77 protein-coding genes, 2 tRNA genes and 1 other RNA gene (2 of these 80 only partly in view) are annotated in these 115,343 nt (G+C 32.2%); 37 read left to right on the top strand and 43 right to left on the bottom strand.

What is annotated here, in order from left to right; translation table 11 throughout:
- A protein-coding gene (locus WOO_RS01935; protein WP_014869005.1) for a pyruvate dehydrogenase complex E1 component subunit beta crosses the window boundary here: on the top strand, window positions 1-689 show its 3' portion. Its footprint begins 310 nt before the window's first position; 689 of the gene's 999 nt are visible here — the last part of the coding sequence; its start codon lies beyond the left edge, outside the window; it ends in the stop codon at window positions 687-689.
- Here WOO_RS01935 and mgtE read toward each other — a convergent pair.
- Window positions 686-2,056, bottom strand: a complete 1,371-nt coding sequence (gene mgtE, locus WOO_RS01930) for a magnesium transporter (RefSeq protein ID WP_014869004.1) — start codon at window positions 2,054-2,056, stop codon at window positions 686-688. The two genes, WOO_RS01935 and mgtE, sit on opposite strands and share 4 nt — an antisense overlap.
- Before the next feature lie 154 nt (window positions 2,057-2,210).
- Between mgtE and prfB the strand changes: the two genes are divergently transcribed.
- The 4 genes from prfB to tatC all read left to right on the top strand — a co-directional run bounded on the left by prfB (window position 2,211) and on the right by tatC (window position 7,534).
- Window positions 2,211-3,315 (top strand): peptide chain release factor 2 gene (prfB, locus tag WOO_RS01925; RefSeq protein WP_232500356.1). Its coding sequence is split into 2 segments (ribosomal slippage): window positions 2,211-2,285 and window positions 2,287-3,315, totalling 1,104 coding nucleotides; the frame shifts between segments, so codons are not numbered across the junction.
- Window positions 3,316-3,604: 289 nt separating this feature from the next.
- Entirely contained in the window at window positions 3,605-5,425 is a 1,821-nt protein-coding gene (gene typA / locus WOO_RS01920; protein WP_014869002.1) for a translational GTPase TypA, read from the top strand.
- A 358-nt stretch (window positions 5,426-5,783) separates the two neighbouring features.
- On the top strand, window positions 5,784-6,770 hold the full coding sequence (gene gap, locus WOO_RS01915) for a type I glyceraldehyde-3-phosphate dehydrogenase (RefSeq protein WP_014869001.1): 987 nt from the start codon (window positions 5,784-5,786) through the stop codon (window positions 6,768-6,770).
- Window positions 6,767-7,534, top strand: a complete 768-nt coding sequence (tatC, locus tag WOO_RS01910) for a twin-arginine translocase subunit TatC (RefSeq protein WP_014869000.1) — start codon at window positions 6,767-6,769, stop codon at window positions 7,532-7,534. The genes gap and tatC overlap by 4 nt, the downstream gene beginning before the upstream one ends.
- A gap of 127 nt (window positions 7,535-7,661) precedes the next feature.
- On the opposite strand, the gene WOO_RS01905 is transcribed toward tatC, so the two are convergent.
- The 8 genes from WOO_RS01905 to WOO_RS01870 all read right to left on the bottom strand — a co-directional run bounded on the left by WOO_RS01905 (window position 7,662) and on the right by WOO_RS01870 (window position 19,039).
- Window positions 7,662-10,712 (bottom strand): YhdP family protein, encoded by a 3,051-nt coding sequence (locus WOO_RS01905; protein ID WP_014868999.1) that lies wholly within the window; start codon window positions 10,710-10,712, stop codon window positions 7,662-7,664.
- Window positions 10,705-11,142, bottom strand: coding sequence for a ribonuclease HI (gene rnhA / locus WOO_RS01900; RefSeq protein ID WP_014868998.1), 438 nt, complete (start codon window positions 11,140-11,142; stop codon window positions 10,705-10,707). The genes WOO_RS01905 and rnhA overlap by 8 nt, the downstream gene beginning before the upstream one ends.
- 190 nt (window positions 11,143-11,332) lie before the next feature.
- Complete coding sequence (locus WOO_RS01895; protein WP_014868997.1) at window positions 11,333-12,220, bottom strand: heme o synthase; 888 nt, start codon at window positions 12,218-12,220, stop codon at window positions 11,333-11,335.
- 1 nt (window position 12,221) lies between these two features.
- On the bottom strand, window positions 12,222-13,772 hold the full coding sequence (ctaD, locus tag WOO_RS01890) for a cytochrome c oxidase subunit I (protein WP_014868996.1): 1,551 nt from the start codon (window positions 13,770-13,772) through the stop codon (window positions 12,222-12,224).
- Window positions 13,773-13,787: 15 nt separating this feature from the next.
- Window positions 13,788-14,552, bottom strand: coding sequence for a cytochrome c oxidase subunit II (coxB, locus tag WOO_RS01885; protein WP_014868995.1), 765 nt, complete (start codon window positions 14,550-14,552; stop codon window positions 13,788-13,790).
- 579 nt (window positions 14,553-15,131) lie between these two features.
- Window positions 15,132-16,244 carry a tRNA 2-thiouridine(34) synthase MnmA gene (mnmA, locus tag WOO_RS01880; protein ID WP_014868994.1) on the bottom strand — a complete coding sequence of 371 codons (1,113 nt, stop codon included), beginning with the start codon at window positions 16,242-16,244 and terminating at the stop codon, window positions 15,132-15,134.
- A 269-nt stretch (window positions 16,245-16,513) separates the two neighbouring features.
- The gene (locus WOO_RS01875; RefSeq protein ID WP_014868993.1) at window positions 16,514-17,590 is read right to left on the bottom strand and encodes a rod shape-determining protein; all 1,077 of its coding nucleotides are present in this window, start codon (window positions 17,588-17,590) and stop codon (window positions 16,514-16,516) included.
- Between the two features lie 21 nt (window positions 17,591-17,611).
- Entirely contained in the window at window positions 17,612-19,039 is a 1,428-nt protein-coding gene (locus WOO_RS01870) for a gluzincin family metallopeptidase (protein ID WP_014868992.1), read from the bottom strand.
- 276 nt (window positions 19,040-19,315) lie between these two features.
- Between WOO_RS01870 and WOO_RS01865 the strand changes: the two genes are divergently transcribed.
- From WOO_RS01865 to ftsH, 3 genes are all read left to right on the top strand, one after another.
- A complete protein-coding gene (locus WOO_RS01865; RefSeq protein ID WP_014868991.1) occupies window positions 19,316-19,795 on the top strand; it encodes an OmpA family protein in 480 nt (159 codons plus the stop codon).
- A gap of 196 nt (window positions 19,796-19,991) precedes the next feature.
- The gene (tilS, locus tag WOO_RS01860) at window positions 19,992-21,287 is read left to right on the top strand and encodes a tRNA lysidine(34) synthetase TilS (protein WP_044135490.1); all 1,296 of its coding nucleotides are present in this window, start codon (window positions 19,992-19,994) and stop codon (window positions 21,285-21,287) included.
- Between the two features lie 12 nt (window positions 21,288-21,299).
- The gene (gene ftsH, locus WOO_RS01855) at window positions 21,300-23,132 is read left to right on the top strand and encodes an ATP-dependent zinc metalloprotease FtsH (protein WP_014868989.1); all 1,833 of its coding nucleotides are present in this window, start codon (window positions 21,300-21,302) and stop codon (window positions 23,130-23,132) included.
- Window positions 23,133-23,673: 541 nt separating this feature from the next.
- Here ftsH and WOO_RS01850 read toward each other — a convergent pair.
- The 3 genes from WOO_RS01850 to WOO_RS01840 all read right to left on the bottom strand — a co-directional run bounded on the left by WOO_RS01850 (window position 23,674) and on the right by WOO_RS01840 (window position 25,617).
- On the bottom strand, window positions 23,674-24,297 hold the full coding sequence (locus tag WOO_RS01850) for an SURF1 family protein (RefSeq protein WP_014868988.1): 624 nt from the start codon (window positions 24,295-24,297) through the stop codon (window positions 23,674-23,676).
- A gap of 187 nt (window positions 24,298-24,484) precedes the next feature.
- On the bottom strand, window positions 24,485-24,982 hold the full coding sequence (locus tag WOO_RS01845; RefSeq protein WP_014868987.1) for an RDD family protein: 498 nt from the start codon (window positions 24,980-24,982) through the stop codon (window positions 24,485-24,487).
- Window positions 24,979-25,617: an HAD family hydrolase gene (locus tag WOO_RS01840; RefSeq protein WP_044135406.1), complete on the bottom strand. Its 639-nt coding sequence runs from the start codon at window positions 25,615-25,617 to the stop codon at window positions 24,979-24,981. The genes WOO_RS01845 and WOO_RS01840 overlap by 4 nt, the downstream gene beginning before the upstream one ends.
- A gap of 1,386 nt (window positions 25,618-27,003) precedes the next feature.
- Here WOO_RS01840 and htpG point away from each other — a divergent pair.
- The 3 genes from htpG (at window position 27,004) to hemA (ending at window position 32,260) form a co-directional block, all read left to right on the top strand.
- Entirely contained in the window at window positions 27,004-28,902 is a 1,899-nt protein-coding gene (htpG, locus tag WOO_RS01835) for a molecular chaperone HtpG (protein ID WP_044135488.1), read from the top strand.
- Between the two features lie 1,297 nt (window positions 28,903-30,199).
- A complete protein-coding gene (locus tag WOO_RS01830; RefSeq protein ID WP_014868984.1) occupies window positions 30,200-30,988 on the top strand; it encodes a TomO hydrophobic C-terminal domain-containing protein in 789 nt (262 codons plus the stop codon).
- A gap of 69 nt (window positions 30,989-31,057) precedes the next feature.
- Window positions 31,058-32,260, top strand: a complete 1,203-nt coding sequence (gene hemA, locus WOO_RS01825) for a 5-aminolevulinate synthase (protein WP_014868983.1) — start codon at window positions 31,058-31,060, stop codon at window positions 32,258-32,260.
- Here hemA and WOO_RS01820 read toward each other — a convergent pair.
- The 3 genes from WOO_RS01820 to rimM form a co-directional block, all read right to left on the bottom strand.
- Window positions 32,252-32,950, bottom strand: a complete 699-nt coding sequence (locus WOO_RS01820; protein ID WP_044135486.1) for an inositol monophosphatase family protein — start codon at window positions 32,948-32,950, stop codon at window positions 32,252-32,254. The two genes, hemA and WOO_RS01820, sit on opposite strands and share 9 nt — an antisense overlap.
- 7 nt (window positions 32,951-32,957) lie before the next feature.
- Complete coding sequence (gene efp / locus WOO_RS01815) at window positions 32,958-33,524, bottom strand: elongation factor P (RefSeq protein ID WP_014868981.1); 567 nt, start codon at window positions 33,522-33,524, stop codon at window positions 32,958-32,960.
- A gap of 62 nt (window positions 33,525-33,586) precedes the next feature.
- Window positions 33,587-34,093 carry a ribosome maturation factor RimM gene (rimM, locus tag WOO_RS01810; protein ID WP_014868980.1) on the bottom strand — a complete coding sequence of 169 codons (507 nt, stop codon included), beginning with the start codon at window positions 34,091-34,093 and terminating at the stop codon, window positions 33,587-33,589.
- Window positions 34,094-35,537: 1,444 nt separating this feature from the next.
- Here rimM and WOO_RS04180 point away from each other — a divergent pair.
- From WOO_RS04180 to rnpB, 3 genes are all read left to right on the top strand, one after another.
- Window positions 35,538-35,735: a hypothetical protein gene (locus WOO_RS04180; RefSeq protein ID WP_232500355.1), complete on the top strand. Its 198-nt coding sequence runs from the start codon at window positions 35,538-35,540 to the stop codon at window positions 35,733-35,735.
- Window positions 35,736-36,278: 543 nt separating this feature from the next.
- Window positions 36,279-36,746, top strand: coding sequence for a thioredoxin-dependent thiol peroxidase (gene bcp / locus WOO_RS01800; protein ID WP_014868979.1), 468 nt, complete (start codon window positions 36,279-36,281; stop codon window positions 36,744-36,746).
- A gap of 1,135 nt (window positions 36,747-37,881) precedes the next feature.
- Window positions 37,882-38,227, top strand: an RNA gene (gene rnpB / locus WOO_RS03695) — RNase P RNA component class A.
- A gap of 59 nt (window positions 38,228-38,286) precedes the next feature.
- On the opposite strand, the gene WOO_RS01795 is transcribed toward rnpB, so the two are convergent.
- Window positions 38,287-39,039 carry a response regulator transcription factor gene (locus WOO_RS01795; RefSeq protein ID WP_014868978.1) on the bottom strand — a complete coding sequence of 251 codons (753 nt, stop codon included), beginning with the start codon at window positions 39,037-39,039 and terminating at the stop codon, window positions 38,287-38,289.
- Window positions 39,040-39,360: 321 nt separating this feature from the next.
- Between WOO_RS01795 and WOO_RS01790 the strand changes: the two genes are divergently transcribed.
- Genes WOO_RS01790 through WOO_RS01775 form a run of 4 tightly spaced genes read left to right on the top strand, consistent with a single transcriptional unit; the run spans window position 39,361 to window position 42,809 of the window.
- On the top strand, window positions 39,361-40,344 hold the full coding sequence (locus tag WOO_RS01790) for an NAD(P)H-dependent glycerol-3-phosphate dehydrogenase (protein WP_014868977.1): 984 nt from the start codon (window positions 39,361-39,363) through the stop codon (window positions 40,342-40,344).
- A gap of 19 nt (window positions 40,345-40,363) precedes the next feature.
- Window positions 40,364-40,846 (top strand): phosphatidylglycerophosphatase A family protein, encoded by a 483-nt coding sequence (locus WOO_RS01785; protein ID WP_014868976.1) that lies wholly within the window; start codon window positions 40,364-40,366, stop codon window positions 40,844-40,846.
- Window positions 40,836-41,615: a GNAT family N-acetyltransferase gene (locus tag WOO_RS01780; protein WP_014868975.1), complete on the top strand. Its 780-nt coding sequence runs from the start codon at window positions 40,836-40,838 to the stop codon at window positions 41,613-41,615. The genes WOO_RS01785 and WOO_RS01780 overlap by 11 nt, the downstream gene beginning before the upstream one ends.
- A 57-nt stretch (window positions 41,616-41,672) precedes the next feature.
- Complete coding sequence (locus WOO_RS01775) at window positions 41,673-42,809, top strand: transcriptional regulator (RefSeq protein ID WP_014868974.1); 1,137 nt, start codon at window positions 41,673-41,675, stop codon at window positions 42,807-42,809.
- A gap of 3 nt (window positions 42,810-42,812) precedes the next feature.
- On the opposite strand, the gene WOO_RS01770 is transcribed toward WOO_RS01775, so the two are convergent.
- The 8 genes from WOO_RS01770 to yihA form a co-directional block, all read right to left on the bottom strand.
- Window positions 42,813-43,601, bottom strand: coding sequence for a succinate dehydrogenase iron-sulfur subunit (locus WOO_RS01770; RefSeq protein ID WP_014868973.1), 789 nt, complete (start codon window positions 43,599-43,601; stop codon window positions 42,813-42,815).
- Between the two features lie 84 nt (window positions 43,602-43,685).
- Window positions 43,686-44,153: an rRNA maturation RNase YbeY gene (ybeY, locus tag WOO_RS01765; RefSeq protein WP_014868972.1), complete on the bottom strand. Its 468-nt coding sequence runs from the start codon at window positions 44,151-44,153 to the stop codon at window positions 43,686-43,688.
- Window positions 44,154-44,493: 340 nt separating this feature from the next.
- Window positions 44,494-45,687: a cell division protein FtsZ gene (ftsZ, locus tag WOO_RS01760; RefSeq protein WP_014868971.1), complete on the bottom strand. Its 1,194-nt coding sequence runs from the start codon at window positions 45,685-45,687 to the stop codon at window positions 44,494-44,496.
- Window positions 45,688-46,637: 950 nt separating this feature from the next.
- Complete coding sequence (locus WOO_RS04265) at window positions 46,638-46,760, bottom strand: hypothetical protein (RefSeq protein WP_255325510.1); 123 nt, start codon at window positions 46,758-46,760, stop codon at window positions 46,638-46,640.
- Window positions 46,761-48,388: 1,628 nt separating this feature from the next.
- Window positions 48,389-49,021, bottom strand: coding sequence for a hypothetical protein (locus tag WOO_RS01755; protein ID WP_014868970.1), 633 nt, complete (start codon window positions 49,019-49,021; stop codon window positions 48,389-48,391).
- Window positions 49,022-49,129: 108 nt separating this feature from the next.
- Window positions 49,130-49,594, bottom strand: a complete 465-nt coding sequence (gene dut / locus WOO_RS01750) for a dUTP diphosphatase (protein ID WP_014868969.1) — start codon at window positions 49,592-49,594, stop codon at window positions 49,130-49,132.
- 69 nt (window positions 49,595-49,663) lie between these two features.
- The gene (gene argB / locus WOO_RS01745) at window positions 49,664-50,572 is read right to left on the bottom strand and encodes an acetylglutamate kinase (protein WP_044135484.1); all 909 of its coding nucleotides are present in this window, start codon (window positions 50,570-50,572) and stop codon (window positions 49,664-49,666) included.
- A gap of 4 nt (window positions 50,573-50,576) precedes the next feature.
- On the bottom strand, window positions 50,577-51,158 hold the full coding sequence (gene yihA / locus WOO_RS01740; RefSeq protein WP_014868967.1) for a ribosome biogenesis GTP-binding protein YihA/YsxC: 582 nt from the start codon (window positions 51,156-51,158) through the stop codon (window positions 50,577-50,579).
- Between the two features lie 129 nt (window positions 51,159-51,287).
- Between yihA and prfA the strand changes: the two genes are divergently transcribed.
- Window positions 51,288-52,367, top strand: coding sequence for a peptide chain release factor 1 (gene prfA, locus WOO_RS01735; RefSeq protein WP_044135483.1), 1,080 nt, complete (start codon window positions 51,288-51,290; stop codon window positions 52,365-52,367).
- 2,655 nt (window positions 52,368-55,022) lie between these two features.
- Here the strand turns inward: prfA and WOO_RS01730 are convergent.
- A complete protein-coding gene (locus tag WOO_RS01730) occupies window positions 55,023-55,223 on the bottom strand; it encodes a hypothetical protein (protein WP_014868965.1) in 201 nt (66 codons plus the stop codon).
- 600 nt (window positions 55,224-55,823) lie between these two features.
- Here WOO_RS01730 and alaS point away from each other — a divergent pair.
- Window positions 55,824-58,547, top strand: coding sequence for an alanine--tRNA ligase (gene alaS, locus WOO_RS01725; protein WP_014868964.1), 2,724 nt, complete (start codon window positions 55,824-55,826; stop codon window positions 58,545-58,547).
- On the opposite strand, the gene WOO_RS01720 is transcribed toward alaS, so the two are convergent.
- The 3 genes from WOO_RS01720 to miaB all read right to left on the bottom strand — a co-directional run bounded on the left by WOO_RS01720 (window position 58,536) and on the right by miaB (window position 66,411).
- Window positions 58,536-61,271 carry a hypothetical protein gene (locus WOO_RS01720; protein ID WP_014868963.1) on the bottom strand — a complete coding sequence of 912 codons (2,736 nt, stop codon included), beginning with the start codon at window positions 61,269-61,271 and terminating at the stop codon, window positions 58,536-58,538. The two genes, alaS and WOO_RS01720, sit on opposite strands and share 12 nt — an antisense overlap.
- 59 nt (window positions 61,272-61,330) lie before the next feature.
- Complete coding sequence (locus tag WOO_RS01715) at window positions 61,331-64,606, bottom strand: class I tRNA ligase family protein (protein ID WP_014868962.1); 3,276 nt, start codon at window positions 64,604-64,606, stop codon at window positions 61,331-61,333.
- A 476-nt stretch (window positions 64,607-65,082) separates the two neighbouring features.
- Window positions 65,083-66,411 carry a tRNA (N6-isopentenyl adenosine(37)-C2)-methylthiotransferase MiaB gene (gene miaB / locus WOO_RS01710; protein ID WP_044135481.1) on the bottom strand — a complete coding sequence of 443 codons (1,329 nt, stop codon included), beginning with the start codon at window positions 66,409-66,411 and terminating at the stop codon, window positions 65,083-65,085.
- 785 nt (window positions 66,412-67,196) lie between these two features.
- Here miaB and gltX point away from each other — a divergent pair.
- A complete protein-coding gene (gene gltX / locus WOO_RS01705; protein ID WP_014868960.1) occupies window positions 67,197-68,528 on the top strand; it encodes a glutamate--tRNA ligase in 1,332 nt (443 codons plus the stop codon).
- 184 nt (window positions 68,529-68,712) lie between these two features.
- Here gltX and WOO_RS01700 read toward each other — a convergent pair whose 3' ends face one another.
- Window positions 68,713-70,044, bottom strand: coding sequence for a dihydroorotase (locus tag WOO_RS01700; RefSeq protein WP_014868959.1), 1,332 nt, complete (start codon window positions 70,042-70,044; stop codon window positions 68,713-68,715).
- Window positions 70,045-70,502: 458 nt separating this feature from the next.
- Here WOO_RS01700 and WOO_RS01695 point away from each other — a divergent pair, with 458 nt between their 5' ends.
- On the top strand, window positions 70,503-72,806 hold the full coding sequence (locus tag WOO_RS01695) for an ankyrin repeat domain-containing protein (protein WP_014868958.1): 2,304 nt from the start codon (window positions 70,503-70,505) through the stop codon (window positions 72,804-72,806).
- Here the strand turns inward: WOO_RS01695 and sdhA are convergent.
- Window positions 72,778-74,583, bottom strand: a complete 1,806-nt coding sequence (gene sdhA / locus WOO_RS01690) for a succinate dehydrogenase flavoprotein subunit (protein ID WP_014868957.1) — start codon at window positions 74,581-74,583, stop codon at window positions 72,778-72,780. The two genes, WOO_RS01695 and sdhA, sit on opposite strands and share 29 nt — an antisense overlap.
- Window positions 74,584-75,569: 986 nt before the next feature.
- Window positions 75,570-77,819: a replication restart helicase PriA gene (gene priA / locus WOO_RS01685; protein WP_014868956.1), complete on the bottom strand. Its 2,250-nt coding sequence runs from the start codon at window positions 77,817-77,819 to the stop codon at window positions 75,570-75,572.
- A 531-nt stretch (window positions 77,820-78,350) separates the two neighbouring features.
- Here priA and WOO_RS01680 point away from each other — a divergent pair.
- The 7 genes from WOO_RS01680 (at window position 78,351) to rnc (ending at window position 85,319) form a co-directional block, all read left to right on the top strand.
- Window positions 78,351-78,578, top strand: a complete 228-nt coding sequence (locus WOO_RS01680; RefSeq protein ID WP_014868955.1) for a hypothetical protein — start codon at window positions 78,351-78,353, stop codon at window positions 78,576-78,578.
- Window positions 78,579-80,037: 1,459 nt separating this feature from the next.
- Window positions 80,038-80,241: a hypothetical protein gene (locus WOO_RS04175; protein ID WP_232500394.1), complete on the top strand. Its 204-nt coding sequence runs from the start codon at window positions 80,038-80,040 to the stop codon at window positions 80,239-80,241.
- A gap of 1,036 nt (window positions 80,242-81,277) precedes the next feature.
- Window positions 81,278-81,517 (top strand): hypothetical protein, encoded by a 240-nt coding sequence (locus WOO_RS04170; RefSeq protein WP_369336060.1) that lies wholly within the window; start codon window positions 81,278-81,280, stop codon window positions 81,515-81,517.
- 125 nt (window positions 81,518-81,642) lie between these two features.
- The gene (locus WOO_RS01670) at window positions 81,643-82,539 is read left to right on the top strand and encodes a class I fructose-bisphosphate aldolase (protein ID WP_014868954.1); all 897 of its coding nucleotides are present in this window, start codon (window positions 81,643-81,645) and stop codon (window positions 82,537-82,539) included.
- 5 nt (window positions 82,540-82,544) lie between these two features.
- Window positions 82,545-82,616 (top strand) — tRNA-Cys (locus tag WOO_RS01665).
- An 834-nt stretch (window positions 82,617-83,450) separates the two neighbouring features.
- On the top strand, window positions 83,451-84,530 hold the full coding sequence (locus WOO_RS01660) for a quinone-dependent dihydroorotate dehydrogenase (RefSeq protein ID WP_044135404.1): 1,080 nt from the start codon (window positions 83,451-83,453) through the stop codon (window positions 84,528-84,530).
- A gap of 81 nt (window positions 84,531-84,611) precedes the next feature.
- On the top strand, window positions 84,612-85,319 hold the full coding sequence (gene rnc, locus WOO_RS01655) for a ribonuclease III (protein ID WP_014868952.1): 708 nt from the start codon (window positions 84,612-84,614) through the stop codon (window positions 85,317-85,319).
- 115 nt (window positions 85,320-85,434) lie between these two features.
- On the opposite strand, the gene WOO_RS01650 is transcribed toward rnc, so the two are convergent.
- Window positions 85,435-85,506, bottom strand: a tRNA-Glu gene (locus tag WOO_RS01650).
- Window positions 85,507-86,020: 514 nt separating this feature from the next.
- Here WOO_RS01650 and gatA point away from each other — a divergent pair.
- On the top strand, window positions 86,021-87,496 hold the full coding sequence (gatA, locus tag WOO_RS01645; RefSeq protein ID WP_014868951.1) for an Asp-tRNA(Asn)/Glu-tRNA(Gln) amidotransferase subunit GatA: 1,476 nt from the start codon (window positions 86,021-86,023) through the stop codon (window positions 87,494-87,496).
- Window positions 87,497-87,558: 62 nt separating this feature from the next.
- On the opposite strand, the gene WOO_RS01640 is transcribed toward gatA, so the two are convergent.
- From WOO_RS01640 to WOO_RS01630, 3 genes are all read right to left on the bottom strand, one after another.
- The gene (locus WOO_RS01640) at window positions 87,559-88,488 is read right to left on the bottom strand and encodes an AEC family transporter (protein ID WP_014868950.1); all 930 of its coding nucleotides are present in this window, start codon (window positions 88,486-88,488) and stop codon (window positions 87,559-87,561) included.
- Between the two features lie 307 nt (window positions 88,489-88,795).
- Window positions 88,796-90,061, bottom strand: coding sequence for a beta-ketoacyl-ACP synthase II (gene fabF, locus WOO_RS01635; RefSeq protein WP_014868949.1), 1,266 nt, complete (start codon window positions 90,059-90,061; stop codon window positions 88,796-88,798).
- The gene (locus WOO_RS01630; protein WP_014868948.1) at window positions 90,058-90,330 is read right to left on the bottom strand and encodes an acyl carrier protein; all 273 of its coding nucleotides are present in this window, start codon (window positions 90,328-90,330) and stop codon (window positions 90,058-90,060) included. Before WOO_RS01630 ends, fabF begins: the two co-directional genes overlap by 4 nt.
- Window positions 90,331-90,481: 151 nt before the next feature.
- Between WOO_RS01630 and WOO_RS01625 the strand changes: the two genes are divergently transcribed.
- A complete protein-coding gene (locus WOO_RS01625) occupies window positions 90,482-91,213 on the top strand; it encodes a polyprenyl synthetase family protein (protein WP_014868947.1) in 732 nt (243 codons plus the stop codon).
- Window positions 91,206-92,111: an FKBP-type peptidyl-prolyl cis-trans isomerase gene (locus tag WOO_RS01620; protein WP_014868946.1), complete on the top strand. Its 906-nt coding sequence runs from the start codon at window positions 91,206-91,208 to the stop codon at window positions 92,109-92,111. Before WOO_RS01625 ends, WOO_RS01620 begins: the two co-directional genes overlap by 8 nt.
- A 32-nt stretch (window positions 92,112-92,143) precedes the next feature.
- Here the strand turns inward: WOO_RS01620 and WOO_RS01615 are convergent, their stop codons facing one another.
- The 7 genes from WOO_RS01615 to WOO_RS04255 form a co-directional block, all read right to left on the bottom strand.
- Window positions 92,144-93,640, bottom strand: coding sequence for a proton-conducting transporter transmembrane domain-containing protein (locus WOO_RS01615; RefSeq protein WP_025263947.1), 1,497 nt, complete (start codon window positions 93,638-93,640; stop codon window positions 92,144-92,146).
- A 1,760-nt stretch (window positions 93,641-95,400) separates the two neighbouring features.
- A complete protein-coding gene (tgt, locus tag WOO_RS01610; RefSeq protein WP_014868944.1) occupies window positions 95,401-96,600 on the bottom strand; it encodes a tRNA guanosine(34) transglycosylase Tgt in 1,200 nt (399 codons plus the stop codon).
- Entirely contained in the window at window positions 96,601-97,101 is a 501-nt protein-coding gene (nuoE, locus tag WOO_RS01605) for an NADH-quinone oxidoreductase subunit NuoE (RefSeq protein WP_014868943.1), read from the bottom strand.
- Between the two features lie 572 nt (window positions 97,102-97,673).
- On the bottom strand, window positions 97,674-98,987 hold the full coding sequence (locus WOO_RS01600) for a cbb3-type cytochrome c oxidase subunit I (RefSeq protein ID WP_014868942.1): 1,314 nt from the start codon (window positions 98,985-98,987) through the stop codon (window positions 97,674-97,676).
- Window positions 98,988-101,995: 3,008 nt separating this feature from the next.
- The gene (locus WOO_RS04260) at window positions 101,996-102,124 is read right to left on the bottom strand and encodes a hypothetical protein (RefSeq protein WP_255325509.1); all 129 of its coding nucleotides are present in this window, start codon (window positions 102,122-102,124) and stop codon (window positions 101,996-101,998) included.
- Between the two features lie 332 nt (window positions 102,125-102,456).
- Window positions 102,457-103,176, bottom strand: coding sequence for a triosephosphate isomerase (locus tag WOO_RS01590; protein WP_014868941.1), 720 nt, complete (start codon window positions 103,174-103,176; stop codon window positions 102,457-102,459).
- A 2,192-nt stretch (window positions 103,177-105,368) separates the two neighbouring features.
- Window positions 105,369-105,503, bottom strand: a complete 135-nt coding sequence (locus WOO_RS04255; protein ID WP_255325508.1) for a hypothetical protein — start codon at window positions 105,501-105,503, stop codon at window positions 105,369-105,371.
- A 322-nt stretch (window positions 105,504-105,825) separates the two neighbouring features.
- On the opposite strand from WOO_RS04255, the gene WOO_RS01585 reads away from it, so the two are divergent.
- The 5 genes from WOO_RS01585 (at window position 105,826) to WOO_RS04015 (ending at window position 111,236) form a co-directional block, all read left to right on the top strand.
- Window positions 105,826-106,518, top strand: coding sequence for a phosphatidylserine decarboxylase (locus WOO_RS01585; RefSeq protein WP_014868940.1), 693 nt, complete (start codon window positions 105,826-105,828; stop codon window positions 106,516-106,518).
- On the top strand, window positions 106,515-107,285 hold the full coding sequence (locus WOO_RS01580) for a CDP-alcohol phosphatidyltransferase family protein (RefSeq protein ID WP_014868939.1): 771 nt from the start codon (window positions 106,515-106,517) through the stop codon (window positions 107,283-107,285). Before WOO_RS01585 ends, WOO_RS01580 begins: the two co-directional genes overlap by 4 nt.
- A 1,357-nt stretch (window positions 107,286-108,642) precedes the next feature.
- Window positions 108,643-110,109 carry an alanine/glycine:cation symporter family protein gene (locus WOO_RS01575; protein WP_014868938.1) on the top strand — a complete coding sequence of 489 codons (1,467 nt, stop codon included), beginning with the start codon at window positions 108,643-108,645 and terminating at the stop codon, window positions 110,107-110,109.
- 138 nt (window positions 110,110-110,247) lie between these two features.
- A complete protein-coding gene (gene plsY / locus WOO_RS01570) occupies window positions 110,248-110,826 on the top strand; it encodes a glycerol-3-phosphate 1-O-acyltransferase PlsY (protein WP_014868937.1) in 579 nt (192 codons plus the stop codon).
- 242 nt (window positions 110,827-111,068) lie between these two features.
- The gene (locus WOO_RS04015; protein ID WP_155981141.1) at window positions 111,069-111,236 is read left to right on the top strand and encodes a hypothetical protein; all 168 of its coding nucleotides are present in this window, start codon (window positions 111,069-111,071) and stop codon (window positions 111,234-111,236) included.
- 1,720 nt (window positions 111,237-112,956) lie between these two features.
- Here the strand turns inward: WOO_RS04015 and uvrA are convergent.
- Window positions 112,957-115,343 carry the 3' portion of an excinuclease ABC subunit UvrA gene (gene uvrA / locus WOO_RS01565; RefSeq protein ID WP_014868936.1) on the bottom strand. 439 nt of this gene lie beyond the right edge of the window, so only the last 2,387 of its 2,826 coding nucleotides appear in the window; its start codon lies beyond the right edge, outside the window; its stop codon occupies window positions 112,957-112,959.

Here is a 115,343-nt window from a genome sequence, read left to right as displayed (position 1 = left end):
TGTCAGGTGGGCAACTTGGATGCTCTATAGTATTTCGTGGACCAAATGGCGCTGCAGCGAGAGTTGCTGCACAACATTCTCAATGCTTTGCATCTTGGTACTCGCACGTACCAGGATTAAAAGTGATAGCACCCTACTTTGCCTCCGATTGTAGAGGTTTGCTCAAAGCAGCAATTCGTGATCCAGATCCAGTAATATTTTTAGAAAACGAGATCGCTTATGGACATAAGCACAAAGTTTCTGATTCCGAGCTATCAAATAAAGATTATCTACTTGAAATAGGTAAAGCTGCTGTTATCCGAAAAGGAAAAGACGTAACTATCACTGCTTTTTCGTTAAAGTTAGTGGATGCTTTAAATGCAGCAGATTTGCTTCTAAATGAAGGCATAGAAGCTGAAGTTATTGATCTTAGAACTTTAAGACCATTTGACACTGAAACTGTTATTAATTCTATTAAAAAGACTAATAAATTAGTGAGTATAGAAGAGGGTTGGCCGTTTGCAGGAGTAGGAGCAGAGTTATCAGCCATTATTATGGAACATGGGTTTGATTATCTTGATGCCCCAGTTGTAAGAGTAACTGGCAAAGATGTTCCTTTACCCTATGCTGCAAACCTAGAAAAAAAAGCGTTACCGCGAATAGAAGATATAGTTGAAGCTGTACATCAGGTTTGCTTTAGAAAAACTTAGTTATTCAGCAGAAAAAACGCAGCTAAACTGAGAAATATAAAAGCTGAAAGAATATCAGTTGTGGCTGATGTTAGGATTGAAGAAGAAACGGCAGGGTCGGATTTTAAACGATGGAGCATTATAGGAATGAAAGTTCCAATAAACGTTGCAATAGTCGACATCATAACCATGGAAGCCACAAAAATAATCTCCACTTTAAAAGTGTGAAATCTTATTGTTAATACCACAAGCGAAATAATAGATAGAATTATTCCATTTATCAAACCTATCAAAAACTCTTTTATCAGTATTCTGTTCGCATTTTGCTCAGTTAAATGTTTTGTTGCGATTGCCCTGATGGTTAACGTTACTGTTTGAGATCCTGCGTTTCCGCTCATCGATGTAATTATTGGCATAATTATTGGGAGTACTACAAAGCTTTCTATTACACTATCGAAAAAACCAACTACTATAGAACATAGTGTTGCTGCTAAGAGATTAAATAATAACCAAGGTAACCTTTGAATTATAGTTTTATGTATAGGAGCATTTATATCGGCTTTAGAAGATACACCGCTTATTTTAAGTACGTCCTCCTCTGTTTCTTGTTGAACAACTTTTATGACGTCTTCGATTAAAATCACACCTATAATCTTACCTCGCTTATTTACTACTGGAGCTGATAGTAAAGAGTAATCTTTAAATATTCTTGCTACTTCCTCTTGATCCACTCCAGTTTTAATGATCTTTATATCTTGGCTCATTATCTCTTTTATTGTTGTTTGCCCTGAATTGAATATTACCTTACTTAAGTTAACACTACCTATAGGTTCAAGTTTTGAATTAATTATAAAGATTTGATGAAATTTTTCTGGTATTTTTTTATAGTTACGCAAAAATTCTATTAGTTCATTTATCGTCCAATAATATGGAGCTATAACCATATTTTTATGTATCAACCTTCCTGCACTTTCTTCTGGATACGATAATAACTCCTCTACTGGCTTTCGAGTTGTACTAGGCAAGTAGTTAAGTATGTTTCTTATAGACTTTCTATCTAAATCTTTGACTATGGTTACTATATCTTCTACGTTAAGAAGCATTAATAACTCTGCGGTATCTTTCACTCCTAGTGTTTCTATGATTTCTACTTGTAAATCTGGTACTACATGCACTAAAGCATCACTTAACAAGTGTTGGTCTAAAATACTAACTAGTTTTTCTCTGTGATCACTGATTGAAGTGGATAAAAAATATGCTAACTGAATGCTATCTATTGTTTTTACAATCTTACGAGCATTTTCTAACTTTTCGTTATCAAGTGATTCAATTAGGTCATCAATAGCTTTTTTATCTAAGCCATAATGAGAATTTATTTCAACATTCATATTTTTACCTTACTTCTCAATAAATACACATACTTGATTCATTTAAACATTAGAGTATAATAAGATTGTTTTAAATTAACTATTATATGGTTAAATTTCTATTTTGTGTACTGTTATTGCTATTGATAGTGAATATACTAAAACCTAAAGCGTAATGAAAACTCATTTAGAAATCTTTAAACATTTCCAGAGCTTAGCTAAAAGCATTTCAGTTATCAGGAGGTGTCTTTGACATAGAGAAATTAAAGTCACGCCTTGTAGATTTAGAATCTCAAGCTGCAGGTGATAATCTATGGCAAGATAACCAAAAGGCTCAAAAAATTTTAAAAGAGCGCTCTAAAATCAAGAATGATGTAGAGTCATTTTTAAAGCTAGAAAGTGACTACAAGGATGTTGTTACCTTAATGAAATCTGCTATTAATGAGAATGATAAAGAATTTTTCTCTGAAGTTGAAAATGAACTAATAGAACTAGAGAAACTAATCAAGCGTAAAGAAGCAGAATCTTTATTTACTGGTAAAGCAGATATTAATGACTGCTTTTTAGAAATCCACTCAGGAGCTGGAGGAACAGAGAGCAACGATTGGGCTGAAATGCTTATGAATATGTATATAAGGTGGGCTGAAATTTATCATGACTTTAAAGTCGAAATTGTGGAAAAATTAGAAGGGGAATCAGTCGGAATAAAATCTACAACGATAAAGATCATTGGAGAAAAAGCTTATGGATGGGCAAAAAGTGAAAGTGGTATTCACAGATTGGTCAGAATATCGCCATTTGATGCAAACAGTAAACGCCATACCAGTTTTGCAAGTGTAGGAGTTACCCCGGTAATAGAAGATTCAATTGATATTGCTGTAGATGAAAAGGATTTAAGGATTGATACTTACCGCGCTTCAGGAGCAGGAGGTCAGCATGTAAACAAAACTGAAAGTGCAGTGCGTATAACGCATATTCCAACAGGTGTTATAATTCAGTGCCAAAACAGCCGGTCTCAACATCAAAATAAAAATGAGGCATTAAAACTACTTAAAGGACGTTTATATAAAATTGAACTGAAAAAAAAAGAACAAAAAACAGCTCAAGATTATGATAAAAAATGCAACATAGGTTGGGGCAATCAAATCAGGTCATACATTATGCATCCGTATCAAATGGTGAAAGATTTAAGGACTGGATATGAAGTTGGTAATATAAACTCCGTTTTTGATGGTAATATAGATTGTTTTATAGTTAACATGCTCACTAATAAAAATTAAGTGGAGTTTGATTTTTTATCGTAGTACGTTTATAAAAATCTCTCACTATTTTTTTAAATAAATTAGCTTTTACTTATATTTTTACTGTTTTCCATAATCACTATAGATACGTGATTTACTCATAAATTTTTTAATTATTAACTTAAATTAATCCTTATAAATTATTGAATTTCCTTGTGTGTTATCTGTCAGATACTTGAATGGCATCTCCTTCTACATAGCTTTGGTTATTTACTCCAGATATATTACATATATACTTATTACTAAATTAAACTTAAAATGATAAGAAATGAATGCATTCAAATCGATTCGTAATATCGCAATAATTGCGCATGTCGACCACGGCAAGACTACTTTACTTGATAACATGTTAAAACAAAGTGGCATGTTTCGTGAGAACCAAGAAGTACAAGAGCGAATTATGGATAGTGGCGATCAAGAGCGTGAACGCGGAATTACAATACTTGCAAAATGCACATCAATAATGTGGGGCAATGAGAAGATCAACATTATTGATACACCAGGGCATGCAGACTTTGGTGGAGAAGTAGAAAGAGTACTATGCATGGCAGATGGAGTGCTACTACTGGTTGATGCTGTAGAAGGTCCAATGCCGCAAACTAAGTTTGTGTTGTCAAAAGCGCTAAAAGCGAATTTAAAGCCAATTGTGATAATTAATAAGGTTGATCGACCAAGTAGCAAAATCAATAAAGTATTAAACGAAATATATGAACTGTTTTTTAATCTTGACGCAACCAATGAGCAACTAGATTTTCCAGTATTGTATGCTTCTGGTAGGAATGGCTGGTGTATTAAGAAACTTTCTGACGAGAGAAAAGATTTAAGCCCATTATTTTCAACAGCTATAGATCATATAAAACCTCTTGTTTATAACCAAAATGCACCTTTCGCTATGCTAGTCACTTTACTTGAATCTGATAAATTTCTTGGCAGAATATTGACAGGGAAAATTTACCAAGGGATCGTGAAAGTCAACTCTGACCTTAAGGTATTTAATCTCGATGGTAAAGTAGTTGAACGAGGAAGATTAATTAAGTTACTATCATTTTCTGGCTTAAAACGCATTCCAGTAGAGCAAGCTGTAGCAGGTGACATAATTGCAATTGCAGGGCTTGAAAAAGCTTCAGTCTCAGACACCATAGCAGCACCGGAAGCTACAACTGCAATAAGCTCAACTCCGGTTGACCCACCAACAATGGCAATTACTATAAGCGTTAATGACTCCCCTTTCGCCGGACAAGAGGGAACAAAACTTACTTCAACTGTTATAAAAAACCGTTTATATGCAGAAGCAGAAACAAATGTTGCAATTACTGTAACTACAACATCAAGTGGTGAGGCATTTGAAGTCGGTGGACGTGGTGAGCTACAACTTGGAGTGTTAATTGAAAATATGAGGAGAGAAGGCTTCGAACTTTCTATTTCACGTCCTCGGGTCTTCTTTAAAGAAGAAGATGGTAAAAAACTTGAACCTATAGAGGAGGTGGTAATTGATGTAAATGATGAGTATAGTGGAATTATCATGGAAAAACTCAGTTTCCGCAAAGGTGAAGTAACTGATATTAGACCTTCTGGTAATAGTAGAACAAGATTAACATTTCTAGTACCATCAAGAGGATTAATTGGCTATCAAGGAGAACTTTTGACTGATTCTCGAGGTACTGGTATAATAAATCGTTCATTCCATGGTTATGCTCCATATAAAGGTTCAATTTCTGGAAGGCGTAATGGGGTATTAATTTCCATTGATAAAGGTGAAGCTGTGGCGTATGCAATTTTTAATTTACAAGATAGGGGAGTTATATTCATTAAGCCACAAGACAAAATATATTGTGGTATGATTATTGGTCAGCATAATCGTGATAACGACTTAGAGATAAATGTACTCAAAGGCAAACAGTTAACAAATATAAGAGCTACAGGCAGTGATGAAGCTATAAAACTTACTCCGCCAAAAATAATGACTTTAGAGGAAATGATAGCATATATAAATGACGATGAATTAGTGGAAGTAACTCCAAAGTCTATACGTTTACGTAAGAAATTCCTTGATCCTAATGAACGTAAACGTGCAAAAAGGGAAAAATAAAGAACAGATAGATAGAGGTTCCCTGTTTTAAATAGATATTTAACTATATCACTTCTATTATTAGATCCATCATGTAACCTACTTTTTCCCGGCAGGTAACTTTTTATCAAAACTTGCTATACTCGCTCAAACATTGCAAGTATTCTGCGATGCTCATCTATGTTCCTCTTTAAAATTTCTTACCATATGTTAGCTATGCAAGAGATATATTTTAGCCTGGAAGTCGTATCTTTCTCTTTTCTCGAGTTTCAGCATCATATACTTTTTAGTGTGCAAGCGCTACAATTTGCAGGCTAACTTGTATAGCAGAATGAAATATCAAACAATATTCTCTATAATTAAATTATTTAGATAAAAAATGACAATTTATATAGGAATTAATGGCCTTGGTAGAATAGGAAAAAGTGTATTACGTGCTATTTTTGAAATAGAAAAGTACAGTGAACAAATAGAAGTTGTAGCTGTAAATGGGTCACTCAGTGCTAAGCAACATGCACATTCGATTAAATATGACTCTATTCATGGTAAATTCAACGGTAACGTTGGTTTTAGTGACTCTGAAAACTGGATTTCTATAAACGGCAGAAAGTTTTCTTTATATAGAGAACGAAGTCCTGAAAATATTCCTTGGAATGTTGACGTAGTACTTGAATGCACGGGTGCATTTAATAAGCGCGTAGAAGCAATAAGGCATAACGCAGAAAGAATAGTTGTCTCTGCTCCAGTTTCAGATGCTGATGTAACTATAGTTCATGGTGTGAACAACAATATGCTAAAAAAAGAGCATAAGGTAATATCAGCAGGTTCTTGCACTACAAATTGTTTAGCTCCGATTGTGCAGGTTTTACACTCTAACCTAGGTATAAGAAGTGGCTTTATGACTACTGTACATGCCTATACAAACGATCAGAACATTCTTGATGGCAATCATAAAGATCCACGGAGAGCAAGAGCTTGTGGATTATCTATAGTGCCAACTACAACTGGAGCAGCAAAAACAATTAGTTATATCATTCCTGAATTAAAGGGAAAACTAGACGGTACTGCCATCAGAGTTCCGGTCAGCAATGTTTCTATGGTTGATTTTAAATTTACAACTGACAAGAAAGTAACAGCTAAGGAAATAAATAGAATGTTTAGGAATTCAGAAAATTATGTACTTTCCATATGCGAGGAACCTCTAGTTTCAATAGACTTTGTACACAACCCTTACAGTGCAATTGTAGACTTAGCCGGTACATATGTCACAGGTGACATATGCAGAGTTGCAGCGTGGTACGATAACGAATGGGCCTTCTCACTTAGGATGTTAGACATAGTGTTATTGTGCTACAATGGAGTATGAATAATAAAAACCAAAATAAATATACTTCATTTTATGAGCATTTTGCAGAGCTTAGAAGAAAGGTCATTTTTTGTTTTCTGTTTTTTCTTATTGTTTTTGGTTTTTGTTACTATTTTAAAGAAAATATATACTATTTTTTGCTCACGCCTCTAATAGAAGCTACAAAAGGAAGCAATGGCTTTTCTCTAATCTATACAGACTTGACAGAGGCATTTTTTGTATACCTTAAAGTTGCTATAATGAGTGCCCTTTTACTTTCCTTCCCTATATTTGCATGGAAATTTTATATGTTTTTAGCACCTGGCTTATACAAAAGCGAAAGGGCAGTGTTGTTACCATATTTAATTGCAACACCGGTCTTATTTATAATGGGAGCCGCTGTAGTTTATTACTATATATTTCCTTTAGCTTGGAGGTTTTTTATTACTTTTGAACATAGTGGCAAACCTTTCGGTATACCAATAGAGTTTATGCCATCAGTTAGTGAATATTTAGACCTTGTTCTCCAATTTATGTTCGCATTTGGCACTGCATTTCAAATCCCAGTCATACTCACATTAATGGTTAGGGTTGGATTACTTACCACGCAAAGTTTATCAAATAAGCGCAGAATTGCAATAGTGGTAATTTTTATTATTGCTGCAGTTCTAACTCCACCTGATGTATTAAGCCAAGTAGGGCTCGCAGTACCAATGTTGATTCTGTACGAGCTATCTATTATAGTGTGTAGGTATATTGAAAAGAAGACAAAGAGTAATACTTAATGGAAAATAAAAAATAGAGCTTAAATACTTCTTTTTATAGCGTATGTGAGCACTCAAGTAGAGCATAAGCATATTATCTATTATCTATATTTCAATAACAGAATAACATTTTTTTAGTCTCATAACCCTAGAAGGTGAATTTCCTTTTTAGACTGCCTTTTATGCCTCTGGTGATAGCCTCGTTAGTTTTTGTCATAGCACGATCAAACACTTCCAACAATCTCTTAAATAGGCTTGGAGTTAACGAAAAGATAGGGTTAACAGATACATTACTATTTTTATCATCACCACTTGCTTTATAGTCTATTGAAATAATTCCTCTACTTTTTCCACCAGTAAGAAGTTTTCCAATTATAGGAATTTTTAATAGAGATTTATTAATTGAGTACGCTGGTATTACTTGTCCTTCAACCTGAAACTTATGATCTTTAATATCGAACTTACCACTGGTGCTAATGCCTAATTCTGCTCCTTCAAGCCAGGACTCTTCAATCTCAATAGTACCATCTTTGTATGAAAAAGGTACGTTACACTTATCAAAATATACACCTTCATTCTTTATGACGTTCACAATACCAGGTAATGAAGACATCGACAACAAAGTAGTAAGTAGTGGAGCATCTTTGACGTAGAAATTACTAATGGATAACATACCATAATGGTCTCCACTCTTTCTCTGAGGAGATAGATAAAAAGATAATTTGCCATTTTTAATTGATTTACTAATGCCTAAAGAACGCAAAAGTATGCCTGAATTATCCGTATATATTTCAAGACCTATTCCACTATACTCTGCTAGTATATCACCATTATCTTTCAAAAACTGTCCTGTAAATCGACTTCCACTGCAATCACCTTTAGTACAAGTTAAATTCAGCTTAACATTTTTAATAATGATATCTTCTTTCATAACTACGTTATCAATATCCATACCAACTTCTATGTCACTGCTTAATCCATTACTATCTTTGCCAAGCAAATCCAAGATATCACCCAAGTTCATTTTCTCACCATAGATAGTTATGATATTTTTCCCTTTACCTAATTCAATCTCTACACTCAAGTTATTATCTGGTAGTTTGAAGTTGCTAGAGTTTAGATATAAATTCCCATTTTCTAATTTTCCGCTAAATTTTATATCCAAGCCACTTCCTATGACATCTAATTTATCTATTAGTAACTCACCTGCTCCTTTTAACCTTGTAGAAAATAAAATCTTATTGTGATCCTCAAAATGATTTTTTCGCCCTAAGTAGCTTGAATGCGATTCAAGCTCTGATAAATCCACGTTACCATTAATATACCCAGTCTTATCTTGATTTATCACTGACTCTATGTTTGTATTGACATAGCCACCACCAAAATTAAGTATTTTAGCAGGTAAATCTCCGGTCAAATTCCAAGTAAAACTTCTATTTTTGTTGCTACTTTTTAGATCAAATACTAGCTGTGTATTATTTACCATACCATTTCCACGTAAATTAATGAAATCTTTACCAAAATCAAGCTTAACATCATACTTACCAAGACTTACATCACAGATAACTAAATTGTCAATTTTAGAATAGAAGTTAGCTGAAAAGTCTGCTTTTTTGTCATCAGCGTTCAGATTAAAAACACGGAAATTGAATACAGATTTTACCTTTCCATCTATCTTATCCTTTGTAACTTCAATAATATCATCTAGCTTGAATTTAACATGCTCATACAACCCATAGGCATCACTCACAGCTTTGCCATTAATAACAAGAACTGAATCTTCTTTATTGAGAGAATCCATTTCAACGTAACCATCATCAATAGTAAAATTCTGAAATTTAGCACTATTTACAGTAATTTTAAGATTGTTATTTCTGAGAGCTAAGTCACCGTTTAATTCCTTTACTTGTTTAGAGCCTTCATCAAATTTTATACTACCGTTCTCTATATCAGCAACAACCACAACATCTGATAGATTATTATTAATTAAGTTATTGACTTTGCCGTTAAAACTTATAACTGTATTCACAATATACCCATCAATATTACGACAATACCATTTTTTAAATTTACTATTTACTATACCATCTGGTACATAGGTACATAAATCCCTTGCAGCAAATTTACTAATATTAACCCTAAGCAGAGCATTACTTGTACTAAAGTTCATCTTACCCATTAAAGATATATATATATCATATAAATTAAAATGGAAATTCTTCACATTAATGATTCCATTAGCATATATTAAATTTATATTTACGTTAGCTATGGATAAGTCTTCATTTAAATGATTTCCTATATCCAATATATATACATTTCCGTCTACAACTTCATCCTTTCCGTTGATCTTCATTGAAAAGCTTCCTTTGAAGCCTATGTTTTTACCCAAACTGTAATTTTTAACTAACGTAAGAAACTTATTTAATAATTCCAATTTCAAGTTATAGAATGTCCCACTCACATTTAATAAACCATTGCGATTTTTTATCACAATAGATAAATCATCCAAAACCCCTCTTTTATCTTTTGTGTGGACATAAATATCCAAAACATCAAAATCCTCTCCCTTCCCTACATATATTTTATTAATAAAAAATTCATTTTTTATATCTTTACTGATAGCAATATTAGTAATTTCAATCTTTGAATCTGCACTTAAGTTAAAAAATAACTCCCTCATCACTTTCAAAGAATTTTGAAAATTAAAATCAACCTCTTTGAAGCCAGCTTTTTTCTTATTATTAGTAGTCCAGTCTGTTGTCATCCAAGCGACTGGTACTGAGATCCATTCTTTTTTTTCTTGGATTCTAGAGTTACGCGCTGGAATGACAGCGATAGGCCAAATATCTACATATACTTTATCAGCCAAAACCTGAGAAAATTGTATATTAGTCTTAAGTAAGGAGCTTAACTTAAAATATATAGAAAAGTTGGAAATTTTTATAGCAAAATTAGGATTTGCTACTTTAAAATCTGTAATAACTAGGCATGGATCTTTGCCGCCTTTCTGCCATACAACTGAAATATTCCCCATATTGATATTTGCATTAGCAAACGTTCTTAATATCTTCTTTTTTATATAGAAATTAATATAATTAGCATTGATTTCTAAAGGATCTCTACCTTTAAACAAAATAAAAAAGCAAAATATAAATAACAAAACTATAGAAAATAATATAGTGATTTTCTTAAGCATCGATTATTGCTTTTCTTGCTAAATTATCGGCCTCCTCGTTGTGCTTGTTACAACTATGCGCTTTAACCCATTTCCAATTAATCTCGTGTTGTGAGGCAGCATTATCTAACTCTTTCCATAATTCTACGTTCTTTACTGACTTTTTATTACTTGTCTTCCAACCGTTTGTTTTCCACTTATTTATCCATTCTGTTATACCACGTTTAACATAAAGGCTATCTGTATACAAATTAATATTACAAGGAAATTTCAATGCCCTCAGTCCATTGATCACCGCTGTTAATTCCATTTTATTATTTGTAGTATTTTTCTCTCTACCATAAATATTCTTTCTATGTCCTTTAAATAATACTATTACTGCCCATCCTCCTGTTCCTGGATTACCAGAACATGCTCCATCTGTATATATTGTTACTTCTTTCTTATTCATTTTTAACTATATAAACTAATAAAGTATATAGCTGCTTCTATGAAAGCACAATTTTAATGAAACTTACAGGACAAGGTAATTTAAGCTGTACCTTTAAATTTTATTATAGAAACAAAAAAAAGCACAACAATGAGCACTACCAGGAGAGAAAGTAAAAAGTAGTTTTTGTGTTTCTGCTGTTCCTTCATAGCTAAAACCAATCAACGGAACAAAAAATAATACTAGCAAACAGAGAAAATAGGTAAGAAATCGAATAAGAAAACATTTTTCTCTGTGAGCTATGACTTTTAAATCTAATAATAGATATAGCATACCAAATAAAAACACAACCCTCAAGAATTGCTATAGTTAGGTAAAGCAAAACCTTTTTCAAAAATAATGATGGAAGTAAGCTGGTTAATACTAACAATATACTATAGATCAATATACGTTTTCTTGTTTTCTCTGAGCCGTAAACAATATTAAACATTGGGATTGACACTTTCACATATTCCTCAGATTTATTCAGAGATAGAGCCCAAAAATGTGGTGGAGTCCACATGAAAATTATCAAAAATAATATAAAACTTTCCCAACTTACAGAGTTAGTTACGGCTGCCCAACCAATCATTGGGGGGAAAGCACCTGATACACCACCGACAACGATATTTTGTGGAGTGCGTCTTTTAAGCCAAATCGTATATATAAAAACGTAAAACAATATGCCAATTGCAAGTAAAGCAGCAGAAATATAATTCACTGCTATTGCCATAATAAATACTGACAATACTCCAAGAATTATACCAAATTCAAGAGCACTTTCCGCAGAGACTCTACCTGAAGGTATAGGACGATCTTGTGTCCTTTTCATAAGCAGATCTATGTCCCTATCATACCACATATTTATGGCACCTGCAGATCCTGAGCCAAGGGCAATACATATAATAGATATTAGCGCAAGAAAAGGATGTATATTACCTGGTGCAGCAACCATTCCAGCAACTGCAGTAAATACTACAAGGTATATTATCCTTGGCTTCAGCAAGCGCCAAAAATCCAGTATTGTTGATTCAACATTTAACAAAGTACTTGTATGCATCCTATTTTATTACTGGTGGTTTTTCAAAAGTGTGAAAAGGTGGCGGTGAAGATACTGTCCACTCTAAGGTGTCACCTCCCCAAGGGTTATCTCCAACTTTTTTACCCCATTTGAATAGATGTATAACTATAAACACAAAAAGTATAACTGAAATAAAGGACATATATGAACCAACTGAGGATACATAATTCCAAAAAATAAATGCATCAGGATAATCAGGTATACGCCTTGGCATACCAGCTAACCCTAAGAAATGCTGAGGCAAAAATGTGATATTAGTACTAATAAAAGTAAACCAAAAGTGTATTTTTCCTAGGCATTCATTATACTGCTTACCAGACATTTTACCTATCCAATAATAAAAGCCAGCAAAGGCTCCAAACAATACAGCTATCGACATAACATAATGGAAGTGAGCAACAATATAATATGTGTCGTGTAATAATCTATCCACTCCACCTTGAGATGAAATTATCCCAGTTACACCACCGATAATAAACATGAAAATAAAACCTAGTGCAAACAGCATAGGAGTTTTAAACTCAACTGCTCCACCCCACATAGTTGCAATCCAACTAAAGACTTTGACACCAGTGATAACACCAATGAAAATTGTGCCAGTACTAAAAAATATAATAGCATCTTCACTAAGTCCAACAGTGAACATATGGTGAGCCCAGACTATAAAGCCAAACGTTGCTATACCTATCATAGCATAAACCATCCCCATATAACCAAACACTGGTCTACGAGAAAAAGTTGACACAACTTGGCTTATGATGCCAAATGCAGGAAAAATAATGATATAAACTTCTGGATGACCAAAAAACCAAAATAGATGTTGAAATAATACAGGATCACCACCACCAGCAGGATCAAAAAAGGAAGTGCCAATATTACGATCAGCAAGTAGCATAGTTATAGCACCAGCAAGTACAGGTAAAGCAATAATTAACATAAACGACGTCAATAAAATAGACCAAACAAATAGTGGCATCTTGGTTAATGACATGCCTTTTGCACGCATATTGAATATAGTAACTATAAAGTTGATTGCTCCAACAATTGAGGAGATACCAGCGACATGAAGTGCAAATATAGCAAGGTCAACCCCTGCACCTGGGTGGAACATGATTTGCGACAAAGGTGGGTATAAAGTCCATCCTGTTCCAGGGCCTTCACCAGCAAACACCGAAAGAATAAGTAGAATAAAAGACGACACTAATAACCAAAAGCTTAAATTATTCATACGAGGAAATGCCATATCTGGTGAACCAATCATAAGAGGTACAAACCAATTACCAAATCCTCCCATCAGAGCTGGCATTATCATAAAAAATACCATTATTACTGCATGTCCTGTAACTATTACGTTATATAATTGGTAGTTACTATTTAATATATTAATATGCATTAGCTGAGTACGAATAGCTATTGACAACAATCCACCAATGATTCCAGCTAATATAGAAAAAACAATGTATAATGTACCTATATCTTTGTGATTAGTAGAAAGTAACCAACGTCTTACACCCTTTGATATATCACTCATACCTATACTCCAAACCTAACTTACTAATTTTTTACTTTCAATCCACTCATTAAAATCTTCCTTACTCACTGCCTTAACAACAATTGGCATAAAACCATGACCTTGACCGCACAACTCATAACATTGACCATAGTAAACACCAGGTTTTTTGATATTGAACCACGCCTCATTTAGTCTACCTGGTATTGCATCAATTTTTACACCGAAAGCTGGTACTCCCCAGCTATGTATTACATCTCCTGCAGTAACCTGTAAACGAATATTAGTACTAATAGGTAAAACAACATTATTATCAACAGAAAATAACCTCAAATCTTCTTCGGTAAAATCATCTGTTCCCTTAATGTAGCTATCAAATGATATACCTTGATGTTCTGGATACTGATAGTTCCAATACCACTGGTGGCCAATAACTTTTAGTGTCATATCAGACTTTGGTACCTTTTCTTGCAGTTTAACTAATTGGGCATTTTTAAAAGCCAATACACCAACAATAATCGTTGGTATAACAAACCAGATAATTTCTAAAATGATGTTATGATTCGTTCGACTTATATTTGTTATTTTGCTTTTGCGAAAGCGAAATATTACATAAACAAGCAGCGCCCATACAAAAAGCATTATTCCCACCATTATACTCATTACAAACGAATGCGACTTAACTACAATCTCCATTATCTCAGTCGCAGGTGCAGGAAACCCAAATTGCCAAGAAGTAGGAACAGAAGCAATTGATATATTCGAGTAAAATATTACCAATAATGCAAATAACTTTGCCATACTTGTTTACCATAAAACTAGCTATAATAATAGTGCATACAAACCTACTATGCAAACATAGATTTATTTTAAGTAAAATATCATAATGATATTTAAAGTTGAGTATTTACTTTTTAAAGTAATAGATTAATAATTTTAGGAATGAAAAAAGCAGAAATCCTTGAAAAATTAAATTATGAATTTTCAAACATAATTTAAAAGAAAACAGGAAAAAATGAATATTCAACCCTCGTATAAGTAAAAGTTAATCTGTTAAAACAGCAGAAAAGCTAAAGGCTACGATGAGAGTAGAAAAGTAAAAAGCAAGAAAAAAGCATAGTAGACTTTAGATACACAGAGATACACTACCTAAGTTGCTATCAATAATAAAGTAAAGATTTAAAAAACAGCTAAGAAGGCAAATTGCAGAAAAGCCTTCTGCTTGGATCAACAGAAACAGGAAGCTCCTATCAATAGAAATAAGATTTTGTCACAACATCCACTGAAAATTTTACATATCTTGCTGTAACTAAGGTTATGGTAAAAGAAATTTTACTTAATTTTACTAGTCTGTGAACACCTCTAGTACCATAAAATCTTTTAGATAAGGGAGCATATCCATCCACCACCGATAACTTGTTCATTTTTATATACTACACAAGCTTGACCTGGACTAATACCAAAGTAATCATTGTTTAAAATGACACAAGCTTTATTCTGTTCTTCAATTGGATATATCGCTGCTAAACTTCCCGCATGTGACGATCTAAGTTTCACAGTTACTTTCATACCCTTCCTTGGCTGTTCTAACCAATTTAACTCCTTAATCAATACTTTTCTTTGTATTAGTGCGTCAACCGGGCCCACTACAACTTCATTACCTTCCGTATTAATTTTTATCACATAAAGAGGTTCATTGTATGAAACACCCAAGCCTTTTCTTTGACCAACTGTGAAATTCACTATACCATTATGTTCCCCTAGTACTTTCCCATTTACATCCATAATCCTGCCTTTTTGCATAGACTGTGGAGCTAACTTAGCTATAGTTTTGCTATAGCTTTTGGAAACGAAGCATATATCTTGACTATCTGGCTTTTCAGAAATTCGTAAACCAAAATACTTCGCTAATTTTCTTACATCACATTTATAGAATCCACCAAGAGGAAATCTCAAAAGCTTCAGTTGCTCTTCTGTCGTAGCAAATAGAAAATAACTTTGGTCTTTACTTTTATCAATGCTTTTATATAACATTATTTTGCCATCTTTTTCTATTCTTCTCACATAATGTCCTGTAACTAACACATCCGCACCAAGATTTTTTGCAACCCGTAATAGATCACGAAATTTCACTGTTTGATTACACTTTACACATGGTATAGGAGTTTCTCCATGCATATAGGTATTTACAAAATCTTCTATTACTTCTTCCCTAAATGTTTCTTCGTAGTTTAAAATATAATGAGGAAAGCCAGTGCTTTCAGCTACACTTTTTGCATCATAAATATCTTGTCCAGCACAGCACGCACCTTTTCTTACATTACCATCACCACCATATAGACGAAGAGTTATGCCTATCACTTGGTATCCAAGATGATGTAGCAACACTGCAACAACAGAGCTATCAACTCCACCAGACATTGCAATCACAGCTTTAATTTGCTGTGGAACTTTACCTCTTAACAAAGGCTCAATCTTAAATTCCTTTAGCACAGCTACCTAAATTCACTAAATATAGCTAACATAGATCAAATTTTCCTATATCACCTAGTTCCCAGCATGGACTTTACTAACAAGCAATAAGCAAAACTACAAGTTTTATGCTTATTGAATTGTAAGTAAATCTAGACATTTTAGCTATAGATATAATATAGAACAACATGAAAATTGAAAAAATTAGTGCAATTTATATATGGCTTTACAACGAGAAATATTTCTTGAGAACCTTAAAATTAAAAAATGCCGACAACCAATATCAAATATCAATCTTGTTTAAACAAAACATGACTGAAATAATCCATGTTTTCGAGTACTTTACCGCTACCTAGGGCAACACAGCAAAGCGGATCATCTGCAACACGTACTGGCAGTTTCGTTATTTGACTAATAACTTTACCTAAATTGCGTAATAACCCGCCACCACCAGATAAAACTATCCCCTTATCAACTATATCAGAAGAAAGCTCAGGAGGAGTACTCTCTAATGCTGTTCTAATGGCAGAGATTATTTGATGTACAGATTCTGTTAAACTTTCTGCAACCTGATATTCTGATAAAAGCACCTCTTTTGGCATACCGCTCACTAAATCTCTGCCTTTTACCATCATTCCCTCTTTATTATTTTCACTCGGTAAACTAGCTGAACCTACGCTTTTCTTAATTTTTTCAGCTGTTGTTTCACCAATCAACAACTTATGATTTTCACGAATGTATGACTTTATTGCTTCATCCATAATATCACCACCCACTCTGGCAGAACGCGAATAAACAATCCCACCTAAAGAAATAATTGCAACTTCAGTTGTACCACCCCCTATGTCAACAACCATAGAACCTTCAGGCTCAGTAACTGGAAGACCAGCTCCAATTGCTGCAGCCATTGGCTCTTCAATTAAAAACACTTCATTTGCACCTGCACTCTCTGCTGTATCCTGTATAGCACGCCTTTCAACTGGAGTTGATCCAGATGGAACACATATTATAATGTCAGGCTTATTAACAGTAAGTTTTGTATTTGCACTACGTATGAAATACTTTAGCATTTCTTCTGCACTTCTAAAGTCAGCAATGACGCCATCTTTTAATGGCCTGATTGCCTCTATTTCCCCCGGAGTTTTTCCTAACATCATCTTAGCCTTCTTACCAAAGGCATAAGGAACATAACTTCCCTTTTCCTTTATTCTTGCCACAACTGAAGGCTCATCAATTACTATCCCTTGATTTTTTTGATAAACTACAGTATTTGCAGTACCAAGATCTATAGCAATATCGCTAGCAAATAACCCTTTGAAAGTGAAAAGATTACAAAACTCTCTGGTCAATTTCTGAAAAAGTTTCATATAAAATTCAAAAAACCATTATTATTGAGGTAAATTATACTTTTCAGACAAGTAGCTAGTACAACATTCAACATCTAACCACTTACCTGTTATTTTTTTTAGTAGATCTGAAGAACTATACTTTCTACTGTACATATTTTTAGATAACCACTTAATGAGTAAACTAAAATCCCCCTTTATTATAGCACCTAGAATTTCATAATGATTTTTTTTAATAAAAGAAAAAATCTGTGCAGCAGCAATTAAAGCCATAACTTTAATAGGGAAATATCCCATAATTCCACTTGCCCAACATTCATCTTGAAAATAAGTATCTAGTTCATTTTCAGCTTCTACCGGAATTTTATAGTGCTTCATGCCTTCTAACCATGCATCATGCAGATCTTCTACCTCTAACGTACCATTTATCATATTCTGTTCTAATTTAGTTCTTAGCATAATGTGAGCTAACAGACTAAATTCATCTGCATTTTTTAAAGAGGAAGAAAGATTTATTTTATTGAAAATCAAATATAAATTCTCAATGCTACTGGCTTTTGCATTAATTTTACCTCTTATAGCAAATTTTTCTTTTATGTATGGTTGAATAAACTCAATAAATTCTCTAGATGTTCCAATCATTCTCTCCATAAATAACCCTTGAGTTTCATATATAACATGCTTGGCAATAAAGTTATTTACAGAATTTTGTGCTAAACACTTTTGATAAATTTCATAACCGCTATATCGTAAAAGTAAAAACAAACCGCAACAAAAATCAGATTCGTTATAATCTATAGGACCATAATAAGAGGTATGGCATAATGTACCACCCATTTGCTGTAAACATAATGAACCAAGTTCAATTTGCTTCCGAGCAGCAACTTTATGTATATTAATAATTTTATCTCTCTTCTGCTTTTCAATTATTTTGTCTACATTTTTGCTAAAAAACTTGCCTACTTTAGGAAATATTTCCCTTATATTCCTCTCTGTAATATCAAAATCATAGTCAGCAAGTAATGAATCATATTTCAAACACTTTAACTGCTGCGACTTTATAGAAGCTACTTCACGAATGAGTCTAATTAAATCAGCAAAGCATTTTTTTAATTTTCCTAAGTTACCAGTTTCATATCTAGATAGCCTCCATAAACTCTGGCACTCAACTTTAGCCTTGGATAAGGACCTCACTAAATCAATGGAGATAGCACCGCTATTTTTATGCATTCTTTCTACTAACTTCAGTTGCCAATTGTTAGCACTCTTTTCACTATCAAAAGCACCTGCTTTTATTAATAACTCTTTTATTATGCCGTGAGAAATAATTTCATGTCTAATTTCTTCTAGGAGACCCATTTGTTCAATTTTATCTTCTACATTCAATTGACTTTGACTTAGCACTTTTAGTGTATTCTCGATATTCCCTACCCTATACAATACTTCCTCTAAGAACTTACAATATTTCATATTTGTTCATCTTTTAGAAAAAATCTGTTTAACATCGTAATAGATTAACAATAAAGTTAAAAGCATATTTACTCAAAGTACAACAAAAAATCGCGTATACCATGCCTTTACTAGATTCTTCTATCAAATCCAGCATCTTCTTATTAGAGAATTACTGCAAGATTATAGAAAAATATTTAGTGTTTTATTTTTCTTGACTATATTACAATATAGAGAGATCATCAATTAGTAAAATTTAAAGCCACGCATTATTTAAAAATTTATGGAGGTTTAGCAATGTGGAATAGATTGGTTATAATATGTTCTTTTTGTTTGCTACTTACTGGCGCAAGCTCTTGCGATAGGAAAGAAGTAACTGCAATAAACAGAATGAATTTTGTTACTAAACAGATGAGTGAAAAAAGAGTTTTCTTTGATTACGATAAATCTAATATTATCGAAGCAGGCGCAGATGCCCTGCTTGATATAATAGAAGTATTACAAAATAATCCTGATATGAAGGTTACTGCAATTGGTCATACTGATAATCGTGGTTCCTATGAATACAACATTGCATTAGGTGAAAGAAGAGCAAACGCAGCTAAAAAGTTCATGGTTAGCTGTGCACCTCACTTAGAAGGTAGAATAAAAACCGTCTCTAGAGGTGAAGCTGAGCCTTTAGTGTATGTACAAGATAACTCTAAGAATTCTAAGTATGAAAAACAGCACGCTAAGAATCGTAGGGTAGAATTTTTATTTTCTGAAGCAAAGAAATAGTTTTCTTGCCTTAAAAGCTAGATCCCAGTATTGAGGACTGGGATTACAATAGAGCAAGAGAAACTCAGTAGTCCTAAAAAAAAAGGAAGAATTACACAAAGGAACATATTAGCATGGTTGTTAGAATCCAGTAAGTCTTATTTACTGCACAATTGACTTAACAAAATAAATCATGCAAGAAATACAAATGAAATTAGTGGAATTAGAGTCATTATTTCAAAATGTAATTAAAAGTTTTATTATCGATGATAACAAAATTGCAGTTGCAGTATCAGGTGGTGTTGACAGTGTAAGTTTGTTACATTTAATGGTTAGTTGGACAAAAAAAAGACAGTATTCACTCCCTGTAGCATTAACAGTAAACCATGGGTTACGTTCAGGGTCTAAGGAAGAAGCAGAGTTTGTTCTAAATTACACAAAAAAACTTGGAGTAAAGGAGTCATTTATATTGAAATGGGAAAATCAAAGCATCAAAGGTAACATCCAGTTACAAGCACGAAAAGCACGATACAAGCTGTTAACAGAATGGTGTAAAAATCACGGTATTAAATACCTTCTTATTGCTCACCACAAAGATGATCAAGCAGAAACATTCTTACTCAGACTTGAACGCGGTAGCGGTATAGATGGGTTATCATCCATGGATTGGAAATCTTCTTTTAATGGCATTCACATATTGAGACCACTTTTAAATTTTAGCCGTAGCGAAGTAGAGAGATACGCAAACCTCCATCAGTTAAGATGGATTGAAGATAAAAGCAATCAGAGTTTGACATACAGGCGTACATTATATCGTAACTTGCTTAAAGCAAGTGATAACCAGAAGATTTTAACAGAGCGAATATGTCTCACTACTTTTCATATAAAAAGAGCTGTAAAAGCGCTGATTTATTACACTCGCCTTGCGTTTAATGACTGTGTTAATATTCACAATCTCGGGTATATTGAAATCAGACTAAGTGAATTTTATAAATTGCCAGAGGAAATAGCTCTAAGACTTCTTCTTTACTCCATAATGGCACTCAGTAACAAATATTATAAACCAAGATACAACAGTCTTATAGCAATATTTAATAAAATATTGCAAAAAGACACTGATGTTCATTGTATGCTTTCCGAATGTAAAATAAAGAAATATAGAGAAAACATATTGATAATCAGAGAATCATCAAGGATACAAGAAGTATCTGTAAATCTGCCATTAAATGGCTCCATTAAATGGGATAATAGATTTAGCTGCACGATACTTAAAAATCAAGAGTGTTCAGTAACTATTACCCCACTAAAGAAAACACAAAAGATTCCTAAATTTTTAAAGAATTATAATTGCTGCTTTGAAGTTTTTTATTCCTTACCCGTGATACAAAAAGATGGAAAGGTAATTGCTTATCCCTATATAAATTATGATGAAGAAAATGTTAATAACGGTAAGATTCAATTCATTGTTAATAGTATAATAAAACAAAATCTGGTAAGCTTAATTGATGTCTAGTTAAAAATAATAATGAAAAAGTTTCTAGAAGGCTTATTGATCTGGTTAGTAATAGTTGTACTTGTCTCGGTTGCCTATATCCAATTCAGTGGAAATATAAGTAAAAATAAAATAACTATACCTTTTTCAGAATTTTTAATCAGACTAGAAGACAATGACATAGAAAATGTTATCATAAAAAACCAGAGCATTGAAGGTAAGTTCAAAGATGGATTAAGCTTTAATTCAAGTAGTATTATATACAGTGATCTAATAAAAAGCTTGCATGATAGAAAAGTGAAATTCTCCTTTTCAACTGGAGATTCTGCAATGAGTATCATTGGTGGATTACTCATTCAATGGATTCCAACATTTATCTTTATCGGGTTACTACTCTTCCTCTTAAAACAAACACAAGCAGGAGGTAACAGAACCATAAGCTTTGGCAAATCAAAAGCTAGGCTTATGACTAGCGGAAAAAAAGTGACATTTGACGATGTTGCTGGAATTGATGAAGCAAAAGAAGAGCTAGTAGAAATTGTTGATTTCCTTAAACAAAGGCAAAAATTTCAGGTATTAGGTGGGAAAATACCAAAAGGTTGCCTTTTAATTGGTTCCCCTGGAACCGGTAAAACTTTACTCGCTCGTGCAATTGCAGGTGAAGCTAATGTACCATTCTTTAGTATTTCCGGATCTGACTTTGTTGAAATGTTCGTTGGCGTCGGCGCAAGCCGTGTCCGTGACATGTTTGATCAAGGAAAAAAAAATGCTCCTTGTATAATCTTTATAGATGAAATAGATGCAGTAGGCAGACATCGTGGTATTGGCCTTGGCGGTGGCAATGATGAAAGAGAACAAACATTAAATCAGCTGTTAGTTGAAATGGATGGTTTTGAATCCAACGAAGGTGTGATAATAGTTGCTGCAACTAATCGTCCTGACGTTTTAGACCCAGCATTACTTAGACCTGGTCGTTTTGACCGGCAGATTACTATTTCTTTACCTGATATAAATGGGCGTGAAAAAATATTAAATACTCATATAAAAAAGATATCAACAGCACCAGATGTAAATGTAAAAACAGTTGCAAGGGGAACACCTGGCTTTTCAGGAGCTGATTTGGCAAATTTAGTAAACGAATCTGCGCTTATTGCTGCAAGAAGAAATAAGAAAATTGTTACCATGGATGATTTTGAATATGCACGTGATAAAGTAATGATGGGCGTGGAGAGGCGATCCTTAGTTATGACAGAAGAGGAGAGAAAGCTTACTGCGTACCACGAAGCTGGTCATGTAATAATTGCCGTTAACATGGCTGCATCTGATCCGATACACAAAGCAACTATTATTCCAAGAGGTAGAGCCTTAGGTTTGGTTATGAGACTACCAGAAACAGATAGAGTATCTCATACAAGAGAAAAGATGATAGCAGATATTACCGTTGCTATGGGTGGAAGAGTGGCAGAAGAGCTGGTCTTTGGCTATGACAAAGTCACAAGCGGTGCATCTTCAGATATAAAACAAGCATCTGATTTGTCACGTGCTATGGTAACAAAATGGGGAATGAGTGATAAAATAGGACCCATATATCACAACCGTGAACAAAATAATGTATATGGTTCCGATATAATTTCCGAAGATACCCTGAAGCTTATAGATGAAGAAGTAAAAAGAATTGTATCTTTATGTTATGAAAAGGCAAAAGATATCTTAACCAAATACCATAAAGACCTGGAACTTATTGCTGAAAACATGCTAGAGTTTGAGACTTTAACTGGAGATGAAATCAAAGATATACTAAATGGAAAAAAGATCGTTAAAAACGAAAACGGAAGCAAGGAAAAAGTAAGAAAATCTTCTCTATAAGAAAAGCAATAGTACTAATAAACTTAGTTCTACCTAGTACAGATAAAATATTGAAATTCTCAAATTTTAGTTGAATAATAGTAAAGTTTTTTTAATAAATTTAGATATTTATTGATCATTCCTGCCATTTTTCACAATTACATGAACATTTCAATTTAAAAACAGGCAAATAAACTAAAAACTACTTTACTTGATAAACTTTGCCAACTCCCCTCCCATAATAGAGTTGTTTAGCTATTTTTAATTCTCGTGTAGACCAAACGACAAAAGTAATATTATATAGTTAGGCATCTTATGTTCAATTTTTGCACTATGCGTACCTCATGTGTCTTCAAAAAATTTTTAAGTTTTTACACCTACACAAATTAAAAATGAGCTTATAAGTCATTCAAAGACAGTAGAAAACACTCCGTTCTGCAGGATCAGAAAGTAAATAACTATCTATATACTATGTTAGGCTTTTTTGCCTTTTCCAATACAAGTTAGATAATAGCCACTTATCCATAAATAACCTGTAAATCGCAATACATGTACACATGTATCAATTATTCAGATAACATTTACTCTGTCCATAATAAATTATACATATAATCAACCAAACCAAGAAAAGTACAAACCAAGTTACTGCATATTCTAAATGTTTTATTGGCTGTATTGTTAATTTATCGCCAAAACCTTTTTGCCATAGCATACACTTCTCTAGTTTAATGCCAAGTTCATTGGAGATTTCTTCCGTATTTAAGGTAAACCAAATGTTCAAAGCAGTATCATTTTTGATTAACCAACTTTTGCTTTTACTGCTATCACAATATAAAACCCCACTTACAGTTACTTTTTCGATTTTTGTTTTTTCCTTTTTTCTTTCATTGATCATCCCTTTATTCACTAACATATAATGTCCAGTAGTAAGCAACATAGGAGATAGCACGTGATAGCTGCGTTGCCCTGCAAAAACATATAGATCTATATCACTTAAAACTCCATCAATCTCAATATGTCTATAGTTAAATTTTGTAAGATTTTCACTGAACAATAGATGAACAACTGGAAGATTCATATTTTTGATAATGTTACTTTTCCAGTACAACCTAAATAATTGCCATAACCCTAATGAAAAAAGAAGTAAACATGGTATAGTTAAAGTAAATACTATTTTTTTAAACATTTTAAACTTATATCTTTAGGTAGTTCTCAACTATAAGCTCAATAAGGTTAGTCTGCTCTTCAATTCAATGCAAGTATTCTTCCCCATTTTTTCAATAGTTCTTCTAGTAAGATTAAGCCAATAAAATCCTTCTTTAATTTACTTTACTGATATTATTTCTATAATAATAGAAAGAGGTCATACCAATTCATTTAATAGTTCCTTTCACAACAATTGTACCAAATAGCATATCATGACATGTCTGCTTCTTCTTAGAGAAGCAAGCTATAAAATACCAGCAAAAAGTAAGCAGTATTATAATTACTTCCAGTAAGTTTAAGGCTTTTACTAACGCTTCCTGAGCTTGAAAAAGATCGATGAGAATAATTATTATGTTGTTCAATAGAGGAAGAAAAAACTGAGAGACACTTTTATCAAATGCTAAACTCAAATCTATTTTAGAACCATCTAAACTAATGGTATGTATGTTCATTAACTGCTGACCAGGAGTTGCTTGAGTTGCTGAAGATATAAAATATGTGAAATAACTGCAGTTCATACATATATACAGTAAATATAGAATTAACGGAAAATCCTTTAGTAAAAGGACAATCAACAAGGTTGGAATTAGTAAAATTACTACATCTAATAAATACGCGCAAAAGCGCCTTTGTATACTGGCAATCTCTATAACAGAGTTCATCATCTATCTTTTAAATACTTTATTATGAAGTCTGTAAGTTTATCAAAATGTTGAAAACACAACAAATCTTCGTAGCCACTTATTGATTGGCCATATATAATTGGTGAACAATTAGCGTTTTGTGCACACAAAATATCTGTGATGCTATCACCAACAAAAAATACATTTTCTCTACTTATGGGCAAAATACTCTCTTTCAATGCAAATAGCAATGGGATTGCAGATGGTTTATCCTCTGCAGTATCACATGAACCCACTACTCTTTCAAAGTAAGAGTCTAATTTTAAATAGGCAACTTCTTTACGTAAATTAATATTCTTCTTATTACTAACTATTGCTAGATAAATATTGTGGCTTTTCAACTTCTGAAGCATTTCCCCTACTCCCTGGTTCAGGGTAATATTTTGCAATAGTACATTGTTTAAGTATCTTTGACGTATCTGATTTACTTTTTCCCACTGGTTATCAAACAAATTGATCATATAGTTCCTTATCAATTCATGAAAATTTCTATCAGCGGCTTTATTACTACACTCCATTGAGTCTAAGTTATGCTTAACGTCACTAGAAATATTGTCTTGGGTATCAACTAAGGTATTATCCCAGTCGAATACTACTGCTAATGAGCTGTTTTTCATTTCTACATTGTTACGCACTTTAGGTTAACAAGTAAATAACATTTTGATAAAAAAATATAAATGGGACGCTTTTGATGAGCCTAAGAAATACTATTTATTGCAAGCCATGTTAATCATTTCTACACGATGAACTAATACACTGGGTTTTATACTCTTTATTAAGAAAATAAAGCATGGCTAAAGTTAAAGAATACATCTCAAAAAGATATTAAAACAAAATTCAAGACACACTTTTTAGTATTTTCAGAAGATGCTTTATTAGAAAATAAGGTTAATTACCTTACAAAAGAAACAAGAACTCTATACTGCTATAAATAAGAAAAGTAGATTTAGTAGCAATGATAAGTTATCGTAAGAAATCAGGTAAACAACACAAACCACTAAACTTCTACACAAACAGACACGCAACAACTCGAATATCGAAGGATTGCGAATATGATCCAGAGTTTCAAGAAGTAGCCAGTAATCTTAAAAACTGCTGTAGAAGATGAACAATTTGGGTAAAATGAACAAAAAAAAAGATTTCTGAAACTTCTATGCAAACTGATAAAAAACCTATTAAAGCATGATGTTAGTTTTTCATTAGACAGGTAAGAATCTCAAAAAAGAGAAATTTAATAATAAGTAAGAGATCTTGAGAACAACAAAATGAAAAGAATAAAATTGCATTACAAGAAAATCAAAAAGAAGAAGGGCTTTTTGATGAGATGAAAAAGATGCGGAGAATACTAACAACATGAAAGAAGCAGCTAAAAAAGTACATTAAACAATAAAATGCAACAAACAAACATAGATCAGAGTTTTTTCACAAAAACAAATAGAAAAAGTTTAATTTAGAATTAGAAAAAGCTTTTAATTACCAGGATAAAGCTCTTAATCTTAGTAAGATATGCAATAATCATAAGAACAAAGCAAAATTTGTAGTACAAGATACAACTTCTCCAAATGTTACTCATGCAATTAACTTAAATATTAATGGCGAAAAATACGATGTCCAACTTAATAAGCTTTTTTAATTATACAATAATAAAGTCTCAGCTTGAAAATTAGCGTAGAGAATGAGCATCGATAGAATAAGACAATTCAACTTTAATAAAGTTTTTAGCCAAAACTAAAGCATAAGGAAAGTTTAAAGCAGGTAACAAATTTTAAGAACCAATATAACACTTTATCGACACTCCTTAAAAGGAAGAAAGTAAATAACACAGGTTGTGAAAAATAATTAGCTTTTAACAGTCTTAAAAAATATTTGATTACACAACTATGATATCTAATTTATCTAGTATTATATATATAGTAGCTACATTAATTTTAGTGCGTGTGACCTTGAAAGATCATGGTATAATACTTAGATCATTAAGTAATAGACTAATAATGGAGTTCAAAGTGCATAATGTACAAGAAACTGAAAATTTAAAATTCGATGCTGAAATAGAAAAAATACTAAATATAGTAATTCATTCCCTCTATACTAATAAAGAAATTTTCCTACGTGAACTGATATCAAATGCATCAGACGCATGTGACAAACTACGCTATGAATCTCAACTAGATCCTAACTTACTAGATTCAAGTGATGAGTTAAAAATTATTATTAGTACTAATAAAGATAAGAATGAGTTATATATAGCCGATAACGGTATTGGAATGAACCGGCAGGATTTAATAGATAACCTTGGCACAATTGCTAGTTCTGGTACACAAAAATTTCTGGAGGCTATCAAAAATAGCAAAGATTCAAGTCAAACTGTAGAGTTAATTGGAAAATTTGGTGTAGGTTTTTATTCAAGTTTCATGGTTGCCTCAGAGGTGATAGTTGAATCTAGAAAAGCAGGAGAAGAGGAATCTTGGATCTGGAAATCTCAGGGATATGGAAAATATTCAATCAGCAAATTGAATGATCAAATCACCCGCGGAACTAAAATTACTCTAATTATACGTCCTGAAGAGAACGAATTTTTGGACAAGTTTCGCATTAAAAACGTTGTTACTACTTACTCAGACCACATAAATTCCCCTGTTGAGTTCATAGATGAAGAAGGAAAAAGTGAAAGATTAAATAGCAAGGCCGCAATTTGGACTAAGCCGAAAAATGATGTTACTCAAGAGGAGCACAACGATCTCTTTCGTAGTGTTGCGCATGTTGGCGGTGAGCCTTGGATGATATTACATAACAAAAATGAAGGAGTAATAGAATACACAAATTTACTTTATGTTCCCTCTATCAAACCTTTTGATTTATTCCACCCAGACAGACGTTGCTCTGTAAAGCTATATGTAAATAAAGTATTTATTACTGAAGATAATGTACAGATTATACCACAGTATTTACGGTTCCTGAAAGGAATCATTGACTCTCCAGATTTACCTCTTAACATTAGCAGAGAAACACTACAGAATAACCGTGTTGTTGAGCAAATTAAAAAATCTCTCACTAAACGAGTGATATCTGAACTCGGTAAGAAGGCAAAAGAAAATTTAGAGGAATATACAAAATTTTGGACTAACTTTGGTGCGGTATTAAAAGAGGGTCTTTGTGAAGCTATGCCAACTGATGAAAGAGAAGCGCTGCTTTCAATTTGCAGATTCCATAGCACTAGTGACGATAAGCTAGTCAGCATTGACAACTATATAAGCAGAATGAAGCCTGAGCAAGAGTATCTTTACTACCTCACAGGAAACAGTTTGGATTCTGTGAAATACAGTCCACAACTCGAAGGGTTTGTCAGTAAAGGATTAGAGGTTCTTCTGTTTGTTGATCCAGTAGATGATTTCTGGACTAGTGTAGTTCATGAATATAAAGATCAAAAATTTAAGTCTGTAACTCGTGCTGACGTCGACCTAGACAAGTTTTCCCCGAGAAAAAAAGATGAAGAAAACAAATCAGATGAAAAAAAGAGCGAAGAGAATACAGATTCTATATTACAATATTTCACCAAAGTTCTTGGTAATTCAGTAAAAAGCGTAAAAATTTCTAAAAAACTAACTGATAGTCCTGTGTGTTTAGCGATTGATGAGGGTGCTATGGATCTTAGAATGGAGCGTTTTTTGCGCGAACAAAAACAATTAAATTATCGCACGCCAAAGGTGCTTGAAATCAACACTAAACATCCCGTAATAAAAAATATAATGAAATCTTATGCTGAAAACGGTGAAAACCAAACATTAGAAGACATGGTTCACTTATTATTCTACCAAGCTTGTATTGTAGAAGGCGAAGAAATGGACAATGCAAACCTATTTGCTAAGAGACTGAACAACTTACTCGACAAGATTCCTATTTAGGCATTATATACTAGCGTCATTTTAATAGAAAAAAATATGACGTAGGATTATTTACCTAGTTAGATCATGTCACAAAAAATCCCAAAAGGGAAAACAGCAACAAAAATAAAAGCAATTTCCAAGACTTAAGTATTGAAAAAATTTAAGATTTTACGAAGAGTAAAAATCAAGAAACAATTGAGGCCGTCATTTCTGGGTTCTAATATTAAAGGAAAATAAAGAGCCTGAAATTTTAGATGATTAAAGCTAAGGAATATCAGTTACTCCCAAACTTTAGAGATTTTTTAATGTAGCAACTTTAAGAGTGATACTTAAAAGATGTTATGATTAGTGACCTAAACTAAGTATGAATTATAGGATTTAGTGTAAACAAGAATTATTACAGCTTCCATCATGTTACTAAAAACCTTTATGACATGATAACTGATGTAAATACTGCTATATCTATTTCTGAATTTTTACCTAAAGGTGAAAAAATGCATGTTAATTTTGTAATGCATTTTATGATTCGTTGCCTATCCTTGATAAAATACTAAACAAGTACACCAAAAAGAAAAAGTTTTAGAAACTAAAGATTTTAGAATTAATTGTACAGGCTATACACAGCATGGAAAATCGCTCTTGCTATACAACTTCTTATGTCTTTTTTTATTTTTGATAGAGAGCTGAATAATATGTTTATGTTGCAATTTCTGTTCCCCAATAGTTTTTAACTACCGTGATGGTAAAATTTACAAAAAGCTTCTTAGAGAAAAAACTATATCCATCAGAGCAACTACTTGTCAGACAAACAATAACGTTCTCATTATGGACTTTAAGTACGTAGGTAGGCTATTAAAAATAAGTAACTTCAACAACAAATTAACTTTAGAATAAACTTCTGTATAGTAAAAGAACATTATCCTAAAATAGGTACTATCCATTATAGTTGCAGTACCTCATTACACAACCACTAGAACTCTAACTACATCTTTTACTATCTTTTCCTAAATGGCACTTCAAACACAGAACAACATTATTTTACAATAAAAAATGAAAGTCATTGATAACCACCGAAAGGTCAATAAATCTCAAAGGTAATAAATAAAAGCTTATGATCGACGCATTTGGCAAAAGGAGTACTATCAGTAACCTATATATTTTCAAGACAAACAGTCAACAAACAATAAAAAAGATAAAATCCAAAAGGACCATCAGCCACCAGCTAAAAAAATACTATGGACAACAGAAAAAATATTATAAATAATGAATAGGCTTCAATACAGAAGCCTATTAGCAATAATTACAAGGGGGCGAAATGTGTAAAAGCAAAAAGAAAAAAAATCATAGTAGCAAACCACCTAATGCTCAAGAGCAACAAGAAATTCTTGAGACTCAAGTTACAGGAGAAATGGATGTTCCTCAAAGCGAAGGAGCTTCTTCAAGTACACAAAAGTCTCAAAGTGAATGTATTGACATCTCATCAGTTGTTAATGATAATAAAAAAAAGCAAGTCCCTAGTCAATTTACTGAACATACACCATCACAAATGAAAAATGAGCTAGAGCTCGAAAGCAAAGGCAGTCAACTAGATTCATCATCACATTCACTAGAGAGTTCTACGAATAGTGATCGGAGTCATAGCAGCAGTTCTTTTAGTGCAGTCGATGTATTAAGTGATAACGGCGGTTCCCCTTTTGAGAGTATAGACAAAGGCGAAAATGTCTCTGTTTCTAAAAGAAGTAGTCCGCAAGATCCACAACCTAAAAAACAGAGCCAACACCAATACCGCCTACACCAAGGTCAGCATCATCAATACTCTCCAGCAACTAACAAAAAATCTGAACAAGTGGATAACACTGTTCTACAAGATACAAAAAACAACAACCTGCATATTATAGTTGCCTCCGTACTAACAACAGCTGGAGTTGCTCTAGGAGTAGCTACTGCAGTTCACTTGGAAATGTCAGTAGTGGGAATAGCAGCTGGAGCTTGCTGTCTAGCCGCCATTGGAATTATTATATACTATTGCATGCCTAAAAGCTTAATCGAGAACAGTAAAATTGAAGTGGTTGACATAAAGAAAAAAACTACCGTTGTACCGTAAATAAATAAATATAGTAGTCTACCATTGAATAATTTATTATAATTTTATTAGCCATTAATAGATAAAAACTTGGTAGACTACGAAGGGATATTTTTAAATAAAATCAAAGATATAAAAGAGGAAGGGCGCTACCGTGAATTCATGCGTTTTGCATCATTGCCTGGAAGGTTTCCTTATGTTATGGATTATGAAAGAAATAGAGAAGTAATTGTCTGGTGTAGTAATAATTATTTAGGAATGTCACAAAATGAAAGTGTAATTGCTGCTACCCAAAATTCATCAGTTGGAGCAGGAGGAACAAGAAACATATCCGGTACAACAAAAGAGGTTGTCGAACTCGAGAAATCTTTAGCTTGCTTGCACAACAAAAAGGCTGCTTTAACTTTCGCTTGCGGCTACCTTGCTAATCAGACAACACTTAGCACTTTATCATCCGTTATTCCTGATGTAGTATTTTTTTCAGATGAGAAAAATCACTCTTCAATGATAGAAGGCATAAAGTCAGGGAAAAGACCGAAATATATATTTAAACATAATAACATTAATCATTTAGAACAGTTGTTAAAATCTGTAGATAGAAAAATACCAAAAATAATAGCATTTGAATCCATATACTCAATGGATGGTGATATAGCACCACTGAGAGAAATATGTGATTTGGCAGAAGAATATAATGCAATTACCTACTCGGATGAGGTACACGCAGTTGGTATGTATGGTTCGCACGGTGGCGGAATCGCAGAAAGAGAAGGTCTGATGGATAGAGTAACCATTATTCAAGGCACATTATCGAAAGCTTTTGGAGTGATGGGCGGATATATAGCATCTTCAAAGAGCTTAGTAGATGTAATAAGAAGTTCTGCTCCAGGATTTATTTTCACCACTGCTATTTCGCCTGTTTTAGCAGCAGCAGCAAAAGCAAGCGTTGATTATCTAAAATCAAGCAATATTGAAAGAGAAAAACAAAAACAAGTTGTTGAAAAAGTAAAGAATTTACTGAAAAATGCAAGAATTAATCTTATCCCAACAAAAACTCATATAATTCCAATAATAATTGGCGATCCAGAGTTATCTAAAAGAGCATCAAGATTGCTATTTGATGAGTATGGAATATATGTTCAACACATAAATTATCCGACAGTTCCAAGAGGAACTGAGCGTTTCCGTATTACTCCTACGCCCTATCATACCGATGAAATGATGGAACATTTAACAGAGTCTCTTGTAAAAGTTTTTGAGAAGTTGTCCATTCCTGTAGCCTACTTATGCTAGTTCAATATTACCTGCAATGATTAACCCATTATCTTCTACTAGCCTTCCGCCACTTTCTTGAAGAAAAAGTCTACCAAGCAAGGTTTTATATTTGTTAACTCCAGAATAAACTATTCCTCTATGTCTTCCTGCAGCAAGGTACGCAAAGCCTAAAACTGTTGAGCCAATGGAACGCACATTGCTGTTATCAAGCAGTAACTTATTTAATAAATTACCACTTACATCTATCAAACCTTCGTTACGACTTTTCACTCGCATCCTTATATGACGAAATCTAGAGTCTTCAAGAAAAGCACCCTTTCTCTCTTCCGCCCAAAAAGTTTCTCTAAGAGCAGGAACATCAACTACAGCTGCCACAACTTTGTTCTTATGAATTAGACAAACTGATACTGTAAAATAAACCATACAACTAGAAAAATTTTCCTTGCTTTCTATGGGCATGATGAACCAAGTATAAGTGTCATCTTTTATCTCTTGATCAAGATCATCTTCAAAAAGAAAACCATAACCTTGTCTATAATTGTGTAAGCAACCGCATATAGTTTGCTTGGATTTCGAGTAAGTTTTGTTGATAAAGTCGTCTGACTTAACATTAGAAATTTGCAACTCATTAAAATCGCGCATAAGTTGTTTAGAAGCACCTCGCACAGAATCAAGCATCATATTAATTCGTGGTGATGAAATAGGCATCCTTCTTTTATTCTTTCGCCCTTTCATAATAGCTATCATCAGGAGTATATACTACAATCTTATCCTCTTCCCTTACAAATCGAGGCACGTTAATACGCATTCCGTTTTCTAAAACTGCAGGCTTATAGGAAGAAGTAACAGTCTGTTTTTTAATAACAGAATCCGTTTCTTTTACAGCCAACGTAACATAGTCAGGCACATGTGCGAAAATTATTTTATCTTGGTAAGTTACAACTTTAATTTTCATGTTATTCTGCAAATAAATCTTTTTTTCTCCCAATAAATCTAAGTTCAGAGTAACTTGCTCGTAACTACTTGGATGCATAAGATGCACAACATCTCCTTCAGTGAAGAGATAAACATATTCCTCCTCATCTAAAATGGCTCTTCTAACTGGAGCATCAGAGCGAAACCTTTCATAGTGTTTTGCACCAGTTTTGATATTTTTCATTTCAGCTTGTATGTACGCACCACCTTTACCAGGTTGAGTGTGCATGATATTTACAACCAAAAATAACCCATCATTATGTTCCAACACCTGACCTGGCCTAATATCATTAGCTCTTTCTACCATAATTCCATTTTTGGATGATTTTATAATTATAAGTAGCTTTCATGTAAATATCAAAGCCTTTATTAATCAACAAATTCTGGCATACTGAGGATTATATACTTTTTCTTTATGTTTATATAAGGGAATATTTCTTTAGTAAAAGGTAGCATAACACTCTTTTTTGTACTAACAACCGAAATTTTCAATATATCTCCTGAACCGAAACTATATACAGACTTTACATACCCATACAGTTCATTATTCTCCAGTTTTACCTTCATATCTACAAGGTCACTCTGATAGAATTCATTCTCATCATTTAATTTTGGTAGCTTGTTCCTTTTTATATATAATTTCTTATTCCTTAAGAACTCTGCTTCATTACGAGAATTTACTCCGCTTATTGTAGCTATTACTAAATTATCATCTACAACAGACACTGAGTCTACTTTATAATTCTCATTACCACTTATTAGCCTACCGTATAAAGAAACATTCTCAGGCTTTTCAGTAAAAGTTCTTATTTTAATAGCTCCCTTAACTCCATGAGGAGAAGTAACTATTCCCAAGCATATTAAATCATCGTTCATATTAAAGATAAACCAGAAAATTCCTCAGATAAATATCGTTTTAAGAAACTCAACACCCACCCACATCAATCTTCTTTTCAGTAATACCCACAAGTAGAAGCAAAATTTTTATAACGCTATCTGAGATGTCACCTCAAACAGTAAACGACCTACAAGGAAAGCTTTCAGCGGGAAATTTCACTCCTATTTCCTTTACAAATGCACAATATGAATCCACTCTTATATACTCACATGCGAATAATTTCCCTGTCCTACCTAGACCACATGCACTCAATTAAAAAATAGCACTAATATATAATATCTAACATAGAACTCTCTACTTTTCCATAAAATTTTTATTCATTTTTCACGTTTTCAACATTATGCCTTTAAAAAGCATCACGGAACGTTAAAATTCTATGACAGTTTTTATCATCTTTTCTGTTTTGATAGATCTATAAGCAATCTTAAGTCTGCACTTTACTGTTCCTGGCCTAGTATTTGCCAAAAAATACAGCATCAACAGAGTTATTGTTTATTAACTTTTCACAAGTTATTAATAGCAAGTATATTGTAGATATTCGTTATATACACAACCTTTCTTCTTGTAACTTAAGAGTAGTGGTTAATCGTGAGTTAATGCAACCTAAACTATGAACAGCTATTCTAAAGTGAAAATCTACGTAGCACTTATTGTCAATGTCGTACAAGCAAATACCCTTGCTATGAAAAAATTGATATTAAAGAAAAATAAATCACAAAGTAAGAGAAATTATCATAAAAATATGATATTCTATAAGTTTTGATCAATAACATAAAAACTATCACCTTACAACAAGAAGGATATATAAACTTTACTACACTAAAAAATAAACACCTATAAAAGGTATCTCATTATTCTCATTAATTTTTATGATTTTATTTAGTATAATATATTACAATTATTCACTAGAGAATATATTTTTCTTACCGTGCTTAAGTGTAAGCTTTAAAAGCTTATTGGAAAACAACATAATAAAAAAGCATCATATCAAATACAAGAACTGTGATTACATAAACCAATTAATAAGGCTAAGTGCTGAACTATTACTCAATCAGTTAGCAAAGTAAGAAACTCTTAAGTTTAATATTGTATGATCAAAATAGCAGAACAATATTCAGCAACCTTAACAGTCAAGATCACAAATGTAGGTAGTTACTTACAAGTGACAAAATTGATAAATTACTAAACAATCAAGAGATATTTTTTACTAAAAGCCATAAAATTCATATGTTAGCATATAGCCTATTTTTTAACGTTTTCAGGCTTATTATCAGTAATTTAAAATTAATAATGCTTTACTTACACTTTTCCAATACCTAGTTGCTAATTAAGCAACATAAAACTAATGTTGAATTATAACAGATAAAAAGGCATTAGAGCAAGAAAACGCAAATAAGCTGAAGTTTTTTGCAAGCGTTACACATGAGCTACGTACACTCCATCACCCTTAATGTTATTTTATTCATTGGACATGCGAAGTTAATCAAAAATGAAACTTTAGGTTCGATTGACCACTCTCGATATAAGAAGTATGCAAACGATATATACAATGCAAGGATAAATTTATTTGCTTTAATTAACAATATGTTTGCTTTTGCAAAAGCTGAGTCAGCAGTTTAACAGCAGAAAAAGTGAAATTTAACCTAAACAAAATAATAGATTCGTGTTTTAATATGCTATCGCCTAAATTAAAAAAAAACAGAAACTAGTTTAAAAAGTAGATGTTTGATAAACAATTATTGGTAACTGCAGATCCTAAAAGAATGGCACAAATTATAATAAATTTATTACTAAACTTAATATTAAAGATGGTTTAATAAGAATGGCAATTAAAAAAATATAGAAAAAATTCATCAACTATTAAGTTTCATGACTACGAGAAATAGAATAATATGATATATACAAAGTTATATCTGTTTTCGGCTAAGCAGATGATCCATAATATAGAAACGAAGGTACAGGCATTGGATCACCGATTAGCAAAAAATTAATAGAGTTAATAGTGGAACTTTTGATATTAAAAGTGAAGTAAAACTTAGTACTACCAACATTAAATTTCTTTTATGGAAAGCAAATATACAAAAATTCAATTGACTTCTACTTAAAGTTCTTGAAAACTCTAACTATAATACACTACCATAAGTATCATTAAAAGAGTGAGATATGGGGTTAACAGTAGGAAATAATGCACCGGATTTTAGCTTACCAACAGATTCTGGCAAAAATTTATCACTAAGTGTTTTTTTTAATAAAAGAAATGTAGTTCTTTATTTCTACCCTAAAGACGATACTCCAGGTTGTACCATAGAGGCAAAAGATTTTAGAGATAAAATAAATGATTTTTCCTCCCTTCACACAGTGATAATCGGTGTATCAAAAGATAGTGTTAAATGCCATGCAAATTTCAAAGTAAAATATTCACTGCCATTTTATTTAGTTTCTGATGAAAATGTCGAAATATTAGAAAAATATGGTGTTTGGGCAGAAAAGAGCATATTCGGCAAGAAGTATATGGGGATAGAACGCACTACTTTTTTAATAAATAAAAAAGGTAAAATAGTAAAGATCTGGAAAAACGTAAAAGTTAGCGGACATGTCAATGAAGTTCTAGAGGAAGTTAAAAAAATATAAATTAAAAAACTATTTAGGTTAATGGTTACCAATTTTTATATAGAAAAAGAGAAGTTGGAATTATACAATCTTCATAACCACTTAAGTTTCAAACTGGATTTAGTAATAACCAAGTTGGGGCCTTTAGTAAAAAAATGGTATTGGCAAAGCCAATATACTTAAAATAATCTTGTTACTTACAAAAACAATGAAATAAAAAAGTAAAAGCCAGTGAGATGCAAAACAGACCCACCAATAAAGACTGAGCAATACACTATGTTTTTTTAACAGAGTTGATTTTAACTCAATTAGTATCGCAAAGAATTTTAATAAGAAATTAATATAAATTAATGGAAAAATATAATCAAGCTATTCATTTCTTTATAGAAGACCCAATATAATATGGCTGATTTCACAAATGTATTATATTTTTCTCAATTCTCCAAGTGATAGACTAAAACTCTTGGATCGCATAGTTTCATTATTTAAGGAAAATTACATTTAATAAGTTTTGTTAAAAATAGATCAAAATTAAACTCTTTAAAAAGGTACTAACCACTGATACAACAAAAATTAATAAAATTATTAACAAGCATAGTACGCATGATAGTAAAAACTAGTAAGCAAATGCTACTTCAAATCTACCACAGCTACTGCAGACGCTGATAAAACAACTCCTACTTAATAGATAATTAAGTGGTTACTATAAAGTTAACTAATTCACCAACAGCAAACCTAGAAAAGACCACACAAACAAATATTTACTACGCCCAAGTACTAAAATAAAAAGTTAACAACTCCTGCATTTGTTTACCACGGCTTTATTCCCTCAAACTACCTCTTCTCCGTAACTTAATTAACTTACCATACCCTAATGCACCTAGTGAAGCAGAAATAATAGTGTAACCTTTTCTAAAACAGAATTAGATATAGCATATTAGTAAAAAACGGTAGCAGATCAAGTAGCCTATACTATCACCTTAAATAGAGATTAAGAAGTTCAAAGTTTAAGAGATAGTGGATTATCTTAGAATAGCAATGCACAATGTATATCAGAGTATTATCTCTAGTTGTAGTTTAATGTTTGATATGCAGATCATTGACCAATAATGGAAATTATTTTAATTCTATGATTTTTATGTTAAAATCTAATTTCTGGGTGAAATAAGTAGCTGCTGTTGTATGATAAATACAGCAGAGGAAAGTCCGGGCTCCAAGGAAAAATAGTGACGGGTAATACCCGCCGGAGGTGACTTCAGTTCAGGGCTACAGAAAATTACCGCCTAAGATTTTTAGGTAAGGATGAAAAGGTGTGGTAAGAGCATACCATACCAATGGCAACATTGGTAGTTGAGTAACCAACACTAGGAGCAAGATTAAATAAGAGTAGGTTTTATGCTTTTCCTCATGTCTACTCGGGTAAATCGCATGCAGTAAATGGTAACATTTACTCCAGATAAATAGCTACATAAACAGAACTCGGCTTATATTTCACCTAGGCACTTACATAAGTATCAGTAAGATAGCCTAAATAATAAGCATTTTATATGTTGTCCTTTATTTATTCTGCTTGATAGCCATTACTATTTTCCCTACTACTAATATTAGTATATTCTTCATCATCAAGATATTCTTTTAGGACATATCCTCTGCCCCAAACAGTTTCTATATGGCTTTTTCCATCATTCGCACTTTCAAGTTTCTTACGTAACTTGCACATAAAAACATCAACTATCTTATTATCTGAAGGCTCATCTAAACCATTATAAAGATGATTTAAAAACATTTCTTTTGTTAGTACAGTGCCTTTACGCAACGCTAGTAACTCTATCATAGAATATTCTTTGTTAGTCAGGTGAACCGTCTTACCTTTCACCTCAACAACTCTATGATCAAAATTAATATTTATGTTACCAATCTTTATCACCGATTCAGGATGTCCTTTAGTACGACGGACTATTGCCTTTATTCGAGCTAGCAGCTCACTTTTGTGGAATGGCTTAGTTAAGTAATCATCAGCACCATATCCTAGTCCTTTAGCTTTTTGATTAACAGCAGATATACATGAAAGTATCAAGACAGGAACTTTAATTTTTGCACTTCTTAACCTTAACAATATATCATATCCATCAATATCACCGGGCAAGTGTATATCTAAAATAACTAGGTCATAATGATCCCCATTCGAGGAAACTATATTATTGTTGTAGTCTTGCGCAGAAGTTACAACATCACAAAAGTGTCCATCAGAAGTTAAAGCATTAACTACAGTCTTTGCACTTACTTGATCATCTTCAATTAATAATATACGCATATTTTATACCCCGTAAGTAATCTATAATTTTAGCAATATATATAACTAAGGAAAGTAACAAATCAAACTTTTATTAATAAATGGTCAAAACTACTATAATGGACATACCATTCCAAAATTATATAAACAGATCTAAAATATAATAGATATATTATATATCATAAGAACAATATTATTTTCAGTAAATATTGAATTAAAACCATTATCATTGAAAGAGTACTTAAGTTAATAAATATTTAACTATTCTATATATCTATGTCATATTTTTAATTTACCTACTATGCCATCTTAGAGTAGAATAATAATTTTCAGGGGCATTGTGTGACAATATCGATTTTAGGTGCTGGTGCATGGGGTACAGCAATTGCAATTTCACTGAGTGATAGGCAGAATGTAGTTCTGTGGGTCCGTAATAGAACTACATTCGAATTAATCAATAGAACAAGAGAAAGTGACAAGTTACCTGGTTATCAAATTTCTGGCAATGTGTTAGTAAAGTCAGCCATTGAAGAAACAATTAATGCTTCAACAATAATCCTTGCTGTTCCCGTCCAGTCTTTAAGACAGGTATGTCAGCAATTACGTAATTGTGGATTAAAGAAAGACGTAGCAATAATTTTAGCCTGTAAAGGAATAGAAAGATCTACATTAAAACTACCGAGTGAAATAGTAAATGAAGTTCTACCTAATAATCCTGTTGCTATTTTTTCAGGCCCTAGCTTTGCTATAGAAGTCGCAAAAAAATTACCCTATTCAATGGTTCTTGCGTGTCAAAATGATACACTAGGGTCAAGGCTGATGTTAGAGCTACAACAAGAAAATATTAAATTATATTTTAGTAGTGATGTTATAGGAGTACAGATTTGTGCAGCATTAAAGAATGTTTTTGCTATAGCATGTGGGATCATTTTGGGTAAGAAACTTGGATACAATGCTCATGCAGCATTAATAGCAAAAAGTATGAATGAAATTCAAACTGTTTATCTAGCAAAAATCAATAATAGTAATATAGACACAGATACATTACTTGGACCAGCATGTTTAGGTGATCTAATTATGACATGCACATCCTTAAATTCAAGAAATCTATTCTTTGGATTCAAAATAGGTAGTAGCAATAATAGTTTTAATATCCAGCAAATTTTATTAGAAGGTAAATCAGTGATTGAAGGTCTTAGTACTGCTCAATCTGTATTTTATTTAGCAAAAAAGCTAAAGATAAAAATGTCTATATGTGAAGCTGTTTATAGACTATTATATGAAAATGCTCCTATAGAGAATACTGTTTCTGTTTTTCTAAGTTAATCTTTTGCTTTGGTGTATTATGAAAATTTTTCATAAATTGATATCAACATGGTGGTTATCTGGCACAGTAAAAAAAATGCCAGGTACTGTAGGCAGCTTAGCTTCTTATCCAATTGTTCCTATAGTACTAAGTAACAGAATTTTAGGTACAGTAACTATTATTTCTCTGTTCTTAATTGGATTATGGTCCATAAGTAACTACACAAAACACTACCAAACTCTACACGACCCAAAAGAGATAGTGATTGATGAAGTAGTTGGCCAACTATTGACAATATTTTTAATTTCGGTGCCGCTAAACCAAGAAATTAATAGCCTTTTATTGATGTTATGCTTTTTTTCTTTCAGGTTTTTTGATATAATAAAAACATGGCCTATAAATCTGATTGATAAAAATATCAAGTGTCCCTTAGGCATTATGCTGGATGATATTATAGCTGCAATTTTAGCCTGTGTTTTTGTAGAAGCTTTTTATTGTTCATTATCTGTATATGCAGGATAAGGAAATCTATTATTCAAGTCTGGTTACTCAAAACCTAAAGGATTATATACTGCACGCAGCAAATTTATCTCGGTGGGAAGTACACAATGAATTTGATAACATCGGGTTTATAATAAATGGAACCAAGCAATCATTATTTAATTTTGTATTCTGTGAGGATCAATGTACTGAACTTTCTATACAAAAAACTTTAGATTATCTTAGAGCAAGGAATATAGAAGCAACATGGGTAATGAATCCACACACAAAGACAAATAATGTTCTAGAAAAAAGTGAGATAAAACACGTTAGTACACCAAAAAAAGTTTTAATTAATATGAAAAATTATCTCCTGTCTGCTGACATTGTTCCAAATTTAAGGTTGAATGTTGTAAATAGTAGCAATCTCTTAGAACAATTAGATTTATGTACCTCTAGAATCTTTCATCATAATGTTGGAATCGTCAGTACATTTTTCCGCGGCTTATCAAGCTACAATGATAAAAACTCAAGATTAAGGTTTTTTCTCGTAACACTAAATAATGAAGTCGTCGGAACATGTGGCTTTTATATTCAAGATAGCGTAGCCGGTTTTTATAGTGATGGAGTTTTACCAATTCATAGAAATCGTGGAATAGGTACCCAAATGGTTTTAGAAAGAATCAAAATAATCCAGCAGCTTAAATGTAAATACATAGTAGCACACTGTATGAAACCTTCTGTCAATCTTTATAAAAGATTGGGCTTTCAGATATTAGGCAATCTTTACTTGTATACTTCTTCAGCATAACTTATACATACCTTTATTGAGCAGTTACAAATTTTTACGTCCGTTTTTAAAGGTAATATGTTTTTTCTGTATGAAGTAGTTTTATTATTAATTTTAATACTATTCTTTCTCTCTTATTCTAAGTTGAAAGTAGATAATAGAATTAAGAGCTTACAACATCAAAATATTATAATAAACAATCTAATTGATACTGTAGACGATGGGTTTTATATCTGGGATGCAAAAAAACGTATAGAAAAGTTTTCCCCTAACTTACTGATCTTGCTCAACACCGTTTTTTACTCATTCAATGAATTTGTAAACTTTTTTGAGCAATCAGAAAGTTTAATTAAAAATTTTACTGAGGCAAAAAAAATAAATAAATCCTTTACTCTGGATTTAAAATCAAAAGATGGCGAGATTTACTGTATCTGCTATGGCAGAAGCATAATAGATAATTCTAATACTGTAATCGGCGTGTTGCTGTGGATAAGAAACATCTCAGACTATAAGATACAAGCTACTGAACTTGAATTAGAAAATAACAAACTTAAACAAAAAATAGAAAGCTACAGAAATATTTTCAACTCTCTACCATTTCCGATACTCAAATATAATGAAAATAAAAAGATAAAGTTTTATAACTCTTTTTACGATAAATACATAAATAACTCTCAAAGATTGACTGTTACTAACAGTGCTCAAAGCCTGAAATCAGGAAAACATGTAATAACTTACAAAAATGAACGCAAGGTTTTTGATTTTATTAAGATTCCAATACGAAACTCCGGTAGCATAGTAATATATGGAAAAGATGTTAGTGATACAGAAGAGTTATACGTTAGATTAGATAGCTACTTAGCAGCACAGAAAAATTTACTTGAGGAATTACCAATTGCTATCACGATATACGGTAGGAATCAAAAACTAAAGTTTTTTAATAATGCTTTTATAAAAAGTTTTCAATTTGACATAAAGCTCTTGGCATCTTATCCCACTTATCATGAAGTCATGTTTTACTTATTCGAATCTAAAAAACTTCTAAAACAAGAGGATTTTCAAGCTATTAGTAACCAAAGGCATGAGTTATTCAAAAAATTACTTGCACCATATAATAGTACAATCAACCTCACAAATGGAAAAGCATTTAGAACATTAATAATACCTTATGCTTCGGAAGGTCTACTCTTCTCATACGAGGAGTGCAAGAGGTAACATTCAAACTCCTCCCCTCTTTAACATAAGCTGCTTCATTTCTACTATTGCTCTTGCTGGATTAAGCCCCTTAGGACAGGTTTTTGTACAATTCATTATTGTATGACAGCAATATAACCTAAATGGGTCATTTAAGGCATCAAGCCTCTCATCTTTCTTATTATCACGACTATCAGCAATCCACCTATAAGCCTGCAACAGTATTGCAGGTCCTAAAAATTTATTACTGTTCCACCAGTAGTTCGGACAACTAGTTGAACAACAGGCACATAATATACAATCAGAAAGTCCATCAAGTTTTCTTCTATCTTCAGGAGACTGCGAATATTCCTTATTTAATAAACCAGGCTTATCTGCTTGTAACCAAGGATTAATTGACTTATATTGCTCATAAAATTGGCTCAAGTCTGAAACTAAGTCTTTTATCACATACATATGAGGTAATGGATATACCTTCACGTCACCTTTTATATCAAATATAGACTTAATACATGCAAGAGTATTGGTTCCACCAATATTCATCGCACAAGATCCACATATTCCTTCTCTACAAGAACGCCTGAAAGTTAAGGTCGAATCTATTTCATCCTTTATCTTTATCAAAGCATCAAGCACCATAGAGCCACAATTATCCATATCAACAAAAAATGTATCTATTCTAGGATTTTTCCCATCATCAGCTGACCAACGGTAAATTTGAAATCTTCTAACGTTTTTTGCCTTAGCAGGAGCAGGATAAACTTTACCCTTTCCATTAATTTTAGAATTCTTTGGCAAAAAAAACTGGACCATATGTTTACTTTTTATTATCTATGGCTATTTCTAAAATAGCTTCTATTTTGTAAATAACATATTTTATTATTATCTACTATACTTTTATTCAATTACCTCTAAATTAGATAAGTAATTGCAGCTAAAAGAGATCAAAATACTGCTTTCCCAGCTTTTCATTATAACTTCTTCATCTTCTTTTTGGTGATCGTAACCAAGTAAATGTAATAACCCATGTACTAACATATGTGCAACATGAGCTATAGTAGATATATTGTATTCATTCGACTCTTTTTGTATTGTGTCTATTGAAATCGCTACATCACCTAGATCACACTTATTAGATAGTTGCTCATACCGAAACGATAACACATTAGTTGGTTTATCTATTTTTCTAAATTTTAAATTAAGTTGATGTAGTAAATTATCATCAGCAAGAACTACTGATATACTTGGCTTATAGTGGTCTATCTCCAATTTTTGCAGAGAAACACTCATAACGCTTAATACAAATCGCTTTGGATCATCTGTAACGCTATACCATCTCTCATCAAGAATATTTACTTCTAACATTTACTCATCCTTCCATCCATCTTCTATGAGACTGGAAAAACTGATAAACATGATTGTTCTAACATGACCATATTTTTCAAAAGTAATTTTTTTATATCACTCAACATCACTTGATTACCTAAAAACTTGAAAAGATCGGTAACATGATAACATTCCTTGAAGACTTCAACTATTCCAAATACCACCTTTCTTTACTTGCATGATAAAAGATGCAAAATCCCCTCGCTACATATTTCTTATACAACTTTTGAGCTTAATAGCTACCTACCCTATTTGCTATTCTTTTCTTTTCATTTTACCATAAATTCACTCAGCTCTCAGTTAAGTATCAAAAACTACATTATTTTTTTCTTCTTAAATAAGCTGGTATATCATAAATATTATTACTCCATTTTACTCTTTCACTTACTTGCTCAGCTGGCTTTGTCTTCAGTACTGAAGCTTGACTATAAGACCACTTGAATTTTTCTTCCTTTGAAATCTTAGTTTGACTGACAGACGAAGTTTCTACTCTGCCATCACGGATATTACTACTATTATCAATACCAGTTGCAAGAACAGAAACTCTAACTTTACCTTCCATTGCCTGATCAAAAGTAGCACCAAATATTATATTTGCGTCTTCATCTACCTCTTCACGCACTCTATTCGCCGCAGCATCAACTTCAAATAGAGTCATGTCCTCACCACCAGTAATATTAATTAATATTCCCTGTGCACCTTTCATTGACATATTATCGAGCAATGGATTAGATATTGCAGCCTCTGCAGCGGTAACTGCTCTATCTTCCCCTTCTGCTTCTCCGGTACCAATCATTGCTTTACCCATTTCGTTCATCACTGTTCCTATATCAGCAAAGTCAAGATTAATGAGTCCTGGCATAACCATTAAGTCAGTTACTCCTCTGATGCCAATATGCAGAACATTATCAGCAAGTCTAAACGCATCGGCAAATGTAGTTTTTTCATTGGCAATTCTAAATAAGTTTTGGTTTGGAATAACAATTAGTGTATCTACATATTTTTGCAATTCTTCAAGTCCGAGTTCTGCAATGCGCATACGACGTACACCTTCAAAGTCAAATGGCTTGGTTACAACCCCAACAGTCAATATCTTTTTCTCTTTTAACATTTTATCTTTAACCGCAGCTCTTGCTTCCCTTGCCGCTTTCGCAATCACTGGTGCTGCACCTGTACCAGTACCACCACCCATTCCTGCTGTAATAAAGAGCATATGACTATCTTTTATATGTTCCATAATTTCTTCAATTGATTCTTCTGCCGCACCTTTACCAATATCAGGCAAAGCACCAGCACCAAGTCCCTTAGTTAGGTTAATACCTAACTGAATTTTTTTATCGCACAATGACTTTTCCAGCGCCTGAGCATCAGTATTTGCTACAACAAAATTTACTCCCTGCAAATTAGATTGAATCATATTATTCACGGCATTTCCACCAGCACCACCAACACCTATAACAGTAATTCTTGGATATAGAACAGGCAACTCCGGTAAACTGAAGTTAATAGACATTTACATTTCCAAATTTAGCAAATTTACTCAATAATAAGTTACTGTTTTTTTAACAACATGCAAACACTTTTCACTTCTATAAACAGTAAACAAGATTTACTTATTCTTACATTATAAGTATCATCAATTATCAGCGGTAACTATCAAATGTATTACCTAATTGATATAAAAACTAGAAAATATTAAAAAAGGGAAAGAGACTTATCCCTTTTTCTCATTAAACTACGCTTTTTAACTATCCCAATTTCTCCACCTATTAACTTAGGATTGCTTTGATCATCTTTTTCATAATCATTAAGTACAGTCTCTTTTACCTCTCCAATTTGGCTTACTTTACTATAGTTTATATATAAAGTTTACAGTAGGTACAACTATGTAGCAACTAGCAGAGAACCAGTAGTAAATATCAGATAGTCACTGCGAGTGCATATAATCCTTTACCTTCAGCTATTATCATACCAACATAAGTTAATGCTGCTTCATAGTAACAGAAGTTACATAAACTAGACTTAAAAAATAAGCAACTATATAAAACTGCTACAATTCATATCAACAACTTGTAGCTGTTTTCATTTACCCTTTCTTCTAGTACAGTCATTAAGCCCACCCAACAGCATCTAAAATTTCCCAGTAACTTCAGCTTGTTTATATCCTTCTAAAATAGCACAAAAACACTATCTCTTGCATCTATATTTAGAATTTTTTAAAATGCCATAACTTTACTCTCTAAATAGAATATTTCAATCTATCTAAAAGTAACATACATAATTTTCAAGGCCTCATCAAATAGGTCCATTTACTAATATGCTCTATCCTATAGTTAGCACCTCAGCGGATATGTGCTCTTCTCATCTCTCCACTTTTCTTAAAACTTGAATGGTTCTTATCACCTTCATACGCATATGCAACCCCGATTAGAAACATAGTCCTCTTTGCACGTATTTTAAATCTTAACTTTCTACTTGATCTAGCTTAGCAAATTTATCCAATGTTCCACCGCTTATTACTCTTTTTCTTACATTATCATTACCCTCTCCTTTTGAGTAAGGTTCAAAATACTGACAGGCTAACATTTTGACACATATATCTCTTTCTTATCAAGAAACATTCTTGACATTTTTTTGCCATTACAATTTCTGTCATGCCGTAAAGTTTATTGCATGATCTACTCAAATCACCTAAATAACCACATATACATGAATTCATTGCAGCAATTGATTAAAAATGTCCTAGGCAAGTAATATGAATATTAGCCTTTAAGGTAGTAACTCTCCTAGCTTCAATTTCCTGCTTAGCTAAGCTAATCAATAAACCTATAAACTGCTTGGCAAGAATCAACTTTCTAGTAGAGGTTGTTTATTGTTTAAACAACAAAAGTATATTGTATCCATCTGCTTGCTGCAATTCCAACCGTTTTCTTTACAATAACTTGACTTTTAATATCTCTATATCAAAATAGATCTTTTTTTCTGCTTATTTTAAATTATTGACTCATAATTACCTACTCACCTTTATAAGGTCTTAATACGATATCAATCAACTTCTCTATAGCCAAAACTAAAATATTCTTTACCAATTCAACCTCTACTACATTTTTCTATGGATAAATCACTTTTTTGTTTTTCTGTTTTATATTAACTACCATTAGGAAACCCCTAAAACTGAAATAATTCACCATTAAGGACAAGTTCATTTATTAAAATAAATATTATAATATAACTAAACTTTTCAATCGGAATAATATATATTAATAATAAGTAGTCTAATAACAACATTAAGCCATAATGTTTGCTCTCTTTAAGCAGCAAATCTAGAAAAAAAGATTAATTGTGATCCTTTTAGAAAATAAGTAGCAGACAATTGAACTTAATGTTAATGCTACCTTAACACATCCCTAGATTCTGCAACAGCCTCATCTGGACAATTCAATGTATTAAAGGCAAAAACACCATTTACTATATGAATTTAGATATTAATATTCATTATGTTAATACCCTAAAGTAAACAGTACTCATATTTGCAATCATAATGTACCTTATTAAGATTAGAATCTAACATGCTAAAAGAATTACAAAAAAAATAGAGGTCACGTGTTTTAACTCTCCATACTTAAGCTATTAATAGACTTCTTACATAATAATTTACAGTGTACTAGGTATGATGTTACAAAAACAAAGAAATTACTCAACAAATCTAATTAATTTCTTACTACAGCACTAAGATTATCCTTGATCGGAAACTTACCTTCGATTTATAGATTTAACAACAAAATTCAGTAAAAACTTAAGGCATTTCCCCAGGTTACATAAAATTACAACAGCTTCATACTTCTAAACTTTCTCTATATTTAGTCAAATCGACCTTAAATAAATATTAGCAAGGAGTTATTACTATTAACTCAGAGAAGTACAGAATCAAAATCAGCACTAGAAATTTTTTTACCTTTCTTCTATTTGGTAAAACTTTTAGCATTTTTAGTTGCAATTTAAGAACCTGAGAGAGATTTATTTTAGTGCACAACCCTAAAACTTATATTTCTTTTTTTTCTGGATGATAGAAACTAGTTATCTGTACAGCACTACCTTGATAAATAAAAACTACAATATCCGTACGATTCACACATAGTGTTAAAACCCAAGAACTCTCCAAAAAGACAAAAGAGGTAGATCAAGACTACCTCTTTCTTGCTTAGCTATACTGCTTACTTTGCTTGTTCTTGATCTACAGTCTGTCCAATGATAACTGAGTTCAAATAAGTATTAAACTCTTTAGCACCCGCTCTATCTAACCCTAATGTCTTCGACATGTCAGTTTGAGCTACATATTTACCTTCATTACTTTTCATATTTAATGAACTTATATTTAAGAGCAAAGTATTACCCATTTCTTGGCTCTTCTCGCTTGTAACAATAACATAGCATTCCTTACCCTCTGAGTTAGCAAAATCTATACGATACTCACCTTCTACAATCCTTCCATCTTTATCCCTATTTTTATTATTTCTTTTTATATACTCAAACTCCTTCTTTGTCACTTGCAGCTTTACATTACCGCTATCAACAACAAACTTCATAGCTTCCAACTCAGATATTTTATTATTTTTACTGATAGCATACATCGCTAAACCAACTAGTGCAACAGCAACAGTTGCTAATATACCTATTCCAAGTGGTGTAGCTGCGAAAGCTGCAAGCGGAGTTAAAGCTGAAGTCGAAGATACCCAATGTGGTGCTGAAAATGCTGCTGTTGCACCTACAACATATAGAGAAGTAAGTGCTACAAGAGCTACATTCATTTTGCGAAGTTGACCACGATGATTCCTAAAAATTGACATTATTAACCTCTTTGATAAATCATTAATATACTAAAACTATATGTAAAAACTACCTCAGTCAAGAAATTTTTCACGTCAAACCCGATTGAGAGACAACGTTTACATAAACTATCTACCACTTGAACCAAAACCGCTTGCATTTCGGTCAGTTTCTTCCATGTAAAACTCTTCTGTATTATTCCAAACTATCCAAGATATAGGAGTAACAAGAATTTGTGCAATCCTATCTCCCCTTCTTATTTCATACGGTTGGTTGCTTAGATTAATTAAGCAAACTTTAACTTCACCTCGATAATCAGAATCTACAGTACCAGGAGAATTTAAGACAGTAATTCCATGTTTCGCAGCAAGGCCAGAACGTGGGCGAATTTGTCCCTCAAAACCATTCGGTATTGCAATTACAATTCCAGTTGGAATCAGCAACCTTTCAAGCGGATTTAAAATCACAAAATTACCCAGTGCTGCATAAAGATCCATACCAGCACTCTGCGCAGTTGTGTAGCATGGAAGAGGCAAACCCTCTCCATGTAATAATTTCCTTATCTCTACTTCAATTTTTTGCACTCTATCCACCAAAAGCTAAATCGTAATATATAAACTGTATATCCATAAAAGTAATATGTCACAGTAATTAATGCTCAGCTACAAATCACTCATAACCGATATACTCGAATTATTCTCAGTAAATAAATCAATCATAACATTAGGTATTCTACCATCAACTATATGCGCAGTTCCAGCACATTCTTCTACCATTTTAGTGCACGCTATAAGTTTTTCAATAAGCCTTTCTCCCCTAATTTTACCACAGTTAATTGATGTATTTAAATTTTTAATAGATATCCTCCTGCTACCAATTTTATCTATTTCTTCTGTATCACTAAAGGTTATCATTTTAGATGCAGAAACTGCAATTGCTATCGCACTTGCAGCACTATCAGCATCGATGTGATATGTTTCTCCACTTCTTCCATGACCAACAGGTGCAATAACCGGTATAAAATCTGATTCCTCAATAAAAAACAATATATCAGGATTAATCTCAATCGGTATACCAATAAATCCCATATCTAATATTCTTTCAATATTGTCTGACCCATTTTCTTTAAGGGTAGTGCTTACTTTTTCAGCCTTTATCAGGTTACCATCTTTTCCACACAATCCAATAGCTGAACCACCAGCAGAATTTATGTGCTGAACAATTTTTTTATTAACTGAACCACATAACGCCATTTCAATAATTTTCATAGTGTCTTTGTCCGTAAGTCTGATATTATTCACAAACTTACTACCTATGCCTAAGATTTTCAGCACAGAATCAATTTCACGCTCCCCGTCATGAACTATAACTGGGTTTATACCAAGCTGTTTCAGCAAGACAATATTATGTATAAAAGTACTAAACAGTGTTTCATCTGAAATTACCACACCACCACATCTGATGACAAAAGTTTCCCCTACAAAGTTGGGTATATTAGATAGCACTTCAAGCAATATTTCTGTTTTTTGTTTAAATGATATCTTACCATTTGAAAATTCACTGCTTTTCATCTTTTCATTTTGTAAACTTGAAAAATTCATCTCTTACCTTGGTTATTTTACATTTAACACGGGTGCTCATTTGATGAATTGATACATTCTCATTATTAACCCATTTTTGAGTGCTTTCTAAAATTGCATCGAGATTTTTTTGACTTACTTTGTCTACTTTTGTTAGCACAATATCAAAGTTAATATTGTTGTATATTAACCAATAAATAAAGTCTTTGTCTATTTCTTTTAGTCCTACTTTACTATCTACCAACACAAACACTCTTTTTAGGCTTCTTCTTTGAGCTAAATAATACTCACTTAGGTTCAGATACTGTATTGTTTCTTCTTTGCTTGCACAAGAATAGCCATACCCTGGCAAATCAACAAGTCTAAACTTATCATTATACATAGAATAAAAATTTACTTGCCTAGTACACCCAGGTTTAGAAGAAACTCTGGCAGCTTTTTTACTGTTTATAAGCAGGTTAATTAAGCTCGATTTCCCTACATTTGATCTACCGGCAAACGCAATCTCCGGAACTGACTCACCTGGCAGGGATTTTATGTCTGAAGCTCCAAATATAAAATTGCTATTTGATGTCATCTTTCTTGCACTATTATAGAAATATCTAAGGTAGTATGTATATTATAATGTTATTGCTTGATGTAAAAAATTTTTTATTTCAAGTATATGTTATTTACTAAGGTAGTTAAAATATTAGACTTAAGCTATATGGACATAGAAAACAATTTACAAGATTTAAAGAAAAAGTTTAATGACATAGAAAGAAAATTAGGAAATCCTATCAACTTAAGTCAAAAAGAATTTATCAATTTCTCAAAAGAATATTCTGAACTCAGACCAATTATCAAAATAATTGATGAATACAACACGCTGAAAAAAGAAATTTCAGATTTAAAGGAAATATTAAAAGATGAAAACAGTGAATATGACATAAAAGAGTTAGCAAAAGAAGAATTTCTCGAGAAACAAAAAGTATTATTACCAAAAGTAAAAGCTAAGCTAAAATTAGCACTACTACCGACAGATGAAGATGATTCAAGAAATGCAATACTAGAAATTAGAGCAGGCACAGGAGGAGAAGAAGCAGCGTTATTTGCAGCGATGTTATTCCGCATGTACCAAAAGTATGCAGAAAAAAGAAACTGGAAATTTGAACCAATAAACATTTCTAGTACAGGCATAGGTGGCTACAAGGAAGCTTCTGCACTTGTTAATGGAACAGAAGTCTTCGCAAGGCTGAAATTTGAATCAGGAGTACACAGAGTACAGCGAGTACCAGAAACTGAATCCTCAGGAAGGCTACACACTTCAGCAGCTACTGTTGCAATATTACCAGAAGTTGAGGAAGTCGATTTTAAAATAGAAGAGAAAGATTTACGAATAGACGTTTACAGGTCTAGCGGCCCCGGTGGACAATCAGTCAACACAACTGACAGTGCAGTAAGAGTTACTCATTTACCAACAGGAATAGTTGTAATACAACAAGACGAAAAATCGCAGCACAAAAATAAGGCAAAGGCGTTTAAAGTATTGAGAGCAAGGCTATACGAAATTGAAAGGCAAAAAAAAAAGATAGAAAGATCAACAATGAGAAAAAGTCAAATTGGTTCTGGAGATCGTTCTGAACGTATAAGAACTTACAATTTTCCACAATCAAGAATAACAGACCATAGAATTAATCTGACTTCACATCGGCTAGAGCAGATTATAAAAGAAGGCGAGCTAGATGAATTTATTGAAGCATTAATTTCACGTAACGAAGCAGAAAGGTTAGCAGGAGAAAATTAATTACCTATACATCTATAATTAATCACACCTTATCCTTTAAAGGCAACAAACAAGCAGTAAAAATGAGTTCCAGCACTACTTGAGAAAAACATAGACAGCTACACTGATTACTTACCATTATAAATACAGCTTGTTGAGTTGATAAAAATAGTCATGACAAAAAATTTGATAAATGAAACTGTGAAGGAAGTTTATACCTCTAATTTCATAGAAATGATCCAATAATATGTCAAAGGCACTATTTGATAAACTTTATAACCAATACACAGAACAACAACCATAGGTAATACTACTAAATATAAGTATTGAATATAATTATACTAAATGTTAAAAAGTAATAGAGAGATCCAATAGTAATCCCGCTTATACCATAAAAATCTTACACCATCTCGCTCCAAGTTTTTGAAAAACATTGCCTGCAATTAGACCAACACTTAAGAAACACCCCTAAAACTATTTGTATCTTAATGTAGGGCACAAAATAGTGCTAAATAAACCAAAAAAATTCCATAAGTGATAAACGATATATAAGCAACAGAAAAGAGACTCAGTATAAAAATGGCACAGTAAGTTTTACACTTGATAATAACCTTTTACAACCCTCAATCATTTTTCTCAAACTGAAAATATTATGATTCTTTTCTATTTCTGATAATACTAAAAGCAACACAATCTAGGGAATCAACCAAATTATTACGATACCTGCATAAATATCACACCATTCACCAATTCTATTGATGAAACTATCCAAAACAGACACAAATACCATGATCATAGCATAAAAATTATTATCTTACAGTACTTAATTAAGTTCTCTGCCAAAATATAAAGAAACAATAAATGCTAAAAGCCAAAACCTATCAATACACATTTTTAAATGCTATATATAATATAGCTGTCTGTAGCATACATTTCATACAAGAATGTTGCGGATCATACATTTACAAAGTCTTTCAATGTTTCAACTAGATGTTAATACAAACTGGTCCAATAAACCTTGTAAGTAAACCTATCTAGAAGAATATTTATAGGAGTAGATGCTAAAACAATACCCTATATAATATAACCTCATAAAATTGTTCTATATCTATTACTCCTATATTAAACCTTATTAACAATTCAGGAACTACAACGTTTTAAATTACACGCAATACATATCGATCTATATAAAACAGAGATATTAATAACCATATTAAGTAGTTTCACTCTACAGCAATAACTTTACCTCAAAGCTGAGTTTATAGATGGTTTAGTCATAAAAAGAAGTTTTATGTCAGAAATTGTAAAAATTATATAATTTAACTAATATTCTTATTTTTTTACAAATTTCGCTTAGCTAAGCAATTAGATACATGAATGAGATATTATTTAGAAAAATAGAGCAAAAAAAATATTTATTTTTCATACAATACCAAAGAGAAGAAAACACAGAATAAGAGGTGAAATATATTACTCTTAAAGTTCTAAATGAACATGATGTTAAGCACATAGTTGTTGTAAACGTGCCTGACACTAGATTATATCAGATTTCAATATGAATAAAAAAAATGCTGAATAATACGAAGAAAGTCGAAATAAAGGAACTTGATCGCAACTCAAAGTAAAAAACATGATTAGCGAATACAAGAGAGAAGGCTTCAACCATCAAGATACATGATATCAGACGTTACAGATTGCTTAAAATATTAAAAAACATAAAAATACTTTTAAAAATTGATATTTAAAAGAAAACTTAACACTTAATATTATCCCCTAGATACAGCAAAGAAACACTAAGGAATTACTTCCTTTTCAATTACTTTCATCAGATTACAAAACCTCTCCATAAAGTTAGCAACAAATTATATTAGTTAATCAAAAATGATGAATAATGTGAGTTAATTAAATCAAAATAACAAGAGAATGTGCTCTTATAACCTATTCTCGTTTAAAAGCGTCCAAGTTTCAAGGTAATGCTTAGATTCTATAGTAATTTTATAGAATAAAATTGATTACTTTGTAAACAAAATCCTCCTGAAGTACATACTATAGATTTCATATGCACTTCAACTTGCTTAAACTATCACTGTATCCTTTATCTTTTTAATTTAATATCTTCACAAAATTTGTAAACAGAGTATAAGTATAGTAGCTTTTATATATCGATTAAATATCAAGCCAAAAAGACCTATGTGTTTCTAGCTCGATGCTCATTTCAATTAAGCAAAGAATTATACTCTTCAGTCAACACCTTATCTCTTTCCTCTCACAATGCTTTTTTATCATTGTAACCATCTTTTCTCCTATCCACTTCTATATCAAGTTAATATTCTAAAAAACCTATAATAGTAGCTACTAATACTCCCAGTACCTCTGGCATTCAATATAAGCACTTAGTGTTTAATAATTTTATTACCATTACTCCAGCAACTACCGGTTAATCTGCAATTTAGGTAACATTTTATCCATATTATCTAGATACTAGCATAATTCCTGATGTAAAGTTATTAAAATGAAAAACAATATCTATTACATTTTCAACCGCAATTCTTATTAGTATTAAACCTTTTTTCCTTTCATTATACCTCTAATTTCCTCGCTCATTTCATTCAATGCAAAGTAAAACCTCTTACTGTTTTAAAGAAGCTAATTCTATATGATATATTCACTCTATTTTCACACATTTCCACAGTTAATCTTTCTAGCAATAGACTCTTTCCGTTGATTTAAATTAGAAAATTTTGTTATTATAATATTAGTAACATTAACTCCCCTAATAGCCTGTACCATATACTTGACTCCTTCAATAGTGGACTCTTCTAATTTATTAAAATAAGATGACTTTGCTGTTGTATTATCAATTCTAACACTTTCCACAATTGGTCATTGGCTACCTTGCATATTTTCAGTAGCACTTATCTCTTCTTTTATTGTATTAAATCTTTACTACTATAAGTACCATGCTTAACGTTCTTTGTTCCTACTAAGGATATAGGCTATGCTTTACTACTTAACTTAACCAGTATTAGTGCTAGGCAATTTATTGTAAAATTTACTAATCATCGATTATTGAGATTACTAAATATCATAAAATTTTTTATGATCCTTACCCGCTTACTTCAATTTGAAAAATTACATAAATACTAAACATAAAAGAACAATTAATTTTTACTTCATCGCTTACAATTAAATGATTAAATCAATTTAACCTTTCATTAGTCCATATCTATCTTACATTGCCTGGTAATAATTTCATAGATATTTTATACTCTCCAAATTAATTTATGAAAATATTACTCAAATTAACAAACATCTTTTTATACTAGAGATAAACCACCTGAAAGTACAACCTTTTTACTAAAATCTTTATCTAAAGATAATTTCTGTTACACTAAATAATATATATTAAATATAGATCGATACATTGATTTTTATCCTCATTACAACTTATTATTCATAAATAACTTCAATAAAACGATGAAGCTAAACGAAATTAGGGAAAGGTTTATAAAATTTTTTGTAAATAATAATCACAAGCAGATTCCTTCCTCTCCTTTAATTCTAGAGCATGACCCAACACTCATGTTCACAAATGCTGGTATGGTACAGTTTAAAAACTGCTTCACTGATTTACAAAAAAATGAATTAGAACGTGCTGTTTCGAGTCAAAAGTGCCTAAGGGCTGGCGGTAAACATAATGATCTAGAAAACGTTGGTTATACAACTAGACATCACACATTCTTTGAAATGCTTGGGAACTTCAGCTTTGGTGATTACTTCAAAGAAACAGCAATAGAACTCGCATGGAAATTTATTACTGAAGAACTATCTCTTGATAAAAGCAGATTATCCATAACTATTTATCATACTGATGATGAATCATATGAGATTTGGCATAAAATAAGCGGTTTTTCGAATGACAAAATCATAAGAATTACAACAGACGATAATTTCTGGAGCATGGGCAATACTGGCCCATGTGGGCCATGTTCTGAAATTTTTTACGATCATGCAGAGTCCAGCTTACAAGACGATGATAGAATTGTTGAAATCTGGAATTTGGTATTCATGGAATTTAACAAGGATGAAGAAGGCAATTTACAAAAATTGCAAAAAAAATGCATCGATACTGGAATGGGTCTTGAGAGAATAGCTGCTGTGATGCAAAACGTTCACGATAATTATGATATTGATCTATTTTCTGCTATAATAAGTAAATCACAAGAATATTGTGGAAATATAAAAAATAAAGTAGCTCATAAGATTATCGCAGACCATCTTCGTTCAGCTGCATTTCTAATTGCAGAAGGAATACTTCCTGGAAGTGAAGGTAGAAACTATGTGTTACGCAGATTAATCAGGAGAGCTGCACGTTATATCCACCAGCTTGGATATAACAACCCCCTTCTTCATCACATTTTTCCGGTGTTAATAGATAGTTCAAGCTCAGCTTATATGGGAGATGTTTACCCTGAGTTAATCAGAGCTAAAAGCTTAATAGAAATGACGTTAAAATCAGAAGAAGAGAACTTTAAAGATACTTTAGTAAAAGGTATTAATCTTTTGGAAAAATTTACTGCAGATTTAAAACCAGGCGATACTCTATCAGGAAAATCAGCGTTTAAGTTATATGACACTTATGGATTCCCTTTAGATATCACACTCGATCTTCTAAAAGAGAGAAAAATAAATTTCGACCAAAAAGGTTTTAATAACGCAATGGAAGAACAGAAAAAAAGGGCACGTGTTAAATGGATAGAATCCAGTGAAAAGTCAGTTAAGCAAACATGGGTTGATTTGATTAATAAATTTGACAAAACAGAATTCATTGGTTATACTTCTAATGAAGCAAAGGATGCAAAAGTACTAGCCATAATCTCCCCTGAAAACAAAGTTATTGATTCTGCACAAAAAGGAGAAAAGGTAACTATCATACTTGATAAAACACCTTTTTATGGTGAGTCAGGTGGACAAGCAGGGGATATTGGAGAGTTACTTATTACCATTCCAGTGTCAAACACTGAGATTCAAAAAAAAAACAACCAATCATGCACTACAAATTATATTACTCAAGGTATAGTTACAGTAGAAAATACCAACAAAATTAAAGACTTATATTTCCACAGGTGCATAGTTAAATCTGGCTCAATTTGTAAAGGTGACATAGTTACAGCAACTATTGATAAAGGAAGAAGGCAAAGCTTGAGAAGAAACCACTCAGCCACACATCTTCTGCACTTTGCACTGAGAAAAACCTTAGGTGATCAAATTACCCAAAAAGGCTCCTTAGCTGCATCAGATAGATTAAGATTCGACTTTAGTCATAACACTCAAATCACTCAAAATCAGCTATTTTCAATAGAAGATATGATAAACTCCTTAATAAGAGAAGACCTCTCCACATTTACAAAAATTCAGAACATAAATCAGGCAATGAACGAAGGAGCTATTGCGTTGTTTGGCAAAAAATATGATAATCAGGTTAGAGTTGTAAACATTGGAGATTCGAAAGAATTATGTGGTGGAACGCACGTGAAACGCACTGGAGAAATTGGTTTGTTTAAAATAGTAACAGAATGTTCTATTGCATCTGGAATAAGAAGAATTGAAGCTTTAACTGGCCAAGAGGCAATTAATTATGTACGTAATAATGAAATTAACTTAAAAAAAGTTGCAAAATCCATAAAAGCGCCAACAAGTGAAATAATAAACCGACTAAATATTCTAAATCAAGAATATAAAGAATCCAAAGCTAAAATAAAAAGCCTTTATAAAAAACTCATAGAAGTAGAAAACATAAAAAGCACTAAAATAAATGGGATATATTTTATAAGTCATGCTTTTACTGACATTCCAGTAAACATAATAAGAGAATTTGTCCTGCAACAACAAAAACCAAAAACAATAATAGCTTTTACAGCAACTGGAAAAAACAAAACACTTTTACAATCCTCCATCATTCCAGCAACATACACTGAAATAATGCCAAGTGAAGTTGCTAATTTCTCACTAAACAAGAAGCCCAATAAAACAGTTCTGATTGTAAAAATAAGTAAAGACCTAACTGATAAAATCAGTGCAAAAGAGTTAGTATCTACCATAACTGGAAGAGACTGTGGTGGAAATGTTGAACTTGCTCAAACAAGCTGTAATAGCAGTAGTGATATTATCATAGCTATTTCTAACTACTTAGCAAGATAGTGTATTATATGGTAGAGCTTGTTGTTGTACTCCTATGTTACAAAGTTCACTCAACTTAGTTTTTACCGTCTCTTCTGCTTCTCGATAGATGTTCTTACCTTCATTAATCAGTGTAAACTCAATATCCTTAAAAAATCTATTCCACATACTACATAAATGCTCTTTTATTTGAGGCCATATGTTTTTTTTAAAGGTCTCTCCATCATCAGAAAATACATTACCTAATAAAGCTCCTACTTTCTCATAACTTGATTCAAAATATTGAAGCAATGTCTCCACCTCCTTATAAGTACTATGTGCCGAATCTAACGCTTTTCCTTCTACACTATTTTTATCTCCGATAGCTGATAACCCAAGCTTATTATAATTCAAAGCAATCTGTGCAGGTTTTATCACCTTTCTATATACCCAACTCCAACCCTGATCTAACAAATTATTTTTATAATCTTTCGATATATTTTTTGGTACATTATTTACTATACTTTCCATTAAAATACCTATCAAAGGAGACAATAAAGCCTGACAAAAATGTTTGATATTATCTTTTGTTTTAATCACAGGATACTTGATACATTTTTCTGCCAAACAGCATTCAAGTTCTGCTCTTTCTAATAACTTCTTGATTTCCTCTTCATTAAAAGCCTCTTGCTTACATACCTTAAACAAATCGTCTTCTATTACTGCAAATCTTATTTTTTCGCGAGACGTTAGTTCTTCCCTGTAATCGTTTTCTGTTTTCTCATTTATCAATAACCCCTCTTTCTCTAATCCTAATCGTTCTAATGTTTCTAGAATTTCTTGATTATTTTTCAAGCATAACTCCACTAACTCTATACTTAAAGATTCCTTCTCTTTACTATTTTTCTCACTACCCAAACTCTTATTCTGCTTTTCTATCACTTTCTTCAATTCTACAGGTTGCGTTAAATATTTTCCTATCTCTTCTCGATAAGAAACTATCCTATTCACTAAAAGTTCTTCATCTTTTTCATCAAATAGCATGAATGCGCCAGTATTATCTTCTATGTCCCTTATACTCTTCCCTTGCTCTTGAAATAAACTTTGAGTTTTACATTTCGCTATTTCTGAATACATTTTCTCTACCAAAAGGTTTACTTTGTGATAAGAACACATATTTATATTCAAGTCACAGAATTCACTAAGTAGACCCTGCTTTACATCAATCGTTAAATCTGATTGATTTAATATAACTTCAGCTTTTCTTATTTTCGATTTTATTAATTCTCGATAAACGTATTGATTAGTAAGTTCAAATTTAAAAATATCCTCAAGTCTTTTTCTTAGGTTATTGCTTACTGAATTACTATTCTTTCTCAAGGCTTTATATATCTTTGGGTACATCATCTTTAATTCCTCTTTTATCTCATAATACTTTCGTTCTCCTTTTTCTTTCAACCCTGCAATCAAATTTCCAGCCTTAGAGACAGCTTTTTTTGTTTCCTGAGGATATATCTCACTATAAACACCAATTATCCCACCAGCCACACGCTGTTTCCACTTTGCTCTAAACAAAGGAAGTGCACCATTTCTTAAGTTATTTGATATTTTTAAATCCTTTATTATCATCTCTTTCTCAGTCGGTAACTCCTTACCTTGACTCTTCAATTCCTGTTCTACTAATATTTCTCTCAGTCTTTCTTCTATATTTAACCCTCCTCTTTTTTCTCTTTCCCTTTGTGCGATTTTGATTGCCTGTATAAAGGCAACTTTATAAGCATCCTGTATTAAGTAACTTGTCAACTTAAAATCTACACTATCCACCACCTTCAATCTGAACTCATTCAACAACTTTCTTAGCTTATCATATGTAATATCCTTTTTTTCCAGTTTTACCAGTTTTTCAATATTCTTTGCAAATTCTTGAATTGACTTCGCAACCACATTCCTAATCTCACTATACAAACGCACAAGACCATTTTTTAAGTGGACATTGGCTGACAGCTTCAGTATAGTACTATGCTCTGCATCTTGTGTAACAAACAGATTACTATTTTCATCTTCATATAAATCTTTAAGCAACTGTTCAAATTGTGGTGGGAACTTAATCTCCACATTCCACGCAATGTTCGGATTAAAAACTTCTATCTCATGATTTGTTTCATGAAAAGATACTCTAATATTTCGGTGCTTATTATGATACAACCCAATTCTTATTCTAAAAGCAGCAATCAAAGAATGAGATAATTCTCTATTTAAAAAATAAAAAGTCGCTAAAGCGAACATTGCAGGAATAATTAATGCCATAAGCGCAGCCATATTAACAAGAATCACTATCATAATAAGAACACCATATGCCAATCTCTTTGGTACACTTTTACCTATTTCACTTTTTTTTGTTTTATTCTTCCTAAAACTGATCTGTGTTTTATCGTCTACCTTGAATCTGTTATACATGACCAATACTAATGCAACAGAAGCAACATAAGGAAGCATCAAAACCGACAAAGCTAAATTTAATATTCGTTTTTCTGGGCAAGCACTACTTATTTCTTTGAATATTTCACTTGATACATTATACCAGGAAGTAAAAAAATCAGAGTTATAACCTTTATAATGAAATATACTCAGCGGGATACTAAAATCAACAACATTATCCTTCTTCTTCAAATTATCCTGCTCTCCTAAAGTAACAACAGACTCTTTTTTATCTAAACTACCCCCATTATAGTCATTTAAGTTATCAACTTTAACAGCTATATTCATACCGTAACCTCATTTGAAGCAACTTAAGTGTTGCATAAATAATGATAATTTTCAACTACTTAATAATTTAATCTGACACCAATTATTAAATTTTGATATTCCTTAAAATAGAAATCGGCTTCTATTTCTACACTAACCTCTAAAGATGAGGCAAGAGTTTGCTCTTTTATATACCCACTCCATGTATCCACCGCTTTTTTAATTCCCTCATCCTTTGTTTTGACTATTACTCTAATTCTATCGGATATATGAAAACCAGCTTGTTTTCTAGTTTCCTGAATAAGCCTCACTACATCTCTCGCAAGTCCTTCTAGAATTAATTCATCATTTAGTTCAGTGTTTAAGACAACAACCCCTTTGTTGTTATCAAATACAGCAGAATATTTTCTATTTACTTTTAGTAATAGTTCATACTCACCTTTTCCTATAACATAGTTTTCTAACTTATCCCCTAAAAATACTTGTTCATCTTCAATCTGCCTCCATTTCCCCTCTTTAACATATTGAACTAGCTTCTTGATTTTGTTTGGGATCTTCTTTCCAAGTAGTGGGAAATTTAGTTTTAACTCTAATGATGCAATATCTTCAAGCCTGTTTACTAATTCTAAGCTTTTTATATTCACCTCATCCTTTATCATCTCCTGATAATTATCTTCAAAAAAACCACAAAAAAATTGATGATAAATTGTCATGCTGCTAAGTGGTTGCCTGATACGCATATTAAAAGTATTTCTGATAGAAAGTGCAGCATTGCACACCTCTCTTACCAAATCCATTTTGATAATAAACTCACTATCATACTTTTCTAACTGTGGAAAATCAGCTAAATGAACAGATGTTTCTTCATACTTAAGCCCCTGCCATATAGTCTCTGTTATAAACGGCAATAAAGGAGCCGCGGCTTTTAATATATAATAAAAAACTGTATATAAGACATTATAAGCATCAATTTTGTTCTGGTCTAGACCACTTTTCCAAAAACGCCTACGATTGCGACGAATATACCAGTTATTTAGCACTTCAAAAAAATCTATCAGAACTTTGCAAGCTCCTTGAGAATTATAGTTGTTCATAGAAATTTGGATGCTTTCTATAGCTTCAAAACACTTAGAGATCATGTAACAATCGATAGTACTTTGATAATCTTTACAAACTTCAGCTTTAATTTCATCTGCATTCGCATACATAGTAAAGAAGTGATAACTACTCCAAATAGGTTTTATCACGTTCCTTAAGACATCTCGTATCAAGTTTCCTTCTTTATCAAGTAGTAAATCACCACCACAGACAATGGAATTAGACAGCATAAGAAAGCGCAGCGCATCAGAACCATACCTATCAAAAACCTCCATTGGGTCTACATAATTATTTAAACGCTTAGATAATTTCTGTCCTTTTATATCCAGAACTACACCGTGACATATGCAATTCTTAAATGGTTCACTGTCAAACAAAGCAGTGGATAACACAAAAAGCGTATAGAACCACCCTCTTGTTTGCGCTATATATTCAGTTATAAAATCTGCAGGGAAATTATCTCTAAACCATTTCTTATTTTCAAACGGATAGTGGACTTGTGCAAACGGCATTGAGCCAGACTCAAACCAGCAGTCAAACACGTCGGATATACGGCGCATAACTGATTTTTTCGTTGGATCATCAGGATTTGGTCTTGTTAAAGAATCGATAAATGGTCTGTGCAAATCATCTATTTTAACATTAAAATCTCGCTCCAGTTCTGCTATTGAACCATACACATCCACTCTTGGATACCTTGCATCATCCGATTTCCATACAGGAATTGGTGTACCCCAAAACCGATTACGTGAAATTGACCAATCATGTGCTCCTTCAAGCCATTTTCCAAATTGACCATCTCTTATATGATTTGGTATCCAATTAACTCTTTTGTTTAGCTCCATCATCCTCCTCTTAAACTTTGTCACAGCAATATACCAAGAGGGCATAGCACGATAGATTAAAGGAGTATCAGTTCTCCAGCAGTGTGGATAATTGTGAATATATTGCTCAGTTTTGAACCAGTTTCCTTGTTTCTTCAATTTCCTTATTACCATATCGCTGGCATCAAAAACATGAACTCCAGCTAAATCTGGAACTTCAACAGTAAATTTACCACTATCATCAATTGGACAAACGGCTGGAATATTATGACCATGGCAAAGGTAAAAGTCTTCTTCACCAAATCCAGGAGCAGTGTGCACAACACCAGTACCATCTCCTCCTATAACATAATCAGCAATAAAAATGCGAAACGCATTTCTTGTACCCTTAAAGTAATCAAACAGTGGTTTATAAGAAAGACCTACAAGATCATTTGCTTTAAGCCTTATATTACAGTCTTTATATGTAATATTATTTTTTTCACAGTAATCGATAAATCTTTCTAAGTAGCTTTTAGCAAAGATATATATCTCATCACTCACTAAATTTCCTTTATTACTCTCCATTGTCATTCCAGTGTCTTCCATAGTCTTAGCACCTCGACACTGAAATTCAGAAGTAGATTCCAGTGTCACATCCTGGAATGACACTAAGGAACGAACTAATACCGCACAATATTCAATATCTTTCCCTATTGCTAAAGCTAAGTTACTTGGTAACGTCCAAGGGGTTGTAGTCCAAGCAAGCAACTTACATTTTTGCTTCAATTGCTGTGGATTCTCCAAAAGCTCAAATGCAACAGTGACAGCCTTGCTAGTCCTTTCTTTGTAAGAGTTATCAAGTCTTGTTTCAAAATTAGATAATGGAGTTTCACATGCCCAGCTATATGGAACAACGCGTACTGATTCATACACTAAACCTCTATCATAAAGCTGCTTAAACGCCCACATAACTGACTCCATAAACGATTTATCCATGGTTTTATAGCCATTATAAAAATCTACCCACCTTGCTTGCCTATTTATATACTTCTTCCATTTTAAGGAAAATTTCATCACAGAAGCACGACAATAGTTATTGAATTTCTCAATACCGAATTTTTCCACTTCAGTTCTGCCGGATATTCCAAGTTCCTTTTCTGCACCCATCTCAGCTGGTAGCCCATGGCAATCCCAACCAAATCTACGTTCAACTCTCTTTTGTAGCATAGTTTGATATTTTGCAAATGCATCCTTTATAAAACCAGTAAGTAAATGTCCATAATGAGGGAGCCCATTTGCAAATGGAGGTCCATCATAAAAAACAAAACAATTATCTTTAGAACGTTCTTCAACCGATCTCTCAAAAATTTTGTTCTCCTGCCAAAATTTTATGATTGCGTTTTCTAATAAAGAAAAATTAGGACTACTAGTTGTACCAGGATAATGCTTCATGCTCGCTTTACCGAATAAAGCTTAAAGAGTATAGAGCTTTGCAAAAAATTACAAATCCAAAAAAATGTAAATCATATCTCTATAAGAGTTAATTTATTGATAAATATTAATATACCAAATATATTTAAGAAAATAACTATGCCTAAAAGTAATAACAAAAAGACAATCTTATCAGGGATTTCATAATGCTAATAAAAGCATCGGCACGAAAAATCCAACTCATAATTTACATTTTTATGAGAACAACAATTCCAGAGAAATCCAGGCAACATATCATAAACGCAAAAGAAAAAAATTAATGATAACCTAAAAGTACCCTATACGAAGCTTCATATATTGGCATAACAAAGAATTACAATTACTATAGTATCCAAAAATAATTGACTAGAGGTAAACGAAAAAAAGTACCTCTCTTATTTTAGAGCAGTACTTTACTTCAAGCAAAAGGATAATTTTCCAACAAATGGCTAATAGAGCTAATCATTAAAACTTATTCCTAATAAACTATTCTGCCAAGCTTCTAGTACTTTCACATTTACTATTTTATCTCTATATTTACCTTCAGGATCACTCACACACACTGATTGCATATATGGGCTTTTACCAATAATTTGGTTTTGGTGTTTACCTTTTTTATCACTAAATAAAACAGGTATAGCTTTACCTACCATGCTCTGGTTAAACTCAAGCTGTTGCTTATTAATTAACTTCCGTAAACAAAGAAGACGTTCTGTTTTAACTTCTTCTGGCACTTGATCTTCCTTTTCTGCTCCTGGCGTACCTGGTCTTGGACTATATTTAAAGCTATAAGCTTGAGCATACCCTACTTTTTCCACTAACTTTATAGTTTCCTCAAAATCTCTCTCAGTCTCTCCAGGAAAACCAATAATAAAATCAGAAGAAAATTCAATTTCAGGTTTCAATTTGCGAAACCTATTTATTATTTCTAAATACTCCTCTACAGTATACTTCCTATTCATTGCACGCAATATTTTATTTGAACCTGACTGCACAGGCAGGTGAATAAATGGCATGAGTTTTGGTTCTTCTGCATGCGCCAAGTAAAGGGATTCATGCACATCTCTTGGGTGAGAAGTCGTATAGCGGATTCTTTCTAGCTTTTCAATCTTGGCGATACGACTAATCAATTTCCCTAAATCCCACACATCCCCTTCGAATTCTCCACGATAAGCATTAACATTTTGACCGAGCAAATTGATTTCCTTCGTTCCATTTGCAACTAATTTCAGCGCTTCACGAAATATTTCATTCGCTGGTCGTGAATATTCAACCCCACGAGTATAAGGTACTACACAAAACGTACAAAACTTATCACAACCCTCTTGTATGGAAAGAAATGCGGAAGATCCTTGGCTATTACCATAGCATTCACCTGGCAATTTATCAAATTTTGCAATTTCAGGAAAATCAGTGTTTACTACATGGTTTTTATCTCTACTTGCCTTAACTATCAGCTCTGGTAAGGTAGCAATACTCTGTGGACCAACAACAGCATACACGAACGGAGCTCTCCTGAACACTTCTTTTCCTTCTGCTTGTGCTACACATCCAGCTACTACTATAATAACTTCCTTATTCTTTCGCGATAAATAAATCTTCCCAAGCTCTGAATAAAGCTTTTCTACCGCTTTTTCTCTAATGTAACAAGTATTTAGTATTACCAAATCAGCTTTTCCTACATCGCTAACAACGTTGAACCCCAAAGGCTTAATCATATTTTCCATTAAAACGGAGTCATAAATATTCATCTGACAGCCGTAAGTCTTGATATACAAACCTTTCATCTCACACTTCTTGCAAGTTGGCACATACTCTGATATATGAAGTGCAACCGTGTAAGCACTGCTATTTAAGGCATCATAAAAAGCCACCACTAAGCAACTAACGCTAGAGATTTAACAAGCAGTTACACAATGAAAACTCAACTTCAATATTGATACTCACACAACATCATTTCCACTACAACCTTCATATAAGTAAAATTATACTAAAAACTAGGTTACTTGTCAAGTATTTAGATAACAGAATTTATAGTTACTATTTAAGTAGCTCAACACTAAAATTCAGAAAAAAGAAATACAGATTTTACCGTCACGTGCTGAAATAACACCATTTATTGTAAAAACAAATGGCCGCACACGAATTGCCTTAATATCTAAGAAATCTACTAAGTAAAAAAAGACAAGAGAAACTTTAGAACTATCTATTTTTAGCATAGGCGTTTTTGAAAAGTCTTAAACACTTTATAAGTACATTCCCAGCCTGCATAGACAAAAACTAGAAATTTAGGTAAAATTTATAAAGATATAAAGCACATATAGTACAAAAAGTTAAACGTAAGACACAAGCTACGTAATATTTCCATCACTTACCTTGTACAAGTTAAAGATAATTGAAATACCTTCACTATCACAATAAGAAGACTGGCAAAGTCTGTTAAATAGTTTTGCTTCGTATCTCTATTAGCTACTTAAACTCTTTTAGTAAACAAAGTATTTACACAAACTTAAATTGCTTTTCTTGCTTTAGTTGCATATTTATATAAAATTAAAAGAAGCTAGAGACATAAATGCTAACAAGATTCGCCCCAAGCCCAACTGGCTATCTTCATGTAGGGAATATTCGCACCGCACTTATCTGCTGGATGTATACACGCAGTCAAAACGGAAAATTTCTGCTTCGTTTTGACGATACTGACTTCCAGCGTTCAGATATCAAGTATATAAATAGCATCATACAAGACTTGCAATGGGTTAATATAGATTGGGATTTAAATTTTAAGCAATCAGAGCGCTTTGAGCGCTACAACGAGGTGTTTTTGCAGTTAGTAAAAGAAGGGCATATTTATACATGCTATGAAACAAGAAAGGAGCTAGATATTAAACGCAAACTGCAACTAAAACGTGGACTTCCTCCCATTTACGATAGAAGTGCACTATTTCTAACTAAGCAGGAGAAAGCTAGTTATGAGCAAGAAGGACGAAAACCATATTTTAGATTTAAGTTGGATAGAAATGAAATCGTTAAATGGGACGATGAAATTAAAGGTAAAATAAATATTGCAACTAGTCACATCAGTGATCCTATAGTAAGAAGAGAAGACGGAATTTATACATATATGCTACCCTCTGTCATCGATGATATTGATTTTAATATAACCCATATCATACGTGGGGAAGATCATATACCTAACACTGTAGCGCAAATACAAATAATACTAGCATTAAAAACAAAAGCTCCAACGTTTGCTCACCTTTCTCTGCTACATTTCAATGATAGCAAGATATCAAAGCGAAAAGGTGGATTGGACATCAGACTTATCAAAAAAAATGAAATTGAACCAATTACGCTCGTTAGCTATTTAGCAAAGCTTGGAACATCAGATCCTATTAAGGCTCATGTTGATATGCAATCTTTGATTGACTCATTTGACATTAAAAAATTTAGCTCAGCATCTACCCGATTTAGTCTGAGTGAAGTATATAAGCTAAATAGTAAAGCTCTGCAGCAGATGCCATTTAAAGCGGTGAAAGAGCGTCTAAATCAAATCAGAGTAAACTCTTCGGAGTTTTGGTATTTTATAAGAAGCAATATAGAAAAGTTTTCGGAGGTAGCAAAGTGGTGGCAAATATGCAAATCCGATATAGAACCTGTGATTTTTGATAAGGAGACTATAAAAATTGCGCTCAATGTATTGCCGCAAGGTGATTGTAATGAAAACACATTATCAGAATGGGTTAAAGCTATTCGAAAGGTAGTGGATACAAAAACAAAAGACTTATTTATGCAGCTTCGTTTAGCTTTAACAGGCACAAAAACAGGTCCTGAACTTGCTAAGTTGTTAGTTTTTATTGGTAGAAAAAGGATCGTTGCAAGATTAAAAAAAGTAAAGGATAAGTAGTAGCAAAAACTATGGAAAGAAAGTATACGGAATCCTTAGAATTAATCAAATATAGTGAAAAGAGTCAGTGTTTTTACACAGCATTTAATACTCACAATAAAATTATCAAGCTCAAAAAAGTTATAAATTAACATAAAAATGAAAATTTTATATAGCTATATGAGTAAGCTTTCTGTGAAAAGAATCATTCATGTGAATATACGGTTTTACCGGATACAATAGTGCGCACTGTGTACCCTTTTACCTTGCGTTTATCAAAAGGAGAATTTTTTGATTTACTAGCAAAACTATCAATCTTAATTTCCCATTCGTGATTCAGGTCAACTAAAATTAAGTCTGCAGCGAGGTTCTTTTGTATACGACCGCGTGGTACATGTATTATATCCGCAGGCTTATATGTAAGCTTTGCTAATACATCAAACAAACTCATTTGCCCACTGTGATAAAGTTCAAGTGAAAGGGGAAGAATTGTTTCAAGGCCCACAATGCCAAATGCAGCGTTTTCTAACGGTAGATCTTTAGAATCACGATCATGAGGTGCGTGATCAGTTGCAATACAATCAATCACACCTGTTTTTAAACCTTCAACCATAGCCAAACGATCTCCTTCAGAACGAAGTGGGGGGTTCACTTTTGCGATTGTTCCATGTCGTTTTACTATATCCTCAGTTAAAGTAAAGTGATGAGGAGTCACCTCACACGTGACATTTAACCCTAAATCTTTTGCACGTTTAATCACATCAAGCGAATCCTTTGAGGAGATATGCAAAACGTGATAGTGCACGTTTTCCATATCTTTCATGAGCAGTATATCACGACTTACCATAATCGATTCTGACGCACTTAAGATTCCCTTTACTCCCAATTCTTCAGAAATCTTACCTGCATTGATCGCTCCACCTGCCGATAAATTTAGATCTTCTGCATGTTGAGCAATAGGAACGTTCAGCATACTTGAATAAAGCAGTGCTTGTCTCATAACCATTGGATTCATAACTGGCATACCATCGTCAGTAAATCCAACTGCACCTGCTTCTTTTAAAAGTGCCATTTCAGTTAATCTTTCCTCCGAAGTGGTAATTTTAGCATAGAATTCAACGTTCACATGTGAAGTTTCAAGCGCTCTACATTTCAAATACTTAGCCAAAATAACACTATCTATTGCTGGAACAGTATTAGGCTGACAAACTACAGTTGTCACACCTCCCGCAGCTGCAGATTTGCTGCCTGTATATATAGTTTCTTTATGCTCTTGGCCTGGTTCACGAAAATGTACATGAACATCAATAAGACCTGGCATCAGAACAAGTCCTTCGCAGTCTACCATCTCGTCAATTCCACTTGGAATTCCATCTAAAAGCAATGATTCACCAAAATCAACTATTTTACTCCCTTCAGTTAGCAGTGAGCCTTTTATATCAAGTTTAGTCTCTGGGTCAATAATACGAGCATTTGTATATGCTACTTTATAATTTTCCTTCTGCCCTACTTGCAATAAACTCCAAGTTTCAGTCATAGGTTTACATATATTAATTATTCATTAAATTTAAAGTTTTTTTAATAAAACACAATCAAATTAAAATACAAGTTATATGGATAAAGTCTTATCTTTACCTTTTTGAAAATAACATATACCATAAAGCTACCATTTTCATACACACAAAAATAAAGTTTAATTATCACTTTTTGACTTTTTTGAAAACAACTTAAGCTAAAGTAATTTTGAAACCCACCTTAGCTAGGTTCATTCTTTTTTAAGATTAAAAGGTTAAAATAGCAGTGAACATTAAAGTGGAGTTTATAGCTACAATGACAAATCTTCTAATAAAAACTAATTTTCTACTTTTCTACCTTATTTTGATAATACATACAATATTTAGCTAATTTAAAAATTTAATTTAACTTTTTGTTATTATTTTCAACAAAATAAGCTTCCGTACTGATAACTAAATAGCTTTGATATTGAGGATTTACATGGGTATAGACATAAATGTACTAATTACTAATACGAATAAATTAAAAGAATACATAGATAAAAATGAAAGGCGAGAGCAGGAAAAAAAAGACAAGCAATCATACACTGCTATAGAGAGAAAGGTAAAAAAAGAAGAGTACAACCGCGAAAAACCAAGAAGTCAAGATAGAACTATCAAGAAGGGCAAAAGGTTAATCAAAAAAGGTGCTAGCCCTGAAGTATTGACTAGATTAAGAGAATCACTTAGAGAACAAGAAAAATATTATATATACTATATCCGGAACTTTCTTCTAGAATTAAATAGAAAAATATCGAAAGAACTAGACCCTATAAAAAAGGAGAAAATAAGACAAGCAATTTCTGAAATTACTTACAATAGCAAACATTGCTTTAATAGTACTGCTACCCACAAGCAAAACAATCACAGGAATAGTGAAAATAGTGAACTAGAAAATGGCTATGGCAGCGATATTGAAAATGATCATAAAGTAGAAACAAACAACATAATAGTAAGTAATAGTACTCAATTATTGAAAGCAATTAAAAATCAAAATGATAAAAAATTTAAAAAACATCTAAAAAATTGTATGGATATTAGCAGCATAAAAGATAAGGAAGAAAAGAATACTTTATACTTCATTGCATTCTTAAAAAGGAAACAGAAACTTAAGTTCCTAGGTACCCTAATTAAAACGGTTAGCAGAAAAAACTCAGCACAGTCCATTTGTAGCAAAGATGATGGAAAGACTCCTATTCAGGAGATATTAATCAACAAGATAACAGAAGAAAAACATGAATCCAATATGATCCAGAATAACAATAACACGCTTAAGTTCTTCACAAAACTGTTAAGACATAAAACCAACTATAGTAATTTAGAATTATTTACAGAAGAATTACAAGGCTTAAAAGAAGAGCAAAAGGTATACTATCATAATTTCTTAGAAAAATCAACAGAATTAATAAAACAACCTAAATCAGAGCAAAAACCTGATATAGAAAAAAAAATTAAAGATATTATAATACGCACTATAAATATTTTAGATATTAATAGTAATTATTTATTACATTCAGCAATTAATAATTACGATAAAAAACTTTTTAAAGAATTGTTACAAAAAGGGTTGGATGTTAGCTTTAAAGACATAAATGGTAACAACGCCCTACATTTAATAATTTCAAAATTGAAAAAAGAACAAAAGCTCGAATTCCTCAATATATTACTAAAAGTAGGTCAAAAAGAACAATTTATCGATGCCATAAATAATAGAAAGAATCAAGAAGGGCAAACACCTTTTCATAAACTACTCCAGTACATACAAAAAAAGAGTGAAAAATCTTCACTGACAAGTTTTGAGAACACTAAAAGATATAAAGCCTTAAAACTACTATTAGAAAATGGTGCTGACATCACTGTTAAAGATAGTAATAAAAGGAATGCTCTACACTATATTGCTTCACTTAAAGGAGAACAAAAGGTTGTATGCTTAGATTTAGTAGTAAAAAGCACAAATATACCTGAGAATAAGCTAAGTCAAGCTATAAACGCTAGTAATGGTAAAAAACAAACACCGATACAAGTAGCGTTAATTTCCAAGGCAGTAAAAAGTAGACATAATCTTCCCAATCCTAGAAATCGTGATAACACAATCAAGTTCTGTGTAAAATTACTGCAGAATGGCGCTGACCAAAAACAATTAATATTGCCTAAACTATTATGGAATAGAGAGTATTATCAAACTATAAAAGGAATAGAGAAGTCAATGGGTAAATTGCTTATTCCAGATAACATGAGAACTAACTTAAAACTTAATTTTGGTAAGAAATTTAAAGTACGTGATATTGTGAAGCGTGTCAACAATGTTGCCTATAAAGTAATAATAACACTTATATTTGCTGCTCTAACCTGTGCAGTAGTATTCAGTGCTGCTCAGGGAAGTATTACAATTACTACTACATCATCTACTATAGCAGCTATAGGAATCTGTTACCTCATCTGCTTCAATTTAGAAAACATTTATGAAAAATTTAAAAAAGCTAAAAGGAAATTTACTGGAGAAAAACAAATTATACCTCAAGGTAAGATACCAAAAAATGATACACAATACAATAATTCTTCCAAAAGAATAAAAAATATACCTAATGGTTTAGAAGAACAAAAAACGCAAGAACTGCAAGACCAGTCAAAATATATTGAAAGCCCACCTAGTTTTAAAATAGAAGGCATATCAATATCCCAATTTACCAAGGAACTATTAGAATCCAACAATCAATTTAATAAATCCTCTCTTCTGGCGCTATGAAGTCAATCTCATCACTCAAAGTTTTTTCAGCAACTTTTTTATAATCAATTTTCACATTAATTTCGCCTTCCTCTTCTTCAAGCCACGCCATAGTGTGCTTCATCCAATTCTTGTCATCACGCTTAGGAAAATCCTCACGAGCATGAGAACCTCTGCTTTCTTCGCGGTTAGCTGCGCATTCCATAGTAATAACTGCTTGTGGAACCATATTAGCGAGTTCTAGTGCTTCAACTAAATCGCTGTTCCATATCATACTGCGATCTTCAATTACAATATCAAGCATCATTTTTGCTACTTCTTTTATAGCTTTCTTACCTTCTTCTAAAACTTCAGCAACACGAAATATAGATGCATATCTTTGCATAGTGTTCTGCATTTTATTGCGTATTTTCGCTACTTTAAGCCCTCCAGAAGCAAATCTCATCTTATTGAACCTATCTACTATCCAATCTGTACAATCTGAGTGCAATTTTCTATGTGGTGTATTGAGCTTCAATTTTTCCTTTGCTCTTAGCGCTGCAGCTCTACCAAAAACTATAAGATCGAGAAGCGAGTTAGAACCAAGTCGATTTGCACCGTGTACAGAAATACATGCTGCTTCTCCAATTGCAAATAATCCTTCTACTATTTCTTCCTTACCTTTTTTCAACGTGATCACTTCTCCATGATAATTAGTTGGAATACCACCCATATTATAGTGAACAGTTGGAATAACCGGTATTGGATCTTTGGTAACATCAACTCCTGCAAAAGCCTTTGCGGTTTCACTAATTCCTGGAAGCCTCAGTTTTATTACTTCTGGATCAAGGTGTGCTATAACTAAATATATGTGATCTTTCTTTGGTCCAACTCCTCTTCCCTCTCTAATTTCAATTGTTATTGCACGACTTACCACATCGCGAGAAGCTAAGTCCTTTGCCTTAGAAGCGTAGCGCTCCATGAATCTCTCACCTTGAGAATTAATAAGGTACCCACCTTCTCCTCGACATCCTTCTGTCATCAAGCATCCTGAGCCATATATTCCTGTTGGATGAAATTGCACAAACTCCATATCTTCAAGTGGCAACCCGGCTCTCACTACCATACCATTACCATCACCTGTGCAGGTGTGTGCACTTGTTGCAGAAAAGTAAATACGCCCATATCCACCTGTTGCTATCACCACTGCATGTGCACGAAATTTATGCAGTGTACCATCACATAGTGACCAGGCAAAAACTCCACAGCACATTCCGGTTTTATTGTCCATGATTAAATCAATCACAAAGTATTCAACAAAAAATTTAACATTGAACTTAAGACACTGCTGATATAGAGTGTGAAGAATTGCATGCCCAGTTTTATCTGCTGCTGCACAAGTACGCTGAGCTGATTTTCCTTTACCAAAATGAGTTGTCATCCCTCCAAAAGAACGCTGGTATATTGTGCCTTTTTCCGTGCGAGAAAAAGGCACACCAAAATTTTCAAGTTCAATAACAGCCTTAGCAGCGTTTTTACACATATATTCTATTGCATCTTGATCACCAAGCCAATCTGATCCTTTTATTGTATCATACGCATGCCAGCGCCAATCGTCCTCAGCAATATTCCCTAAAGCTGCACTGATTCCACCCTGCGCTGCAACTGTATGACTGCGCGTAGGAAAGATTTTAGAGATGCAAGCAACTGAAAAATTAGTGGCAGCGATTTCAAGTGCTGTTCTGAGTCCTGCTCCACCTGCACCTACTACCACTACGTCATACTCATGCTCTATAATCGCGTACGCCAACTTATCCATATTTGCTTATTCATAACTACAGACTTATAATATCACAGGAGTAGAAAAAATCTATATTAGTTTTCTAGTATCCGTAGATAAAATTAATTGAGAGTTGAGAACACTGCAGAACTTAGAAAACGAGTTATTTAGGCACTTAATTTATTGTAATTAGCATATGTTACACCAAGGTCTTCGTGCCACTGGGTTCTTTTTGCAAAACTTTCATCACCAAATTACTTGGTTTTATATGCTTATGAAAAAACTTAGAATCATGCAACAAACATATTCCATTGTTTTAACCTGTTTATAAGCTTAACTAAAGAAATATATAGCCAATCCAACACCAAGAAAAAACTGAGTACAATACCAATCAACCACCACTACATCCATCTTTTCTCTTCTCTGATTTAGCTTAGTCTGTCCATACTACCACAAATGTGGCTCTTGCTTTTCCTCGAGCTAAATAACCCAATAGAACTTAGCCCTTTTTATTCTGAAAGTTTATGTAAGTATAAAGTCCTTCATCCCAATTCCCTCATTAAGCTATTAACATAATCATTTATTGCTTATTTTAAATACTTCATCACATCTTCTAGTGGGTTATTCATCAGGATTTTACATAAAATGAAGCAGCATTTTGTGTACTACCACTTCTCTTGATATCTTCGTGTTATAAAGCGCTGAAAATATAGCACGTATTTCTTACATGTGAACCACTTACCCATTAAAATCTGTAACAAGTAACAAACTCTATTTCATCATTATCAATAAAGTTTATTATTAAACCAATACTTTTTTCGTTACTAGCTTAACAAATTTTTACAATTAACTTAATCATACGTACCCTTATTCTGATTACATCAATAACATAATAAATTCTGTTAAAAGTCAAAAATTTAGCTAATAAATAATATATCTTATGAAGTTTCTATGAATATTATAGAACTAACTGCAGAGTAAACGAAACATTATCCAATTTTGATCAACATTTTGTAACAAATCTGTTAAAAAAAACTTACAGGATCAACATCTACTACAACTGTGGTACTTAAATTTAAGTTACAGCTTTGAATCCAATATTTCAGCTTCTTTTGTACGGATAAACAATGTTTATTATGTATCTTTAGTAAGATCCTATACCGATACTTCTTATTTAAGAAATTTACTGCTGCCGGCGATGGACCAAGAATTTCAAATTCTTTTCTTCTAAGTTCTGGTATCACACACTGAAATGGCAATAAAGAAGGAGCAATAGTTAAACACTGATTATGCAAAAAGCTAGCTATTTTGCTTGCTGCTTTTTGTGTTGCAATCTGATCTTTACCACAAACTATAAGTGCTATCAACCTGCTAAATGGTGGCATTTGAGCTTTAGATCTCAACTCAAGTTCAAGTTCATAAAATAAGTCCCTTTTTTGATGCTGCAATGCTTTTATTATCAAACTTTCAGGATTATTTGTCTGCACTATTACCATTCCTTTTTCGTTAAACCTTCCAGATCTTCCTGCAACTTGGTGCAATAACTGATACATTTTTTCTGCTGCCCTTAGATCAGAATTCTCAAGACTTAAATCTGCATTTATTACCCCAACTAAAGTTAATTTAGGAAAATTGTGTCCCTTAGCAATTATCTGTGTACCGATTATAACATTCACTTCTTCCTTCAATATTAAGTCAATAACATTACTCACTGACTTCTGATCACTACTTACGATCACAGTTTTTGCGTTTGGTATTAATTTTACTGTTTCCTCAAGTAATCTTTCAATCCCTACACCATAAAGAAACAATGGCTGTTCACTTTCGCAATTAGGACATTTTTCTGGAAGGGTTAATTGATAAGAGCAATGATAACATAAAAGAACATTCTTTTTTTTGTAATACGTAAGCCAAACAGAACAATTTAAGCAGGAAATTTTGTATCCGCACTTTTTACAAACTGCAAGCTGAGCATACCCTCGGCGATTTAAAAAAAGCATAACTTGCTGATTTTTTTTTATAGCTCGTTCTATGCCCTCAAAAAGCTGATTGGAAATCCACTGCTTATTATTTCTCATGTCTACTACTTTAATCAGTGGCAATTCTGCATCACCAAAACGCTTAGCTAACCTTACATAATTATAATTACCGTTTTTAACATGATGAATGGTTTCAAGCAATGGAGTTGCTGACGATAAAATTATTGGAATATTTTCAATTTTAGCTAAGACTATTGCCATATCTCGAGCATTGTATATAGTTCCTTGCTCTTGTTTAAAAGATGAATCGTGCTCTTCATCAACAATAATTAATCTTAGATTCTTATAAGGCAAAAAAAGCGCTGACCTCGTCCCTACAATTACCTGTACATTTCCATTCGCTACATTAAGCCAATTATTGCGACGAGTTTTTGGAGTGAGCTCTGAATGCCACTGAGCTAAATTTCTTGATACTTGATCGCAGATACGATTTATCAATTGCGAAATTAAAATAATTTCAGGTAGAAGAATTAAAACTTGTGCATTACGCTCTTCAGATGTCATTTTAACATTTTCTGACGTCATCCTAGCATGCTCATCTACAATGAAGCTTTCTAGATTACATCGTCTTGATACTAAAGTAACATCATTTTTGTTAGAAAGCAATCTTATATTATAACATTCATACAATTGCATACTTGACACTAATTTTCTTTCCTGAATTCCAACGTCTGCACACTGAAATGACAAAGTCTGAGCAGCACCTAGAACGGTAGATGGACTACTATAATTCTTAATCAATTGCGCAACTACAGAGAGATAAACTTCTGTTTTTCCAGATCCGGTTTCACCATCAAGTAAAGTTACTGAATACCCATTCAAGTTGCTTATTATTTTATCACTAGCTATTTGCTGCTCGGCACTTAATCGGCAGCTTATATTACTTATTTCCTGTTTCTGCTCAGTACAAACCAATTTGTTTACTTGGTCCACCTTTAACACTCCCCCCATTATCATTTTGGCAAGCATACCGATAGGTATTAAATTATATCGTGCAACCCACTCTGCAAATTCAATCAATTTTGGTCTAATGTTTGGTAAATCAATCTTTTGCTCAATAAATTTCAATTCTCGATTGCCTTTGCCGCCATATTTCCAAACTATGCCGATTAAGCGTTTCTTGCCAAATGGCACTACTACATAATCCCCAATTAAAATTTCAGTATTTTCCTTAATTGCATATGAAAATAACTGGTCAATTGTAAGTGGTAGCAGTACGTCAACCGTTCTTATCATAGCAACCTAAGTTTAGCACTATTTTGAAAGCTTTTGCTTAATTTTTATGAGCAAATTAATCTTAACTAATGTTATGTAAGTTTGTTTCGCTAAGATGATAAAACACACAAGAAACTCATATATAGAAATCAATAGAATTTTCTGAACTTCATAAAAATTTTATGCAGAACAGAAAATTAAGCAAACCGAAAAAACAATTATTTGAAATGAATGAGAATTTGAAGAGAATACTTCAAAACCATATTAAATATACTTAGCAATATGATTAACAAGAGAACCCTTGTTACACGCAGTACCAATTGCTTGGATGCTCAGTATTTGCTTTTATACATGGCTAAATTACTATCAAAAAATGAAAGTAAGAAGAATATCTGTTATTGCAGGCAAATTAATATACGAAAACAAGCACAGCTTAATTTTCTGTTATCTAAATAAAATAAACCAAAATGGTATATCATCTTGAAAGATATATTTGCTTAATATATCTCACTATACTGAGATGAAAATAAAATTGCTACAATTATAATTATTATGACTTTCAGTGAGAAGCATCTCAGTCAAGACCAGGAAAATGTAAACAAAAATATCGTAGGAAAAGCAGAGTATTTTCAAGTAATAAAGAAATATGTAGAAAACATACAAAAGGTTATCTGCTTTCCAGTGGTCATAGAAAATTGGAATAATAGTAATGTAAATAACTTCAAAGAAGCATTTCAAGGTGTATTATCTTTCAGTTTCTCTAATCAGTTCGATATATAAAAAACAGAAAAGATAAACCAGAAGTACCTACTACCACTATAACTTACTACCAAAATCTAAACCTAACTTTAAAAACAATAATTGATGATTTAGGTTACCATATTGCAATATTTACCAAATCATTCCAATCAAAAGTGAGTAGCAATGTTGAATCATCAACTGCAATGATAAGCGGACTTAAGAATAACTCACTATAAACAATATCGCTGCACGATCATCCGTTTTAATTTTCACATAACAAAAACAACTAGTAAATAGGAGCTTATAGATGTTCACAAGTAAAGTAACTTCACCTTCAACATATTTCAAAAAAACACACACAAATAGAAATAACAAATTGAAACAAAAAAAACAAAGCACCCAGCAACTATTTTGCAGTAAAAACAATAAAATGTATAATTTCTCGCAAAAACAGTCTTTAGAAACCTTTGCAAGGGAATGAATAAAATAGACCTAATTACTATTTGATGCTGCAGGTACACACTAGATACAATGAGAATCGTATCTAAAATCACTGCTATCAAAGTAATTACAACAGTTGTGTTATTAGAAAATCACAGGTACAACATTAGGTAGTATAGTATATATGGTATCTTACAAACATAATAATAAACAACTTTCATACCGAAACCACTACAGAAGTGACATATTACAAAAAGCTTATCTACAACAAACTGGACTCAGTTTTTTTAATAATTGTATGCTATCAATTATATATAAGTTCCCATTTTCTAAAGCAAAAGATGATTTATAAAAATTTAAAGGCAGTTTAAATAGAATATTGCCAATTACTTCTGATTTTCAATTTTAAGTACACACAAATAGAACATTTACTGTTAGCATTAACTAAAGATGTGATTGTAAATGATGTCCATCAAGATAAGCATCAATATAAACAATATTCTATCAAGATATAGATATAGTGTCAAAATTAATAGCTATTATGGTAATAACATAACAGGTCCTCTAGAAGATACTTCTGAAATGATCATCAATAGAACTAGGCCTGATTCATTATTTCAACGCATAAATACATATAGTCGTAATATAAGCTTGTAGCCTAGAAAGAAAAAATAAATAGTAAATGTTCTAGTAGAAATTTATCTAAACAGATCTATATACTGAGGATCTATTGCAGAAACAAAATACAAAGAATTCTAATTTAGTTTATCATATATCTAATATAAAATGTTCAAATGATATATATGAACACACTACTAATCATAAAGAAAAATTTGATAAAAATAACGATATCTCTACTATAGTAAATAAAGATAAGCTATTATAAAAATGAAAAAGCTCTGCAAAGTTATTGCAAAAATTTAAATGATTATGCGAAGAAGTAAGAAAAATAGACTATGTTATCGTTCGTGGTTATGAATTAGAACGTACTATAGAAATCTTATTAAGACATAAAAAATAATTTTCTATATGTCAGGGACTAAATATTGGTAAAACTATGATAGTTGAAAAAGATTTAGCATTAGGTAGTGCCTCCAATACGCTGAAGTCCAGCATAATTTATGCTTTAGATTTAGGTTCATTCCTTGCAAGAACTCCCTATAGAGGAAACTTTAAAGAGAAAATAAAATCTATAATAAAAACAATCGAGACAAAACCTGGTGCATCCTTTTCATCGATGAAATACACACACTATTACTGAAGCAGATTCAACAAGTGGTAACTTTCTTGATGCTACTGGTAATCCATTTAAACTTGTACACATATTGCATCGTATAGGTACAACTACATACAGAGAATACAACAATAGCTTTGAAAAGGACAAAGCATTAGTAAGAAGGTTTCAAAAGATTAATATGAAAGAATCTTCTGTTAACGAGGCAATAAAAATACTAAACGGTACAAAGTCCTACTATGAAAGTAGTAGTATATTATACAAAACACGCCATTAAGGCTGCAATTAAACTTTCATATAAACATATTAGTGGTGCAGACATTATCTGATAAAGCATAGGCATATTACAATTTACAAAAGAAAACAAACGAAAAATTGCAAACAGCAAAGATATCAAGAAATTATCACTAGGATTACAAACATATTTTATAGATCTGAATTTGATAACATACAAAAGTCAAACCTCTAAAAGAGAATCTCGAGAAGATAATTTTTGGTCAAGGGTAAGCCGATAGAACCTCTTGTTAATTTCATTAAAAATGCTAAATTCGAGCTGAAAAATTATAATAAACCTCTAACTAATTATCTCTTTACAGACCAACAAGCATAGGTAAAACTGAACTTATGAAAACAGCTAGCAAAAATATGAATATGAATCTTGTACATTTTGACATATCCAAATATAAAGTATCTTATTCAATATCTAGAATAATTAGTTCCCCCATGGATATATTATAAGTTATAACCAAGGTAGACTGTTTACAGAAAATGTATCTAACAGTCAATATAATGTCGTACTTCCTAATGAAATCAAGAAAGCTCACAAGCGATATTTATTAATATATTACTACAAATCATAGATTATAATTGTATTATAAGCACCTACAGGCATAAAGTTTTAACTTTACTAATATAATTTTAATTATGACAACCAACATAGAGATATCTGAACGCAGTAAAAACTCCATTAGTTTTAAATATAAGGATCTTAACATTGGTGATAGCAAAAAAGCAATAGAGGCAGGTTTTTAGTCATGAATTCCATAATCGTCTCGATGTTGTTATTTCTTTCTCTGACTTAAATATAGATATAATCCTGCATATTATGGATAAATTCGCTCATGAACTAAAAACACAGCTCATGCAAAAAGACATAATCTGCTCAGTGAAGGAAGAAGTAAAATTTTACCTTATACAAACTGGCTACAGTAAGGAAATGGGAGCAAATCCAATAAAAAGACCAATTGGAGAAGAAATAAAAAATTACTTAATTAAGAAAGATACTGAATTAGTAATTAATTAAAGGAAAAAATTAAGGATTTATATAAATAAACAAGTAAATAAGATTACTTTTAATATCGTTTACAAAACTCTTGTACTAAGCTTTACCCTTGTTATAATTTAAAATTAATTTGAGTTATAGTAACAATGAGTGACAAAGTAAAACAAATTCTAAGTTACTACGAAAGTGAAAACCCTGGGGTAAAAGCAAACCTCACTCGTATTCTCATGCATGGAAAACTTGGCGGAACTGGTAGATTAGTAATTCTCCCTGTAGACCAAGGGTTTGAGCATGGACCAATCAAAAGCTTTGAAGTTAACCCTGATGCTTATGATCCGCATTATCATTTTCAACTTGCAATTGATTCAGGAGTCAACGCATACGCTGCCCCGCTTGGTATGATTGAAGCTGGTGTTTCAACTTATGCCGGAATGCTGCCACTTATCCTAAAACTCAATAGCTCGAACTCTTTACATTCTAAAAGTTTAACTTCCGATCAGGCAATCACTGCTTCTGTAAAAGATGCACTGCGTTTAGGCTGTACAGCTGTTGGATTCACCATATATCCTGGTTCTGCTAAGTGCTTTGATATGATAGAAGAAGCCTGTGAAATCATATCTGAGGCTAAATCTTGTGGACTCGCAGTAGTACTATGGTCTTATCCACGCGGTGAAGGAATTTCCAAAGAAGGTGAAACAGCAGTTGACGTTATTTCCTACGCTGCACACGTAGCAGCTTTGCTTGGTGCGAACATAATAAAAGTAAAACTTCCAACTATCCACTTAGAAAAAGAAAAAATAAAGGTTGAAAATATTGATTCCTTATCTAAAAGGATTAAATATGTCAGAAAATCTTGCTTTGCAGGAAAAAGAATAATAGTTTTTTCTGGTGGTGAGTCAAAATCAGCAAATGATATATATAATGAGGCAAAGGAAATTAAGCATGGTGGTGGTAATGGTTCAATCATTGGTCGCAACTCTTTTCAAAGAAAAAGAGAAGAGGCTTTATCTATGCTAAAAGATATAATGGATATCTACGCATAAAAATCGGCTAGGTGGCAGAATGGTTTATGCGGAGGATTGCAAATCCTTTTATACCGGTTCAATTCCGGTCCTGGCCTTTCTCGTTTTCTATATCTTGAAAAACTACTTAATTTAGCAGTATTTTTAGTGACTAACTTACCTTAACAAACCTAAGTCTACCTGGTTATGTATTGAGTTCAAAATCTCAATTCCTTTAGCAAGTTAACAATCTTGCCACAGTTTTAGTTGTAACTACCAAATCCTGTATTACACCCATTATAAGTTCCCAAAATGGAAGATAATATACTTACTCGTTGCACTAACCACACCACTATTTTCAACAGAGAAATTGCTTGCTCAAAAGTTTTACTATATGACCTAAATTCAATAACCTCAGCGCATTTACTATTTTATAAAGCATTAACAACAACTACTTTAGACGTTAATTTTTCATTAATCAACGCCATTTACAGCAATTCAAAAAGTATGTCTCCCTTGCTCGTACTATAATGTTTTTTTCTTTACTTCCTAAAGTAACTATCTCGCACCATTAAGATAAGAAAATTATAACATATCAACACTGCTTAAGAAAAATAATCCGCCATGATTTTACAACCAGAAATCATACCTTTTATAACATAATTACTTTCTTAAACACTAAGCCATTGGTTTCCAAAAAGATAGCCAGTGTTTCTATTAAATTCAGAAATTTTAATACCAAGCTAGACCGCCTCATAATCTCAATTGAAGCAGTACTGAACAACTTAAGTGCTCAGAGCTAAATTTTTTGAAGTCTCTCACTATCGAAATAAGAAGAAGAATCAGATAATAGCAATAATAAACTTTGTGAAAAAAGCTTTTACCTATTATTTACAAGTAAAATCAATGAGAACACCTTTTTAAAAATTACGGCTATGCTTCCACAGTATTTTATGATAGAAAATAAGTTGAAGAGTATCATTATAGGAATGACACTACATAACTTACTGCTTTTGTTACCACCTGAAATTGCCCATTCATTGGTAATCATGATTCTAAAAAAGATACCTTACAAAAAACCCACAGAACACCTACCTGAGTCTTTAAACGTAAACTTCTTTAATAACAAACTTAAGAGCCCCGTAGGTCTTGCTGCAGGTTTTGACAAGAATGCGGAAGTTATAAGCTCCATGCTCTCATTTGGTTTTGGGTTTATTGAAGCTGGAACTGTAACTAAATACCCCCAATATGGAAATAAAAAGCCAAGAATCTTCCGGTTAACCCAAGATGAAGGAATAATCAATAGATTGGGATTTAACAATAAAGGAATAGGTTACTTTCTCAAACAAATAAACAAAATTAGGCTTAATAATGACATTTTTGGAATCAATATAGGGAAAAATAGCATATCACAAAACAAAATCAGTGATTATATTGACCTAATAAAGATGGTACATGGAAAAAGCAACTATATAGTGCTGAACATTTCATCTCCAAACACACCCAATTTACGCAACTTGCACAATAAACAAGAATTATCAGAATTACTGAAATCCATAACTCTAACCAGGCAGTCAATTAACAGTGCTAAATATACTCCTATAATGCTAAAAATCTCACCAGATATAGACCAACAAACGAAAGAAAACATTGCTGAGCTTGCATTAGAATATAAAATTGATGGCTTGGTAGTAAGCAACACTACAGTTAATCGAGATAATCTGTACTTTCATTATAATGAGAGTGGTGGACTGAGTGGCAGGCCGTTGTTCAAACTTTCAACTGAGCTATTGAGTGATATGTATAAACTTACCAAAGGCAAAATGTTATTGATAGGGTGCGGAGGGATTTCAAGTGGTATTGATGCATACAAAAAAATAAAGGCAGGAGCATCTTTAGTACAACTATATACTGCTCTCATATATCACGGACCTCAAATCGTGAATAAAATCAATCTGGAGCTTGCAGAGCTAATAAGAAGAGATGGACTTAGTAACATCAGTGAGGCAGTGGGTTGTGATTGTGAGTTTTAGCAACTTTATTTTAATAGAATAAAACTAATTTTCTGATATAAAGGTATAAAATAGGAAGTGTTTCTTTCCAAGATAACAAACATGCAAAACTTAAACGATACTATATCCGAAATTATTAACTATAGGTTTAAAAATTATTCTATTCTAAAAGAAGCATTAACCCATCCAAGCTTAAATAAACGAAACAGCAAAAACCAAATTGAAAATTATGAAAGACTAGAGTTTCTAGGTGACAGTATTCTAAATATGGTTGTGTCTACTATACTATTTAAACTCTTTCCTAAAGAAAAAGAAGGGAGGTTGGCAAAACGAAAAACAGACTTAGTCTGTGGTAGTACTATTGCTAATGTTGCCAAAGTGATAAAATTGGGTGATTTTATTATCATGGATAACAGTGAGCAATGTAATGGAGGAAAATACAACCTAAAAAATTTAGAAAACGCACTTGAAGCACTAATAGGTGCGATTTACATTGACGGCGGATTTAGAAATGTTGAAAGATTTGTCACCCAATATTGGGAAAAGCTAGCTAAATATATGCTCAATCCCCCTCAAGACCCTAAAACCTCGCTACAAGAATGGACACAGAAAAATAAACTACCCTTACCAAAGTATGAACTTAAAAAACAGACTGGACCAGCACATAATCCAGAATTTACTATATCAGTTTACATAAAAAATCATGGCAGAGTTTCTGCATGTGCTTCTAGCAAAAAGGTTGCCGAACAAAAAGCTGCCGAGTTAATGATAGGAAAAATTAATAATAGTAAGAAAACCAATTTAACTTAAGCAATCAACCTAAATATCAAAGAAGCCAAAAACAAGAAATAAAAACTTTCTGGCCAAAAAATAAAGCATTTCATTGCTTCTAGATATGACACCAACCATACTAGTTAGCCCAATATGACTCTTACGGGATTTGAACCCGTGTTACCACCGTGAAAGAGTGATGTCCTAACCACTAGACGAAAGAGTCAATATGCAATTGACTAAGTTATATTGATTACTCATATAAAGTCAATTCAATTGTTTTATAGCAAAACAAAGAGTAAAGACTACTTTTACAAGCTAACCTTGCTTGTTGCATAGTAAGTTAGCTTATAGCTAAGGTTATAAAACGACCTATTGAAAATTCTTTCTTCTACAATCAATTTAGTCAAATTTAAGAATAGTAATTCACTATTTACATTAGTGGATTTAATTATATTAAAATAAAAATGGCTAATAAATTCTAAATTTTAACAACAAACACTATATTATTCCAATTCTAAGAAGCTTGGAACACTGTGTTTTGCTGCGGAACTATCAAATCACAATATTCATATGATATACATTGAGATGATACTTCAAAAGTATGCTATCAACTTTAATTATAAACTCATTTTGGTAATCCAAGTTACCTTAATTACATTTCTAGCTATAACTATAAATGTATAGACCCTTTATCCTATTGTTGTTATAATTAATGTTTTGCTAAAAATTGAATATTAATGAATGAACTAAGAAAGTTAAGCATTACAGAGATGCGTGATGGGCTCAATCGAAAAGATTTTTCCGCTGTTGAACTTACAGAGGTACATATCAATGCAGTTGAAGATGAGAAACTAAATGCATTTGTAACAAAAACTCCAGAAATAGCAATAAAAGCCGCTAAAGCAGCAGATGAACATTTTTCAAAACAGAAAGACGATATAACTCCACCGCTCATGGGCATACCAGTTGGGGTCAAAGATTTATTCTGCACAAAAGGAATAAAAACAACAGCATGTTCAAAAATGCTAGAAAACTTCGTTCCTACTTACGAATCTACAGTATCTAAATTGCTTCTAAAAAGCGGAGCAGCCATGCTTGGTAAGCTTAACATGGATGAATTTGCTATGGGCTCCGCAAACACAAACAGCTGGTTTGGTCCTGTTGAAAATGTTTGGACTAGGAAAAGTGATGGGGAAAAGGTTGTACCTGGTGGATCATCTGGCGGATCTGCATCAGCAGTTGCCGGATTCTTATGCGCTGGAGCACTCGGAAGTGACACCGGTGGATCTGTACGCCAACCAGCAGCTTATTGTGGAGTAGTTGGAATAAAACCAACCTATGGGAGGTGTTCACGTTTTGGCATGATCGCATTTGCAAGTTCTTTGGATCAAGCAGGAGTTATAACCCGTTCTGTCTCTGACTCAGCATTAATGCTGGAAACAATTTGTGGCTATGATAATAAAGACTCAACATCAAGCGAAAGGCTAGTACCTAAGTTTTCTAGCCTTATAAGTGGTGATATTAAGGGCAAAAGCATTGGTATACCAAAAGAGTATAGAATGGATGGAATTTCAGAAGAAATCGTCCACTATTGGGAAAAAGTTTCTTCCAATTTAAAAGAAAGCGGTGCTAAAATTGTTGATATTGCCTTGCCATACACTAAATATGCAATACCAGTCTACTATTTAATCTGCTCTGCTGAAGCTTCATCTAATCTTGCTCGCTACGATGGTGTGCATTACGGATTCAGAGCTGATGCTGATACCCTTGAAGAAATGTACTCACTAACAAGAGCAGAAGGTTTTGGAAAAGAAGTGAAAAGAAGAATCCTCATCGGTGCTTATGCACTTTCTTCAGGTCATTATAATGAATATTATGAAAAAGCACAATGTATTAGAGCATTAATCAGGAATGATTTTATAAAAGCATTCGAGAAAGTAGATTACATACTTGTTCCATCCGCTCCGACAGAAGCTTTTGGCTTAAATGAAAAGCCAGACCCGATAATTATGTGCATCAATGATGTTTTTACTGTACCAGCAAGTTTAGCTGGCCTACCTGCTATTTCTATTCCTGTTGGACTTTCTAGTGAAGGGCTACCACTTGCTTTACAAGTAATTGGAAACTATTATGATGAAGCTGGAATATTGAATGTAGCAAATGTAATCGAGCAAAATTGTGGTAGGATAATTGAACTACGTAGCTTAGTTTGATATAAGACCATATTCAATCAGTAGTCAGTGTACATATAACGTCACACTGTCCAAGTTTCTAATCAAAAAGGAATAAGTTTAGCAAAAAATAATGATATCATTAGTGGGACGTAAAACAGTCCCACTGTGGTACTTATGAGAAGTAATAAAGTAGCTCTATCTGGTTGATAATTTAAAATATTAGCAAGTACCACACTAGATCCGGAAACTGGAATAATAGCTAGCAACATCAGTGCTTTATATATACTCTCGTCGTATATACCTATAATATGTTTGTCTATCAGAACAATTCCTAAAACAAATAATGGCCAGAACACGTACTTTGCTGTAATAGTAGTTAAAGCAAGCTTCCAATCTATTTTAAAATTTGTAATTTGTACAATACTCACTCCAAACAGCACCATTCCTAATGTAATAAATGTACTTCTAATATTCATCATAACATCTATCAAAAAAGCAGGTATTTGCACATTGCATATACTTAAAAAAAAGCCTAAAATCATCGCATAAGATGAAGGAAGCCTGAACAATCTTAACATACATTCTTTCGCAGTATATATACCATTTGCAGCTATATAAAATCCTAAGCTATTTTCAAACAGCGCCATTCCTATATAACAGACAACATATACAGACACTGAATCTTCATCAAATAAAGTCATAGCAATTGGCAAGCCAAAATAACCCATGCTTGTACTGCCTGAGCTAAATGCTAATATATTTTTCGTGTTATCTTTAAATAGAAAAGAAGAAAGATAATAAACCGATAAGGACATAGTGCTACCTATGAACCATATTAAAATCGGCAAAGAAATTACCTTTAAATTAACCTCTGTATGGGATACTCCATATAGAATTACTATTGGATTAGCTATATAAAAAAGTATTTGAGATATAGTATTTTTATCAACTTTAAGGTATTTCCCTGCCAAACAACCAATCAGTATTGTAATATAAACAGGCAATATTTTAAGAAAAAGGGTAAAAAACATATTAGCCTAAATTACAATCCTTTTTGATATTTTTTACTGATAAAGTGACATTAGATCTTAAGATATTGCAAAAGTAAATAAAATTTATTCCTCAACTTATCTAGGTCACAATCGACTAAAAAAGCTTCTTGAATATCTTTCAATAACAATAAGCTTACTGAAAAGCAAAATTTATTTCCATCTAAACTTCACTATGCACTTTTAGATGGTATAAGATAGAAAATTTATAAAAAGTAACTACTCTATAAAATAAGAGAACTCTATGTTTGTATATTTTAGCTATAAACAATTCCAGTAAAAAACTGAATTATACTTGTCCAAAGATAAGTGATGCGTTAGTGCCGCCGAAGCCAAATGAATTAGAAAGTACATATTGAATTTTGTGTTCTTGAGCCTTAAACGGTACAAAATTTAAATCACATCCTTCTGAAGGCTTATGTAAATTTAAAGTTGGTGGAGTAATTCCGTTATTTAATGCAAGGATGCTAAATATTGCTTCAACGCTCCCTGCAGCGCCAAGCAAGTGCCCTATAGAAGACTTAGTGGAAGAAACCGGTACTTTATAAGCATGTTCACCAAATAACCGTTTTATTGCTATCACTTCAATTTTATCTCCAAGCGGTGTTGAAGTGCCATGTGCATTAATATATCCAATTTGATTTGGGTTAATTTGCGCACTCTTTAAGGCAATTTGCATTGCTTTGAATGCACCCCTTCCTTCTAAATGTGGCGATGTAATGTGATGTGCATCCCCTGTTAGTCCATATCCAACCAATTCAGCATATACTTTTGCTTCTCTTTTCCTTGCATGTTCATATTCTTCTAAAACTAATACACCTGCTCCTTCACCCATAACAAATCCATCACGTTCTTTATCCCATGGTCTTGAAGCTTCTTCAGGCTTATCATTAAATCTAGTTGATAATGCCTTCATAGATGCAAAACCCGCAATTCCCACTCTACACAGAGCACTTTCTGATCCACCTGCAATCATTACATCTGCTTCGCCAAGTTTTATAGTTCTTGCTGAGTTTATTATTGCATGTGCACCTGTTGCACATGCAGTTACTGCTGAATCGTTTGGGCCCATAAATTTATATTTAATAGAGATATGACCAGATATCAAATTTATTAAACTTGCAGGAACAAAAAATGGACTAACACGTCTAGGTCCTTTTTCCTGCATAGTAATTACATTTTCTTGAATTGATGAAAGGCCACCTATACCGGAACCAACAGTAACACCAATACGTTCCCGATTAATATTTTGGCTTTCTAAAATTAGTGAATCGTCTACTGCCTGAACAGCAGCAGCAATACCATAGTGAATAAAACGATCTGTCCTTTTTAGATCTTTTTTAGAAACATAATCTAATGAATTAAAGCAGTGATCAATATTATCATGTTGTAAGGGAACTTGTCCTGCAACTTTACAAGCAAGATCAGAAGCATTAAACCTGCTGATCCCTCTTACACCAGATTTACCATCTATTAACTTAAGCCAAGTATTTCTAACATCTGTTGCCAGTGGAGTAATTAAGCCAACACCAGTAACTATTACTCTTCTGTTCATTTACCACTAACTATTTGTTTTTTTACTACATAATCAACTATTTGTTCCATAGTTTCCATTATTTGAGCATCTTCATCAGGAATTTCTATTCCAAACTCTTCTTCTGCTGCCATAATTATCTCAACTGCATCTAAACTATCTGCTCCATGCTCCGAAAGCTTTGAAGAACTATCAAACTTCTCTACATCTTTACTAATGTGTTCTAACACAATCTTTTTCACTTTTTCTTCTATGTCTTCTCTAGTACTTTTTGCTAGTTCGCTATCCATTTTTTACCAAAAAATAACCTATCCTTTGATGTTATAAAAAATCTTTATGTTTGCAATACCTTTTATGATTGATAAACTATCACAAAGCTTTTTACTGCTCTAGCTAAGGCATATTTTAGTATCATACGCTAAAAAACTAATAAATTCAAAAATGTTAGACAAGTTAATAAAAAGTTTACTTATCGCAGAAACAGATAAAATTTTATCTAAAGTTAGCCAAAACAAGCATATATTAGCAATGCACTACGTGCTTTTCGCTCCCACAAAACACATAATACGTCCACTTTTAATTACAGCTCTGTCACAAGTGTTCAATTCAGAAGCAATATCAATTGCTGTAGCAGTTAAATGTGTTCACACCCACTCCCTGATTCAGGATGACTTGCCATATATAGACAATAGCAATAATAATAGCAAAAATCAGCTAAGCTGCTGCTATAAGAAATTTGATGAAGCAACAGCAGTGCTTGTTGCTGAAGATGCACCTTTTACTCTCGCTTCTGAAATATTATCTTCACCAAATAAGGATAGTAATAAGCGCCATGAAATCATAAAATCACCATCTCAGATGATAGGAACTAAAGGAATGGTAGGAGAGCAAGTTTTAGATTCTGATAAAAACTTTGGCAAAATAAAAAAAATGCATCTGATGAAAACCGCAAAACTACTTGCAGCTCCATGTAAAATAGGTGCTATAGTAGGAGATACACCGGATAAACAACGTAGAGCATTATATAACTATAGGATAAATCTTGGGCTCATCTTTCAAGCTGAAGATGATACTGAAAACTACGAACAAGCTTTAAACAATCTCAGCAAACTCCGAGGAAAACACTGGTCATACCTATATGACTTATTGAATCAAGCAAAAAAAGATGGCTAAAAAAATTGTATTACAGTTGATTGTTTCCATGATAATAATTTTTACCTTAACTTCCGCTTTTGTATTTATTATAGTACACATAAATAAAGGCAAACCAGAAAAAAAGGACAAGCTTTATGAGATAAGTACTACCCATGATAGCTTAGTGCAGACGATAGCATACTATTTAGTGAAACCAATACTTGAATCAGCATTTGACCGTTATATTAAAAAGTATGGGATAACAGAATATTTAGAAAAAATAACACAGCAAAAAAGAGAGGAAAATATGATAAGCTTTTACGAAATCACAGAAGGCAACGGCAGCAAAGCTTTATGCGGTCAGGAAGTCCTATTACAAGTGTATAAAATATCTAACAATCTAGCAATACCACTTTTGAATCAAGTCTCTAATGTCACTTTTAAAATAGGTCAAAACAACTCGAAAGAGTTAAGTTTGGGAACAATAGGTATGAAGGAAGGAGGAGAACGTGTAATTACTGTAAACAGTACTACTAATAATACCGAAGCGAGCATTAGTTCTTATTATGTTAAACTACTTGAAGTAAAAGATAAATATCCAGATCTAGTAAATAATATGATGATTTTTGATGATCTAATTGACAAAACCGGGAAACAAGTAAAGTGCGGTGACGAAATATCGATTAAATATAGCGTAATGAGGCATGATGGTAAATATATAATCAAAAATCAAACAACACAGTTGAAGGTTGGTGATAAAAAAGTACCACTTGCCATAGAGCTTGGAGCTATAGGAATGAGAGCTTTTAATAAAAGAACTATCATTTCTCCACCAGAACTCTTAAATATTACTGATAGCATGTCAATCAAAGATATAGGTTTCGACAAAGAACATATTTCGATAATTCATCTAAATCTAGATACCAACTCACAGTAGAATTAAAGTTCTAAAGCAAAAAGACAGATACTTTAAAATATTATTTGATAACTAAAGAAAATAACAAAAGTACATATTGCAGTAATAACCGGTGGTAAAACTAGAAAAATAGGTGTTTTTTTAATGAAAAACCTTTGGGAAGGTTTTAAGAAAAAAGCATTGTAAATTATTGGCAAAAAGTACATAGCATTGAGTATAGTGCTTACAATCAACAGAAGAATCACAAATATAATAAGTGATAAATCGCCGGAGTCAGAGACAGCTTGGAAAATGAGAAATTTACCCCAAAAAGTTGGAGCAGGTGGCACCCCTATCATAGATAACGCACCTATAGTAAATGCTATCATGGCAATTGGCATACTACGTCCTATGCCATGAATTCTATCCACATATTTCTCACCTGTTTTCGTTATTATGCTACCTGCAACAAAAAATAAAGTGATTTTTGCAAACGCATGACAAACTAACTGAAAAATTGCAACCTTTGCACTGAAGTCGCTAAGAATTGAAGCGGATAATATAATATATGATAATTGAGAAACGGTAGAGTAAGCAAGCAATTTTTTTAATTCTTTCTGCTTGAGTGCAATCAGCGAGGCAGCAACAATGGTAAACCCCGCAACATATGGCAGCCATCCTCCAGCAAACCAATTTTGTTGTGCAAAGCGTTGCAGATTACCGATACCGAAAATACACAATATAACTTTTATGATGATAAAAGCTCCGGACTTCACAACAACAACAGCATGCAGCAAAGCACTCACGGGAGTTGGTGCAACCATTGCTTTGGGCAACCAAAAATGCATTGGCATTAGTGCAGCTTTGCCTATTCCATAAATCAGCATAGTAAAACATACTGCAGTAAAAGTAATGAGTGAAGTGTCAAATTTAAATATTCCATCGCTTACAAAGTCTAAAGTATGAAATTCACTGTATAAGAAACCAAGAACTGGAAAAAATAGTACTAAGGAAGAAAAAAATAGTACGCCAAAATAATAGCGTCCAGCTATCACTGATTCATTTGTGGCATTATAGGTAACAAGAGGATAGGTACTGATAGTTAAAAGCTCATAAAAAACAAATGTAGTAAGCAAATCTCCGGAAAAAGCAATAAACATCGCACAGCTAATCGATACCGAAAAAAAACATAAGAAACTTGAGTGATTACTACCAGGATAGTTACTCTTCATATAGCATACTGCATATATACTGGTTAATATCCATAAAAATGATATTAATAAACTAAATATTATTCCTGTAGACTCTAGTTTTAAACTAATATGTAAATTATTACCAAAATCAATGAGGATAAATTGAAAATAATCACTATATGCCCAATATAAAGTGCACAGACACGTATACGTAAATAGAAGTACAGAAGAGACAACAGTAATACTGTTACTTACTCTAGGCCATCTACCGGTAAAAAAGATAATTACTGCACCAAGCATCGGAATCAATGCAGTAATTAACAAATAATTTTCAGTAATAAAAAGCGGTAAGGAAAGAGATGTTAAAACATAGTCCATTAAATGATTCATCTTTCTGCTTAGGCAAAGCTAGAATTATACTCAAATTACAGAAAAGTGCCACTTTTTTAGTAAATTAGTTTTATATATTATGATATTTATCATATGGATGAAATAAGAGACGGGTACCAACTACTCTCTCATATAACTTAACCCAACCTAGATAAGTTTTTCTAATTTGTCATATATATCTTACACATTATAAAATTAAACAATGTGTTATCAAATCATCAACTTTTTTCAATAGCTTTAGCTTTATCCCCCATCTTCACTTTTTCATATGGCTTTCAGAAGCAATAATAGTCTTCTGCTTAAATTTATATTTTTCTTTATAGCCTCCTCCTATAGAGTTAAAATTCACACCTATTTTTTTATAAATTACGGCTCAACAACATTAATACCTTTTGTTCCAGCTGGTTGCCTTTATAACTACTTATAAGATCTTTGATCTTTTACCTTTCTTTTCATAACCAGACTACGGCGTCAATAGTATACTTTTATTTTAGAGATTTACATTGGTTTATTTCCTTTGACAGTAACTTCACTTTTCCTCTATTACACTATTGCCTTGCTTTTCAATTTTCGTTATCATTTTCTTTCGAAGAAATTACAAATAGTACCTATTATTTTTTGAATAACAATCTCTAAAAAAACCCTTGGTTGCCCTGAACTTGTACTAAGAGAAATAATTTAAAATACATATTCATTTTCCACTTAGTGATAATTCCTCAGGTAGATTTTATTTGCTTGATAGGTCAACGCTGCATAATGTCTTGAGTGCATTAATCTTGTTTATCCTTCAGACAATAATATACCTTTAACATCCTCTTTTTTTACTCCTAATCTCATCAACAACTATACCAGTACTTGATTCCTTTTTCTTAGTAAGCAATAATGATAATAACTTTTTTTAACAATGACTATGAATACCTAAAATTTCGGTATATAGGTTCTTACATAGGTTGCATTAATAAATTCTTGTACTTTTTAGATAATTAACACCTCCTACCATTTCACCATTTTCATTTATAGTGCCTACCACCCTTAAATTTGACTTTTTGTATTTCTTTATTTAATACTCAGCCTACTTTTTTCAAGGCCATTCCTCTTTTTTATTTATTAATTTAATAATTTTATTAATTTTCTTTATACTATTTATACTATTATAAACCAAAAACAGATCTTTAGCAACTTCATGTTTGTTTTTATGTTTCACAATTGCCTTATAGATAGTGTAAATCTTCTCTAACTTAACTCTGTTGTTCTATGAGTCTTTTTGGAAACATAATATAATAATTCTCTTAGAAATCACTAAACATAAAAATACCAACTGCTTGCTCCTTAAACAAACTTAAATAATCTTCCATTATTTTCTTTCATAGCATACATATGACGATACAATATTGACCTTTACTCTACTTGAAAGTGCAGATTACAGTACAGGTTTCAGCCTTTTTTTTATTTCACCTTCATCCTTTAAAAACCTTCCTATTCATTATTAGACACTCCATTTTTTAAACCATAATCTCTTTCTATTTACTAGTAAAACGACTATACATGCATCCATTAGTAACAGTATTACCAAAATTGAATATTAATAAAATATCATCTCCTTTAGCCATATCTTCATCTTATAATTTTACCGATCAAGAATAAAAAGGCCAATACTAACAGGTTAATTATCTATTGTAACAATTTCAAAATCAATAATAAGAAAAAAAAGCTAACAGCATGAAGAAAAAACTTAAGAAGAAACAAGGTTACAAAATGACGGTTTCACTAACCCAGTTACTCCTTTCCTGATTTAGTCTATTATTCAATATCGCTTGTCTTATTGATTTCATCAGTTCATTCATAAAGAAAATATTGTGAATAGTAATAAGAGTGTAGGCTAGCAGTTCTTTAGCTTTTAACAAATGGTATATATAAGCTCTTGAATGCTTTCTGCAAGTAAAACATAGACAGTCACTTTCAATTGGACTATTATCCAGTTTAAATTGTTGATTTCGTAAATTAATATGCTCTTTGCACTTCGAAATAATAGAATTCCTATTTTTCACTTTAATAAGCGCACCACCATGTCTTGCTAAACGAGTTGGATGTACACAATCAAACGTATCGATTCCAAGCCCTACTGCATGAAAGATATCCACAATTCCACCAATACCAAGCAAATGAGTAGGTCTCGTTCTTTTTAAATGTTCCATAGTAAAAGAAACTATATCATGCATTTGCTTCTTACTCTGACCAAGAGATCCACCTATTGCTTGACCAAAAAATGGTAAATGATTAATAAAATCACAATTCTCTCTACGCAAATCTTGATACACTCCGCCTTGACTAATTCCATATAGTGCTTGTTTGCCATTATTATTTCTTTTAAACTCATTCAAAGAACGCTCAGCCCATTTATGGCTCATAAGCATTGATTTCTGTGTATATTCTTTGCTAACGTGAAACGGGGTACATTCATCCAAAACTAAGATTAAATCTGCACCTAACTTTCGTTGAATTTGAATAGACTTTTCAGGAGTTAAACAATAACTTTTACCATTGATGTAAGAACGAAAAACTGCTCCATACTCATCAACTTTGACTAGAGTTTTTTGTTTTTTTCTTATTCCCTTTATCTCTTCTGAAACTGATCCGTGTCCTAAGCTAAATATCTGGTATCCACCAGAATCAGTTAGCATCGGCCCATTCCATCCTATCATCTTGTGCAACCCACCAAGTTTTTCTACGGTATTCTCTCCTGGTTGAAGCATTAGGTGATATGTGTTAGACAGTATTACTTGAGTGCCAGCTTCGCTGACTCTCTCGATATCTGAAACTCTAATTGCAGCCTTTGTCGCACAAAACATAAATGCCGGTGTTTCTATATTTCCACTTGGAGTTTCAATAGTACCAACTCTTGCAGAACCTAATTGCTTAGTTATTTTAAATGAAAACTTTCTTTTCATCTACTTATTTGAAAGTTCTACTACAATGTTCTCTACTTTTTGAGGAGTAAGATTTTCATAAAAATCATTATTGATCTGTACAACAGGAGCACTAACACATGCACCAAGACATTCAACTTCCTTTAAAGTAAACAGATTGTCTTTAGTGGTCTCACCAACATCAATTCCTAGTTTCTTTTTAAAGGCATCTAGAACTTCTTCACTACTGCATAACCAGCAAGGAGTTGTTCTGCAAATTTGTACAAGATATTTACCCACTGGTTTTAAATTATACATAGTATAAAAATTTGCTACCTCGTACACACGAATATGTGGAATACAAAGCATATCAGCAATGTAGCACATTGCAGATCTAGGAACCCATCCACATTGTTCTTGAATCAAGTATAGCAAAGGCATAACAGCACTACCCTCTCTCCCTTTTGGATACATCTTTATAAACTTTTTTGCCTTCTCAAGATTTTCCGATGTAAAACTAAATTGTCTTTCTTTTTCTTTCATCTATAAAGATTACATAAGTCTCAACAGATTATATATTTGAATGATCAATAATTGCAATTAAACTTCTTGTATAACCTAGAAAGAAGTAGATATTTTAAATATCGTATTTTCTACAACACTGCGATTCAGCTGTTCTTAAATTCCCTTAATAATAAAATATCAAAAGCTTTAATAAGCAGAAAAAGGCAGAAGAAATCCTCGCCAGTACTTACTTCTAGCACTAGCGTTTTTTCTAAGCCTTAAAGCGCTGCAATTTAGCTACTCTTAAACTGTATCAGATATCCTAAGTTTAAATGCTCAGAAAAAAAACAAAAGAAATCCTCATGCAGACAGTTATTTATTATTCTCTAATCCTGTAAATTGATGTTCTCATTTTTTTAACGTTCTATAAATGCATTTCAGCTTGTATGGATAAAAACTAAAATCTAGTAAAGACATAAAGCCATAAAAATAAAATATAAGACACTAATCTCGTAATACTTCCATCACTTGACCTGCAAAGGTTGAAGATAATTCAATATCTTTATTAGTATAATAATAGGAGTTAGCAAGAAATTTGTTAAAGAATTTTTCTATGAATTATTCCAAGAAGCACAGCTACGCGCTCTGCCTTTAAACAGAGATAAAAGCACAATTACTACAAACAACACTCCACCAATAACTGATATAGCTCCACCCGCAATAAAGCAGGTACGTGCTAATATTGATGAAATACTTGGCAAATCCGCAACTTTTCTTAAGGCACTGTATCCACCAAGCCAAACAAGACCAGTAATATGAAGAAAATGTCCAAAGCCATAGGCATAAATTTGCAATTTTACCACAAAGTTTTCTACCTCTTTACAGTTCAGTTTTGGTAATAACCAATAAACAAAATTCATAAAAGCTATAGTGATGCCAATTACAGAACCGTGATAATGAGCAGGAATGGTAACATTTCCTTCAACAGTTAGTACTCCAAGTATGCCTCCATAAGTGAACAACACAAATGAGTGTAATAAATAACTGTTCTTATCATTAAGTAAGCTTTTTATACTACGACACACTAATATTGTTAAAAAACACGGCAAAATTGCTCCAGCAGTTCTCATATGCCAAGTAAAAAACTGTATCAATTCAGCACTATTCACCGAGTAAATAGAATATATAAATGGTCCACATACAGCCAAGATCATATTTATAAATAGTGGCAAAATAGCAATTTTATTGTTTGAAGTTAGATTGACACTGGAACTCAACATTATCAAATAAACTAAAAACATTCCTTGAGTAAAAGCAAATTGCAGCAAATGTCCACTTCCCCAAAAGAGATATTCGTAAAATAAATTTTTATCTAAGTGATATAAATCTACAGGCATGTTTCTGTGAGCTAGAACAAGGCAAAGGAACGACGATACAAATATAATAACTAACCCAACTTGCCCAACAAAAAAGTATGAGACTTGCCTATTTAACATACAGGTAAAAGCTGCATTTACCAATATGCTGATAATAAACAAACTAAGCCCAAACAAAAATAATTTGTTTTGTAACACGGGAATATAGTTGCTCTTAATAACTTCAGTACCCGGAACAAATGCTGACACAAATATCAGTAGCATGGAAAGGGTTGACAGAACCCATAAAAAGCTAAGCCAATTATTGGTGTTTTGTAGGTTTATAATAAAAAGTAAAGATATTATAGAACACATCCATACCAAAATTGATAAATTCACATGTATCACTAGTGCATTATCAAAGATATATTGTGCAGAGGGAATGAGAGAGAAAACAAAAGGCAACCGCAGGAAAACAACAATTATCGACAGTAGCCCAGAACAAGCAAGAGCGCATACTGCCAAAAATATCCATCGTTTGCAAAGTGAAATGTTATCTTGTATAAGCACAGCTATTTTCCCCTTTTTATTTTTTGATCGATAAAGTACTATAACATTAATATAGAGTAATTTTTCGATGATTAATATAACTCTATATCAGTCCGTTCCACTAACAATTTAAGTGAAATACAAATAATATCACAACAAAGTAGGTTGTATCTTTCATCATGAAAATACCATATCCACCTTTGGTTAATACTACAATAGCGTTGCTATTAGCATTAGTCTGGGCCGTAGATATTTCCTTTTAGCAGCCCATGCTTAGGCATATTTAATAATAAAAGTTATTGTAGATTGTCCTTTAACATCAAATGTAGGTAACTCTTTTCATAAAACAGCAATTCCCTTCATATCTATATATACTAATATCATGCTCACTTAAATGAATTATCAAATTACACAACTATTTTTGAAATTAAGATAGGTTCCACCTTCGTAAAAATATTGTTAAATTAAGTATTACCATATTATTAAATCAAAGTAATAGTTACTATAAAAATAACTCCTATAGCAGTTTTATTAATAAGGTTAACAATTTGATAAACTATGTTCTAAATATTATACAAATTATAATTAATAGCTTTAAGCCGCATGCTAGTACTTTGTATCAAAGTTTATTTTTTTGTAAGCAAATATCAACTTTATTTTACAGATACATGATTAGAGCTTAGCTCAAGTACTTACTGGCAAAATGATAGATGTACTCTTAAACATCATTACAAGGTTATTTTCAAACAGATACCAGGAAAATCATCTTTATGGATCCTCATAGCAAAATTATTAAAGCAAAACAGAGAACCTTAATAGCCAGGCATGCCAATTTTCACTTTCTATGCCTTCTCATTTATAACTGTACAAATACTTAATTTATTATTTTCTAACTAAAGAAAGAGTTAAGGATTAATAACTACCGAATACTTTTTTCCTTTATTACGATTATTAACATAGCAATAGCTAATTCTCTTTGGATGATAGCGAAAAACTTTTTACGATTTTCCAATCGTAAGTAAGAATTACTCAAGCTCTAAGAACAATCACTTTCACTCATAAAATTTTTAAGATCAGCTAAATATTATAGATCTAGCCATTAAAAAAAACCAAAACTACTTTTGATAAAATTCATTTCCATTATGAATAATGCAATACTAATATTTAGAAACAAGCTCATGATAATTGAATCTAACCAAAAAGTAGAACCTGTTGATTATTGGGGTAAAGGCAAATCAACATTCTGTAACCCTAACCTCTCAGGTTTTACGATGTAAAGTCTAGAAAATTTTAATTAACGGCAAGATATTTCCAACATAACAGAGTTCTTTACACAAAAGAGTAAAAACGATTCCACAAGATTCATCACTTTTTCATATAACTCTGTTAAAATACTCATTATGACAAAATATAGGCTAGTGATGATGAAGTTGTAGAGGCTGTTAAATGTTCACACGCCGATGGATTTATTTTAAAATTGCCTCAAGGTTACGAGTCACTTGTTAAGAGAAGAGGTGTAAAATTTTTGGATTGGTAGAGGTAAAGTATTACAATTAGTAAAAGCAATTTTTTTAATTGCACCTATATTAATTCTAGATTAGACAACATCACAACTCAATTCTGCAAGTGAAAATAATATCCAAAAATTTCCATATGAATCATATATAAGATGAAGTCTATCATAGTAATAGCACATCTCCTATCTATGTTTTTGCATATAGACCGCATTTCAGTACTTAATTACTTAATTATGTGACAAGATTATAGAAAACTGCATGAACTAAAAACTTCTTGATAAAGACGGAATGTATAAAACTCTATAGGATGCATAAATTGAAGATTTTTACCAAACAAAAAGGGAAATGAAAAGTGAATATGTATAGCGCTAAAAAAAGTATACTAAAAAGTAAAAGTAAGGCATTTTAATTTGGATAATGTCTACTACGTCCATAAACTATGTAGTGGATTTATCAAATGAAGCTGGACTAAGACATAATCTTAGACCCGTGTGAAGAGGTCATTTTCTTTGATCAACACATCCAAGACTTAAAATTTAGATATAAGAGGATTGAATACTTGCGAAAATATTGCACCATTATTAACATTTTTAAAATTAATTTTTCATGGCTTTATAAAATTCCTCGACCCAAAACTTGACTACATGCTACAGCAATAAACAGAGCAATGTTCGTGAGAACTTTTATTGAAGATGAAAGAGGATTTTTTTTGAAATTAATTTTTAGGAGCAGGTTTCAAACTACCTCAAGTGATTCTACTTAATAGATATGGTCATAAGCGTTAAGGGAAAATTAACACAAGACGCTAACTTGTCCAATAATATGGAAGCATGCCGCTGCTATTCTTTCACTTCTTCCAATAGAACCCAATTTTTCTGCAGTTGTTGTTTCTATATTACAAATTTACAATCAATATAAGGCAACATTTTAGGCTCTTCACAAACTATAGTAATGTCTAAATTAGATACACGATCCTCTTCCTTTAGCTCTTGTAGCAGCAAAGCTTAGAAAATAAGATGAGTCACAATCTTTCCAATTAGCAAAATTAGAAGGAAAACCCCTATATCATCATATTCTAGCGTTCCCGATATTGCATCAACTATTGCGTGTATTATCGCATCACCATCGCGAATATACTTCTATTACTATATAGTGCTCAATCTCTACAGCACAAATTCTTACAAAATTCCTGAGTTCATCTTGAGTTTTGATAAACTTATATATATGACAATCCGTTCCAACAACACGATATTTTGGTTATTCAAGAAGGAGATTTACCATACAAATATCTTCTTTTATAGTTAACTTGAAATTACTTTTTTCACCTCCAATAACTACAACACATTTTTGTACTCTACCACAAGCGATGAACCATCAGTAAATTTTTTATTTAACCGACGGCATAATAGTAATTTTTTAAAATCAAAGATTTGAGGAGTTTATACCACTCTAAGTTTCTCTCTTAAAATCATGAATTCGACAGAACCATCATTTATCATCAACATAGTACTTTCAACTTCTATTGCCTTGGACTACTTCAGCATGCCGACCATTAATCATAAACTGAGCTAAGCTATCTATTAGAACATCTAACGCAAACAGCCTACAGGCATCGTGCATAATGACAAAATCATGGTTCATTTCTTTTGCAAACTCTCAAGTCCCAATTTAACTGAGTTTTACCTAATTTCTTACCCGTATACTGACCTCAGAATTTAGTATCTATAATTGATGATATGATGATATAGCTTTCTTATAGAAATTTTCATAATCATTCGTTAATGACCACTATTACATAATCTATATGCTAGTTAGCTAAGAATTTTCTGACTGTATGAAACAAGATAGGTTTACCTGTTAGCTTTATACACTGCTTAGAAACTGCACTATTTTGCATTTATTGCTCCTCCCGCTGCAATTATTAATGCTGCTATCTTGTACTCCTTAAATCTGTTAGTATGTATACAGATTTCCTAATTACTGATTTCAGAATTGTAGGTTTCTTCAACTTGTTGTATAATTTTATAAAAGTAATCAAAATCTAGGCTTGCACTACCAATCAAAACTCCTGATAAATTTGAGATCCTAAGCAAACTTCCTATATTTTCCAAACTAACTGAACCACCATATATAACCTGTTTTTCACCAATACAGGATTTTATTACCTCTATTACCTCAGCAATTTCATCATTGCTTGGTATATACCCTGTACCTATTGCCCACAACGGTTCATATGCTACAGTATATTCACTATGTATCAATAAGCGGTTTTTGCATTGATATACTATTACTTCCTTTGTTCTCCTACTCTTATAATTTTCTGCATTTTCACCTACACAAATAATTGGGTGTAGACCAGACTCTATTGCTATTTCTGACTTAAGTTTTATTTCACTATCTGTTTCGTTGGTTCTTTCAGAATGTCCAAGTATTACATAAGTACATTCTAATTCTTTTAACATCCTTGCACTAACCTCACCTGTGTAAGATCCATATTTTTTATAATGGCAATTCTGTGCTCCTATATTAATATTATCGCTTAGCTCTATGGCATCTGGCAATGATGTAAAAGGTGGACAAACCACGATCTTAGAGGTAATTCCATTGCTCTTATTGTTAAGTTTATTTATAAAGTCAACAAACAAAGACCGCGTTCCATTCATTTTCCAATTTGCTACAATTAAAAAAGACATCAACTTTACTTATATAGATAACGAACAATATTAAAGCTAATTTCCCTCATGCTTAATTGTTAATTTAACGAAATTGACTATACGTAAGGTGTAACCTCATTACCTTTACTTATAATCAAAGGCATATACTTAGTTATATAAAGTAACAAAAACAAATCAAGTCTATTAAATAGAATAGAGTCAACAAAAAATTTTTTACCATTACTCACTTTTACTAAATTTTTCTTTCATTGGAGCTTTCCTGAATTCCACTTATCCAACTTATAACCCATTCAGTCTCTGTTTCCACTCTTTAAACAGTTATTTTAACAGAGCTTCCCATTATCCAAAACTACCGGTGATTGCAAGAGAAATAAGTACCAACATCACAGAGTAAACAATTAGAAAAGAGTATGGATTTATAGAGCTCTTTTATGGATTCTCATAAGAAGACATTTCATTAGCATAATGAGCTATACAAAAAAGGAAAAGAAGCACTATATGAAAAAAAAAGAAAAGTCACTACGCTTGCAAATAGGGTACTGAAAGATATAGAAAGGACAATATAGCATTAGAGAGTTTTTTGGTGTATGGATAAGCTAAGTACAGATAAGAAACTAAAAAAGAGGTATTTTAATATCTCCTGATGAGATAAGGTTAATATGAAAAATAAGTATAATCTTGAAACTTTTAAAAAGAAATCAAAAAGCACTTAAAGCAAAAACAGTTCAAGGTGAGCTTTTTAAATACTTAACAGAAGACAATTTGCTATTCTAGAAATGACTAAAGTACAAAAAGAAGCATAAGGTAAAATTGAGATACAATATTCAAAATATTTAGCAATCAAGATACTTAATTATATGCAGGTAATAGTCAAGTCCACTCGGCCAATTTATCAGCAGACATTTATTGATACTTATTCATAACTTAAACTTACCAAATTGTATATAAACAAAATAGCTATTATATGGCTATAGATTTTCTCGACGACAGAGTCATTTCACTTTTTAATGAGCATAAAATTTCATTATTATAAACTCTAACTGATTAGAAGTATAAAATATTGTAGCAAGCCTAAAAACCATATTTTATCAGCTATATTTGGAATTAGAAACATTAACCATTTTAGTACAAAGCCAATTCCCCATAAATAAATGGTATGTGTATAAGATTACGTGAAACTATGTAAGATAAGTGTTACCACATTCTTTTCAGAGAAAACTAATTCACAATTCTTTAGAAAATTTATAAGTAAATGTTGATCAGGTGCTATATTCTTACAATGAAACAACGGCTTTCCTTAAGAAAAAATATTGTTATGAAGAATATCCATGCAGACTTTTCTAGATACTAAGCACATTACTTTTTAAAAAAAACATCTCTATTCAGAGATATAATAGAAAAAAACTAAACAAGCACAATTGTTAAAATAAGGTAGGCTAAACTTAGAAAAAATGTAATCACTTCTTAATATTTTATAAAATCCAATAAGAAAAATAGACTTCTGAAACTATAACATGTTTTTAGCCATACTCAGTAAACAAATACGGTTTTTTACCTTTTTTCAGTTTCGATAAACCGTCTTATAAAGAAAAATTAATCCATTGACAAAAGTTTTACAAAAAAATTCAATCACAAGATTATTAAGATCTTAATGTATTTATTATAATAAATTAAGTAGCTTATTCTTAAATTCTTTAAAAGTCTTAAATGACATACCCTCAGTCAAATCATTGTTTAATGTTCTTCAAAAGAGCTCTATCTTATTATTTCCTTGCAACCTATATGACTTTGCATATCAATACTTTATCTTTATTTAAGTTAACACTCTTTCAAAAGGATGCTCATTCATATTACTTCTGATACAAGTTTTGAACCACTACTCGTCATTACTTCCTCAAGCATATGCTGTAATTTTGCTTTATGTAATTAAAATACCTCAACACTATAAGTATTACTTTTACAACTTCCTCTACACTATGCAGCTTATATTGTCTATTTATAAATGCTCAATTTTGTCTCTATTTACCATATTTTTACTCAAATAATAATATAATGCTAACCTTCACTTTTTTTACTAAAGGCTATTTCTCTAATTATTTTTCTTTTTTACCTTCCCTTATGCTCTATATTAGAGCTTTAAAAAAATTATATATACTACACTAACATGTGTTCCATTATACCACTTTTTTAGTACAAATTTTGTTATCTATTTATACCCTTCTTTCGTCCTTATAACTGAATTTCCTATTCCAATTTCTGCTTTCCCACTCTGTTACCTTAGCTTTCTTTTTTTTAGCAAGAAGCTCTTTTTCATTCCACTGTTTTATATTTATTATGCTACTCATAGAATGTTTGTTTACTTATACTATTTTTGTATAGTAAAATCACTGACAAATTCATACAACACATGCCTTTTTACTCTTGTTTGCCCACATCCTCTAAACAAAAGTCCATTTATTCTGACAATCCCTTTCTAAAGTTTTATCCTCTATACTTCTCCTTACTTCTTGCGTCCAAAAGAAACCTAACTTAGAGTAAAACCTTTGTCAAAAAACTACTTAACTTTTACATCGATCAAGAGTTTTTTTCTTGAAGCGGTTAAAAAAGACTTTCCATTAGAAGCGATAAGTGATAAATTGTTAATAACAGATTATTGCTAATAAGGTTATGTGCTTTTGGTTACCTAATATAAACAGGGAAGGTTACTTATTTATAGCAATTTCTTTTACAGTGACATGTATAGCATTCTCTTTATCTTGGGGGTTTGGTATTACATGCTTATTTCCAACATTACTATGCATCTACTTCTTTCGTGATCCAACAAGGGTCGTGCCAAGCAATAGAGATCTTATACTAAGTCCTGCCGATGGTATAATTTCAAAAATTGAAGAAGCGAGTTATCCTTTACCAACGGAAAATGAAGAGGAGAAAAAATTCATACTTATTAGTATATTCTTGAGTATTTTGGATGTACATGTGAATCGCATACCAATATCTGGTACAGTAAAAGAAGTACACTACAAAAAAGGCAAATTTATGTTTGCAACAAGTAATAGATCTAGCAATGAAAATGAAAAACAAGTTATTGTAATCGAATACGAAAAGGAAAAAGAAATTATTGTAGAACAAATAGCTGGACTAGTTGCACGCCGTATCGTTTGTAACCTAAAAGTTTTCCAGGCTGTAAAAGCAGGTGAAAGGTTTGGAATTATAAGGTTTGGAAGTAGAGTAAATATCTATGTACCTGTTGATACAGAAATAAGAGTCTCAAAAGGACAAACCGTTATCGGTGGTGAAACAATTATAGCAAATTTAAATAAGAAAAATACTCAAGAAAAGCTTACTTTTGATATTATATGAACAATAATGGTAATAACAATAGTTTTCTGCCTGTTGCTAAATTATTTCCAAATTTTATAACTTTATTAGGTCTATGTTCTGGTCTTACTTCACTTAAATTCACATTTAATGAACAGTGGGAGTTTGCAGTAATTTTTATCATCATTGCAGCAATTATAGATGGAATGGATGGCAAAATAGCCAGAATCTTAAAATTAACTAGCAATTTCGGAGCACAACTTGATTCTTTTGCGGATTTTCTGAACTTCGGTGCAGCACCTGCATTTCTCTTATACTTTTGGAAATTAAAAGAAATCAAAGTTATAGGATGGATACTGGTAATGATATATGTAATCTGCATCTCGATAAGACTTGCAAGGTTTAATATATCATTAAATGTAGAGCAATTTGACTGGGAAAAGTTTTTCTTTTCTGGAGTACCAGCACCAATATGTGCTTTACTTTCCTTGTTACCAATAATTGGTACCTTTCACTCTCAAGAAAGTGAACATTTACTTCTTATAGAGCAATTTTTCAACATAAAGAACACTGCTTGTTACTTTTTTGCTATCTCATTTTTCTCAGTCAGTCATATTCCAACTTTTTCCGCAAAATATATTTATATTCCCAGAAACTTATCTTATATATTTGTATCGCTTTTTGGAGTGTTTATCGTATTTTTTGTCAGCAAGCCTTGGGTTACTTTACCAATTTTAGGCATGGTGTACGCACTTACTATTCCAATAAGTACTGGATTTTATATATATTATACCTATAAAACTCGCTAGCTGCAAATTGCAATAAAAAGCAGTAAGTGGTAGCATAATTGAAAAATAAGTGAACTATTTAGTTCATTTCTGTATACAAAGATATCTTAGTTCCGTTTTACTTATTTAAGTAATTGCAACTGGATTCTTTTATATCTAATTTAATTTTACTAACTTTAGCTCAGTTAAGCATAGAATATAGACGCTATCTAACCACCTAAAATGTATAATTATAACAACATATAATCATTCATAGGTATTTATAGCAGCAATTTCGGAAACAATTGGTCTTAGGGCTTAGAATAATATCAAGAAGTTGCAATTATTGTACAATAAACTCACGTGCAATTTTTAGATAATAGTCATCGTAATGCTTAGTATGCCACAAGGTTCGCCAAAGTAGTGTTTGTATTTACTTATCGTTCTGAAAATTTAAAACTGGCAAATCTCTTTGTAACATAAAATATAAACTTGCAAAAATTAGATTTATAAAAACTGGTAAATTACCTGCATTTACCTATTCAATTAAGCTACTTATTGCAATGATTTCATATGATACACTACTTCAAACAAATTAAATTGTAGTATTGTAAAATGCCCTCTTCGAACACAACATGTCTTTTATCATATTTGACGCTTGTTCTAATTGTAATACTGAGGAAAGCAGAACAAATCACCTTTAGTTCAATAGGTTTACTACCCACTATTGATAATTCTGTATACAGGTATGCCTGCGTTTTAACCTATGTAGACGGAGATAATTCATTGAATATTTTACCCTACAATATTCCAAAATATCTCTAACAAATCAGCTATAGAGGCAAAGTATTAAATGGATTAATAGTAGCGTGAGAAGTTATTATTTACTAATAAAGCAGGCACCGGAACAACAGTATAACACATTCAGTTGTAAAAGAGAAAAATCCAATTAAAGCTGAAAGCTTTACACCAACTGCATTATTTGTAGACATAATACTAGTTTCATCTTTAATTAGAGCATTATGATAATATCACTGGTATTCAATAGCACCATGACGAGGGGTAATATCCTGTGGTTAACTCAGCGTTTTCAACAGTCTTACCTTTATTTAACAAGCCAGTTCCTTCGCTAATAATGTTTTCTTTTGCATTCCCCACAACAATAGCTTATTATTGCTACTATAAAATAGCACTTGTTTGGTAATAAAAAGTACTAGTGTTACTTCAAATTTTTGCAGTAGTTTCAATGTATATCAAAAGGTACAAAACTTATATCTTATCTAGGCAATGATTTGTTTATGTGCTTTATGGTTCCAAATGCTATTACAATATATCTCCTAAGAAGGAAAGCCATAAATACAATAATAGATTCTTATTATAATTCTAAGAGGTATTAAACATGATTTATAGGTTACTGTATGTAGTACTATTTTGCCTATTATTTAATGACGCATATGCTACTTCGGGTCTTTACAAAAGCTATGATGCTGTATTAGATGGAGTAAATAACTTCATAAGTAAAGTATTGTTTTTTAAAGTTTTCTACATACCATTCACAATTTTCCTAGTGGCCTTCAGTTATGTGTTTTTAACATTACGTTTTAAATTTCTCAATATAAAAATGTTTAAGCATGCATTCGCTATCCTATGTGGGAAGTATGACACAGATCACCATGATGGTCACATTACGCATTTTCAGGCATTTATAACTGCACTCTCAAGTACGGTAGGTCTTGGAACTGTTGCTGGTGTTGCAATTGCAATTTCAACTGGAGGACCAGGAGCAGTACCTTGGATGATGATTACAGGTCTTTTCGGCATGTCAGCAAAGTTTGCTGAAGTAACTTTAGCGTTCAGACACAGAACAGAAGGTCAGAAACAGTTATTTAGTGGTCCATTTCAATATATCAGAAACGGACTGGAGGAATTTGGATTTAAGAAACTTGGTATTATCTTAGCTGCAGTATACGCGGTATTTTTCGTATTATCTGGTCTTGGTGGAAGTGTAGCATTTCAAACTAACCAGATGGTTTCAATATTGTCTGGCCATTCAAATTGGGTAGATAGTCACCCCTGGTTGATCTCTTCCATAATTTCTGTGTTGCTTGCTTTGGTAATTATCGGTGGAATTAAAAGGATAGCTATAGTATCCTCTGCATTAGTGCCCGTCATGTCGCTTATATATATTTTCAGTTGTATCACAATTATTGCATTTAATATTAACAATCTTGGTAATACACTTAAAATATTATTTTCTAATATGATAGACTTCAATGCCGCTGGTGGAGGAGTAGTAGGAGCATTTGTTACCGGAATTCAAAGAGCAATTTTTGCTAGTGAAGCAGGTATTGGCTCTGCCTCAATTACGCATGCAGCGGCTAAAGATGAGGAACCAGTTAGAACTGGATTAGTTGCAATGATAGAACCATGTTTTGATACAATGTTAATTTGTTGTTTAACAGGAATAACAATAGTAATAACAGGTGCATACCAAACCGGCGTTGGTGAGGGAATACTAATTACTCAAAAAGCATTTGAAACAGTTTCTTTTTGGTTTCCTATACTCTTAACTATAGCTGCACCTTTATTTGCATTCTCTTCAATAATTTCTTTTGTGTATTGCTGTGAAATGGGATGGCTATATTTGTTTGGTACAAAAAGTATAGTAATATACCGCATAGCGGTAATAATTGTGGCGTTTTTCTCTGGTCTTTCTAAAGATATAATGACTATTGCCAATATTGGTGGGACTTTATTCTCTTGTTTAGCTCTTATTAATATGACAGCACTTATACTATTCAGCAATCAGATTAACAATGAAGCTCAATATTACCTAAAAAGATTAAAGGATAATAAAATTAATTAGGTTCCTCTTTAGTATGCAACCATATCAGATAAACACAAGCCGCTATCACTTCAGTACTTGGTGCTCGAATCTATACTTATTTTTTCTGAAGTTTAGTACTTACTACGTATTAGGGATAGTACCAAAGATGTAAGTGTAATGGAGAAATATATAGTCCTTATATCATCATATGTATTGGGTTCAATACCATTTAGTTCAATTATTACAAAGATAAAAGGAATAAATTTAAGAGAAATAGGTTCTGGAAATATTGGTGCTACAAACATTGCAAGAACAGGAAATAAAGAACTTGCTGCTCTAGCATTGTTTCTAGACTCTTTGAAAGGGTTTATTGCAGTTTACGCAGCGCAACAATTTTTCAATAATGGTATTATTACATATACATCTGCAATCTTAGCAGTTCTAGGACATATGTTCCCTATCTGGCTAAAGTTCAATGGAGGAAAGGGAGTTGCAACAACTTTAGGAATTTTAATAGCACTTAATACCCGTGTGGCACTGCTGTTCGTACTTATTTGGCTAGTAGCATTTTCTACTCTTCGATATTCTTCCCTTGCTTCTTTAACTTCTATTACAGTAGTTGTTATAGCAACTTTCTTTTTTCAAAGAGAGTTATTTTTTGTACTATTAATTGTAGCAATACTAATTTTCTTAAAGCACCACAAAAACATTGTAAATCTTCTACAAAGCAAGGAATACAAGTTTTTTAAACAGTAAACATCTATATTCTATAGCTAATGCAGAAAGGCTTATGTGGTGCAAAATAGGTTAAAATGACATAATAAGTATTAGAGACCTAAACCCTAGATTAAAAAAGAATAGAAAAGATAGAAAACAAGATAAACCTAGTTAATATTGAGAAACAAAATTTAAATAAGTTATCCATAAATTAAAGATACAATGAAGCTACTTTTGCTTAGTTGATGATTTCTATAAATTTATAGAAGAAAAATTTGTAAATGAACTACTATCTATCAAATGGTAGAAAGCCTATAGGACATATGGACAAAATTTTAGAGAAGCCAAACAAAAGCATAACAACAAGAAAATCCATAAAAACCTCAACAGTTTTATTAAACCTGGAAAAAATATATTCGATTTTACCGAAAAAACACTTAACTAAATGACTCTTTTTACAGATATGCTCACTATATACCTCTACCCTTTTCTGATAAATTTTAATAGAATAACTACTGTATATCCCTTACCTTTTAATACTTGTAATAAAAACATTATACCGTAGTTCTTGTCAGCTGCTAGATACTAGAATTACAAATACCTCAGTTAATCAGGTAACTGCATTTCCTTAATCAGGAGTAAAAGTAAATTTAAGTGAATTCTTATTACTAGTTTAGCCATAGATGTAATTTTATATCCTTGATAACATTCCACTTGTCTCTTGGAATAACCTTAAGAAAACTTTACTTATAGAAGTAATAGAATCACCTATACTTTTGCAAACTTTATAGATAAATATATAGCCACTTTTCTTAACACTCTTAACTACAGGCACCTCTAAAACACCTTCTTCTTCTAAGAAACATCTTTTACTTAAACTTAATCTATTTCTTAACTTACTAAACTTTGCTTTGTTTTCATCACTAACTTCTGCCTTTATATTTTTATTATCTTTCCTAATTTAATAAAAGACATCTCAATACCAACTTATGCAAGACATCTATATAATTTCTTTTTCCCTTTCTCATTTTCAATTTTTACTACACTTTTCTCTATTTAAAGTAGGCTAATTCTTATATTTAAATCTTAAGCTTCTTTATTGTTCAAAATTTTCACAGGTTTAATAGTACTATCTTATAGTTATTTTACATAAAAATACCCATTATCTATTTCTACTTTTTTTAGCTCCCTTCTTGAGTTTATTCTCTATTTACAATAACCTTTATATACTATATTTTAGTTCTTCTTCTCTACTCTAACATTGTTTACTAAGGTTATTTAAACAATCAAAGTTATAATACTCATTTTGTAAGCTTGATATCACTGAAGAAAAATCCTTATCATATTCCACTTTTAACAACAGATTACTTATGCTCCCTTTATGATCTAGCCTAAAGCTTTACATTCGTCGCCACCACTTTTATCAACATAATAGAACACATTAAGTATTACGGTTTGAAGAAAATAAATTTACATAAAGCTGAACAATAGCTTTTTCCATTTCTTTTAATATCAATTTATTAAAGTTTTTCCACAATAACTACAACATAAACTCAGTCTTGTTCTTTTCTTTAAGAAACTCTTTACCCTTTTCTCAATGTTTCCTAAAACACTTTTTTCAGACTTCTTATCTATCGCAATTAATGCTATTTTTAGCTTCACCGAAAATAAGTTTTTTAGAAAAAGATAATCCACTTGAACTACAGTTCAAATCCTCATCTTCTAAGCTAAAATTACTTAATCTATCAAAAACCACCTTGCATTACCATCAGAGCCATACATTAGATCATCATAAAGTGCCTAATTGCTACAGGTAATGTAACCCTTTTCTGACTTTAGATTAGTGAAAAAAGCGTGCCGAATAGACTAAAAGCACTTATTTTTAGTAATATATTTCAACTGAAACCTTCACTCCGATCTTGCACATTTGAATCAGATCCTGTCTTTAGAAAAGGAATTATATATTTAATATAATTGAAATTACCTAATGATGCATATCGGTCACTAACTCATTTAAAACATCAAGCAATTTTTTATCTAAACTGTATTGATTATCACTTTCACCTAACTTTTCGTTAGTACTTCACCATAAATAGCAGGTAAGTCGACAAAAAAAATTTTCATATTTCTTTATCATGAACATCTACCTCACCGTCTCACATACTGCAGTTATTGTGATGATTTTATACCGTTGAGTAAGTATGGCTTAAGATATCTACCTGTAATACTCTCTGGTATATCTATTATACTTTCCGGAGTGCCTGTAGCAACCACTTTTCCACCTTTTATTCCGCCTTCTGGTCCGATATCTACTATATAATCTGCAGTTTTTATAACGTGCAAATTATGCTCTATAACTATAACAGTGTTTTCTAAATCGACTAATTTATGAAGCACTTTTAATAAGTTATTTACATCTTCAAAGTGCAATCCAGTTGTTGGCTCATCGAGAATATATAATGTCTTACCAGTAAATCGTTTTGAGAGCTCTTTAGATAGTTTTATTCGCTGTGCTTCTCCCCCAGACAACGTTGTTGATGGTTGCCCGAGTTTTACATAGCCAAGCCCTATTTCCTGCAAAGAAACTAACTTTTCTTTTATCATTGGAAGATTTCCAAAAAAATCACAAGCTTGATCTATCGTCATATCAAGCACATCAGAAATTGATTTACCTTTATAGGTAATCTCTAATGTTTCCCGGTTATACCGTTGACCTTTACATTGCTCACACTTTACATAAACATCCGGTAGAAAATGCATTTCTATCTTTAAATATCCATCACCTTTACACGCTTCGCACCTTCCTCCCTTAATATTAAATGAAAATCGGCCTATACTGTAACCTCGTGCTTTTGATTCTGGAAGACCTGCAAACCAATTCCTTATATGAGTAAAAATACCTACATATGTTGCTGGATTTGATGCAGGAATCTTACCGATTGGTGATTGATCGACTTCTATAACTTTATCTATATACTCAAGGCCTTCTATTTTATCACACTTACCATACTTTACAGATGAACGATATATTTTATATGCTGAGTATTTATATAGTATTTCTACAACTAAACTTGATTTTCCTCCCCCTGATATCCCAGTAACACAAATAAAATTCCCTATAGGAAACTTAACGCTTACATTCTTTAAATTATTCTCACACGCATTAATTACCTTTATGAACTGAGTTGTTTGTTTTCTCCTCTTCTTCGGAATCAAAATCCGTTTCTTTCTGCTTAAATATTGTCCTGTTACGCTTTCTAAGCTTTTTCGCACCTGACCTGGTGTTCCCTCTGCAACAATTCTTCCTCCATTTACACCAGCTCCAGAACCAAGATCGATTACATAATCAGCAGCCATTATTGTATCTTCATCATGCTCAACAACAATCACAGTATTGCCTATATCTCTCAAGCTTTTGAGTGTGGCAATTAATCGATAATTATCACACTGATGAAGACCTATCGAAGGTTCATCAAGCACATACAGCACACCTGTTAAACCAGAACCTATTTGTGAAGCAAGCCTAATTCTTTGGCTCTCACCACCAGAGAGAGTGCTGGACTCACGATCAAGTGTAAGATAACTCAATCCTACATTCTTTAAAAATGTCAATCTCTTAACTATTTCATTTAGTATTCTAATTGAGATTTGCTTCTGTTGTTCCGTAAGTTTATTTGGCAAATCTCCAAACCATTTAAGAGATTCATCAATATCGAGTTTAGATATTTCACCTATGTGTTTTTCATCAATTTTTACTGTAAGTGCTTCTTCTCTTAATCTGTAGCCATTACATTCTTTACAGTAAGTAACAGAACAATATCGCTCAATAAGTGTTTTATCATAATCTATTTGATTTTCCAAGATATTGACCAAACCTTGAAATTTCATTTCTCTAGAACCAAAAAGTACCATATCTTTTACTTTTTGATCTATATCCTTCCATGGAAGATCAAGACTAAATTTAAAATTTTCAGCCAATGATAGTATTGCATTTTTTATAAACCCATAATTTATGTGCATTTGATTGAATACTGACCCTACTGGTTTTAAAGCGCCTTCAGATATTGAAAGTGTTTCATCCGGCACTATTAGCTTTACATCAATACTTAGTTTTTTACCAAGCCCATTACATGATCCACATGCACCATAAGGACTGTTAAAAGAAAAGAATCTTGGTTCTATTTCTTCAAGAGTAAAGCCGGATTCCGGACATGCAAAACTCTCAGAAAAGGTTAGGATATGACCACTTTTATAATTGGAATTATGATTGTTAGGCAAGCCTATTATTTCTGCATACATTAACCCGTGACCAAGCCTCAATGCTGACTCTATACTGCTTGGCAATCGATTTCCTATATCATCTGATATTAATATCTTATCTGTAACCACAAAGATATCATGTCTTCTGCCCTTGTCAAGCTTTGGTAAGTTATTTATATCATATATTTTGCCATCTATTTTTAGTCTTACATAACCTTGCCTTTTAATTTCCAATATCTCTTTAAGATGTTCCCCCTTTCTACCACGTACAATGGGAGCAAGTATATATACTTCAG

Source organism: Wolbachia endosymbiont of Onchocerca ochengi, from assembly GCF_000306885.1.
Classification (GTDB): domain Bacteria; phylum Pseudomonadota; class Alphaproteobacteria; order Rickettsiales; family Anaplasmataceae; genus Wolbachia.
The sequence above is the reverse complement of the archived record's forward strand: the minus strand, read 5'-3'. Positions and strand labels throughout refer to the sequence as shown.

Bases quoted from the DNA above. Each gene is read 5' to 3' on its own strand.
- mgtE (WP_014869004.1), bottom strand. From the start codon at position 2,056: ATGAATGTTGAAATAAATTCTCATTATGGCTTAGATAAAAAAGCTATT.
- typA (WP_014869002.1), top strand. From the start codon at position 3,605: ATGAATGCATTCAAATCGATTCGTAATATCGCAATAATTGCGCATGTC.
- gap (WP_014869001.1), top strand. From the start codon at position 5,784: ATGACAATTTATATAGGAATTAATGGCCTTGGTAGAATAGGAAAAAGT.
- tatC (WP_014869000.1), top strand. From the start codon at position 6,767: ATGAATAATAAAAACCAAAATAAATATACTTCATTTTATGAGCATTTT.
- WOO_RS01905 (WP_014868999.1), bottom strand. From the start codon at position 10,712: ATGCTTAAGAAAATCACTATATTATTTTCTATAGTTTTGTTATTTATA.
- rnhA (WP_014868998.1), bottom strand. From the start codon at position 11,142: ATGAATAAGAAAGAAGTAACAATATATACAGATGGAGCATGTTCTGGT.
- WOO_RS01895 (WP_014868997.1), bottom strand. From the start codon at position 12,220: ATGCATACAAGTACTTTGTTAAATGTTGAATCAACAATACTGGATTTT.
- ctaD (WP_014868996.1), bottom strand. From the start codon at position 13,772: ATGAGTGATATATCAAAGGGTGTAAGACGTTGGTTACTTTCTACTAAT.
- coxB (WP_014868995.1), bottom strand. From the start codon at position 14,552: ATGGCAAAGTTATTTGCATTATTGGTAATATTTTACTCGAATATATCA.
- WOO_RS01875 (WP_014868993.1), bottom strand. From the start codon at position 17,590: ATGAAACTTTTTCAGAAATTGACCAGAGAGTTTTGTAATCTTTTCACT.
- WOO_RS01870 (WP_014868992.1), bottom strand. From the start codon at position 19,039: ATGAAATATTGTAAGTTCTTAGAGGAAGTATTGTATAGGGTAGGGAAT.
- WOO_RS01865 (WP_014868991.1), top strand. From the start codon at position 19,316: ATGTGGAATAGATTGGTTATAATATGTTCTTTTTGTTTGCTACTTACT.
- ftsH (WP_014868989.1), top strand. From the start codon at position 21,300: ATGAAAAAGTTTCTAGAAGGCTTATTGATCTGGTTAGTAATAGTTGTA.
- WOO_RS01850 (WP_014868988.1), bottom strand. From the start codon at position 24,297: ATGTTTAAAAAAATAGTATTTACTTTAACTATACCATGTTTACTTCTT.
- WOO_RS01845 (WP_014868987.1), bottom strand. From the start codon at position 24,982: ATGATGAACTCTGTTATAGAGATTGCCAGTATACAAAGGCGCTTTTGC.
- WOO_RS01840 (WP_044135406.1), bottom strand. From the start codon at position 25,617: ATGAAAAACAGCTCATTAGCAGTAGTATTCGACTGGGATAATACCTTA.
- WOO_RS01830 (WP_014868984.1), top strand. From the start codon at position 30,200: ATGTGTAAAAGCAAAAAGAAAAAAAATCATAGTAGCAAACCACCTAAT.
- WOO_RS01820 (WP_044135486.1), bottom strand. From the start codon at position 32,950: ATGCCTATTTCATCACCACGAATTAATATGATGCTTGATTCTGTGCGA.
- efp (WP_014868981.1), bottom strand. From the start codon at position 33,524: ATGGTAGAAAGAGCTAATGATATTAGGCCAGGTCAGGTGTTGGAACAT.
- rimM (WP_014868980.1), bottom strand. From the start codon at position 34,093: ATGAACGATGATTTAATATGCTTGGGAATAGTTACTTCTCCTCATGGA.
- WOO_RS04180 (WP_232500355.1), top strand. From the start codon at position 35,538: ATGAGCTACGTACACTCCATCACCCTTAATGTTATTTTATTCATTGGA.
- bcp (WP_014868979.1), top strand. From the start codon at position 36,279: ATGGGGTTAACAGTAGGAAATAATGCACCGGATTTTAGCTTACCAACA.
- WOO_RS01795 (WP_014868978.1), bottom strand. From the start codon at position 39,039: ATGCGTATATTATTAATTGAAGATGATCAAGTAAGTGCAAAGACTGTA.
- WOO_RS01785 (WP_014868976.1), top strand. From the start codon at position 40,364: ATGAAAATTTTTCATAAATTGATATCAACATGGTGGTTATCTGGCACA.
- WOO_RS01780 (WP_014868975.1), top strand. From the start codon at position 40,836: ATGCAGGATAAGGAAATCTATTATTCAAGTCTGGTTACTCAAAACCTA.
- WOO_RS01775 (WP_014868974.1), top strand. From the start codon at position 41,673: ATGTTTTTTCTGTATGAAGTAGTTTTATTATTAATTTTAATACTATTC.
- WOO_RS01770 (WP_014868973.1), bottom strand. From the start codon at position 43,601: ATGGTCCAGTTTTTTTTGCCAAAGAATTCTAAAATTAATGGAAAGGGT.
- ybeY (WP_014868972.1), bottom strand. From the start codon at position 44,153: ATGTTAGAAGTAAATATTCTTGATGAGAGATGGTATAGCGTTACAGAT.
- ftsZ (WP_014868971.1), bottom strand. From the start codon at position 45,687: ATGTCTATTAACTTCAGTTTACCGGAGTTGCCTGTTCTATATCCAAGA.
- WOO_RS04265 (WP_255325510.1), bottom strand. From the start codon at position 46,760: ATGTTAGCCTGTCAGTATTTTGAACCTTACTCAAAAGGAGAGGGTAAT.
- WOO_RS01755 (WP_014868970.1), bottom strand. From the start codon at position 49,021: ATGTCAATTTTTAGGAATCATCGTGGTCAACTTCGCAAAATGAATGTA.
- argB (WP_044135484.1), bottom strand. From the start codon at position 50,572: ATGAAAAGCAGTGAATTTTCAAATGGTAAGATATCATTTAAACAAAAA.
- yihA (WP_014868967.1), bottom strand. From the start codon at position 51,158: ATGACATCAAATAGCAATTTTATATTTGGAGCTTCAGACATAAAATCC.
- prfA (WP_044135483.1), top strand. From the start codon at position 51,288: ATGGACATAGAAAACAATTTACAAGATTTAAAGAAAAAGTTTAATGAC.
- alaS (WP_014868964.1), top strand. From the start codon at position 55,824: ATGAAGCTAAACGAAATTAGGGAAAGGTTTATAAAATTTTTTGTAAAT.
- WOO_RS01720 (WP_014868963.1), bottom strand. From the start codon at position 61,271: ATGAATATAGCTGTTAAAGTTGATAACTTAAATGACTATAATGGGGGT.
- WOO_RS01715 (WP_014868962.1), bottom strand. From the start codon at position 64,606: ATGAAGCATTATCCTGGTACAACTAGTAGTCCTAATTTTTCTTTATTA.
- miaB (WP_044135481.1), bottom strand. From the start codon at position 66,411: ATGAAAGGTTTGTATATCAAGACTTACGGCTGTCAGATGAATATTTAT.
- gltX (WP_014868960.1), top strand. From the start codon at position 67,197: ATGCTAACAAGATTCGCCCCAAGCCCAACTGGCTATCTTCATGTAGGG.
- WOO_RS01700 (WP_014868959.1), bottom strand. From the start codon at position 70,044: ATGACTGAAACTTGGAGTTTATTGCAAGTAGGGCAGAAGGAAAATTAT.
- WOO_RS01695 (WP_014868958.1), top strand. From the start codon at position 70,503: ATGGGTATAGACATAAATGTACTAATTACTAATACGAATAAATTAAAA.
- sdhA (WP_014868957.1), bottom strand. From the start codon at position 74,583: ATGGATAAGTTGGCGTACGCGATTATAGAGCATGAGTATGACGTAGTG.
- priA (WP_014868956.1), bottom strand. From the start codon at position 77,819: ATGATAAGAACGGTTGACGTACTGCTACCACTTACAATTGACCAGTTA.
- WOO_RS01680 (WP_014868955.1), top strand. From the start codon at position 78,351: ATGACTTTCAGTGAGAAGCATCTCAGTCAAGACCAGGAAAATGTAAAC.
- WOO_RS04175 (WP_232500394.1), top strand. From the start codon at position 80,038: ATGATAGTTGAAAAAGATTTAGCATTAGGTAGTGCCTCCAATACGCTG.
- WOO_RS01670 (WP_014868954.1), top strand. From the start codon at position 81,643: ATGAGTGACAAAGTAAAACAAATTCTAAGTTACTACGAAAGTGAAAAC.
- WOO_RS01660 (WP_044135404.1), top strand. From the start codon at position 83,451: ATGATAGAAAATAAGTTGAAGAGTATCATTATAGGAATGACACTACAT.
- rnc (WP_014868952.1), top strand. From the start codon at position 84,612: ATGCAAAACTTAAACGATACTATATCCGAAATTATTAACTATAGGTTT.
- gatA (WP_014868951.1), top strand. From the start codon at position 86,021: ATGAATGAACTAAGAAAGTTAAGCATTACAGAGATGCGTGATGGGCTC.
- WOO_RS01640 (WP_014868950.1), bottom strand. From the start codon at position 88,488: ATGTTTTTTACCCTTTTTCTTAAAATATTGCCTGTTTATATTACAATA.
- fabF (WP_014868949.1), bottom strand. From the start codon at position 90,061: ATGAACAGAAGAGTAATAGTTACTGGTGTTGGCTTAATTACTCCACTG.
- WOO_RS01630 (WP_014868948.1), bottom strand. From the start codon at position 90,330: ATGGATAGCGAACTAGCAAAAAGTACTAGAGAAGACATAGAAGAAAAA.
- WOO_RS01625 (WP_014868947.1), top strand. From the start codon at position 90,482: ATGTTAGACAAGTTAATAAAAAGTTTACTTATCGCAGAAACAGATAAA.
- WOO_RS01620 (WP_014868946.1), top strand. From the start codon at position 91,206: ATGGCTAAAAAAATTGTATTACAGTTGATTGTTTCCATGATAATAATT.
- WOO_RS01615 (WP_025263947.1), bottom strand. From the start codon at position 93,640: ATGGACTATGTTTTAACATCTCTTTCCTTACCGCTTTTTATTACTGAA.
- tgt (WP_014868944.1), bottom strand. From the start codon at position 96,600: ATGAAAAGAAAGTTTTCATTTAAAATAACTAAGCAATTAGGTTCTGCA.
- nuoE (WP_014868943.1), bottom strand. From the start codon at position 97,101: ATGAAAGAAAAAGAAAGACAATTTAGTTTTACATCGGAAAATCTTGAG.
- WOO_RS04260 (WP_255325509.1), bottom strand. From the start codon at position 102,124: ATGAACCATGATTTTGTCATTATGCACGATGCCTGTAGGCTGTTTGCG.
- WOO_RS01590 (WP_014868941.1), bottom strand. From the start codon at position 103,176: ATGTCTTTTTTAATTGTAGCAAATTGGAAAATGAATGGAACGCGGTCT.
- WOO_RS04255 (WP_255325508.1), bottom strand. From the start codon at position 105,503: ATGAGTAGCATAATAAATATAAAACAGTGGAATGAAAAAGAGCTTCTT.
- WOO_RS01585 (WP_014868940.1), top strand. From the start codon at position 105,826: ATGTGCTTTTGGTTACCTAATATAAACAGGGAAGGTTACTTATTTATA.
- WOO_RS01580 (WP_014868939.1), top strand. From the start codon at position 106,515: ATGAACAATAATGGTAATAACAATAGTTTTCTGCCTGTTGCTAAATTA.
- WOO_RS01575 (WP_014868938.1), top strand. From the start codon at position 108,643: ATGATTTATAGGTTACTGTATGTAGTACTATTTTGCCTATTATTTAAT.
- plsY (WP_014868937.1), top strand. From the start codon at position 110,248: ATGGAGAAATATATAGTCCTTATATCATCATATGTATTGGGTTCAATA.
- WOO_RS04015 (WP_155981141.1), top strand. From the start codon at position 111,069: ATGAACTACTATCTATCAAATGGTAGAAAGCCTATAGGACATATGGAC.